General features: G+C 35.9%; 116 protein-coding genes. 47 read left to right on the top strand and 69 right to left on the bottom strand.

All coding sequences use genetic code 11. The annotated features are described in order from the left end of the window. Window positions 1-71 precede the first annotated feature (71 nt). Entirely contained in the window at window positions 72-953 is an 882-nt protein-coding gene (locus GWK10_RS07685; RefSeq protein WP_164031195.1) for a hypothetical protein, read from the bottom strand. A 278-nt stretch (window positions 954-1231) separates the two neighbouring features. On the opposite strand from GWK10_RS07685, the gene GWK10_RS18630 reads away from it, so the two are divergent. Together GWK10_RS18630 and GWK10_RS07675 are read left to right on the top strand one after the other, a co-directional pair. After that, window positions 1232-1693 (top strand): ComF family protein, encoded by a 462-nt coding sequence (locus GWK10_RS18630; RefSeq protein ID WP_164031192.1) that lies wholly within the window; start codon window positions 1232-1234, stop codon window positions 1691-1693. 54 nt (window positions 1694-1747) lie between these two features. Beyond that, window positions 1748-3406, top strand: a complete 1659-nt coding sequence (locus tag GWK10_RS07675) for an Ig-like domain-containing protein (RefSeq protein WP_164031187.1) — start codon at window positions 1748-1750, stop codon at window positions 3404-3406. On the opposite strand, the gene GWK10_RS07670 is transcribed toward GWK10_RS07675, so the two are convergent. Beyond that, window positions 3342-4124 (bottom strand): amidohydrolase, encoded by a 783-nt coding sequence (locus GWK10_RS07670; protein WP_164031183.1) that lies wholly within the window; start codon window positions 4122-4124, stop codon window positions 3342-3344. The two genes, GWK10_RS07675 and GWK10_RS07670, sit on opposite strands and share 65 nt — an antisense overlap. 95 nt (window positions 4125-4219) lie before the next feature. Between GWK10_RS07670 and GWK10_RS07665 the strand changes: the two genes are divergently transcribed. Continuing rightward, the gene (locus tag GWK10_RS07665) at window positions 4220-4735 is read left to right on the top strand and encodes a GNAT family N-acetyltransferase (RefSeq protein WP_164031180.1); all 516 of its coding nucleotides are present in this window, start codon (window positions 4220-4222) and stop codon (window positions 4733-4735) included. On the opposite strand, the gene GWK10_RS07660 is transcribed toward GWK10_RS07665, so the two are convergent. Both GWK10_RS07660 and katG read right to left on the bottom strand, forming a co-directional pair. Next, window positions 4732-5196 (bottom strand): ankyrin repeat domain-containing protein, encoded by a 465-nt coding sequence (locus GWK10_RS07660; protein WP_164031178.1) that lies wholly within the window; start codon window positions 5194-5196, stop codon window positions 4732-4734. The two genes, GWK10_RS07665 and GWK10_RS07660, sit on opposite strands and share 4 nt — an antisense overlap. A gap of 107 nt (window positions 5197-5303) precedes the next feature. Then, window positions 5304-7526 (bottom strand): catalase/peroxidase HPI, encoded by a 2223-nt coding sequence (gene katG / locus GWK10_RS07655; RefSeq protein WP_164031175.1) that lies wholly within the window; start codon window positions 7524-7526, stop codon window positions 5304-5306. Window positions 7527-7744: 218 nt separating this feature from the next. Between katG and GWK10_RS07650 the strand changes: the two genes are divergently transcribed. Together GWK10_RS07650 and GWK10_RS07645 are read left to right on the top strand one after the other, a co-directional pair. Next, window positions 7745-8131: a thiol-disulfide oxidoreductase DCC family protein gene (locus tag GWK10_RS07650; protein WP_164031172.1), complete on the top strand. Its 387-nt coding sequence runs from the start codon at window positions 7745-7747 to the stop codon at window positions 8129-8131. 80 nt (window positions 8132-8211) lie between these two features. Then, complete coding sequence (locus GWK10_RS07645) at window positions 8212-8940, top strand: tetratricopeptide repeat protein (RefSeq protein ID WP_164031169.1); 729 nt, start codon at window positions 8212-8214, stop codon at window positions 8938-8940. Window positions 8941-8956: 16 nt separating this feature from the next. On the opposite strand, the gene GWK10_RS07640 is transcribed toward GWK10_RS07645, so the two are convergent. The 17 genes from GWK10_RS07640 to GWK10_RS07560 form a co-directional block, all read right to left on the bottom strand. Continuing rightward, a complete protein-coding gene (locus tag GWK10_RS07640; RefSeq protein WP_164031166.1) occupies window positions 8957-9529 on the bottom strand; it encodes a sugar O-acetyltransferase in 573 nt (190 codons plus the stop codon). A gap of 9 nt (window positions 9530-9538) precedes the next feature. Then, on the bottom strand, window positions 9539-10681 hold the full coding sequence (locus tag GWK10_RS07635) for a methionine aminotransferase (RefSeq protein ID WP_164031163.1): 1143 nt from the start codon (window positions 10679-10681) through the stop codon (window positions 9539-9541). A gap of 17 nt (window positions 10682-10698) precedes the next feature. Beyond that, window positions 10699-12468, bottom strand: coding sequence for a MutS-related protein (locus tag GWK10_RS07630; RefSeq protein WP_164031160.1), 1770 nt, complete (start codon window positions 12466-12468; stop codon window positions 10699-10701). A gap of 91 nt (window positions 12469-12559) precedes the next feature. Beyond that, on the bottom strand, window positions 12560-13306 hold the full coding sequence (locus GWK10_RS07625; RefSeq protein ID WP_164031158.1) for a succinate dehydrogenase/fumarate reductase iron-sulfur subunit: 747 nt from the start codon (window positions 13304-13306) through the stop codon (window positions 12560-12562). Window positions 13307-13315: 9 nt separating this feature from the next. Then, window positions 13316-15316, bottom strand: coding sequence for a fumarate reductase/succinate dehydrogenase flavoprotein subunit (locus GWK10_RS07620; RefSeq protein ID WP_164031155.1), 2001 nt, complete (start codon window positions 15314-15316; stop codon window positions 13316-13318). A 15-nt stretch (window positions 15317-15331) separates the two neighbouring features. Then, window positions 15332-16003, bottom strand: coding sequence for a succinate dehydrogenase cytochrome b subunit (locus tag GWK10_RS07615; RefSeq protein WP_164031152.1), 672 nt, complete (start codon window positions 16001-16003; stop codon window positions 15332-15334). A 233-nt stretch (window positions 16004-16236) separates the two neighbouring features. Then, entirely contained in the window at window positions 16237-16845 is a 609-nt protein-coding gene (locus GWK10_RS07610) for a hypothetical protein (RefSeq protein WP_164031149.1), read from the bottom strand. 18 nt (window positions 16846-16863) lie between these two features. Then, window positions 16864-17565 carry a hypothetical protein gene (locus GWK10_RS07605; RefSeq protein ID WP_164031147.1) on the bottom strand — a complete coding sequence of 234 codons (702 nt, stop codon included), beginning with the start codon at window positions 17563-17565 and terminating at the stop codon, window positions 16864-16866. Between the two features lie 32 nt (window positions 17566-17597). Then, window positions 17598-18905: a Kelch repeat-containing protein gene (locus GWK10_RS07600; RefSeq protein ID WP_164031143.1), complete on the bottom strand. Its 1308-nt coding sequence runs from the start codon at window positions 18903-18905 to the stop codon at window positions 17598-17600. An 11-nt stretch (window positions 18906-18916) separates the two neighbouring features. Then, entirely contained in the window at window positions 18917-20230 is a 1314-nt protein-coding gene (locus tag GWK10_RS07595) for a Kelch repeat-containing protein (RefSeq protein WP_164031904.1), read from the bottom strand. A gap of 9 nt (window positions 20231-20239) precedes the next feature. Further along, the gene (locus GWK10_RS07590) at window positions 20240-21298 is read right to left on the bottom strand and encodes a Kelch repeat-containing protein (RefSeq protein WP_164031139.1); all 1059 of its coding nucleotides are present in this window, start codon (window positions 21296-21298) and stop codon (window positions 20240-20242) included. A gap of 87 nt (window positions 21299-21385) precedes the next feature. Beyond that, window positions 21386-21985: a collagen-like protein gene (locus GWK10_RS18290; RefSeq protein ID WP_204263103.1), complete on the bottom strand. Its 600-nt coding sequence runs from the start codon at window positions 21983-21985 to the stop codon at window positions 21386-21388. Between the two features lie 100 nt (window positions 21986-22085). Further along, window positions 22086-22712 carry a collagen-like protein gene (locus GWK10_RS07580; protein WP_164031136.1) on the bottom strand — a complete coding sequence of 209 codons (627 nt, stop codon included), beginning with the start codon at window positions 22710-22712 and terminating at the stop codon, window positions 22086-22088. Window positions 22713-22766: 54 nt separating this feature from the next. Further along, the gene (locus GWK10_RS07575; RefSeq protein WP_164031132.1) at window positions 22767-23669 is read right to left on the bottom strand and encodes a helix-turn-helix domain-containing protein; all 903 of its coding nucleotides are present in this window, start codon (window positions 23667-23669) and stop codon (window positions 22767-22769) included. Window positions 23670-23757: 88 nt separating this feature from the next. Next, window positions 23758-27627 (bottom strand): hybrid sensor histidine kinase/response regulator transcription factor, encoded by a 3870-nt coding sequence (locus GWK10_RS07570; protein ID WP_164031129.1) that lies wholly within the window; start codon window positions 27625-27627, stop codon window positions 23758-23760. 133 nt (window positions 27628-27760) lie between these two features. Then, on the bottom strand, window positions 27761-31702 hold the full coding sequence (locus GWK10_RS07565; RefSeq protein WP_164031126.1) for a two-component regulator propeller domain-containing protein: 3942 nt from the start codon (window positions 31700-31702) through the stop codon (window positions 27761-27763). A 72-nt stretch (window positions 31703-31774) separates the two neighbouring features. Further along, window positions 31775-34609 carry a VPS10 domain-containing protein gene (locus tag GWK10_RS07560; RefSeq protein ID WP_164031123.1) on the bottom strand — a complete coding sequence of 945 codons (2835 nt, stop codon included), beginning with the start codon at window positions 34607-34609 and terminating at the stop codon, window positions 31775-31777. Window positions 34610-34780: 171 nt separating this feature from the next. Here GWK10_RS07560 and GWK10_RS07555 point away from each other — a divergent pair, with 171 nt between their 5' ends. The 3 genes from GWK10_RS07555 (at window position 34781) to GWK10_RS07545 (ending at window position 36994) form a co-directional block, all read left to right on the top strand. Next, on the top strand, window positions 34781-36073 hold the full coding sequence (locus GWK10_RS07555) for an aminopeptidase P family protein (RefSeq protein ID WP_164031121.1): 1293 nt from the start codon (window positions 34781-34783) through the stop codon (window positions 36071-36073). 50 nt (window positions 36074-36123) lie between these two features. After that, window positions 36124-36552: a hypothetical protein gene (locus GWK10_RS07550; protein ID WP_164031118.1), complete on the top strand. Its 429-nt coding sequence runs from the start codon at window positions 36124-36126 to the stop codon at window positions 36550-36552. 115 nt (window positions 36553-36667) lie between these two features. Beyond that, window positions 36668-36994: a YegP family protein gene (locus tag GWK10_RS07545; protein WP_164031114.1), complete on the top strand. Its 327-nt coding sequence runs from the start codon at window positions 36668-36670 to the stop codon at window positions 36992-36994. Window positions 36995-37053: 59 nt separating this feature from the next. On the opposite strand, the gene GWK10_RS07540 is transcribed toward GWK10_RS07545, so the two are convergent. Next, window positions 37054-38022: an endonuclease/exonuclease/phosphatase family protein gene (locus tag GWK10_RS07540; protein WP_164031111.1), complete on the bottom strand. Its 969-nt coding sequence runs from the start codon at window positions 38020-38022 to the stop codon at window positions 37054-37056. 154 nt (window positions 38023-38176) lie between these two features. On the opposite strand from GWK10_RS07540, the gene hflX reads away from it, so the two are divergent. The 4 genes from hflX to GWK10_RS07520 all read left to right on the top strand — a co-directional run bounded on the left by hflX (window position 38177) and on the right by GWK10_RS07520 (window position 41843). Further along, window positions 38177-39388, top strand: coding sequence for a GTPase HflX (gene hflX / locus GWK10_RS07535; protein ID WP_164031108.1), 1212 nt, complete (start codon window positions 38177-38179; stop codon window positions 39386-39388). Window positions 39389-39484: 96 nt separating this feature from the next. After that, window positions 39485-40135: a TetR/AcrR family transcriptional regulator gene (locus GWK10_RS07530; protein ID WP_164031105.1), complete on the top strand. Its 651-nt coding sequence runs from the start codon at window positions 39485-39487 to the stop codon at window positions 40133-40135. A gap of 52 nt (window positions 40136-40187) precedes the next feature. Beyond that, window positions 40188-40970, top strand: a complete 783-nt coding sequence (locus GWK10_RS07525; protein WP_204263102.1) for a class II aldolase/adducin family protein — start codon at window positions 40188-40190, stop codon at window positions 40968-40970. Window positions 40971-40982: 12 nt separating this feature from the next. Continuing rightward, entirely contained in the window at window positions 40983-41843 is an 861-nt protein-coding gene (locus tag GWK10_RS07520; protein WP_164031102.1) for a bile acid:sodium symporter family protein, read from the top strand. Window positions 41844-41947: 104 nt separating this feature from the next. Here the strand turns inward: GWK10_RS07520 and GWK10_RS07515 are convergent, their stop codons facing one another. The 9 genes from GWK10_RS07515 to GWK10_RS07475 all read right to left on the bottom strand — a co-directional run bounded on the left by GWK10_RS07515 (window position 41948) and on the right by GWK10_RS07475 (window position 49605). Continuing rightward, on the bottom strand, window positions 41948-42868 hold the full coding sequence (locus GWK10_RS07515) for a DUF3078 domain-containing protein (RefSeq protein WP_164031099.1): 921 nt from the start codon (window positions 42866-42868) through the stop codon (window positions 41948-41950). A 111-nt stretch (window positions 42869-42979) separates the two neighbouring features. Next, window positions 42980-43489 carry a DUF2480 family protein gene (locus tag GWK10_RS07510; protein WP_164031095.1) on the bottom strand — a complete coding sequence of 170 codons (510 nt, stop codon included), beginning with the start codon at window positions 43487-43489 and terminating at the stop codon, window positions 42980-42982. An 85-nt stretch (window positions 43490-43574) separates the two neighbouring features. Then, window positions 43575-43898, bottom strand: coding sequence for an SUF system Fe-S cluster assembly protein (locus GWK10_RS07505; protein ID WP_164031091.1), 324 nt, complete (start codon window positions 43896-43898; stop codon window positions 43575-43577). Between the two features lies 1 nt (window position 43899). Continuing rightward, on the bottom strand, window positions 43900-44322 hold the full coding sequence (locus GWK10_RS07500; protein WP_164031088.1) for a SufE family protein: 423 nt from the start codon (window positions 44320-44322) through the stop codon (window positions 43900-43902). Window positions 44323-44362: 40 nt separating this feature from the next. Next, a complete protein-coding gene (locus GWK10_RS07495; protein ID WP_164031084.1) occupies window positions 44363-44797 on the bottom strand; it encodes a hypothetical protein in 435 nt (144 codons plus the stop codon). Window positions 44798-44800: 3 nt separating this feature from the next. Continuing rightward, window positions 44801-45781, bottom strand: coding sequence for a zinc metalloprotease (locus GWK10_RS07490; protein ID WP_164031081.1), 981 nt, complete (start codon window positions 45779-45781; stop codon window positions 44801-44803). A 127-nt stretch (window positions 45782-45908) separates the two neighbouring features. Beyond that, a complete protein-coding gene (locus tag GWK10_RS07485) occupies window positions 45909-46868 on the bottom strand; it encodes a zinc metalloprotease (protein ID WP_164031078.1) in 960 nt (319 codons plus the stop codon). A 333-nt stretch (window positions 46869-47201) separates the two neighbouring features. Then, on the bottom strand, window positions 47202-48275 hold the full coding sequence (locus GWK10_RS07480) for a zinc metalloprotease (RefSeq protein WP_164031075.1): 1074 nt from the start codon (window positions 48273-48275) through the stop codon (window positions 47202-47204). A gap of 115 nt (window positions 48276-48390) precedes the next feature. Further along, window positions 48391-49605 (bottom strand): aminotransferase class V-fold PLP-dependent enzyme, encoded by a 1215-nt coding sequence (locus tag GWK10_RS07475; protein WP_164031072.1) that lies wholly within the window; start codon window positions 49603-49605, stop codon window positions 48391-48393. A gap of 18 nt (window positions 49606-49623) precedes the next feature. Here GWK10_RS07475 and GWK10_RS18435 point away from each other — a divergent pair, with 18 nt between their 5' ends. Together GWK10_RS18435 and GWK10_RS18430 are read left to right on the top strand one after the other, a co-directional pair. Beyond that, window positions 49624-49872 (top strand): TfoX/Sxy family protein, encoded by a 249-nt coding sequence (locus GWK10_RS18435; RefSeq protein WP_239540728.1) that lies wholly within the window; start codon window positions 49624-49626, stop codon window positions 49870-49872. Further along, a complete protein-coding gene (locus tag GWK10_RS18430) occupies window positions 49847-49990 on the top strand; it encodes a hypothetical protein (RefSeq protein WP_239540727.1) in 144 nt (47 codons plus the stop codon). The genes GWK10_RS18435 and GWK10_RS18430 overlap by 26 nt, the downstream gene beginning before the upstream one ends. 69 nt (window positions 49991-50059) lie before the next feature. Here the strand turns inward: GWK10_RS18430 and GWK10_RS07465 are convergent, their stop codons facing one another. The 9 genes from GWK10_RS07465 to GWK10_RS07425 form a co-directional block, all read right to left on the bottom strand. Then, the gene (locus tag GWK10_RS07465) at window positions 50060-50974 is read right to left on the bottom strand and encodes a Ppx/GppA phosphatase family protein (protein ID WP_164031069.1); all 915 of its coding nucleotides are present in this window, start codon (window positions 50972-50974) and stop codon (window positions 50060-50062) included. 144 nt (window positions 50975-51118) lie between these two features. Further along, on the bottom strand, window positions 51119-51811 hold the full coding sequence (locus GWK10_RS07460) for a hypothetical protein (protein WP_164031067.1): 693 nt from the start codon (window positions 51809-51811) through the stop codon (window positions 51119-51121). Window positions 51812-51924: 113 nt separating this feature from the next. Next, window positions 51925-53238: a Fe-S cluster assembly protein SufD gene (sufD, locus tag GWK10_RS07455; protein WP_164031064.1), complete on the bottom strand. Its 1314-nt coding sequence runs from the start codon at window positions 53236-53238 to the stop codon at window positions 51925-51927. A gap of 74 nt (window positions 53239-53312) precedes the next feature. Then, on the bottom strand, window positions 53313-54065 hold the full coding sequence (gene sufC, locus GWK10_RS07450) for a Fe-S cluster assembly ATPase SufC (protein ID WP_164031059.1): 753 nt from the start codon (window positions 54063-54065) through the stop codon (window positions 53313-53315). Window positions 54066-54084: 19 nt separating this feature from the next. Continuing rightward, window positions 54085-54960, bottom strand: coding sequence for an N-acyl homoserine lactonase family protein (locus GWK10_RS07445; protein WP_164031056.1), 876 nt, complete (start codon window positions 54958-54960; stop codon window positions 54085-54087). Window positions 54961-55019: 59 nt separating this feature from the next. Continuing rightward, a complete protein-coding gene (gene sufB, locus GWK10_RS07440) occupies window positions 55020-56468 on the bottom strand; it encodes a Fe-S cluster assembly protein SufB (RefSeq protein ID WP_164031053.1) in 1449 nt (482 codons plus the stop codon). A 42-nt stretch (window positions 56469-56510) separates the two neighbouring features. Next, the gene (locus GWK10_RS07435) at window positions 56511-56840 is read right to left on the bottom strand and encodes a HesB/IscA family protein (RefSeq protein ID WP_164031050.1); all 330 of its coding nucleotides are present in this window, start codon (window positions 56838-56840) and stop codon (window positions 56511-56513) included. Between the two features lie 170 nt (window positions 56841-57010). Continuing rightward, window positions 57011-58363: a hypothetical protein gene (locus GWK10_RS07430; protein WP_164031044.1), complete on the bottom strand. Its 1353-nt coding sequence runs from the start codon at window positions 58361-58363 to the stop codon at window positions 57011-57013. 1 nt (window position 58364) lies between these two features. Next, window positions 58365-59612, bottom strand: a complete 1248-nt coding sequence (locus GWK10_RS07425) for a choice-of-anchor B family protein (protein ID WP_164031041.1) — start codon at window positions 59610-59612, stop codon at window positions 58365-58367. Between the two features lie 165 nt (window positions 59613-59777). On the opposite strand from GWK10_RS07425, the gene thiL reads away from it, so the two are divergent. From thiL to GWK10_RS07410, 3 genes are all read left to right on the top strand, one after another. Further along, window positions 59778-60827: a thiamine-phosphate kinase gene (gene thiL / locus GWK10_RS07420; protein ID WP_164031038.1), complete on the top strand. Its 1050-nt coding sequence runs from the start codon at window positions 59778-59780 to the stop codon at window positions 60825-60827. Window positions 60828-61235: 408 nt separating this feature from the next. Then, complete coding sequence (locus GWK10_RS07415; protein WP_164031036.1) at window positions 61236-62216, top strand: Gfo/Idh/MocA family protein; 981 nt, start codon at window positions 61236-61238, stop codon at window positions 62214-62216. Between the two features lie 19 nt (window positions 62217-62235). Then, window positions 62236-63234 (top strand): TlpA disulfide reductase family protein, encoded by a 999-nt coding sequence (locus tag GWK10_RS07410; protein WP_164031033.1) that lies wholly within the window; start codon window positions 62236-62238, stop codon window positions 63232-63234. On the opposite strand, the gene GWK10_RS07405 is transcribed toward GWK10_RS07410, so the two are convergent. Then, a complete protein-coding gene (locus GWK10_RS07405) occupies window positions 63226-64005 on the bottom strand; it encodes an alpha/beta fold hydrolase (protein WP_164031030.1) in 780 nt (259 codons plus the stop codon). The genes GWK10_RS07410 and GWK10_RS07405 overlap by 9 nt on opposite strands. A gap of 94 nt (window positions 64006-64099) precedes the next feature. On the opposite strand from GWK10_RS07405, the gene brnQ reads away from it, so the two are divergent. Next, a complete protein-coding gene (gene brnQ / locus GWK10_RS07400) occupies window positions 64100-65380 on the top strand; it encodes a branched-chain amino acid transport system II carrier protein (protein ID WP_164031027.1) in 1281 nt (426 codons plus the stop codon). Window positions 65381-65453: 73 nt separating this feature from the next. Continuing rightward, entirely contained in the window at window positions 65454-65672 is a 219-nt protein-coding gene (locus GWK10_RS07395) for a hypothetical protein (protein ID WP_164031024.1), read from the top strand. Window positions 65673-65713: 41 nt separating this feature from the next. On the opposite strand, the gene GWK10_RS07390 is transcribed toward GWK10_RS07395, so the two are convergent. From GWK10_RS07390 to GWK10_RS07380, 3 genes are all read right to left on the bottom strand, one after another. After that, entirely contained in the window at window positions 65714-66139 is a 426-nt protein-coding gene (locus GWK10_RS07390) for a hypothetical protein (RefSeq protein WP_164031021.1), read from the bottom strand. 74 nt (window positions 66140-66213) lie between these two features. After that, window positions 66214-66576, bottom strand: a complete 363-nt coding sequence (locus GWK10_RS07385) for a DUF7079 family protein (protein WP_449448580.1) — start codon at window positions 66574-66576, stop codon at window positions 66214-66216. 17 nt (window positions 66577-66593) lie between these two features. Further along, window positions 66594-67094, bottom strand: a complete 501-nt coding sequence (locus GWK10_RS07380; protein WP_164031015.1) for a heavy-metal-associated domain-containing protein — start codon at window positions 67092-67094, stop codon at window positions 66594-66596. A gap of 140 nt (window positions 67095-67234) precedes the next feature. Here GWK10_RS07380 and GWK10_RS07375 point away from each other — a divergent pair, with 140 nt between their 5' ends. Continuing rightward, window positions 67235-68221 (top strand): DMT family transporter, encoded by a 987-nt coding sequence (locus GWK10_RS07375; RefSeq protein ID WP_239540725.1) that lies wholly within the window; start codon window positions 67235-67237, stop codon window positions 68219-68221. Between the two features lie 30 nt (window positions 68222-68251). Here GWK10_RS07375 and GWK10_RS07370 read toward each other — a convergent pair whose 3' ends face one another. Both GWK10_RS07370 and GWK10_RS07365 read right to left on the bottom strand, forming a co-directional pair. Next, entirely contained in the window at window positions 68252-70327 is a 2076-nt protein-coding gene (locus GWK10_RS07370) for a M16 family metallopeptidase (RefSeq protein WP_164031012.1), read from the bottom strand. 21 nt (window positions 70328-70348) lie between these two features. Further along, the gene (locus GWK10_RS07365) at window positions 70349-71668 is read right to left on the bottom strand and encodes a M16 family metallopeptidase (RefSeq protein ID WP_164031009.1); all 1320 of its coding nucleotides are present in this window, start codon (window positions 71666-71668) and stop codon (window positions 70349-70351) included. A gap of 202 nt (window positions 71669-71870) precedes the next feature. On the opposite strand from GWK10_RS07365, the gene GWK10_RS07360 reads away from it, so the two are divergent. The 4 genes from GWK10_RS07360 to GWK10_RS07345 all read left to right on the top strand — a co-directional run bounded on the left by GWK10_RS07360 (window position 71871) and on the right by GWK10_RS07345 (window position 74008). Further along, window positions 71871-72326: a DUF4199 domain-containing protein gene (locus tag GWK10_RS07360; protein ID WP_164031006.1), complete on the top strand. Its 456-nt coding sequence runs from the start codon at window positions 71871-71873 to the stop codon at window positions 72324-72326. A gap of 131 nt (window positions 72327-72457) precedes the next feature. After that, complete coding sequence (rplU, locus tag GWK10_RS07355; RefSeq protein WP_164031003.1) at window positions 72458-73180, top strand: 50S ribosomal protein L21; 723 nt, start codon at window positions 72458-72460, stop codon at window positions 73178-73180. Window positions 73181-73219: 39 nt separating this feature from the next. Next, entirely contained in the window at window positions 73220-73480 is a 261-nt protein-coding gene (rpmA, locus tag GWK10_RS07350) for a 50S ribosomal protein L27 (RefSeq protein ID WP_164030999.1), read from the top strand. Window positions 73481-73669: 189 nt separating this feature from the next. Next, window positions 73670-74008, top strand: a complete 339-nt coding sequence (locus tag GWK10_RS07345; protein ID WP_164030996.1) for a hypothetical protein — start codon at window positions 73670-73672, stop codon at window positions 74006-74008. 13 nt (window positions 74009-74021) lie between these two features. Here the strand turns inward: GWK10_RS07345 and GWK10_RS07340 are convergent, their stop codons facing one another. The 10 genes from GWK10_RS07340 to GWK10_RS07295 all read right to left on the bottom strand — a co-directional run bounded on the left by GWK10_RS07340 (window position 74022) and on the right by GWK10_RS07295 (window position 80820). Next, entirely contained in the window at window positions 74022-74381 is a 360-nt protein-coding gene (locus tag GWK10_RS07340) for a hypothetical protein (RefSeq protein WP_164030991.1), read from the bottom strand. A gap of 11 nt (window positions 74382-74392) precedes the next feature. Continuing rightward, window positions 74393-74614, bottom strand: coding sequence for a hypothetical protein (locus GWK10_RS07335; RefSeq protein WP_164030988.1), 222 nt, complete (start codon window positions 74612-74614; stop codon window positions 74393-74395). Window positions 74615-74621: 7 nt separating this feature from the next. After that, complete coding sequence (locus GWK10_RS07330) at window positions 74622-75677, bottom strand: type I restriction endonuclease (RefSeq protein WP_164030985.1); 1056 nt, start codon at window positions 75675-75677, stop codon at window positions 74622-74624. A 13-nt stretch (window positions 75678-75690) separates the two neighbouring features. Next, window positions 75691-76059, bottom strand: coding sequence for a hypothetical protein (locus GWK10_RS07325; RefSeq protein WP_164030982.1), 369 nt, complete (start codon window positions 76057-76059; stop codon window positions 75691-75693). 138 nt (window positions 76060-76197) lie between these two features. Continuing rightward, window positions 76198-77028: a hypothetical protein gene (locus tag GWK10_RS07320; RefSeq protein ID WP_164030977.1), complete on the bottom strand. Its 831-nt coding sequence runs from the start codon at window positions 77026-77028 to the stop codon at window positions 76198-76200. A gap of 25 nt (window positions 77029-77053) precedes the next feature. Continuing rightward, window positions 77054-77590, bottom strand: a complete 537-nt coding sequence (locus GWK10_RS07315; RefSeq protein WP_164030974.1) for a hypothetical protein — start codon at window positions 77588-77590, stop codon at window positions 77054-77056. A gap of 56 nt (window positions 77591-77646) precedes the next feature. Continuing rightward, window positions 77647-77853 carry a hypothetical protein gene (locus tag GWK10_RS07310; RefSeq protein ID WP_164030971.1) on the bottom strand — a complete coding sequence of 69 codons (207 nt, stop codon included), beginning with the start codon at window positions 77851-77853 and terminating at the stop codon, window positions 77647-77649. A gap of 163 nt (window positions 77854-78016) precedes the next feature. Further along, on the bottom strand, window positions 78017-78682 hold the full coding sequence (locus GWK10_RS07305) for a response regulator (protein ID WP_164030968.1): 666 nt from the start codon (window positions 78680-78682) through the stop codon (window positions 78017-78019). Between the two features lie 12 nt (window positions 78683-78694). Further along, entirely contained in the window at window positions 78695-80599 is a 1905-nt protein-coding gene (locus GWK10_RS07300) for a tetratricopeptide repeat-containing sensor histidine kinase (protein WP_164030964.1), read from the bottom strand. Window positions 80600-80658: 59 nt separating this feature from the next. Beyond that, window positions 80659-80820 carry a hypothetical protein gene (locus tag GWK10_RS07295; RefSeq protein ID WP_164030960.1) on the bottom strand — a complete coding sequence of 54 codons (162 nt, stop codon included), beginning with the start codon at window positions 80818-80820 and terminating at the stop codon, window positions 80659-80661. Between the two features lie 369 nt (window positions 80821-81189). Between GWK10_RS07295 and GWK10_RS07290 the strand changes: the two genes are divergently transcribed. Both GWK10_RS07290 and GWK10_RS07285 read left to right on the top strand, forming a co-directional pair. Then, the gene (locus GWK10_RS07290) at window positions 81190-81933 is read left to right on the top strand and encodes a hypothetical protein (protein ID WP_164030957.1); all 744 of its coding nucleotides are present in this window, start codon (window positions 81190-81192) and stop codon (window positions 81931-81933) included. Window positions 81934-82054: 121 nt separating this feature from the next. Continuing rightward, the gene (locus GWK10_RS07285) at window positions 82055-82651 is read left to right on the top strand and encodes a DUF3137 domain-containing protein (protein WP_164030954.1); all 597 of its coding nucleotides are present in this window, start codon (window positions 82055-82057) and stop codon (window positions 82649-82651) included. A 54-nt stretch (window positions 82652-82705) separates the two neighbouring features. On the opposite strand, the gene GWK10_RS07280 is transcribed toward GWK10_RS07285, so the two are convergent. From GWK10_RS07280 to GWK10_RS07270, 3 genes are read right to left on the bottom strand one after another with little or no spacing between them, the layout of a single operon-like run. Next, a complete protein-coding gene (locus GWK10_RS07280) occupies window positions 82706-83056 on the bottom strand; it encodes a hypothetical protein (RefSeq protein ID WP_164030951.1) in 351 nt (116 codons plus the stop codon). A 20-nt stretch (window positions 83057-83076) separates the two neighbouring features. Beyond that, the gene (locus GWK10_RS18625) at window positions 83077-83622 is read right to left on the bottom strand and encodes a DUF1569 domain-containing protein (RefSeq protein WP_164030948.1); all 546 of its coding nucleotides are present in this window, start codon (window positions 83620-83622) and stop codon (window positions 83077-83079) included. Window positions 83623-83637: 15 nt separating this feature from the next. Then, complete coding sequence (locus GWK10_RS07270; protein WP_164030945.1) at window positions 83638-86022, bottom strand: TonB-dependent receptor; 2385 nt, start codon at window positions 86020-86022, stop codon at window positions 83638-83640. Window positions 86023-86273: 251 nt separating this feature from the next. Here GWK10_RS07270 and GWK10_RS07265 point away from each other — a divergent pair, with 251 nt between their 5' ends. The 3 genes from GWK10_RS07265 to GWK10_RS07255 all read left to right on the top strand — a co-directional run bounded on the left by GWK10_RS07265 (window position 86274) and on the right by GWK10_RS07255 (window position 88874). Continuing rightward, the gene (locus tag GWK10_RS07265; RefSeq protein ID WP_164030940.1) at window positions 86274-87356 is read left to right on the top strand and encodes a sensor histidine kinase; all 1083 of its coding nucleotides are present in this window, start codon (window positions 86274-86276) and stop codon (window positions 87354-87356) included. A gap of 2 nt (window positions 87357-87358) precedes the next feature. After that, window positions 87359-88108 (top strand): LytR/AlgR family response regulator transcription factor, encoded by a 750-nt coding sequence (locus tag GWK10_RS07260; protein WP_164030937.1) that lies wholly within the window; start codon window positions 87359-87361, stop codon window positions 88106-88108. A gap of 73 nt (window positions 88109-88181) precedes the next feature. Next, the gene (locus GWK10_RS07255; protein ID WP_164030934.1) at window positions 88182-88874 is read left to right on the top strand and encodes a DsbA family oxidoreductase; all 693 of its coding nucleotides are present in this window, start codon (window positions 88182-88184) and stop codon (window positions 88872-88874) included. Window positions 88875-88917: 43 nt separating this feature from the next. Here the strand turns inward: GWK10_RS07255 and GWK10_RS07250 are convergent, their stop codons facing one another. After that, the gene (locus GWK10_RS07250; protein ID WP_164030931.1) at window positions 88918-89730 is read right to left on the bottom strand and encodes a Cof-type HAD-IIB family hydrolase; all 813 of its coding nucleotides are present in this window, start codon (window positions 89728-89730) and stop codon (window positions 88918-88920) included. Between the two features lie 143 nt (window positions 89731-89873). Beyond that, on the bottom strand, window positions 89874-91184 hold the full coding sequence (gene ahcY / locus GWK10_RS07245; protein ID WP_164030928.1) for an adenosylhomocysteinase: 1311 nt from the start codon (window positions 91182-91184) through the stop codon (window positions 89874-89876). Window positions 91185-91250: 66 nt separating this feature from the next. On the opposite strand from ahcY, the gene GWK10_RS07240 reads away from it, so the two are divergent. From GWK10_RS07240 to GWK10_RS07210, 7 genes are all read left to right on the top strand, one after another. Then, window positions 91251-91880: a 4'-phosphopantetheinyl transferase family protein gene (locus GWK10_RS07240; RefSeq protein ID WP_164030925.1), complete on the top strand. Its 630-nt coding sequence runs from the start codon at window positions 91251-91253 to the stop codon at window positions 91878-91880. Window positions 91881-92039: 159 nt separating this feature from the next. Beyond that, a complete protein-coding gene (locus GWK10_RS07235) occupies window positions 92040-92300 on the top strand; it encodes a thiamine-binding protein (protein WP_164030922.1) in 261 nt (86 codons plus the stop codon). Then, window positions 92284-92913, top strand: a complete 630-nt coding sequence (gene pnuC / locus GWK10_RS07230) for a nicotinamide riboside transporter PnuC (protein WP_164030919.1) — start codon at window positions 92284-92286, stop codon at window positions 92911-92913. The genes GWK10_RS07235 and pnuC overlap by 17 nt, the downstream gene beginning before the upstream one ends. Further along, window positions 92877-93470, top strand: a complete 594-nt coding sequence (locus GWK10_RS07225; protein WP_164030916.1) for an AAA family ATPase — start codon at window positions 92877-92879, stop codon at window positions 93468-93470. Before pnuC ends, GWK10_RS07225 begins: the two co-directional genes overlap by 37 nt. Then, window positions 93445-95001 (top strand): DUF4301 family protein, encoded by a 1557-nt coding sequence (locus GWK10_RS07220; protein WP_164030913.1) that lies wholly within the window; start codon window positions 93445-93447, stop codon window positions 94999-95001. Before GWK10_RS07225 ends, GWK10_RS07220 begins: the two co-directional genes overlap by 26 nt. A gap of 281 nt (window positions 95002-95282) precedes the next feature. Next, window positions 95283-95597: a hypothetical protein gene (locus GWK10_RS07215; protein WP_164030910.1), complete on the top strand. Its 315-nt coding sequence runs from the start codon at window positions 95283-95285 to the stop codon at window positions 95595-95597. Window positions 95598-95775: 178 nt separating this feature from the next. Continuing rightward, window positions 95776-97101 (top strand): sigma-54-dependent transcriptional regulator, encoded by a 1326-nt coding sequence (locus tag GWK10_RS07210; RefSeq protein ID WP_164030907.1) that lies wholly within the window; start codon window positions 95776-95778, stop codon window positions 97099-97101. Here the strand turns inward: GWK10_RS07210 and GWK10_RS07205 are convergent. After that, the gene (locus tag GWK10_RS07205) at window positions 97079-99505 is read right to left on the bottom strand and encodes a hybrid sensor histidine kinase/response regulator (protein ID WP_164030904.1); all 2427 of its coding nucleotides are present in this window, start codon (window positions 99503-99505) and stop codon (window positions 97079-97081) included. The two genes, GWK10_RS07210 and GWK10_RS07205, sit on opposite strands and share 23 nt — an antisense overlap. Window positions 99506-99836: 331 nt before the next feature. On the opposite strand from GWK10_RS07205, the gene GWK10_RS07200 reads away from it, so the two are divergent. After that, window positions 99837-102296, top strand: a complete 2460-nt coding sequence (locus GWK10_RS07200) for a TonB-dependent receptor (protein ID WP_164030901.1) — start codon at window positions 99837-99839, stop codon at window positions 102294-102296. A gap of 117 nt (window positions 102297-102413) precedes the next feature. Here GWK10_RS07200 and GWK10_RS07195 read toward each other — a convergent pair whose 3' ends face one another. Continuing rightward, entirely contained in the window at window positions 102414-102842 is a 429-nt protein-coding gene (locus tag GWK10_RS07195) for a Rieske (2Fe-2S) protein (RefSeq protein WP_164030898.1), read from the bottom strand. 196 nt (window positions 102843-103038) lie between these two features. Here GWK10_RS07195 and greA point away from each other — a divergent pair, with 196 nt between their 5' ends. Beyond that, entirely contained in the window at window positions 103039-103515 is a 477-nt protein-coding gene (gene greA / locus GWK10_RS07190) for a transcription elongation factor GreA (protein ID WP_164030895.1), read from the top strand. A gap of 104 nt (window positions 103516-103619) precedes the next feature. Beyond that, window positions 103620-104009, top strand: a complete 390-nt coding sequence (locus GWK10_RS07185; RefSeq protein WP_164030892.1) for an HIT family protein — start codon at window positions 103620-103622, stop codon at window positions 104007-104009. Here the strand turns inward: GWK10_RS07185 and GWK10_RS07180 are convergent. After that, window positions 104006-105166 carry a sensor histidine kinase gene (locus GWK10_RS07180; protein WP_164030889.1) on the bottom strand — a complete coding sequence of 387 codons (1161 nt, stop codon included), beginning with the start codon at window positions 105164-105166 and terminating at the stop codon, window positions 104006-104008. The two genes, GWK10_RS07185 and GWK10_RS07180, sit on opposite strands and share 4 nt — an antisense overlap. A gap of 116 nt (window positions 105167-105282) precedes the next feature. Here GWK10_RS07180 and GWK10_RS07175 point away from each other — a divergent pair, with 116 nt between their 5' ends. Together GWK10_RS07175 and GWK10_RS07170 are read left to right on the top strand one after the other, a co-directional pair. Continuing rightward, a complete protein-coding gene (locus tag GWK10_RS07175; RefSeq protein WP_164030886.1) occupies window positions 105283-106158 on the top strand; it encodes a flavin reductase family protein in 876 nt (291 codons plus the stop codon). A gap of 8 nt (window positions 106159-106166) precedes the next feature. Then, window positions 106167-106550: a DUF3127 domain-containing protein gene (locus tag GWK10_RS07170; RefSeq protein WP_164030882.1), complete on the top strand. Its 384-nt coding sequence runs from the start codon at window positions 106167-106169 to the stop codon at window positions 106548-106550. A gap of 35 nt (window positions 106551-106585) precedes the next feature. On the opposite strand, the gene GWK10_RS07165 is transcribed toward GWK10_RS07170, so the two are convergent. Further along, window positions 106586-106999, bottom strand: a complete 414-nt coding sequence (locus GWK10_RS07165) for a hypothetical protein (RefSeq protein WP_239540724.1) — start codon at window positions 106997-106999, stop codon at window positions 106586-106588. Between the two features lie 94 nt (window positions 107000-107093). Between GWK10_RS07165 and GWK10_RS07160 the strand changes: the two genes are divergently transcribed. From GWK10_RS07160 to ppk2 (GWK10_RS07145), 4 genes are all read left to right on the top strand, one after another. Next, window positions 107094-108467 (top strand): short-chain fatty acid transporter, encoded by a 1374-nt coding sequence (locus tag GWK10_RS07160; protein WP_164030877.1) that lies wholly within the window; start codon window positions 107094-107096, stop codon window positions 108465-108467. Window positions 108468-108726: 259 nt separating this feature from the next. Further along, window positions 108727-109359 (top strand): leucyl/phenylalanyl-tRNA--protein transferase, encoded by a 633-nt coding sequence (gene aat / locus GWK10_RS07155; protein ID WP_164030874.1) that lies wholly within the window; start codon window positions 108727-108729, stop codon window positions 109357-109359. Window positions 109360-109370: 11 nt separating this feature from the next. Then, window positions 109371-110219 (top strand): polyphosphate kinase 2, encoded by an 849-nt coding sequence (ppk2, locus tag GWK10_RS07150; protein ID WP_164030871.1) that lies wholly within the window; start codon window positions 109371-109373, stop codon window positions 110217-110219. Between the two features lies 1 nt (window position 110220). Beyond that, window positions 110221-111045: a polyphosphate kinase 2 gene (ppk2, locus tag GWK10_RS07145; protein ID WP_164030868.1), complete on the top strand. Its 825-nt coding sequence runs from the start codon at window positions 110221-110223 to the stop codon at window positions 111043-111045. Here ppk2 (GWK10_RS07145) and GWK10_RS07140 read toward each other — a convergent pair. After that, window positions 111042-111611, bottom strand: a complete 570-nt coding sequence (locus GWK10_RS07140; protein WP_164030865.1) for a DNA-3-methyladenine glycosylase I — start codon at window positions 111609-111611, stop codon at window positions 111042-111044. The genes ppk2 (GWK10_RS07145) and GWK10_RS07140 overlap by 4 nt on opposite strands. A gap of 80 nt (window positions 111612-111691) precedes the next feature. Between GWK10_RS07140 and GWK10_RS07135 the strand changes: the two genes are divergently transcribed. Continuing rightward, the gene (locus tag GWK10_RS07135; protein WP_164030862.1) at window positions 111692-112297 is read left to right on the top strand and encodes a thioredoxin family protein; all 606 of its coding nucleotides are present in this window, start codon (window positions 111692-111694) and stop codon (window positions 112295-112297) included. Between the two features lie 54 nt (window positions 112298-112351). Next, window positions 112352-112753 carry an ACT domain-containing protein gene (locus GWK10_RS07130; RefSeq protein ID WP_164030859.1) on the top strand — a complete coding sequence of 134 codons (402 nt, stop codon included), beginning with the start codon at window positions 112352-112354 and terminating at the stop codon, window positions 112751-112753. 4 nt (window positions 112754-112757) lie between these two features. Here the strand turns inward: GWK10_RS07130 and GWK10_RS07125 are convergent, their stop codons facing one another. From GWK10_RS07125 to truB, 3 genes are all read right to left on the bottom strand, one after another. After that, window positions 112758-113489: a hypothetical protein gene (locus tag GWK10_RS07125; RefSeq protein WP_164030856.1), complete on the bottom strand. Its 732-nt coding sequence runs from the start codon at window positions 113487-113489 to the stop codon at window positions 112758-112760. Between the two features lie 126 nt (window positions 113490-113615). After that, window positions 113616-114542 (bottom strand): bifunctional helix-turn-helix transcriptional regulator/GNAT family N-acetyltransferase, encoded by a 927-nt coding sequence (locus GWK10_RS07120; protein ID WP_164030852.1) that lies wholly within the window; start codon window positions 114540-114542, stop codon window positions 113616-113618. Between the two features lie 102 nt (window positions 114543-114644). Then, window positions 114645-115337 carry a tRNA pseudouridine(55) synthase TruB gene (gene truB / locus GWK10_RS07115; RefSeq protein WP_164030849.1) on the bottom strand — a complete coding sequence of 231 codons (693 nt, stop codon included), beginning with the start codon at window positions 115335-115337 and terminating at the stop codon, window positions 114645-114647. Window positions 115338-115343 lie beyond the last annotated feature (6 nt).

Raw genomic sequence — 115343 nt, 5'->3', positions numbered from 1 at the left:
GAGTTACGGTATAAGAAAGAAATAATAAGCAAAATGCCTTGAGAATATGGGCGCAGAAATTTACATGATGTTTACTGCAAAGCCAACATAGTTGCGCCAACCAATTCTTCATTAAAGAAAACCTTTATTTGGTACGTGCCATTGTCCATTGTGGCATTGCTTAAGTTAAAGCTATCGCACACTTTAAGCGTTTTGTTGGTGAAGTTTACTACACGTTTTTTGCTGAAAACCAATGTTTTTCCTTTCACCACTGTTTCAAAAGTCGGGTTAATAACTTGACCGTTAGGTGCTACAATTTGAAAGAATAATTCTTTATCTCCTTTTTCTAAAAGATTGTTTGGTAATATGGTAAAACATGTTTCCATGACATCAGTCTTTTCCGATAGTGTAGTTTGCGAAAGTTGACCTGGTGTTTTTAACCAAAATGCTTTAGACGCCACGTCATCTATTTGCATTGTCGATCCTTTCGCAATACGGCTCGTTAAGGCTTGATTGTCACGTTGTAAAGCGGCATTTTTTGTCTGCTCACTAGCAATACGTTGATCACGTTGTTTTAATTGGTTTGCTAGTTGTATGTTAATACGTTGTAAAGAATCTCTTTGAAGTGCAATAACTCGATTTTCCCTTCGCAAATCTCGTATTTGCTTACGGTATTCCCGAATTTCGCTATAGTTTGACCCTAGATTATTAATTGAGTCCAACAGCGAAACCATTTGCGCCTTTGTATCGGCTATTTCCTTAGCCATTGCACTATTTTCCACTTCAAGATTTTCATTTTGCTTAATCATATCATTAAGCTCTTTTTTGAAAGTCTCTTTTTCATTTTCAGCAAAAGATAGCTTTTTCTTACTTTCAACATGATTAAAGTAAGATAGAACTGTTAATCCAACAACGGCCATTGCCATTAATAGAATTAAAAATAATTGCCATTTATTATCTTTCTTCTGGTTCATTGATAAAGTCCTATTTTTATAAGAACATTAGGCAAAATATACTGGGGGTTTTGGTAAATATATTAAATAATATCATTAGTGTCTTTATTCCATCTGTATGCGCTGGTTGTAAGCAAAAACTTTCAGTAAACGATCAAATTTTATGTGTGACATGCCGGCATGAGCTGCCGATTACTAATTTTCATTTAGAAAAAGAGAACTCGGTTAAGCGGTTGTTTAGCGGGCGTGCTTCCATAACAAACGCCAACTCTTTCGTATTATTTCATAAAAAGGGTATTGTGCAACAAATTATCCATCAATTAAAGTATAAAGGCCAACAACAAGTGGGCACTTTTTTTGGCAATTGGTATGGTACTATTTTAAGGGAAGATGGTGTTTTTAAGGATGTTGACGTCATTATTCCTGTACCTCTTCATAAAAAGCGCCTAAAACAACGAGGTTATAATCAAGTCACCACATTTTCTAGAGCTTTAGGCGAAAAATTAGACATAGTATTTGATGAGACTAGTTTCAAAAGAACAAAAAATACGAGCAGACAAGTTTTTAGAAGTAGAGGTGACCGTTGGCAGCGATTGCAAAATGCTTTTGCTGTAATCGATGAGAAAAACTTGAAAGGGAAACATATTTTATTGGTTGATGATGTTATAACCACAGGTGCAACGCTGGAAGCTTGCGCTAATATTTTGCTAAAAATACCTGGCACTACAATTAGTATTGTTACTTTGGCTGTAACCGAATAATTTTTAAAAACCACACTTAAAAAAGTTGTTATTTTGCAGGGTAGTCACAAATCTATGAAACATCGATTTTCTTTTATTTCCGCTGTAATAGTTGCTTTTATTACTATTCTGAGTTGTGCAAAAATAGGTAATGTTGAAGGCGGACCTAAAGATGAAGAGCCACCTCTTGTTGAACGAGAAGACCCACCAAATGGCACTGTTAATTTTAAGGGGGATCGCATTCGGATTTATTTTGATGAGCTTATTAAGTTGAAAGATGTTCAAAAGCAACTCATTGTTTCACCGCCTTTAAAAAATCCTGCTGAGTTATCACCACAGGGAAGTCCACGTAAGTATGTCGAGATTAAAATAAACGATACCTTAAAAGCAAACACCACCTACGTATTTAATTTTGGTCAAAGTATTGTCGACAACAATGAAGAGAATCCTTATGAGTTTTACAAGTACGTATTTTCTACAGGCGATTATATCGATTCTTTAACCCTTGGCGGGATGGTACAGGATGCTTTGAAAAAAGATCCCGACCAGTTTGTCTCCGTTATGTTGTATGAAATAGATTCTACTTACAATGACTCGATAGTCTATAACAAGGTGCCAAATTATATTACGAATACTTTAGATAGTACGATCACCTTCGAATTATCGAATCTTAAGGCTGGCAAATATCGCTTGTTAGCTTTAAAAGATGACGCTTCAAATAATTTATATGAACCTAGAGATGATAAGATCGGTTTTATAAGCGAAGAAATTACAATCCCCACTGATTCTTTGTATTTAGTAACCCTATTTAAAGAGAAATTGCCTTTTAGAGCAACAACTCCTTCATTAATATCTGGTAACCGAATTATTTTTGGATATCAAGGGCCGAAAGAAAAAATGAATATTAAACTACTTACTAAAGTAGCAGATACATTTGATTATCGCATTACTTCCGATCCGGTAAGAGATAGTTTGTTTTATTGGTTTAAAGGTGCACCTAAAGATTCCATTCAGTTTGAGTTACCGTCGGCTGATACAACTATTGTACAAACCTTGTTTTTTAAAGAGTTAGGAAAAGATACGCTGGTACTTCAACCTAATCAAGGTAGAACACTATCACTTAAAAAGCCGTTTTTTATTAGCGCAAATACACCCTTAGTATCTTTAGATACCACAAAAATCACCTTTTTTGATCGAGATTCTGTCGCTATTCCGTATCAAGCCAAAATTGATTCGATAAACAACCAGATTGATATCGATTTTGAAAAAGAATTTGAAAAAGGTTATCAGCTAACATTGTTTCCCGGAACAGTAACCGATTTTTTTGGAGAAGAGAACGATACGATTCTTTTTAGTCTCGGAACAAAAAAATTGGCAGATTATGGTACCTTGAAAGTCACATTACAGGAGGTTGAGAGCTATCCTATTATTGTTCAAGTTACTAATGAGAAAGAAGAAGTTGTTGATGAGCTTCTGGTGCCAGAAGAAGCACCTTCTTATTACTTTGAGCAATTAGATCCGGCTACTTACTACATCAGAATTATTTATGACACTAACGGAAATGGTGAGTGGGATACGGGGAATTATTTAAAGGGAATTCAGCCAGAACGAATCATTTACAACCCTACTGCATTAGAAATCAGAGCGAACTGGGATATTACGCAAGACCTTACAATGACACCGAAAACCTATCCTGATCCTGCAGAAATTGAAGTCGAGAACGATAGTCTTTAATATGAGTTTTTGATAAGGTTACTGTTTCAATAAATTCTTTGTTAGCTGGTATTGTGCTAATCTTATTTCCGAGAACATCATAACAAGCGGAATGACCAGAATATTCTAATGCATTCGCATCGAGACCAACTCGATTTACGCCAATACAATAACTCATATTTTCAATTGCTCGGGCTTTTAGTAAAGTATCCCATGCATTTATTCTTGGCTTTGGCCAGTTGGCAACGTATAATAAAAGATCATAGTTTTCTGCATTGCGTGCCCAAACAGGAAAGCGTAAATCGTAGCAAATAAGTGGGCATATTTTCCAACCTAAATAGTCAAAAACTAACTTCTCTTTACCAGCTTCATAAACCTCGTGTTCACCAGCTAATGTAAATGTATGACGCTTGTCGTAGTGCTGTATTTTTCCTTCGGGCGTAACAAAAATCAGTCGATTTCTAAACAAGTTATTTTCCTCGATAATAATGCTACCAGTAATCGCTATATCTAATTCATTAGCAAGTTTAGTCATCCAATCGATGGTAATTCCATTCATGTTTTCAGCCAAACTATCAGGATTCATGCTAAAACCAGTTGTAAACATTTCAGGTAAGATTACGATATCTGTTTTTTCATTAATCGTTCTTATTTTTTGTTCCAAATTAATCCTGTTTTGAATAGGGTTTCCCCAAACTAAACTAGTTTGAATAAGGCTTACTTTTAATTCAGTATTCATATCTATAAAAATACCTAAAAATTATATCTGATCATTTTGCTGTCAGTCCGTGCATTGGATTTGGAATTTGAGATTTGTTTTTTTAACCTTTGACTATGCAACTTCAATTTAAAAAATGCGATTTAGGCGATCTTCATAAGCTAAGAGAATTGTCAGAAGAAACCTTTATCGATGCATTTGAGAAACACAACAATCCAGAAGATTTTAAAGCCTATGTAGATACAGCATTCTCACTAAATGCTATCAAAAGTCAATTAATAAACCCTTCAACAGCTTTTTATTTTGTTATAAAAGATGAAGAAATAATCGGCTATTTTAAAGTAAATGAACAAGATGCGCAGTCTGACCTTCATCTTGAAAACACATTAGAATTAGAACGGGTATATGTAGTGAAACAAGCGCAAGGAAATGGATATGGGACTATTATATTAAATGAGATTATCGACAAAGCAAAATCTCAGAAAATGAAAGCGATCTGGCTCGGTGTTTGGGAACATAATACTGATGCCATTCGATTCTACGAACGCTATGGCTTCAAAAAATTTGGTAGTCATCCTTACTGGCTAGGTAATGATAAGCAGACTGATTTTGTAATGCGCTATGATCTTTAAGCTTCTAGCAATGAACAAATCTCAGATAAGCCTTGCATCTGGGCGTGTTGTGCTGCCGTATTTCCTTTGCCATCTTTAATGCTTTTATCTGCGCCATTTTCGAGCAATAGTTTTACCACTTCTGGTTGCGCAAATGTAGTCGCATAAATTAATGCAGTGGCACCGTTGAAATTAATTTTATTAGTATCTGCTCCATTAGCTATAAGCAATGAAGCGATTTGAACATTCCCTTTAAAACAAACCCCCATTAATGCGGTATTTCCTGAAGCATCTTGTTGGTTGACGTCGGAACCAGCCTCGATCAATGCTTTTGTAATATCAAATAAATCGACATAGGTAGCTAAAATTAAAGGGGTAGAACCTCTCTGATCGGTAGTTTTTAAAAGTTCAGGATCTGACTGCAACACAGACCGAACTTGATCGATATTTTGGTTGCGGATTGCTTCAAAAAGTGCATTCATAACATTCAAATATAAAAGAAACCTGCAAGGTGATTATAACCTTGCAGGTTTAAAGATCACTTTTTTCTTTTTCAAGAGTGGTAATCTTAGTTAATAAACGAATCCGTTTAGCTTTTTAAATCAAAACGGTCTAGGTTCATTACTTTATTCCAAGCTTTTACAAAGTCGTTCACAAATTTTTCCTGTGAATCAGCACTTGCATAAACTTCGGCGATGGCACGTAATTCTGCATTCGAACCAAATACCAAATCAGCTCGTGAAGCTGTGCCAATTACAGCGCTCGTAATACGGTTGTGACCAGTATATGCGTTATCATTACCTGATACCGCGCTCCACTTGTTGCGCATGTCTAATAAATTCACAAAGAAATCATTTGACAAGGTATCTTCTTTATTTGTAAACACTCCAGTATTTGAAGCATCCCAGTTGGTTCCCAACACACGCATCCCGCCAAGTAAAACGGTCATTTCTGGAGCATTGAGTCCTAACAAATTAGATTGATCCAATAACAACTCTTCAGCAGGAGCCTTGGCACTAGCGTTTCGGTAATTTCTAAATCCGTCAGCACGTGGCTCAAGGGCTTCAAACGAGTATGCATCGGTCATTTCTTCGGTAGCATCCATACGACCTGGTGTAAATGGTACCGTAATTTTTTGACCAGCATTCTGCGCTGCCTCTTCAATTGCTGCGGCACCACCTAATACAATCATATCTGCAATAGAAATTTGCTTATCGCCCGATTGTGCATTGTTAAACTCAGTTTGAATTGCAGTTAAGGTTGTCAATACCTTTTGAAGTTGCTCGGGTCGATTTACTTCCCATGAACTTTGAGGAGCAAATCGGATTCGGGCACCATTCGCACCTCCGCGTTTATCAGAGTTTCTAAACGTTGAAGCGCTTGCCCATGCCGCGCTCACTAATGATGAAACCGATAAGCCAGATGCTAAAATGCGTTTCTTTAATTCAGCAATATCCGACGAATCAACAAGAGTATGATTGCATGCTGGAATAGGGTCTTGCCAGATTAAATCTTCAGCAGGAACTTCTTCACCTAAATATAAATTTTTAGGTCCCATATCACGGTGAGTAAGCTTAAACCAAGCTTTTGCAAACGCTTTCTCAAACGCCTCTGGGTTTTCGTAAAAATGTCTTGATATTTTTTCGTAAGCTGGATCCATGCGTAATGCTAAATCTGTTGTTAGCATAAAAGGTGCATGCGTTACATTGGCATCATGTGCATCAGGAACAGTACCTTCACCTGCGCCGTTCTTCGGTTTCCATTGGTGTGCTCCAGCTGGACTTTTCGTTAACTCCCATTCATATTCAAATAAATGCTTAAAGTAGTCATGACCCCATTTTGCTGGAGTAGTGGTCCAAGCACCTTCTAAACCACTGGTAATAGTGTGTTCGCCTTTTCCACTTTCAAAGGTGTTAATCCATCCCATTGTTTGCGCTTCGAGCGCGCCACCTGCGGGTTCTACACCAACATATTTATCAGGATCAGCAGCTCCATGCGTTTTACCAAAAGTGTGACCACCAGCAATTAGAGCAACTGTTTCTTCATCATTCATTGCCATGCGACCAAAAGTCACTCGTATGTCTTTTGCCGATGCAACTGGGTCCGGATTTCCATTAGGTCCTTCAGGATTTACATAAATTAATCCCATATGAACTGCACCTAGTGGGTTTTCTAATTCGCCTTCGCTATTATAACGGTCGTCATTACCTAACCATTCCGCTTCCGATCCCCAATAGACATCTTCTTCTGCCTGATACACATCTTCTCGACCTCCAGCAAATCCATAGGTTTTAAAGCCCATTGACTCTAAGGCTACGTTTCCAACTAATACCATTAAATCGGCCCATGATAAGCTACGACCATATTTTTGTTTTATAGGCCAAAGTAGTAATCTGCCTTTATCAAGGTTAGCGTTGTCTGGCCAGCTATTAAGTGGCTCAAAACGTTGCTGACCAGATCCTGCGCCACCACGGCCATCTTGAATACGATAAGTACCCGCAGCATGCCATGCAAGTCGAATCATAAATGGGCCATAGTGTCCATAATCAGCAGGCCACCATGATTGCGAAGTAGTTAGTACCTCTTCAATATCTTTCTTGACTTCTTTTAAATTTAATGATTTGAATGCCTCGGCATAATTAAAGTCATCATCCATCGGATTTGGACTGTTGCCATGCTGACGTAAAATATTTGTTTTTAGCTGGTTTGGCCACCAATCGCGATTGGTTTGCCCACTTCCTGCCGCTTTGTTTAGCTCACCATTTAAAAAAGGACACTGGCTAGCGTCTCCGTTCATGTTTGTTGAATTCATTTTTTTGGTTTTATGCGTTAATGAAAATTGAATGTCATGCCTAATAAGAACCTCTAAATTACAAACATTTTACCTATGAAAATTCTTTTTTTAATAGATTAAAACTATGGTATATATTTAAATCCGATCCGTTTATTTATTCAACTTATTTTATCCTTTTTGAAATGTTTGTCGATTTGTCCCGACTGTTGATTTGTAGCTTTTTAACAAGAACAAAAATGGAACTATCAAATACTAAAAGTATCATCATATTCGATGGCGAGTGCAATTTGTGTAATGGCGTAGTAGGCTGGTTATTGCGTTTCGCTCCAGATGACATTTTCGAGTTTGTTGCCTATCAATCTCCTAAGGGACAATCGCTTTTGAAGGAGCATGGATATCGAACAGATAGACTAGAAACAGTGATTCTGTTTGATGAAGAAGGAATTCATACACACTCTGATGGTTTCTTAAATATCATTTCAAAAATGCCAAAATGGAAATTGGTTGCTGCATTATTAGCATTTATTCCTAGGATGATACGAGATGGCATTTATAAAATGGCATCTAGAAATCGGGTGAATTGGTTTGGGCAATCTAGCAGTTGTACTATTAATTTTAAGTAAAATTGTATCGAAAAAAGTAGGCATTTCTGTTTAATAAAAATGTTATATTGTCATCGTTAAACTAACGACATCATTTTTCGATGCCTTATTATTACGTCATTATTGCCTTACAAGGCTTTTGTATTTACCACTGTTATAAAAACCGAAACGAACAGTTTTGGTTCTATGTTATTTTCTTTGTTCCTGCTGTTGGATCGATTATTTATTTGATCACTCAAGTATTTAAAAAAAGTGATATCGAGTCGGTTCAAGACGGGTTAGCTTATGTTATTAATCCATCTAAACGGGTTACCGATCTTCAGAAAAAAGTAGACTTTGCTAATACACTTCAAAATCGAGTTAACCTTGCTGATGCACATTTTGATCAAGGAAATTACCCTCAGGCTAGCTTGGAGTATGAAAAAGCAATGAACGATTACCATGCAAAAGATAATAGTGTGTTGGAGAAATTGGTGATAGTATCACATTTTTTAAATGAAGAAGAAAAGGTGCTTTCGATTGGGAAAAAGATAGTTGCTGACAGAGGGTTTTCTTCTGATAAAGCCGCCTTTTATTTTGGTAGAGCCTTATCTGAAAAAGGTGATAAAGATCAAGCGAAAAAGTACTTACTAAGCGTTGACAAACGATACAGCAATTACCAAGAACGCTTAGACTTGGCTAGTTTTTATCTTGAAAAGAAGCAAGAATTGGATGCAAAGGAGATTTTATCAGAAATTGTATCGGAGTCAGAACATATGAATCGTCAGAGTTATCGAGAAAATCGTGGGGCGATTGATCAGGCTAGAAAGCTATTGAGGTCTCTTGATTAGTCTAGCTTCTCAACTTTTAAAGTGCTCGTTTTACTTCGCAAGGGTTCCCGAATGCCAAAATATCATTTGGAATATTTTTGGTCACCACACTACCAGCACCAATTGTTACATTATTACCTATTGTAATCCCAGGCATAATAACAGTGTTGCCACCTATCCAAACATTATTGCCTATGGTTACCGGTTTTGAGGAAGTTAAATAATGAGACCCGTTTTTATCTTCGATAATCCTATCAGATGCTTTTAGTGGATGACCAGCTGTATAAATTTGAACAAAGGGTCCGATCAATCCGTTTTTTCCAATGTTGATTTGATTATTATCTAAAAACATGCAATTGGTATTTACAAAGGTGTTTTCTCCAATGGAAATAAGCACTCCATAATCACAGAAAAAAGGAGCTTCGATCCAAACGCCCTCACCTTTAAATTCAAACAGTTCATTTAAAAGTTGATTGCGCTCATCCAGTAAGTTCGAATCGAGATTGTTATATGACTTTAAAAGCTTTCGAGCATGATGGTACATTTTTAGTAACTCAGGATCTCTTGAGTCATAAAAATCACCATTCAGCATTTTTTGTTTTTCTGTCATTTTGTGTTTCTAAATTCTTGCTAAAATCTCGGCAGCCTCAACCAGAGTTTCGTCCTTCTTGGCAAAGCAAAATCGAAGCACTTTATGGTCTTCATTATTCACATTAAAAACGGAAACGGGAATAGCAGCTACTCCAAATTCTTTAACCAATCGCTCAGCAAAAACAGTATCAGCTTCATCTGTTATATCCGTATAATCCATCAATTGAAAGAAGGTGCCTTTTGAAGGTGTAAATCTAAATTTGGTCTTTGCCATTGCTTCTAAAAATACATCACGCTTATTCTGGTAGAACTGGTTAAGTGATAAGTAATTTTCTGGCGTTTTTAAATAGGTTGTCAGTGCTTTTTGCTTTGGATGATCTACGCAGAACACATTAAATTGGTGGATCTTTCTAAACTCATCCATAAGCTCTTTTGGAGCTGCGCAATATCCCATTTTCCATCCTGTGGTATGAAAAGTCTTTCCGAAGGAGGCGCAAACAAATGTTCGTTCGGCTAAGTCAGGATATTTAGAAGCACTATGGTGCTCTTCACCATCAAATACAATATGCTCATACACCTCATCACTTAGTAAAATGATATTAGTGTCCTTTAAAAGTGAAGCCAATTTTTTCATATCATCATCACTCAAAATCGATCCGCTGGGATTATGCGGAGTGTTAATGATGAGCATTTTGGTTTTAGGATTGATCTTTTGTTTCAAGACCTCCCAATTAATTTTAAAATTACTTCCTTCTAACTGCACAAAAACGGGGATACCTCCATTAGATTCAATTGCTGGTTCGTAGCAATCGTAGGCTGGTTTTAAAATAATTACTTCATCATTTTTGTGTATAAACGTGCTAATGATGGTATAGATAGCCTGTGTTGCTCCAGAGGTTACTGTAATCTCATGTTCCGGATTGTATTTGTGACTATAAAGCGAATTTATTTTGTTAGAAATGGCTTCTCGAAGGGAGTATGTTCCGGCCATAGGTGCGTACTGATTGTAGCCAGAATTCATTGCCTCAGAAACCAGATTTACAAGAACTGGATCTGGCTCAAAATTAGGGAAACCTTGCGATAAATTAATGGCGCTGTGCTCATGCGACAACCGACTCATTATAGTAAAAATTGTGGTCGGCAGATCAGGTAGTTTTGATGTGAATTGCATCTAAGCAATTTACGGATTTATACGATATCCATCTTTTTTAATAAGAAGGAAGCATTCATATTTTGACAGACCCCTTTTTTCAATTTATAATCGAAGAAAAGCTCGTCATTAATAATCTCTGCATCGAAATAGTAGTTCTTAATTTCTGGCAATTCTTTTTCGATTTCGCATAGGCTAAGATCGTGAGTTGCTATGATGCCGGTGGCATGTAAATTCACGAGGCGTTCTACAAATTTTCTGGAACCTTGAGCTTTATCCGTACTGTTCGTTCCTTTTAAGATCTCATCTAAAACAATAAAGTAACGGTCTTTTTGAATACTGTCTTTAATGAATTTAAGCCTAGATAATTCTGAGAAGAAATAAGAAGCTTCATCAGTCAACGAATCTGAAGTTCGCATACTGGTGATTAATTTTATCGGGTTGTATCTTGCATTTTTAGCACAAACGGGTAAGCCACAATTTGCCATGACGATAAAGTAAGAAACGGTACGTAAAAAAGTACTTTTCCCCGCCATATTGGCTCCGGTAATAATGAAAAATGAAGTGGTGTCCATTTCAAAATCGCTATCTACACGTTTAACGGGCGATAACATCGGGTGACCGAGTTGTTCCGCATTAATAGTACTGGAGTCATCACCTAAAATAGGGTAACTAAAATGCGGATGATTAAATGCAAGCCCGCTCAAGCTGTTATAGGCATCAAAAAATGCAACTGTTTCAAACCAAGCTTCGACCTGAGTATTGTATTTGCTAATCCATTTTTCGATGCGATAGGATTGCATGATATCCCAAAGAAAAAATCCGTTGGCAAAAATGGCAGAAAACACATTATTTCTATTATCAAGAGCGTCGAGGGCTTTTGAAAAATCTTTAAAGATATCCGAAGCTAATTTCTTTTCAGTTCTTATTTTTTCCTGTTGCTCTTTCAGTAAAGCAGCTTCAAAAGTTTCTTTTTCAATTAGAGTTAGCAGCAAGCTGTACTGCTGAAAAGTTTCTTTTACCTCGCTTGTGTGAAGCGAAAGCATATTGATTTTTTTTAAGTAAATCCCTGTAATTCCAAGTCCGATAAACATCCAAATCAATAATTGAAAGAAGCTCATTAGTCCTACAAACATTAAAACAATGGCAACGATGGAAAGCGTAGAGAAAGAGAAAGGAATCCAAGCCATAACATCGGATAAAAACGGCCTATAGTTTGCAAACCAATCTAATATGACTTTGGGCTTGATTTGGACTTTAATAGTGGATGCTAGTGCTGTAAAATGCTGTCGCCATTTTGGCTTGGTTGTCAACTCTTTTATTGTTTTTTGCTTTTCTTCAATTTTAAAAATATCGTTTGAAGTAAGAAGATTTACTAATTCGTTTTTCCCTTGAAAAGTACCCGTTCTATTAACGTATTGAAAGAATGAACCTTTGCCAAATAAGTCAATATCATTGCTAAATTCATGTTTCGGGTTTATAAATTCTTTACCAGTGTCACGGTTATAAAAATCTCCCGAAGAAATTGTTAATTCATCTTTGTTAAGTTGGATTAATGCTTGCTCAACGGCTGCTTTTTTCTTGATATCAGTAAATCGAGAAACGAGGTAAAGAAATAGTATAATACCCGCTATTCCGATAGCAGTTGCAATTCTACTTTGATCAAAAAAGAAATAAACACCAGTAATGGTGGCGAGAAACACAACAAGTCGAATGGTGCTTAGCGAAAAAAGCCGCTTTTTCGTTTTGCGAAGACTTTCTTCAAACTGTTGTTGTTGTTGATTGTAAAAATCGGTTGGGCTTTGCATTGATGAAAAAATTGGTGGGTGCAAGAAACAAAAAATCCCAAACCTGTGGTATGGGATTTTAGATTATGTTAGTTCGTATGTAGTCGAACTTTTAGCCTTTTAAGCTTGCCTTTAAATATTCACGGTTCATGCGCGCGATGTTCTCTAAAGAAATTCCTTTAGGACACTCGACTTCACATGCTCCCGTGTTGGTGCAATTACCAAAACCTTCTTCGTCCATTTGTTTTACCATATTTAAAACACGATCAGTAGCTTCAACTTGTCCTTGTGGTAATAAGGCAAATTGAGAAACTTTAGCGGATACAAAAAGCATCGCACTTGAGTTTTTGCAACTCGCTACACAAGCGCCACATCCAATACAGGTTGCAGCATCAAAAGCGGCATCAGCATTTGCTTTTTCAATAGGAATTGCATTTGCATCTTGGGTATTACCTGAAGTATTTACTGAAATAAAACCTCCTGCATGTTGTATGCGATCGAAAGCAGTTCGGTCGACTATTAGGTCTTTAATAACGGGGAATGCTGTAGCTCTCCAAGGCTCTATATAAATAGTATCTCCGTCATTAAAACTTCTCATGTGAAGCTGACAAACGGTGACCATTGAGTCTGGTCCGTGAGCCTGACCGTTCACAAACATAGAGCACATACCGCAGATACCTTCTCGACAATCGTGGTCAAAGGCAACGGGTTCTTCTCCTTTCTCAATAAGATCTTGATTTAAAACATCTAGCATTTCTAAGAAAGACATATCTGGCGATACTTCGCTAACTGCATAGTCGACTATCTTTCCTTTATCATTAGCACCTTTTTGACGCCAAATTTTTAGTGTTAAATTCATAGCTCTTTTTTATTTGTAACTTCTTTCTTTAACTTCAATATTTTCATATGCCAATTCTTCTTTATGAAGAACGGCATCTTTTGGTTCTCCCTTGTATTCCCAAGCGGAAACAAACTGAAATTCCTTTTTACGCATTGCTTCGCCTTCCTGTGTTTGATATTCTTCTCTAAAATGTCCTCCGGCAGATTCTTCTCTAAACAAGGCATCTTTAGCAAACAATTCACCTAGTTCTAAGAAATCTGCAACACGTCCCGCTTTTGCCAGTTCTTCATTATATTCAGTCGCAGTACCAGGAATCTTAACATCATTCCAGAACTCAGCCCTTAGCTCAGCAATTTCCGATATAGCTTCTTTTAAATCTTTTTCATTCCTTGCCATTCCGCATTTGTTCCACATGATTTTTCCTAATCGTTTGTGGAAATGGTCAACAGATTTAGAACCATTATTATTGATTAGTTTATCAATAGTTTCAGTAACGTTCTTCTCAGCGTCGTCAAATTCTTTTGATTCTGTAGAGATTGGTCCTGTTCTAATATCGTCGGCTAAATAATCACCGATTGTATATGGTAAAACAAAATACCCATCAGCCAATCCTTGCATTAGGGCAGATGCACCTAGGCGGTTAGCTCCGTGATCAGAGAAATTAGCCTCGCCAATTGCATATAGACCTGGTACTGTAGTCATCAGATTATAGTCAACCCAAATGCCACCCATCGTATAATGCACCGCAGGATAAATCATCATTGGTGTTTCGTATGGATTTTGAGCTACAATCTTCTCATACATCTGGAACAGATTTCCGTATTTATTTCGTACAATTTCCTGACCTAGTTTTTTAACTAAGGCTTCATCATTTTCATCTAGACCTTTTACGTGTGCTTGCTCTTTACCATAACGCATAAAAGCAGAAGCAAAATCTAGATAGACAGCTTCTCCTGTTTTGTTAACTCCGTATCCAGCATCACAACGTTCTTTAGCGGCACGCGATGCGACATCACGAGGCACCAAGTTTCCAAAAGCAGGATAACGACGTTCTAGGTAGTAATCTCTATCTTCTTCAGCTATTTGTGTTGGCTTTAAGCTTCCATCACGAATAGCTTCAACATCTTTTTTATGCTTTGGTACCCAAATGCGTCCGTCATTACGTAACGATTCAGACATCAATGTCAATTTCGACTGATGATCTCCAGAAACTGGAATACATGTTGGGTGAATTTGCGTATAACATGGGTTCGCGAAAAATGCACCCCGTTTGTGCGCTTTCCAAGCTGCAGTCACGTTAGAACCCATGGCATATGTAGAAAGATAAAAGGCATTTCCATAACCTCCCGTTCCTAATACAACGGCATGAGCGGAATGTCTTTCAATTTCACCTGTAACCAAGTTACGTGCAATAATTCCTCTTGCTTTTCCGTCAACGATTACAACGTCTAACATTTCGTGACGCGCATACATTTTTATTTTACCACGGCCTATTTGGCGATTCATGGCAGAATATGCACCTAGTAACAATTGTTGTCCGGTTTGTCCTTTGGCGTAGAAGGTGCGCGACACCAATACTCCACCAAATGATCTGTTATCTAATAATCCACCATAATCGCGAGCGAAAGGAACCCCTTGCGCTACACATTGATCAATAATATTGATAGATACTTCTGCTAAACGATAAACATTCGCTTCACGAGAACGGTAATCTCCTCCTTTTACAGTATCGTAGAATAGACGATAGGTTGAATCCCCATCTCCTTGATAATTTTTCGCAGCATTAATTCCCCCTTGCGCAGCAATCGAGTGCGCGCGTCGTGGTGAATCTTGAAAGCAAAAAGCTTTTACATTATAACCGAGTTCTGCAAGGGTTGCTGCAGCAGAACCTCCTGCCAATCCCGTTCCTACAACAATAACATCGATAAGACGTTTGTTAGCTGGGTTTACAAGATTGATCTTGTTTTTATGATTTGTCCACTTATCTGCTAATGGACCTGCTGGTATTTTAGAATCTAATATTGCCATGTCAGTAAGTGATTTTTAGTGAGTAAAATGGTGGAATAAAGCGATGAAAATAAATCCAACCGGAATTCCGATTGCATATACTTTACCAAAACCTTTTAGCCCGTTAGTATATTTATTATTAGCCCCAACTGATTGAAAAGCGGAGTTGAAACCATGCAGTAAATGCAAGGCAAGAAATACAAATCCTAAACAGTAAAGACCAACTCTCCAGATAGGAACAAATTTCTCTCTTAATTCTTCATAGTATCTAAATTCACCATTGTGAAGTCCAGACATATCACCAACAATATATTTCGTGTTTATTTCAGGAATCCAAAAATCAATAAAATGGATGACAATGAATATCAGAATAAATCCACCACTCCAAATCATGTTTCTTGACATCCAGGTAGAGTTAGCACTACCTTTATTTTTGGCGTAACTAACAGCACGTGATTTATTGTTTTTAATTTCTAATACAAACCCCATAATAAAGTGAAACACAACACCGAAAATTAAAATTGGTTGTAATAAGAATTGCACAGCCCAAAATGTTCCCATAAAATGAGAAACTTCATTAAAGGAATCTGGACTAAAAACTGATAAAATATTAATTGCAAAATGTTGAAGCAAGAACACCATTAGGAAGAAAGCCGAAAGTGCCATCGCGAATTTTCTTCCAATTGAAGAACTAAAGATTGAAGCCATTCTTTGGTTTTAAGTTTAATTTGAATAACAAATTTAGACTACAAACCCCGTTTTAACAAACTTTGTTAAGGCTTTTGCTTAGTATTTAGAATGGTTTTAAGATGAATTGCTTTTCTGTTGAAGATATTAAACGAAAACGTTTTCAAATATATGTATAGGTTAAACAAAAACCCCAACAAACATGTTGGGGTTTTTAAGCTCTAATTCAGGGATAATGTTAGATTAATCATTCTTTAATCTAGAAGCTCAAAATCTATTTCGATATCAAAAACGAGTTCGCCAATTGCGGTATCTCTAAAAATGCCTCGTATCCATTCATCTCCGTCATAGTTGGTTTCTAATTTGATAATTTCACCGAGATTTTTATTCATTTTGCCAGCAATGCCACTTGCCCGATTCCTTGCTTTATCAATCGCTTTTTTAATAATTTCAGCTTCTTCATCAGGGTCTAATTTTGCAACATAATCATAGCTTAATCTTGAACTTCCCAAGGCATTGGTATTTGCAAATTTTAATGCATCTTCTTTAGAATTAGTTTTAAAATGATACAACATTCCTTCTTTACCTAAACTTAAAGTGATGTACCCTATTTCATCTTTTTTTACTTGGCTTAAATCAATCTCACTTTGTGTAAGTTTTTCTTTAAAACCATCAATTAGTTGTGTTGCGGTAATGCTACTTTTTCCATAATTGGCGTAGTAGGTTGAAACCACAACAGATGCCTGATATGCTGGGTTTTTGTCTAAAAACCGGACTCGTTCGTTTAAACTAATGGTGTTTTTTTCCTGTGCCATGGTGATTGTAGTTATAAGTACTGTTAGTATGATTATAAGTTGTTTCATAGACATTGTTTTTTATTCTTAATCCAGTTCAAATCTGAAAATTCCTTTAAGATCTGTTATTTCGCCTTCAGAAGATATGCTGGTACCATATTTACCGTCTATTTTTGTTTGTGAACTTACTGATATGAAACCGGCCATTTTGAAAGGTTCAACTCCAGTTTCTTCATCTTTTGTTGCAATTAAATTCGAACCATTTGCTTCCCATGTTCCCTCGAAGTCTAAATCAGAATTGTCGAAGTTTTCCATTAAAAAGGTTCCGCCTTCCTTTAGGGTTAACACATACTCGTTTGGTATTGCAGCGTAATCTGGTTCATCTGAAGTATCTTCAACGAAACCACCTACAAAGAAACCTTTGACAAACTTGTTGCTGAAAGTGATTTCTACGGTAGCAGTTGTGTTGCTGTTTCTGGCCTCTATAATTAGTAACCATTCACCCAAAGGAACATTACTTTCCCATGAAATTACCCCGGTATTTTCATCAATAACGATATGACCCCGACTCAGAATTTCACTTGGTGAAGAGATGGAAAAGGTGCCTACATCTCCATTCCAATCTAGAATTACTGGAGCATATGATCCGTCATTTCTAAACGTTGTTTCTAAAGTTGAAGCAGCATATTCAAAGTGTATGCCACTGGTTGAATTTTCAATGTCATCATTGCTGCAACTATAGCTACCAACAATGGTTAGAATTGCTATTACTAATTGAAAAAGTTTCATTTTTTTATATTTTAAATTTGCTTTTGATTAACCTAATCGAATGCCCAGATATCCTTTAAATACTCACCATCGTAACCTGCAATTAGCCATATTTTATTTTGAAAGACCGTTGTCGTATGGTCAAAGCGTTCTGAGAAAGAAAAATCGGATATCACTTTAGTCCAGTTTATTCCATTTTGACTATGCCAAATATCATTTTGTGCTCCGGGATTGGCACCACCAACTATCCACATCTTATTGTCAAAAACGAAAGAACTAAGCCTAATTCGTGATGAAAAGGCCGCTCCTAAAGTAGCCTCTGTCCAATCTGCTCCATTTTCACTGTACCAAACATCACTTTTTCGTTGTCCGTTTGATCCTGCTATTAGCCACATTTTATTATCGAATACTACCGAAGTGTGCATCGATCTTTTTTCAAAAGCTGCCCCCTCGGTTGCTTGAGTCCATGTTATTCCATCTTCGCTATACCATACATCACCTAAAGTTTGCCCGTCGTAACCACCAATGACCCAAATCTTGTCATTATAAATAACTGAGGTATGTCTGCCTCTTTCTGAAAATATATTTGCTGTAGTTATCTGATTCCAGTTGATACCGTCTTCGCTATTCCAAACATCATTCAAATAATTATCTCCATCAAAACCACCCAAAATCCATAGTTTGTCATTAAAAACTACCAATGAGTGATCCCATCTTCCTGCAAAATCAGCAACCGGATTGACTACACTCCAATTAGTGCCATTATCACTATTCCATACATCACTTAACAAGTTGAAATCTTTATCGGCACCACCGATGACCCATAACTTATCATTAAATACTGTTGTAACGGCACGACGTCTTTCTGCAAAACCTGGATTTTCTTCAGTCGCCGTTTCTGGTACTCTAAGGTCTCTTGTGGTAAAACTGAAAACTTCAGTTTCGACACTAGCACCTTTATTGTCCTTTGCGATGACTTTCCAATAATAGGTTTCAAGCATTGACAATCGTTCAGTCACTTCAAAATCGTTTTCGGTCAAGTCATTTTGATATAAAGTGGTTGGAGGGTTTTGTACATCTAAAATTAAATCATAAACAATAGTATCTCCATCTGGATCGGTAGCAGTTTCCCAATTGAAACTAGGCACTACATCAACATTATCCATCTCATTTTCAACACTAATTAATCCAAAGTTATCTGGAGGTTGATTTGCTGGATCCGGATCTGGATCTGGATCAGGTTCAGGATTTACTATTGGGCCTGGTTCCGCAATAGGTTCGGGTGCAGTGCCGTCATCTTTACTACACGCTACAATAGCGATAAGCATTATTACTAATAATTGAATTTTATAGTTTTTCATTGCTTTTATTTTTAATCAAACATCCATATATCATTGAAAAACCCATCTTCAAAACTGGCTCCACCAATCAAATACAGTTCCTTGCCATTACTGCAAAAAGAGCTACGAAAACGAGGTTGATAATTTGCATTAGTGGTTTGTCTCCTCCAGTTAAAACCATCTCTAGTAAACCATAAATCATTTAAAATTCCGTCTTCATTGAAACCACCAGTGATCCATAATTTGTTATCGAATGTCGTAACGTTAAAACTTGCTCTTCGTGAGAAGTTGTTAATACCTATGTCTTCCGTCCAGTTTTGGCCATCAGTAGTGTACCAAATAGCAGAAGAATATGTGAAAGAATCCACAGATTGTCCACCCAAAACGAACATCTTATTGTTAAACACAACCACCTTAAATCCTGCTTTGAGACCATATGGAGCTGAATCGGTTTCTAGTTCCCAATTAACTCCATCTTCTGAGCTCCATATGTCATCGGGTGTTTCACCTACTGTTGAACTAGTTTCGTTTCCGCCAAATACATAAAGCTTATTTTTAAAGGCCGCCACTTTAGGAACGGACACATTGCCGTAAGCAGGGTTGTCGGTTTCTTTTTCCCAATTAATAGCGTCAGCAGATGACCATATATCGGCAATATGACCGCCTTCAATTATACCACCCAAAAGCCATAACCTTTCTTTGAAAATGACTACATTATGTTGGGTTCTTGGCTCGAATGGAGCCGTATCAGTTTCTAAAACCCATTCTTCACCATTAGTACTTGACCAAATATCATTTGTATGGCTTTCACCTTGAGCAAAGCCTCCAATGAGCCAAAATTTGTCTTGAAAGAAAATGGTACTATGACCATATCGAGAATTAAAAGGAGCTGAATCAACAATAGGATTTTCTCTCATATTTATTTCTCGTGTTCGAAATTCGAATGTGTCACTTTCGGTGACGCCACCCTTATTATCTCGCGCAACTACTTTCCATGTAATACGAGCGCTTAAATCAAGTCTGGCAACGTTATAGCTAGTGTCAGAAATTCCCTGAGCAATAATTTTCGTGGGTTCGGGAGGGGGATCGTTTTCCCCTCCTATGGCTGTAAATGTGTTAGGGGAATGATCTTCTAAATATATATCATACACCAATTCATCTCCATCGATATCGGTTGCCGCTTGCCAAGTTAACATTGGTGAAGTGCCCACATCAGTTGCTTTGTTAGTGATGCCTACTAAATCGAAAGCCTCCGGTGGTGTATTTAAGGTTTCAGTACTATTGTCATCTTTGCTACATGACGCAAATAACATGAAACTACTAATATAGATAACTGCTTTTTTCATGATTACAGATTATTGAAAAGCCCATACATCACTATGGAAACCTTCGGTGTAAACACCATTTTTTATAGGATAGGAGATAACCGGAAAACCTGAGATGGTCCAAATACGATTATCATATACTATTGAAGTATGATTTGCTCTGGTTTTGAACTCGTTTGTAATACTTACTTTTTTCCAATTAATACCATCAGTACTGCGCCAGGCATCATTAAGAAAATTTGCAAACCCAGCATGACCAGCCATTACATACATGCCTTTGTTATAGGAAACTGCTGTATGACCAAGTCTTGATTTAAAACCTGCATCAGGAGTGGCTAGATTCCAATTAATACCGTCAGACGAATACCATACGTCATTTGAAAAACCTGAGCTAACACCGCTATAAGAGATTCCACCTATTACCCAAAGTTTGTTATCATGTACTAGAGTAGTATGGCCTTTACGTTTACCAAAAGGTGGATTTGAGTTAGCGAGCACCCAATTAGCTCCATCACCACTAACCCATATATCCTTTTTTATATCGGAAGATTCTTTTCCCTCGCCTCCGATTAGCCACATTCTGCCTTTAAAAGCCGTAAGTGTATGCGCTGATCGAGCAGAAAATGGCGCATTCTTAGTTGCGAATTCCCAGTGTTTACCATCTTTTGAGTGCCAAACCTCGTTATTTGGACTTAACTGACCCGCTGCTCCATTTTTACCGCCAATTACCCACATTTTTTTATCGTGAACTGTGGATGCATGAGCCATGCGTCCATTAAAATTGGCGTCTGGATTGACTAATTTCCATTCTTTACCATTTTCAGATCGCCAAACATCGTTTTCATAGCCTTCAACATCGGCAGCTAGCCCACCTATTATCCAGATACTTTTATCAAAGTTTAATGATGTATGATAGGCCCGCTTCGGAAAAGGAGTTTCTTTATTTATTAACTCTCCTTTTAAAGATAGCGGGGTTGCCCCAAGGCCAAGTTTACTTGCATTAAGCTTTTCTGGTTCTGTAATTTCCTGTTTTTGACAGGCGCTAATTATCACAATCAGACTTAATAGTACTAGTTGTTTTGTTTTCATGATATTTTGTGTTTAGTGAAGTAAAAGCCCTCTAGATTAAAGTTCCATCCAAAACCTAATTGAAGAGGGCTTTAGGGTCACATTAATCTAATCTTTGATGCCAAAAAATTTGGCAATTTCATCATAAGACATTTTAGAATAATCGGGTGGGGTTTGTTTACCGGATTGGGAATTATCTGCAGGAATAATTACGTACCGATAATCATCAAAAAGATCAAAATCATTAGTGCCGTCATTCGGGGTTATGCCTAGTGCGCGGAGTGACCCATCGCCAAATGTAAAAGAGTAAGTGTCTTCCGTAGCGGCTCGATAATAAGGCAAGGGTATCACTTCGTCTCCCATTATTGCCAAGACATTACCCCTGCCATAAACCATAATAGTGCTACGATCTAAATCGATATTAAGTGAAGTGATTTCTGTGTCGGTTGCTAAAGTAAATACTTTTTGTAGTAAGCCACCTCCTGGAGAAAATCCATTTTGAATCCAATCGGAGACAATAACATTTGCATTTCCGGACTCACCTTGTTCTCCTTGCGTTCCTTCTTGTCCCTGTGGTCCTTGTTCACCTTGCGGACCAGCTGGTCCCGCGGGACCTTGTGCGCCATCCTCAGGAGAACATCCTATAGCGACTAGTCCAATTAGTAAATAGATAAATGTTATTTTTTGGAAAATATTAATTGTTTTCATCTTTTCTGTTTTAAAGATCTTTAGTATCATTTTTTATGAGAAAGCCCTCCTGCAATTCCATCCAACCTAATTGTTAAGGAGGGCTATCATTCAAACCAATCTAGTCTTTGATGTTAAAAAGTTTAGCAACTTCTTCATAAGACATTTTGGAATAGTCGGGTGGGGTTTGTTTACCAGTTGTTTGTTGTCCGCCAGGAATGATGACATACCTAAAATCATCAAAGAAAGTATATAAATTGGTTCCTCCGTCTAGCGCTGAAACTTCGATACGTAACGAACTTCCTCCAGAAAAACTACTTACTCGAAAACTATAGAATTCCTGCTGTGAAGTTAGGATGTAAGGCAATTGATACACGTTAGAAACGATAGCATTTATGTTCTGTCTACCAAATACAAGTAGTACATCTTCATTAAGATTGTATTCAGCGGGATTGAACGAGGTTAACAATTGTTCATTGGTTGTAGCTGCCCCTGCAGTTTCAAAATCTCTAGCAATCCAATCAGAGTAAATAACATTAGCCGTCCCGGTTTCACCTTGCTCACCTTGAGCGCCATCAGCCCCGTCTTGTCCATCGGTACCGTTTTGCCCAGATGGGCCTTGTTCACCTTGCGGGCCAGCGGGTCCTGCTGGTCCTTGTTCGCCATCTTCTGGAGAGCAGCCAACGGCAAATAATGCGGTTATGAAATAGAGTGTTGTTAGTCTTTTTAAAATGTTTATTGTTTTCATCACTTTTAGATTTAAATTTTTCCAAACCTAAAAACGACATCTACTGTATTAGTCCTAAATATTTAAATTCGAAAGAAACTGGACTGTAAAGGGGTCTTTATCCCTGTAATCGCTAGGAGACATACCCGTATGTTTTTTGAATGCATTATAAAAAGTGGACTTCGAGTTAAAACCAGCTTCTAAGCCAACAGATAGTATTGTGTAATGATGAAACCCAGGGGAGTGTAAGTTCGATTTTACATCGGCAATGCGATATGCATTAATATAATCAATAAAACTGCCCTCAATAACCGAATTGATTAAACTGGAAAGGTAACAGGCCGAAATGCCAAGCAAATCGGCTGTCGAAGATAAACTCAGGTTGGGGTTTTGATAAATTTTGTCCACTTGCATTAGGTGTTCTAGCTTTTGAAAATATTCATTAGCGCTGTTGAGTGGTTTTCTCGATTTGTTTTTTAAACTCATAATCTTTTGAGAACACAAGGCGGCTATAATAGTAAGTAGGTGAAGATGTCGTTCATTAAAAAAAGCCTTTTCCGGATGCTCAGAATCAATTACACCAAAAAGCTCATCATTGATAATTATAGGAACAGATAATTCCGAAAGTCGTCTAGCATCATCAACAATATATCTGTCATCGGCTGAAGTGTCTCTTACTAGTGTTGCAGTTTTAGAAATGGCAACACTTCCTACAATACCTTCACCAAGTTTAAGCGTGATTTTGTTATGAATAAAATCATCTGCTGGGTTTTTGTGTCCATATGCAGCACGCTGATGGAGTAAGTTTGTTTCTGGATCGAGTTCATAGATTACACAATCGATAAAGCCCAACTCATGAATAACGTTTTTAGTAATATCCCAAAGCACTTCATCAATCGATTCTTTATCATGTAGCGAAGAAGAGAAAAAGCTAATTGCTCGAATTTCTTTAACTTCATTTGATACTACCTTTTTCATATTCAATTCTTTTTATATGAAAGTAGTATTCACTTCAACCTAATCACTTCACGTATGTAACTTAATACTATGATTATGTAACAAGAGCTTATTTTAGCTCTGTTTCCAGATATTCAGATGGAGTTTTGCCAAAGGTTTCTTTAAAGCACCTCATAAAATAAGTGGGAGTGTTAAAACCAATAGCGTAGGCAATTTCATTAATTGTCTGATCACTGTTTTTCAACATTTCTGTTGCTAATTGAAGTCGTTGCGACCGTATAAATGCCGATGTAGACATTCCTGTCAAAGCCACTAGTTTTCTATGCAGTTGCATACGACTAACATTGGCATATTCACAAAATTTTTCAGCTGTAAATGCCGAATCGGTAATATGAGAATCTAATATATTTTTAATGTTATTTAAAAAGGCTTCATCGATTGAGGTTAGTGCAAGATCTTTCGGTTTTAAGATCATTCCTTTCTGATATCGCGCCCTTAACTGTTTTCTAATATTAACTTGATTCGCTATGCGCTGTTCTAAAATTGCTAATTTAAAAGGCTTTGTTATATAATCGTCAGCGCCAGACGAAAGCCCTTTTAACTCATGTTCTTGATTAAAACTGGCAGTAAGAAGAATTACAGGAATATGACTAGTACGTTCATCAGCTTTTAAGGTATCGCATAATTCCATTCCGTTCATCAATGGCATTTGAATATCGGATAAAATGACATCGGGAACATATTCTAATGCCATTTCTAAACCGGTTTTTCCGTTGGCTGCCTCTAGAACTTGATAGGTTTTTACAAAGTTATTCTGAATAAAGGTTCGTAACTCATTATTGTCTTCAATTACTAGTAAAATTGGTAATTCTGAAGTGTTTGTTTCGTCAAATTCATTGCTGGCATTCGTTTTAATTGAGTAATTAATTGACGTTGTGTCTGTTGTTGTTTGAGAATTAGTTTTTATTGGAAGGACAACTTTAAACGCTATTTTTTGATCATCTTCTACAAAGACATTGATTGTTCCCTTGCATAATTCCACAAGTTCTTTGGTTAGTGCAAGGCCTATTCCGGTACCCTCATTATGATCATTAAATTGATAAAAGCGGGTAAACACTTTTTCTAGCTGAAGTGAATTTAGCTCATCTGCGTCATTTTTGACAACTATTAAAAGTTGATTAGATTCGATCTTGGCGCTAAAAAAACAATCGCCATTGTTTGATGTATATTTTAATGCGTTTGAAAGCAAGTTGACGACAATTTTTTCAATAACGTCTTCATCGTAAAAAACTTGTTTGACAATTTGAATATCTTTGACAAAACCAATTTGCCTTTTTGTAGCTTGATATTCAAAAGATTCGACCAACGAGTGGAGAAAAAGACCAAGGTCGCCGCTTTTTAAATGAAGTTTTTGTTTGCCATCATCGAGCTTTGCTAATCCTAAAAGTTGATCAACTAAAACGGTAAGTCGCTCAACATTGCGTGATGCTATAGAGATGTTCGTACGATCTTTATTTGAAATATCATTGTTCCTTAGTTGATCTTCTAAAGGTCCAGAAATTAATGTGAGCGGAGTTTTAAATTCATGGGCGATATCGGTATATAATCTAGACTTCTGCTCGTTTAATTTTTTAAAATGTGCTGCTTCTTGTTTCTCGATGTTCAAGTTGAGTTTCATTTGCCATCGCCATTTCTGGTATCGATAAATACCATATAACATTCCTAAAAAAAGCAAAATATAACCAAACTTAGCAGTATTGCTTAAAAACCAAGGAGGACTAATAAAAATAGGAAGGGTCGTGACCGCAGTTGTGTTTTCATCACCATCATAAACTGATTTTAAGGTGAGAGTTTGCTTGCCATAAGGCATATTAGTGAAATACGCTGTTTGAAAGTCAGCTAGTTTCCAATTTTTTTGATCTACTGTGTAGTAATACCGTATTTTTTGGGGATTGTCAAAATTTAAGGTTGAAAATCGAATTGCAAAATCATTTTGATTTGCGGCTAAAGTTAGCTTGTTAACATATGGTGCTTTTGCAGGGGCTATTAGCGTTTTATCATTTGTGGTATTAACCATAATTTCAGTTATTACCGGACTTTTGGAAATACTGCTTTTTAGATTTTTTGACAGGTCTATTATCTGAACTCCTTCATCAGTACCCAAGTACATGCTATTGTTTTTAGCGTCATAATAACCCGAACCATATAGAAAGGCATTGGATATTAATCCGTCACTTTTAGTGTAGTGTGTTATTGTTTTTCCACTTTGTTCGAACACATAAATACCATCATTTATTGTGGTTATCCACAATTGATTTTGACCATCTTTTCTGATTGTCATTATTTTTTTATTTAATAATTCATCTTGGTAGTACATTCTATCAAACGCGGAATTATTTTCATTGTAATTAGCAACACCAGCTTCGGTACCAAACCACATATTACCATTCTCATCTTCTTCTAAGCTTAACAAAAGATTTGAATTAATACTATTTCTATTACCAGCTTCATTACGATAGTTTATAATGTGTTTTGAGATTTCATCTATTAGAATTGTTGAAGCGTTATCAATACGAAAAATGCCATATCCGGAAGTTATTATCCACATACGATCATTATGATCTAGGTGCATTTGTGTGATTTTAGATTCACCTAGATTGGATTCCGTTTCAATAGATATGTGTCCTAGTGGTTGATTATCCGGATCAAAAAGAAAAAGTCCAGACCATGAACCTATCCACTTTCGTTTGTTTTTATCAATTTCCAGCCCTAGTACTCTTAGCTTTTGACCTGTTTTTTCGCCAATTTGGATACTATCAATTTCTTGATTATTTATTTTATAATAATATGAATAGTCAGAGCTAGCAAGTAATTCATCATTTGTGCTATACAAACCAAGAATTCTCCTGTTTTTTATTAGTTGTTCAGGTGTTTTTAGAATTCGGTACAAACCTTGGCTGCCTCCAACATATAAAGTTTCTTTATGTTTTGTAATTCGTCGTCCGTGAAGTTTGATATGGTTTTGGGCAAAGGCGCGATATTTTTTTTCCTGTTTAAATAATCCCTTATTAGTGCCAAGCCAAAGGGTATTTGATTCGTCGATAAATATGGTTTCGAGCTCGTATTGATTCAAATCAATATTAACTTCTAATTGTTTTATGGTTGATGTTTTAATATCAAGTTGATATAAACCATTTTTTACGACTATTAGGATGCTTCCGTCTTGGGCTATTTCAATGGTTTTTAAATCATTAGGAATATCGAATTCTTTGGTAGGCTTATCATTATTAAACAAAATTAAACGATTTTTCATACCTACTATCAAGCCTACATTAGGAACATAAACCAATTTTATAACGCGTTCATCAAAGGCATAAATTTGATTTAAAGTTTCATCATCAAGGTTGTATTTAATGAGAACATCAGATTTGTCAACCAACCAAATAGTGCTTCCATCTTTTGCAATATCACTTTGAAAATGACCTATATTGAGGTTTTTATAGGTGTTTTTAGTAATGTTGAACTGGACATAGCCATCTTCGGTCGCACTCAAAATATGGTTTTCCGAAATTGCTGCAATACCAGAGACTAGCTTGCTTGAAAATTTGTTAATACTGTCTTTTGCAAAATTGGTAAAGGTATCGGTGCGCGCCGAGAACTTGCATACACCACCACCATAAGTTCCCAGCCAAAAATCTCCATTACTATCAATTGCGATATCTTTAATCCAATTAGCGGCAATACTTGCATCGTCATCTGGTGAATTTCTATATACTTGATAACGATAACCATCATATCGATGAAGTCCGTCTTGGGTTCCAATCCATATAAAACCTAAGCTATCTTGGGTGATAGCTGAAACCCATGAATTGATTAAGCCATCATTTACTGGTTCAAGATTTATTTTATCTTGTTGTTGACTTTTCAAAATCTGGATGTTCAATCCGCAAATAATGACTGCAATACCTAGATAGCGCATATCACTAATATAAGAATTAGTTTGTGTAAACTACTGATCGTGACTTGCTCAAATAATTAGTAATTAGGATGTTTTCTTTTAAAAAGAAGAAAACCTTGCTTGGTACTATTTAATGAGAATCGTAAAAATGGAATTATTTTTTCTGAGAATCAACGTAATTGCTGGGTGTTTGATGAAAGGTCTCTTTGAAACACTTCATGAAGTAAGAGGGTGTTCCGAACCCGACAGCATAGGCAACTTCGCTTATGTTTTGAGAGGAGTTTTCTAATAAAGGTAAGGCCATTTTTAAGCGTTGCGATCTAATAAAAGCTGAGGTTGACAATCCAGTAAATGCCATTAATTTTCTGTGCAATTGCATCCGACTCATATTGGCATATTCGCTAAATTTTTCAGCTGTAAATTCAGGGTCTGTAAGATGTTCGTCTAGCACTTTTTGAATATCATTCAAGAATTTTTCATCTGCAGATGTGACTTCTAAATTCTTAGGTTTTAAGATCAACTCCTGACTATATCTATCTCTTAAGGTTTTTCTAATATTAATAAGATTTGTAATGCGTTGTTCTAAAACGGCGAATTTAAATGGTTTGGTTACATAATCGTCAGCTCCTGAAATAAGGCCTTCTAACTCTACTTCTTCATTGAAGCCTGCTGTTAATAAAATTACGGGAATATGACTCGTTCTAGGATCTGTTTTTATAGTGTTGCATAACTCAATCCCGTTCATTAGTGGCATTTGAATGTCAGAAAGAATGACATCGGGAACGTACTCCAGCGCCAATTCTAACCCTATTTTTCCATTAGGAGCATCTAATACGTGATACGTATCCTTAAATGTTTTTACTACAAATTTTCGAACCTCATGATGGTCTTCGGCAATTAATAAAATTGGTAGCTCATTATTTTCTTTTTGCTTAAAAGTGGTTTGCTTTACTAGTGCTTGATCAACAACATCATCTTGTTTTTCATCTATCACAATCTTAGGTGTGAGGCTTTCTACAACAGCTGGTATTTCAACTTGAAAGCATATTTTTTTGTCATCATCAAGATATACATCAATCGTTCCCTTATATAGTTTCACCAATTCCTTTACGAGCGAAAGTCCTATTCCAGCCCCATCAGCATCTTTGTCAAATTGATAAAATCTGTTAAATAATTTATCAAGTTGTAATTCATCTGCATTGACAGTGTCATTTTTAACTAAGAGTGTTAGCCTATCATTTTTATGATCAGCCAGAAAGGTGCAAACTCCGTTTTCTGGAGTGTATTTAATGGCGTTAGAAAGAAGATTTGTAAGGATTTTTTCAATAATATCATCATCATAACTAATCAGGCCCCTAACATTGATCACTTTGGAAAAGTCAATCTTTTTCTGTTTGGCTTTATATTCAAACAATTCCGAAATACTGTGTAAAAATAAGCCAAGGTCTTCTGTTTTTAGTTTAATTTTTTGCTTCCCATCATCCAATCTTGCAAGTGCTAATAATTGATCTACCAAATCAGAAAGGCGGTTTACGTTTCTGGTAGCCATCGTCATGTTTGAGTGGTCTTTTTGAGACAAATCAGGTTCTCTTAACTTATCTTCTAGAGGAGCGGCAATTAATGTAAGTGGTGTCTTAAACTCATGTGCGATATCGGTGTATAATTTTGATTTTAGGGTATTCAGATTCTTGAATTTTTGTGCTTCATCTTCTTTCAATTTAAGATTTAGCTGCATCATCCAACGCCATTTCATATAACGGTAAACCGCAAATGCGAATGTTAGTGCTAACAGTAAATAAGCAATTTTCGCATACAAACTTAAATACCAAGGCGTCTTTATTTTGAATGAATAGGAGGCAGGAACGTCATTCCAAACTCCATCATAATTGCTCGATTTTACTTGAAAAGTATAATGGCCAGGTGGCAGTTGCGAATATCGCACGAAGTTATTGTACCCAGCTTGTATCCAATCCTCGTCATAGTCTAATAACTGGTATTGATATTTGTTTTTATCAGGAAGCGAAAATTGCATGCTTGAAAAAGTAAAGCCAATGGTATTTTTATTATAATCTAGTTCTGGTGCATTACTTAAAGGAAATTCCTGGTCAAGAACCTCCATTCCTGTAATTACTGTTTTTGGTAAGGTGTTATTCTCCTTAATATTTTCAGGAAGAAACCAATAAAATCCATCTAGACCCCCGAAGTACATCGTGCCATTTTCATGCTTAAAATACGCTCCAGTATTAAATTCAGTGGCTAATCCGTCGTAATTCGCGTAATTTTTGATAACTGGCTGATCATTATTTGCTGATGGTGTGAACTTGGTGATTCCTTTATTAGAACTTAGCCATAAATTCGAGCTTTCATCAGGCAAAATGGAATATATAACATTGTTTGGAAGACCATTTTCTATGGTGTATTTCTCACTTGATTTATCTATAACATTAAACTTTACTAGTCCATTACCATTGGTTCCAATCCAAAGGGCATTATCATTATAGTGCAATGATTTAATTGCTTTGAAGTCATTACTAATGATGTGCTCAATATTCCCCGTTTTGGTGTTGAAATAAATTAGACTATGTTGATCGGTACCTAACCACAAATTTCCTTTGTCGTCTTCTTCAATTACACGAATACTTGGGGTTGTTTTGGTGCTATTTTCATTTATAGTAATATCAAATTTGCTCTCTTTTTGAGATTTTTTATCGAATAAGATGAGTCCACTATTTTGAGTAGCTAGCCAAAATTGATCGTTTGAGTCTTGAAAAATATCCCATATTGTATTTGCCGAAAGGGAATTTGAATAATTAGTAAAACGTCCGTTTTCATCTAAAGTAGAAAGTCCTTTTCCTTGAGTTCCTATCCAAAGGTCATTGTCTTCATCTAAGTGAAGGCTCATTACTCTATCTGAGTTAATTTCTGAATTTATCGTCGAATAGGTCTTCCAACCATCCAATTGCAGATTGTATGATGTGAGTCCTTTTCCTGAGGTGCCAATCCAAATTTCATTATTAGAAACAGCTAATGAACGTACTACATCGATACTTATATTTTCTGGCGTTTGATAATTGGTAAATGAGTTGAACTTTTCAAGGTTTTCGTCGAAGTAACTAAGACCTGCACCATCTGTTCCGAACCAAATGGTGCCGAGGTAATCTTCATAAATACAAAGAACATCCTTATAGTGAAGGGCTCTTGGGTTGGTTTTTTGTGGTTCAAAATGATGCACTTTCCTATTATCATCATCTAACATATAAAGCCCGTCGCCATAGGTTGCTATCCATAAACGCTGTTTCGAATCAGAATGAAGATCTTGTATATTAATATTTTCTGGAAGCGCAGCCCAGCTTTTATAGACTAAAGGTCTTTTTAGTATACTATCGTTTTTCGCTTTATAGAATAACCCATTTCCAAAAGTAGCAACCCATAGCGCGCCATAGTCACCAAAAGTAAATGCACTAAAGTCGGTAATATCCGAATTGGTATTTTGAGATTGTGATGCGTAAACACTTAAATCCTGAGTGTTAATATCCACTTTTGCCAGCGTATTGTCGTAAAGAATATAAATAGCGCTGTTACTGGCTCTTTTAATTTGATGAATGATTTTTTTATTGGGATTATTTATTTTGATGTCGTTAATGGTTCCTGAACTACTGTTTAGAAAATATAAGATTCCAGTTGTAGTTCCAATCCAATAATTATCGTTGTCATCCTGATAAATGGTATACGCATTCTCGATATCGGGAATTGGCTCAAAAACAAGATTATTAGGATCACTTTTATATAACTTTCTATCTTCTGGAATAACCCAAATGTTATTTTTTCTGTCAATAAAAACCTTGCCTAGACTGCTAAATCCTGGTCGGGTAATGTCGGTAAATTGAAATGGAAATTGCTTAAATTTTTGTCCGTCGTATTTATTTAGACCGTCTTGGGTAGCAATCCATAAGGCTCCAATACTATCCTGTGCAACTGAGACGACACTATTTTGCGATAACCCTTCTTTAACGGATAATTGCCTAAACGTAATCTGATCTTGCCCTTGAAGTATTAGGCAAGAAAGGGACACTAAAAAGCATAAAAAAAAGGACATTCTTTGAAGACCAAAAAATATCCTATTATTACGCATCACTTGAAATTTTACTTCAAGATATAAGATTTTACGCTATTTTACATTGAAACTTTTCTTTTTCCCATCTATCTCGATGGCATATTTCCCTTTAAGCAAATAATAAGCACCATTTGTAGCTTCCTTTAAAACAAAATCCTTGTTCTTTTTTGTATATGCTTTTCGACCTTTTTCAGAGAAACTTAAGTCATACGATCCGTAATTAAAGCCTTTGTCGGCTTTAAAGGGAATTTCATTAATTACAATGCCTTTTTCTGAGAGTACTTTTACCGTGACATCTTTTGCTGAATTAGTGTAAAATGAAAAGCTCATTTCTGGCACGTAAGGATCCAGCCACTTGCTCCAAGAACCACCCCATCGGAAAGAATGTTTTACATCTTCTAGATCAAAAACTGTCATAGGGCTATTCATAATCGAGCTACTCATTTTTTGCAGTGGTGCAATATCAGTTCTATAAATACTACGTCCATGTGTGCCAACCACTAAATGCTTCGCTTCTTTTTGAACAACTAGATCATGAAATGCAACGTTGGGTAATCCTTTAGAGAATGCTTCCCAATTACTGCCCATATCGAATGAAACATAAAGTCCGTTATCCGTCCCGACATAAAGAATGTTTTCACTGACAGGATCCTCTTTAATAACATTTACAGGTGAATGTGGTAACTTAACTCCAATGTCTTTCCATGTCTTTCCATAGTCATTACTCATATACACATACGGTTTGAAATCATCATTTCGATAACCGTTTAAGCTGGCATATACACGTTCTTTTTTATGGTTAGATGCTTCAACCCGACTTACCCATAAATCTTTAGGAAGAGAGGTTGAGATGTTTTCCCAACTTCCACCAGCATTTTTGGTAATATGAATATGGCCATCATCACTACCTGTATAAATAAGACCGAATTTAAATGGCGATTCAGAAATTGTTGCAAGCGTACCATAAGCCACGTTTCCTTTTTTACCACCACCTGTTAAGTCATCAGAAATGGCTTCCCAGTCATCACCTTGATTCATTGATCGCATTAGTTTGTTACCACCTAAATACAGAATATCCTGATTATGTGGAGACAATAAAATAGGTGTTTGCCAATTAAACCGGTAAGGATTTTCCCCTAAAGTATGTTTCGGTTGAATATAAGTCCGTTTGTTCTTTTCAACATCGACTCTAAAGTAATTTCCGAATTGAAATCCGGTATATACAACATTACTATTTCGATTATCGATCTGCACTTGCATGCCGTCACCACCCATGATACTTTTCCAAGGATATTGCCCCGATTGATGCCATGCTCTGTTTTCTGAAGCGTCATGAGCGCCCATCCAAACACCATTATCTTGTAAGCCACCATAGACATTATAGGGCTCCTCATTGTCGACATTAATTGCATAAAATTGACCTACGGAAGGGGAGTTATTTTTGATCCAGGTTTCACCATCATCGTAAGTAATGTTAACACCACCATCATTTCCATTGATTAAATGCCCTGGCATGTTCGGATTAATCCATAAAGCATGATGGTCGGCATGTACATTTTCTTTTCCTATCGATTTAAAGGTTTTACCCCCATCTTTTGAAGTTAGAATGGGTACACCGTAAATGTAAATCCCATTTTCGTCACTAGGATCGACATAGATATGACCAAAATAATAGCCATAACTAAAGTAGATGCCATCTAAATAATCGTCATGCGTTTTTTTCCAGCTTTTACCGCCATCGGTGCTTTTATATACTTCCGTTCCAATTACCGGCGTGTCAAATAATAGGCTGTTAGCGTCTTCTAAATATTTAGCAAGGTCGATTGGTTTTACATTTCCACTTCGTACCATTTGCTTAACATTCTGAGCACGGTATTTTTCTTGAAAGTTGTTTTGCTTTAAAAACGTATTTAGTTTTTTGTCTTCTAGTGCTAAGAAAGCATCCGTCGTCATGGTTTTAAAATCGTCTTTTGTAAGACCACGTTTTTTGCTTTCTTCTTTCTTTTTCTCTCTACGGAATTGACTATCATGGATTGCATAAATCACATTATCATTAAAAGCAGCAAGTCCGATGCGACCGACGCCATTTCCAGTTGGGAAGCCGCTACCATCAACTGACATTTTTGTCCAACTATCCCCGCCATCGGTACTTTTATAAATACCGGAGTTGTTACCGCTACCATCAAAATTCCAAGCTTTTCTGTCTTTTGTCCAAGATGAAGCAAACATAATGTCAGGATTGGATGGCGATACAGAAACATCGATAATTCCGCTGGCATCATCAACAAACAAAGTTTGTTTCCACGTTTTACCACCATCGGTTGTTTTGTAAATACCGCGTTCTTTGTTCGGTGTGTATAAATGTCCAGTAACGCCCACAACTACTTCTTCCGGATTATTTTTATGGATAATAATTCGACCTATATGGTGCGAATCGTTTAACCCCATATTTTGCCAAGTCTTTCCGTTATCGGTTGACTTTAAAATGCCAATTCCGGCATACGAAGATCGAGAAGAGTTATTCTCACCCGTACCAACCCATATAGTTCTGCTATTCCAATCAATGGCAATATCGCCTACATTTTGAGTGTCAGAGGAATCTAAAATAGGTGTGAAGGAAGTACCGTTGTTTTTAGTATGCCATAGACCACCCGAAGCGTAGCCCACATAAAATTCAGTTGGATTTTTTGGGTTGACTGCAAGATCAACAACACGACCGCTCATTACCGTAGGACCAATATTATCAAAAGATACATTTTTAACGATAGAGCTCGTTTGCATTTGACGTTTGGTTTCTAACGATTGTATGACCTCAGCAGCCGATGAGGTGGTTTGGGAATAACTGAAAGAAAGGCCAGCTAGCGCCAGAACTAGAATTAGTTGTTTCATTTTTGGTGTGAATTAGTATCGTGAAGGTATCAATTATGATGTTTAAGGCAAAATCGACGATTTAACTTTAACAGCATATACCGTTGATGTCGTATTTTTGAAGAACAGCATTATTAATTTTCTCAACTAGAAAATTATTCAATAATCACTCTTAAATAATTCATCACGAAAATGAAATACCATCCTATAAACTCTGATCTATTTGTTAAGAATCGTAAGAACCTTATGGCCAAAATGAAGCCAAATAGCCTGGCGGTTTTTAATAGTAATGATATTTATCCAATAAGCGCAGATAGCACTATGCCATTCGAGCAGCATCGGGATATTTTTTATTTAAGTGGTGTAGATCAGGAGGAAAGTGTTTTAGTGTTATTTCCAGATTCACCTAAAGACAAGTTTAAAGAAGTGCTTTTTTTAAGAGAAACCAACGAACATATTGCGATATGGGAAGGAGAAAAACTAACTAAGGAGAAGGCGCTTGAGACCACTGGTGTACAATCGGTTTTTTGGCTGCAGGATTTTGAGAAGGTGTTTTTTGAAATGATGAGTTACGCAGATGCGATCTACTATAATACTAATGAACATTACCGAGCATCTGTGGAAACGGAAACCCGTGAGGATCGATTCATCAAGTGGAGTAAACAGAAATATCCGGCTCATACTGTTTTAAAGAGTAATCCCATTTTACAACGCTTGCGATCGGTTAAGGATCAAATAGAAATCGGTCTGATTCAACAAGCTTGTGATATTACGGAAAAGGGATTTAGACGCTTACTTGGTTTTGTAAAACCAGATGTTTGGGAATATGAAATAGAAGCAGAATTATTGCATGAATTTATAAGAAATCGATCTAAAAAGTTTGCATATACGCCAATTATAGCTTCAGGCAATAATGCGAATGTACTGCACTATATAGAGAACAATCAACAGTGTAAAGCAGGTGAATTGATCTTGATGGATGTCGCTGCAGAATATGCCAATTACAGTAGTGATATGTCTAGAACTATCCCCGTTTCTGGTCGATATACTGACAGACAAAAAGCTGTTTATAATGCTGTATTGCGAGTAAAAAATGAAGCGACAAAAATGTTGGTTCCTGGAGTATTGTGGGAGCAATATCATGTTGAAGTTGGTAAACTAATGACTAGCGAATTATTGGGTTTAGGCTTATTAGATAAAGCCGATGTTAAAAATGAAAATAAAGATTGGCCCGCTTACAAAAAGTACTTTATGCATGGCACGTCACACCATATGGGTTTAGATACTCATGATTATGGTTTGCTACATGAACCAATGCAGGCTAATATGGTTTTTACGGTGGAGCCTGGTATTTATATTCCCGATGAAGGTTTCGGTATTCGCCTTGAAGATAATGTGGTCGTTCAAGAAAGCGGAGCGCCATTTAACTTGATGCGTAATATTCCGATCGAGACTGATGAAATAGAAGAGTTAATGAATTCCTAGAGGAACGCAACCATATTAGTAATTTTCTATCATAGAGAAAAGGTCTTGACATGAAAAACTACCTTGTTTTGCTTTTCGGATTACTTATTTTATGTTCCTGTAATGATAATGATACATTACTTAACGAGGAATTGCCACAAACCTGGCAATTGGTTCGTATGACTGGATCAATAGCCAATTCAGAGACTACAGGCAGTGATATGGCTTGGCAAGAAACCATTGTTTTTAAAATTAATAGGAAATTTGTAAAGACGAGGGTTAGAGACGGGGCTACTACTTCTGCATCGGGGACTTTTACTCCAGCAGATCCTGAAAGTGGGAACATTGTAGTACTAACCTACAACGAAAGCAATACTCTAAGAGCAAGCTGCAGTGGAGACCTTACAGAGCACTTAGGCGCCACTGAAGATGGTACTACACTATATGGTACCTGGAATGCTTGTGATGGTCCTGGGCTTGAATATAAACGAATTAATTAGGGAAAAATCTACTAAATTAATAGGATTAATCCCCTGTACATTTGGGCAAATACACTTCATAATTTCTGGATTGCCTGCATCATCTTTGTAATCTATTAATCATAAACAAACAGAGATGAAATTTGAAATGTACAAAGACAAAGGCGGGGAGTTTCGCTTTAGACTGAAAGCATCAAACGGAGAAAACATTCTTAAGAGTGAAGGCTATGTTGTTCGGGCAAGCTGTAAAAACGGAATCGATTCTGTGAAAATGAATTCTGATAAAGATCGTCGATATGTGCGTCTTGTTGCTAAAAATGGCGAACCTTATTTCAACTTAAAAGCGAGTAATGGTCGTGTTATAGGTACGAGTGAAACTTATTCAAGTAAACAGGCTTGTGAAAATGGGATACGATCGGTGATGACAAACGCGCCAGCAGCGACAATAGAGGATTTAACTTAGTGCCTAGTCGAGCCGCAAGTGTTCAGGAAGACCTATTTCAATAATATGATTTTTGACAATTATTTCTTCAACTGAATATAAACAGGAAAGTGATCACTATAACCGCCTAGGTATTTTTTACCAGCATAAGTTCTATACGGAATGCCTTTGTGGCGACCTTCATAGACTTTTAAAAACTTATCATCGAAAACGTCGGCATGCGCAAAAGTATGGCCGTCGTTTTCTTTTTTGAAAAAGTTGTGTGTAAAGATTATCTGATCAAAAATATTCCAATTGCCCTTATAACTCAGACTACCTTTAGTAAAAGAAAGAAGCGTCTCCATTGGATTGTAAAGCTGAGGACTCATTAAATGATCTTTGATACTAGGACTGTGAGGATCGTCATTAAAATCACCCATAATAATGATTTTGGCATCCTTATATATCTGATAAATCTCACTCACAATTTGTTGCACTAATTGTGCAGCAGCAATGCGTTTAGGTTGAGTTACATCAGAACCATCTCTACGGGACGGCCAATGATTAACCAGTACATGAATTAGTTCGCCGTTTAATTTTCCCGAAACCAACAATACATCGCGCGTATAGTCGCGTTCACCATATTCGTCCTCGAGCATAAGTGGATACATTTTGGTCGTTTCAACCTCAAAATGTTTTTTTTGGTAGAGCAAGCCAACATCCATACCCCGCTCATCAGGTGAATCGAAATGAACAATGTCGAAGCCGTGTTTTTGTAAGTTTTTTGTTTTGATCAAGTCTTGTAAAACACGTTTGTTTTCTACTTCGGCAACACCTACAAGTGTCGGTGCTTTTTTTGATTTATGATAGCCGACGTTCGAAATGGCCGTACCTAGTTTAAAGAGCTTCTTTTCATAACGTTCTTGAGTCCACCTTTTTTTTCCATCAGGCAGGAAATCGTCATCCATGGTTTTTAAGTCATCTTTAGTGTCAAACAGATTTTCTAAATTGTAAAAAGCTACAGTATAAATATCGTTAAGCGGAAGTGTATTTAGGGATTTAATATCCATTTCAAAAGTTTTTCAAAATCTAAAATACAAAACTATCAACACGAAAAGGGCAATTGCTTGTACTATGATAACTTTTGGATTAAAGACCTTAAACTCCGTTCTATGACTGGCTACTGACTACCGATTTTGTACCTTTGCCACCTATTAAAAGTATATGCTCGAAAAAAAGGAAATAGGATACGAAAAAACGGTGCTCATAGGCGTGATCACTCGTGATCAAAATGAAGAAAAGTCTAAAGAGTATTTAGATGAATTAGAGTTTTTGACCTATACGGCTGGTGGTGAAGTAGTAAAACGCTTTACCCAGAAAATGGATATGCCAAACCCTAAAACATTCATCGGAACTGGAAAGATGGAAGAGGTAGAGCAATTTGTGCATGATAATGATATCGGCACGGTTGTTTTTGATGATGAACTTACTCCTGCTCAACAAAAAAATAACGAGCGTATTCTTCGATGCAAAATTATAGATCGAACCAATTTAATACTCGATATTTTTGCACAACGAGCACAAACTAGCTACGCGAGAACGCAGGTTGAACTGGCTCAATATCAATATTTGTTACCTCGACTGGCTGGTATGTGGACCCACCTTGAAAGACAAAAAGGGGGTATTGGTATGCGGGGTCCTGGTGAAACCGAAATCGAGACCGATAGACGTATCGTTCGCGATAAAATATCCTTACTTAGGAAAAAGCTGAAGACCATCGATAAACAAATGGCAGTGCAGCGAAGTAACCGTGGGCAGTTAGTTCGTGTTGCCTTGGTAGGTTATACCAATGTAGGTAAAAGTACATTGATGAATGTCATAAGTAAGAGTGATGTATTTGCTGAAAATAAACTGTTTGCGACCCTAGATACCACGGTTCGTAAAGTGGTGATAAAAAACCTTCCTTTTTTGTTAAGTGATACAGTTGGGTTTATTAGAAAACTACCTACACAATTAGTAGAGTCTTTTAAAAGTACACTGGATGAGGTTCGGGAGGCCGACTTATTGTTACACGTAGTTGATATTTCGCATCCTAATTTTGAAGACCATATAGCTTCGGTAAATGAGATTTTAGATGAGATAAAAGGAGCCGATAAACCGACCATGATGATTTTCAATAAAATCGATGCCTACAAACATGAAACGATTGATGAAGACGATCTAATTACTGAAAAAACCAAAATTCACTACACGCTAGATGATTGGAAAAAAACCTGGATGGGTAAAGTAGGAGAGAATGCTATATTTATTTCTGCAATTAATAAAGAGAATCTCGAAGAATTTCGGGAGCAAGTTTATAGTGCGGTACGTGAAATTCATGTTACCCGTTTTCCTTATAACAAGTTTTTGTATCAAGAGTATGATCAGTATGAATAGCTAGATATACTCAGAAATGGATTGGTATAGCATTTATTTAAAAATTAGTATGTTTGTACTAATTGTAAGTAAAATATAGTTTTTTTATACTATTTTTTGAAGAATACTAAAGAACATATACTTGAAACCGCTACAGAACTTTTTAATGAAAAAGGGTTTTTTAATGTGAGTATTAAAGAGATTGCGGACGAAATGAAAATAAGCCCTGGCAATCTTACCTACCATTTTAAAAGGAAAGAACAATTACTTGATGCCATTCAAGAAGAGATTTTAAACGCTTCAAAAAATATTATTGTTCCAGAAGGGAAGTATGTCACGCTAGAACATTTTGAATTGATGTTTCAAAAATTTTGTGCCGTCCAAGATCGATATCGTTTTTACTTCACTAATATTTTATATCTGACTGTTGCTCATCCAACGGTATTAGAAAAGTACAAGGTGAGAACGTCAAAACGCTTAGAAGATGCTCGAAAACTGGTGGACTATTATATCAGCACAAATAGGCTAAAACCAGAAAGTGATGAGCTAGACTATACCTACTTAATCCATAATCTGTGGATAGTAAATATGTTTTGGAAAAACAGTTCATCATTGATCGATCTTGAAAAAACCAATTATCTCGCAAAACAATCCCCTATGCAATCGCTTTGGTTTATGCTAAAACCTTACCTAACAGAAAAAGGACTCATAGAGTACCAGGAAATAAGAGATTTAAAAAAATCTGGTGGGATTTTACCCACTAGCTAAAATATTTTCCTTTTTAGAAAGGACATGAAAAAGAATTAAAACAAATTATATTATGGCAGTACCAAATCCACCTTTAGAAATGTTACCTGGCAATATTCCAATGCCTCCAACTTTCAACACAATTGAAGAAGAACGCAAGTATCTAAAACATAAACTGACGGGAGCTTTTCGCATTTTTGGAAAGTTCGGATTTTCTGAAGGAGTCGCAGGTCATATTACTGTGCGTGACCCTGAGTTAAAGGACCATTTTTGGGTAAATCCGTTTGGGGTTTCATTTAACCAAATTGTGTCTGATCATTTGTTATTGGTTAATCACAAGGGCGAAGTTGTAGAAGGAAACCTTCCTGTAAATCGAGCTGCCTTTGCAATTCATTCGCAAATTCATGAGGCAAGACCTGATGTGATTGCAGCTGCCCATTCCCATTCCGTCTACGGCAAAGCATTTTCTGCTTTAGGGCAAGAGTTGGCTCCAATAACGCAAGATGCTTGTGCTTTTTATAAAGACCATGCCTTGTTCAATGATTATACAGGTGTCGTAAATGAATTAGATGAAGGAAAACGCATTGCCGAAGCCTTATCAGATTATAAAGCAGCAATTTTACAAAATCATGGCTTGATTACTGTGGGTCACTCAATCGATGAAGCTGTTTGGTGGTTTGTTACTATGGAACGCAGTTGTCAAGCACAATTATTGGCAATGCAAACGGGTCAGAAACTAATTGAAATAGATCATGAAATAGCAATGAAAACACGTCAAGAATTAGGTTTTCCTTTAGCCGGATATTTTCAATTTCAACCTATGTGGCAGGACATTTGCGCATCACAAAAATTCTAGTAACTTCCCAATATGGATGAACTAAGTTCGTTAATCGTTGGGATTTCCCTAATGATCATTATGTTTGGAATGGGATTGTCACTAACCATTTCAGACTTTAAACGCGTAGTAGAAGAACCGAAAGCGATCTTAATAGGATTGCTAAACCAGCTAGTGTTACTTCCGATTATTGGGTTTACACTAGTTACTTTAATAGAGGTTCCTGGCGAAATTGCAATAGGAATTATGATTTTAGCAGCCTGTCCTGGCGGCGCTACATCTAACATTATCGCTTTTTTAGCAAAAGGAGATACTGCTCTTTCGGTGAGTTTAACTGCTGTAGCGAGTATCGTCACCATTTTTACCATACCCTTAATTATTGGGTTTTCGATAGCTCATTTTCAATCTTTAGAGGCGCAAATGGAACTAGACTCCATGAAAATGATTATTCAACTATTATCTATTGTGGTCATACCAGTAATGATAGGAATGTTGCTAAGAGCTAAGGCGACAAGGTTTGCTATAAAAATGGAAAAAACCGTACACATTATTTCTACCGTTTTATTTATACTAATTACGGTAGGTTTAATTTTTAAGGAGCGTGCCAATATCATTCCGTATTTCAAGCAAGCCGGTATTCCTACCACTTTGTTAAATGTCATTAGTTTATCATTAGGTTATTTAATCGCACGTTCGTTTCGATTAAGAAAAGCGCAGTCAATCAGTATTGCCGTAGAATCCGGAGTTCAAAATTCAGGATTGGCAATTACCATTGCGATTGTAACATTACAAAATACTACTTACGGAATTGCAGCTGCTATTTACACTTTAATTATGTACGCATCTGCATTTTTTATTATCATGTACGGCAGAGCGCAGAAAAGGATGGCATAACCCTTATTTACATTTCTAAAATAAAAAAGACCCTTGAAAAACAGCAAGGGCCTTCTGATGAATTTTGACTAATTCAAGTAATTATGTTGGGGATAACTGTTGTTTTAAAACGAATAATTTAATCCTAATAACCAGTAGGTTTGCAGGTCATTATCAACGGTATCAAACGTAGTTGTAGGTTCGCTAGCTAAAGCAAAGTTTAAAGCTTCCTGCTTATTGCTACGTAAACCAAAATCAAATCCTAAGCCAATTTTTTTCCAAAGCGTATATCCGAACGAGTTGATCCACGTCCAGTTAGAAAGATCTCCATTCTCGTAACTTTGAAACGCAGATAAATTACTTTTTAAACTTACAGGACCTAATTTACGGGTATAATCGGCTACAATTTTTGCACCTGTCGAAGATTCGAATACCGCGTCATTTTCAGCAAAAACAAAATTGTAGTTAAGTGGGTGAATTACAACTACTAAATCCGCAATAGGCGTCCATGTCATACCAATACCAGCGTCTAAATATCCTGGATCATTAAAATTATTTAGTATAGTAGTACGATATTCAACAAGACCTGAAACGGCCCATTTTTCACTTAACTTTCTTCCGTATAAGGAAGTGATATTAAATACGTCTGTTGCTTCTCTAAAGCCTTCCTCAGCTTCGACTACATCTTTATCATCAAACTTAACCCAAGCAAGATTAACGTTAGCTGAGTTCCTCCAGAAGAACTTTTCTTCTTTTAAGTTGGCAAAAGCATTTACAGTAAAACCAATATTTCCTGATGAAACGTTTGGTGACCCTTGTGCGTACCAATTACTAAATTCTGATATATTGAAACCTATAGTTCCAAAAGCACCAGTTTTCCATCCTGGCATAGCGTCTATTTTTGCCTGGATGGCATCAACCTCACCTTGTAATTTGGCAATTGAGTCTTTTTTTGGCGCTTGTTGCGCTTTTAGTTCTTCTACAGTTTGGGCAAATGTTATGCTACCTACCAGTAGCATTACTCCGCATAAGAGGTGTTTTTTCATAATGATTTTTTAAGGTTTATGTTTTGTTATTTATTTATGTACGATTACATATCTAAAATTAGACCACTTGACTTTCAAGTTTTTAGAAGTATGAAGAAGAAATAAACAATTTTATGAACGCTTCTTGTAAAGCGGTACTGAAGAGCAAGCTTCGCCATACATTATTGACTTTGCAATACCCTCAAGTTTTGAAGAAAGAAATAAGTAAGCATTTGCTGGTACTGGTTTATTAGAACAGCCTTTAATGATAATAGGCTTGTCTTGATATTCTGCTACAGGAAGGTCGCTGATGATTTCCTGGTAAATAGCAGTTTCAAGCGTTTCAAGATCTCCGGTGACTGCTTTTTTGGCAAAAGGACTTAGTTGAATAGTCAATAGCATATAGGCCCAACCCGGAATAATGGCATCAGAAGAGCAGGTAAGCGCAACATAGAAATCTTGATATTGACCCCAATCATGATTTTTTACATGCGCTCTAAACTCTTTTTCGCGCAATACGAAACCTTCATAAAGCCAATCTTTAATATCAAACAATACTCGTTTTCCTTCCGGATAAAAATCCTCAAGGTCGATGGTTATTAATTTGCTATTCGCAACTCTATTTATGATTTCTTTTTCCATTCAAAAAAATGATTTAAAAGGAGTAAGCACCCCTCAAGGGGAGACTACTAAAATAAATACAAACGAAAAACACCTAGGTAGAAGCTTAAAGCATTCCCAACTCTAGCTTCGCTTCTTCGCTCATTAGGTCTTGGCTCCACGGCGGATCAAAAGTGATTTCTACCTCGGCGTCTTTAATGTCTTTGAGGGACTTTACTTTATCTTCAACTTCGGCTGGTAATGTTTCGGCAACCGGGCAGTTGGGTGTTGTTAAGGTCATTAAAATCTTAACTTCATCATCTTCATTTACCAAAACATCGTAAATAAGGCCTAGCTCGTATATATCAACAGGAATTTCAGGATCGTAAATAGTCTTTAAAACTCTTACGATCTTTTCTCCTAATTCTTCAGTATTTTTTTCTTCACTCATATCAATTCAATTGCGTTTGATACGCAATTGCATACATTTTTAATTGTTTGATCATCGATACCAATCCGTTTGCCCGGGTAGGAGAAAGATGTTCTTTTAGTCCGATCTCGTCTATGAAATCAGTATTAGCTTCTATAATATCTTTTGGGTGCTGATTAGAAAAAGCACGTATTAAAATGGCGATGATTCCCTTGGTAATAATCGCATCGCTATCTGCGGTGAATTTTAATTTGTCATCTTCCATTTCAGCATGCACCCACACTTTGCTTTGACAACCTTTAATGATGTTTTCATCTATTTTATATTGGTCGTCAATAATAGGCAAAGACTTACCAAGATCAATCATATATTCATAGCGCTGCATCCAGTCGTCGAACATAGAAAACTCATCAACAATCTCGTCTTGTATTTCTTTTATGGTCATTACCTTGTACTTTGAGGCAAAAGTACGATAAGAATTACTGCTATTCAACAGTTTCTGCCAATGACAAGATTAGTTCAACCAATGGTTTTAATTCTGATGGGGGGTTACCATGATCGAATAAAGATTCGCCGTATATACTGTCTTTATAAATTACTTTTAGGCTTGCATGGGCTGCTCTATCGGAAAAACGGTTTTCGGTAGAAGGCTTGTAAGTAGCTAATTTGTTAAGATCAATATTTTCTAAATGCTCTTGTATTTTTTTCCACTGTTTAGTGGTGCATTTCTTGCTATCAACATCATTTCGGTTGAAATCGCTAGATTGTTTGATCGTTTCTTTATCAACCAGTATTAAATGAAAAAAACCTCTTGATTCTGAAGTATATTCTAACTGTATATTACTTTTATCTATAGGTCGCTCTTGCGCACATGCACCAAAAAAGGCTAAGCTTACTATAATACTTAATATTTGTTTCATTTTTCAATTCATTTTTTGAACGAAGGAGGCACGAGGGCCATCTGCTTCAAAAACGGCTCTCATTCTTGTTTTTTGTCCTTCAGTAAACATAAACATACAGGCATCATCAACATAATCCATATAATTCATTGTCATGTCATTAGTCTCACAATTAATTGTAGGATATGCAGGACAGCCATTATTGGGGCGATCTGAAATTGGAGTGTCGCTTACAAAATCGTCGGAATTACAGTCACCATCTCCCCAAATATGCCTTAAATTAAGCCAATGTCCTATTTCATGAGTTAAGGTTCTACCTTTATCAAATGGGGCTTGAACAAAACCGGTAGTGCCAAAGAATTGTGGAGAAACTACGACTCCATCGGTAAGGGGATTATCTCCTGGAAATTGTGCATAGCCCAAAATTCCACTTCCAATATTGCATACCCAAATATTCAAGTGACCTGTAGGATCGGCAACATCAATACCTCCGCTTGAAGAAAATTTCATTTCATCGTTAGTTCCCCATGAATTTCGTGTACTTAACTTTCTTTGAGTTTGTCGCAAATCAAATTGAACCTTGATGTTTGATGCTATCTCTTTAAATTCTTCAGGTATTTGATCTATATCCATATTCTTCTTGCTGAAATCCTTGTTTAGAACATCAATTTGTGATTTTATTTGGGCGTCACTTATGTTTTGATCCTCATTACTATATATAACATTTACAACTACTGGAATGGTAATAGTGTCTTCGGCAAGATTGGTTTGCGTCTTTGATAAGGTTATATATCGTTGAGTTGCTTCCTCAATGTTTTGCATTCTCTTTCTGAACAACGAGTCTTTAGCTAAATGTTCTTCCAAGACTTTCATTGTGGCGCATTTTCTTGAAATAGAATTTGTGTCATTTTTGACATGTCTTACTGTGCCATTTTTCTTTTTGACATTATCACAAGATACAAGTATTATAAATAACATCGGTAGTACTACTAAAAGAGGTCTCATAATATCGAGGGATTTTAATAGATACGTTTTTAAAGTTACTTTTAGCTTGAAGAAGATGTTAAAATTAAATGAACAAAAAAGGCATTAACTAGTTAATGCCTTTTTTAAAGTTGTATGATTTTGGCAATTATTGCGCCATAGCCTCTCTGTAACCACCTGCAGCAAATACTGACTTCATTCTAGCCGTCTGTCCGTTGGTAAACATATTTAAACATGGGTCATCAGAATAATCCATGAAATTCATAGTCATGTCGTTAGTTCCACATGAGTTTTGAGGATAAACTGGACAGCCTCTGCTATTACCAGAAGCATCAGGAGTGTCATCAACAAAGTCAGTTGCACCACAACCACCGTCGCCCCAAATATGGCGTAAGTTCAGCCAGTGACCTACTTCGTGAGTAGCAGTACGACCGGTAGAATATTGTGTTTCACCTGTAAATCTATGATCCATTACGATACCATCTGTCGCTCTGTTACCACCAGGGAATTGTGCATATCCTAAAATATTACCGCCTCTGTATGGCATGTTATTTACCACCCAAACGTTTAAAAATTGCTCTGGATTTACTGCTGGCGAAACAAACTTCATTGAATCATCAGGTCTCCAGCTCCTCTTTCTGTCATATACTCGTATTACTTGCTCGGTAACAAAAGAAATACCTACGTTAGATTCAACAGCAGCAAACTCAGCAGGAATTGTATTTCTTCCCGGGTTTTGGAGATTAAAATCTTCATTTAGGGCTACTGTTTGTGATTCAATTTGTGCAGCACTGATATTTTCACTTGCTGTGCGGTAAATAATATGATAAACAACAGGTATTTCAATCTGACCATTGACTAGTCGTTGAGTCATTCCGCTAGATATGGCGTATTTAGTATGTGCTTCAACTTCAGACATTCTTTCGGCTAAAGTAGGATCAGCGGCAAGTTTTTCTTCTAATACACCCATAGATCCACATTGGTCTAATGCAAGTGCGAAGGCTACTTCTCCGTCAAGGGTTTCATCGTTAACAATTTGGTCTCCTTCTTTTTCACAAGAGGTAAACATGAGGGATAAGGCTGCGAAGCCGAGAATCATTTTTTTCATAATTCTTAATTAATAGTTAAATTTTCAACGCGTCGAAGATATTAAAATTGTGCAAATCACAATCAAATTGTTAATAAATGTGTAAAAAAAACTTATAAAATCATATAAAATTGTTGATAATGCCAGAAAAAACCCTATTTTATGATTATCTGTTAAAAATATAGAATTGTTAATTATATATTAAAAAAAGATATTATTGGTAATATCCATACTTAATAGAGGTGAATTTTTGATGAATTGGTATTAAATGCGCTTCAAGTAGAACACATAGGATATAAGAAATAAAAAGGCACCAGTTATGGTGCCTTTGAAATTTATTTTAACTTGAACTAATTAGTTAACCAGATCAGCTCTTGCTCCACCTGCGGCAAATAATGCGCGCATTCTAGCTTTCTGACCTTCAGAGAACATGTACATACATGCATCATCAACGTAATCCATGTAGTTCATTGTCATATCGTTTGATCTACAATTAACAGTTGGGTACGATGGGCAACTATAGTTAGGAGCATCAGATGTTGGAGTATCGGCAACGAAATCATCACGGTTACATCTTCCGTCACCCCAAATATGTCGTAGGTTTAGGTAGTGTCCCACTTCATGTGTAGTTGTGCGACCACCATCAAATGGAGCGGATACAAATCCTGTTGTGCCAAAATATTGTGGAGAAACGACAATTCCGTCTGTGGATGCATTGCCACCTGGAAACTGTGCGTAACCAAGAATTCCACCGCCAATATTACAAACCCAAATATTCATGAAATTTGCAGGGTCAACCGCATCAGATCCTCCATTTGCTGATGACTTCATGTCATCTCTTGTACCCCAAGAAGTTCTTGTTGAAGATACTCGGATAGTTTGGGCTAGACTGAAATTAATATCAGAATTAGCAACACGGTCAGCAAACTCCTGAGGAACCTGGTTTACATCATTATTGGTTGCATTAAAATCACGATTTAAAACATCTATTTGAGATCTAATTTGTGTATCTGAGATATTTTCATTGCTATTGCTATAGATTACATGCACAACAACAGGAATTGTAAGAGAACCTAGGCCATCATCAACCGGGCTTCCACCTCCGTCATCACCTCCACCTGGACCTCCACCATTTCCTGGATTAGAAGGTTTTTTAGCTGCAATAAACTGACGAACTTGTTTTTCAATGTCATACATTTTTTTGAAAAGACCAGGGTTGGCATCGAGGTTTCGATTTAATACACTCATCGATTGGCAATCTCTACCATTTCCTTTGTCGCCTTTAGAGGTTGATGCAGCATCAGTATATAAATAAAAGTCACTCATATCTACTGCAATTTCTTGGGGGTCTGGTAGATCGCTTTGATCGTCTTTACATGCTACAAACAGTAAAGCCAAAGCGGCCATACCAAGAATTACTTTTTTCATAAAATCTTAAATTTTAGTTAATTTTAATCGGCCGAATATATAAAAATATAACGAAACGCTAACTAATTGTTAAAAAAAGTAAGTAATTGTGAATTTTAAATAAACAACGGAATGGTTAGACCAGCATACCAACTGCTCGTTCAACGCCAGCTACTAACAAATCGATTTCTTCTTTTGTATTGTAAAATGAGAATGAAGCACGAACCGTTCCTGGAATTTTATAATAATCCATAATTGGTTGTGCACAGTGGTGGCCTGTTCGAACTGCGATTCCTAATTTATCTAGAATGGTGCCGATATCATAGGGGTGAATACCTTCAATATTGAATGAAATTACAGAGGTCTTATTTTTTGAAGTACCGTAAATTTTCAGTCCTTCGATATTTAATAATTGTTCAGTGGCATATTCCAATAGCTCATGTTCGTAAGCTGCGATTTCATCAAAACCGATCGAATTCATATAGTCTATTGCGGCACCAAATGCGATACCACCACAAATATTGGGCGTCCCTGCTTCAAATTTATGAGGTAGATCGGCATAAGTAGTTTTTTCGAAAGTAACTTCTTCGATCATTTCACCACCACCTTGATAGGGTGGAAGCTTATTCAACCATTCTTCTTTACCATATAACATTCCTTGGCCGGTAGGGCCGCATATTTTATGAGCTGAGGCTACATAGAAGTCAGCATCTAATGCTTGAACATCAGGTTTTATATGAGGACATGCTTGTGCACCGTCAATTAAAACAGCCGCACCTACAGTATGTGCTTTTCTAATAATCTCTTCTATTGGATTGATTGTACCCAGTGCATTCGAAATGTGATTTGTAAAAACCAATTTTGTTTTTGATGAAAGAAGATCGTCATATGCATTCATCATCAATTCACCATCTTGATTCATTGGGATGACCTTTAAAACAGCTCCAGTTTTTTCACAAAGCATTTGCCATGGTACAATATTTGAATGGTGCTCTAAAGCTGATACGATAATTTCATCTCCTTTCTGCAAAATAGATGCAAATCCGTTTGCGACTAGGTTGATGCTATGCGTAGTACCTGATGTAAAAATAATCTCATGTGCCTTTGCAGCGTTAAAGTGCTTCTGAATTTTAATGCGCGCTTGTTCATAAGCATCTGTCGCTTCTTGACTTAGTGCATGTACACCACGGTGAATATTGGCATTATAGTTTGAATAATAATCTACAATAACATCTATTACTTGTTGCGGCGTTTGTGAGGTAGCTGCATTATCAAAATACACGAGAGGTTTACCATTAACTTCTCGCCTAAGAATAGGAAAATCATTCCTTATTTTTTGTACATCAATCATGGTGCAAAGATACGTGTTATGGCATTCATTTTTTATATTGTTTCAATAGTATTAACTTATCCTACATATAAAATTATCATGGCGTATAATGAGTTTTTAGCAGACAGAATCAGAAGATTCTTTCAAGATCAAAAATCAAATTTTTATGAGAAGAAAATGATGGGCGGTTTGTGTTTTATGGTTGATGATAAGATGTGCTGTGGCATTCATTTTGATAAAAAAAAGACAAACGGATCTTTTAATGGCGCGCATTGGAGAAGATGCTAGTCCTGAAGCCATGAAAAGAGAAGGCTGTCATCCAATGGATTTTACTGGTAGACCTATGAAAGGCTATGTATTTATTTCTCCTGAAGGTTTTGATCTTGATGAAGATCTAGAATATTAGTTAAACCTGTGCTTAGCATTTAATCCATTGGCGAAGGCTAGTAAGAAAAGGAAGCCCAAGGCTTAAAAGTTAAAAGACTACTTCAATATCTTTTGCTGCTTGTTCGTTATAAAGAGTTTTAATAATTCCGTCTGAAAGTCCGATTTTAGGCACGTATATATCTTTGGCTTTGCTCCATTTCATAGATGAAAGATAAATTTTGGCCGCAGGGACAATAACGTCAGCACGATCCGGATTCATTTTTAAATTAAAAATACGTTGCTCGTAATTGTATGATTTTAGCTTTTTGTAATACTCTGATAGATAGAAATAGGTAAGTGGTTTCCCTGATTTTTCTCTACTGTTTTTGTAAATACTATTGATGTTTCCCCCGGAGCCAATAAGACTTATTTTTTCATAATTCTTAGTGTTCTTTTTTATCCATTTTTTCACATTATCCCATGTAGATTCACCCACTTGCTCATTTAATATTCGTACTGTTCCTAGTTTAAATGACTTAGAAACAATCGTCTGTTTATTAGAAAATACTGTGAACTCTGTACTTCCTCCTCCCACATCGACATACAGGAATGCGTTATTCGTATTTAATAAATCCATGAGGTCGGTTGAGGCAATAATTGCGGCCTCATCTGTTCCAGAAATAATCTGAATGTTAATACCTGTTTCTTTTAGGATACTTTTTCTTATTGATTTACCATTTTTTGCTTCGCGCATTGCTGAGGTGGCACAAGCTCGAAATCGCTTTACATAATGAGTTTTCATTAAAAGACTGAAAGCATTCATGGCATCTCTCATTCTTTTGTAATTAGACTCAGAAATTTCACCTTTTAAAAATACATCAACACCTAAGCGAATTGGAACTCGGACTAAAGAAGTCTTTTTTATTTGTGGTGGAACACCAGCTTTTTTGATTACCGTAGCGATTAGTAATCTTATCGCATTAGTTCCAATATCGATCGCTCCGTATTTTTCAATTTTCAGCAAAATTCTATTATTCTAATTACTGCAAAAGTATTTAATTAAGGCGAGTTCGATATATTTTTTAACCTATGATTCTGAAAATCAGCCACTAGTAATTATTCAGAATCTCGAGTGCCCGCTTGAGCGGAAGAAGGAAGTATTGTTGTATTATTTAGAAACTTCGGCATTTGCTGATTCCGTATATAGCTCACGAAGTTCAGTCATATTTTTGTTAAGGTCTTCGCCTAGATTTTCTAAGGCGCTTTCAATCAAAAACAGGTGGTTATTTTTACTAATGTTAATTAGAAAGATGTTGTGATAAAAACTGCCGGCGGTTTTATGGTATTCGTTTAATACCGCAGGGTTTTTATTATTTCGAGCAAGTTCATATGGTACTTTGATAAAGTCTTCCATACGTTTATTGAAAATTTCCTGCTCGGTATAATACTCCTCTATATATTTTATAGTGTTGAAATCTAATTGATTTACAAATCCTGCAGTTTTAAAAGCATTCCAAGTAGCATTTTTTGGTGTATAGACTCTGAAACTGGTATAATTAAAGCCGAGACCAAACTCTTTATTAAACCCCCGTTTACTTATGCTGTAAGGTGGATATCCTTGGTCGCTAGAAATACGATTGTAAAATGGCCGCCAGTAAAGTAATTCGCCTTGCACCATGGCGTAATAGTTATATTCTAATTCTTCTATAAGCTCTTTTTTGGCAGCTTCAAAAGCATTATTTTCCTTGAACTGATCGCGAAAGTCAAGAAACGCCCAAACAATAATCATCAAGCAAGTTATCCAGACTACAATTTCTAAGACTTTTTTATGGTTGGGATGGCTTGCTGTTTTTCTTTTCACTCTAATAGTCTGGTTATGCATTTCAAATATAACAACTTACATAGAATATGAGGGCATAAAAAAACCTGTCAAATAAATTGCATTGACAGGTTGAGTTGTGTTTTGAAGTGTTCTTACAAATCGAAGCCAATATTAACGCCTAATTTCTTGGCGATTAATGTGGTAATTCTTGATTTTAATTGAGGAATCTTAACACTAGCCAATACATTATTTGAAAAGGCGTACATCAATAAGGCTCTCGCTTCTTTTTCAGGAATACCTCGGGTTTTCATATAGAATAAGGCACTATCATCAAGCTGTCCGATCGTACAACCATGCGAACACTTTACATCATCTGCAAATATCTCCAGTTGAGGTTTGGTATTTATCGATGCTTTATCATCAATAAGAATGTTGTTGTTTGCTTGAAAAGCATTTGTTTTTTGTGCTTCTTTTTCAACCACAACTTTCCCATTAAAAACACCCGTGGAACGATCAGCGAAAATACCTTTATAATCTTGATGGCTTTCACAATTTGGTTCTATATGATGCACTAAGGTATTATGATCAACGTGTTGTTTACCCTTAATTATAGTAACTCCTTTTAAAGTAGAATCAATGTGTTCTCCTTTTTGATAGAAGTTCAGGTTATTACGGGTCAAATTTCCACCAAAGGAAAAGGTGTGAACAGAACAATTGCTTTCGCGTTGTTGCTCTATATATGTATTGTCTATTAACGATGCATTGCTATTGTCATTTTGAATCTTGTAATAATCAACAATAGCACGTTTATCGGCAAATATTTCAGTAACTGAATTCGTTAATACTGGATTATCAGTTAGACTCTGATGTCTTTCGATTATTTGAACCTGTGAATTCTCTTCTACCACAATCAAATTTCTTGGTTGAAGCATCAATGAAGATTCATTTCCTGTTGAAAAGAATACGACCTCAATTGGTTTATTTGCAAGCTTGTTTTTTGGAATATAGATATAGGCGCCTTCTTTAGAAAATGCTGTATTTAAAGATGATAGCCCATCTTTTTCGGCAATCTTGTCAAAATAGTTATCGATTATTGGTCGATACATATCTTTTGTCAATGCCGAAGACATTAAGCAAACATCGATACCATCATGAGTAGTTTCTGAAAGGTGCGATGAGTAAATGCCATCAACAAACACAATCTTATAGGTGTCAATATCATGTAAAAAATAGCGTTTAACATCAGCATATGCGACAGCAGAATCCTTTTTCGGGAATACACTGTAATCGTGCTTCAATAGGCTATTTAAGGAAGTATATTTCCAGGCTTCCTGCTTTTTATTAGGAAAACCTTCTTCTTCAAAACGCTTCATCGCCTCAGTACGAACATTGTGTACAGGTGCATCTACATCAATTTGATTTTCAAATGCTATAAACGATGATACTAATTTATCTTTTAAACTCATTTTTTTCAGTCTTCAGTTAGCAGTCTTCAGTCTTCAGTCACTGCGGACTGATTACTGCGAACTGCATACTAAAATTATACTCCAACTTCTTCTTTAATCCAGTCGTAACCTTTTTCTTCTAGCTCTAGTGCTAGTTCTTTTGTGCCAGATTTTACAATTTTACCATTGTATAATACATGCACAAAATCAGGCACAATATATTCCAACAAACGCTGGTAGTGTGTAATAACCACAACAGCATTATCCTTACTTCTTAATTTGTTTACTCCGTTTGCAACAATGCGCAGGGCATCGATATCTAAACCAGAATCGGTCTCATCTAGGATGGCTAATTTTGGCTCTAACATTGCCATTTGGAAGATCTCATTACGCTTTTTCTCACCACCAGAAAAACCTTCATTTAATGAACGAGATAAAAACTTGCGATCAATCTCTAACAATTCCGATTTTTCACGAATCATCTTCAACATATCTTTAGCAGGCATTTCTTCCTGACCGCGCGCTTTACGTGTTTCGTTGATTGCAGTTTTCAAGAAGTTGGTAACCGTCACCCCGGGTATTTCAACTGGATACTGAAATGACATAAAGATGCCTTTATGTGCACGTTCATCAGCTTCTAATTCGCCAATATCTTCACCTTGAAGAAATATTTCTCCTTCGGTAACTTCATATTCTTCCTTACCAGCAATAACTGAAGAAAGTGTACTTTTTCCTGAGCCGTTAGGCCCCATAATTGCGTGTACTTCTCCTGGTTTTACCTCAAGGTCAATCCCTCTTAATATTTCTTTGTCTTCTACACTAGCGTGTAAGTTTTTTATAGATAACATAGTGTCTATTTAATCTGTATTACTCTAAATATGCCGGAGCTGCCGGTATTTTCTTAAAATCGTTTGGTGAATGTTGAATGAATACTTGTGCGCCTTTTTCTTTTGCAAAAGCTTCAAAAGCATACATGCTTTTCTTTGTCATTTCAACATCATAATTGAAACTAGGAACTCTTTTAAATTCTCTGTTTTCTTCAAAATGATATAGGTCACCAGTTAATAAAACTGGACCTGTTTTTGGTAAATCAATGTACAAAGCTGAATGCCCTGGCGTATGCCCTGGGTATGATTTAATGATGACCGATCCATCAGCAAACACATCATGGTCGCCATCTATTTTCATTACATTGGTCAATTCTTTTACTGCATTGTAATTATCAGCTTGTTGTACTTTAATTGAATCGCTTGTAATAAAGCTATGTTCGGCTTCTTGAACGATCCAGGTTGAATTTTTAAATGCGTTGGCATGTCCCGTATGATCAAAATGAGTATGTGATAACGAGAAATATTTTACAGAATCAATCTTCATTCCGATTGACGCCAACTGATTTTTAACGGAGTCTTTTCTAGAAACGGTAAAGGCACCGCTCGGATCGGTAAATGGTTCTTCTAAAGTGGTAAGAGCTTCTGGCAAACCGCCATCCCAAACTAACACGCCATCCGGATGCTCAATCACATAAAAGGCATCAGCAAATGTTTTCGACTGTCCTGTATAAGTGGTATCCTGTGAAAATAATTCAAGCATATTTGCCTGTACAGTACCGCCACTAAATGCATAAAGCTTCACCGCTGGTTTTACTGCTTTTTCTTGAGTCGTATCAGCTGTATCAGATTCTTTTTTATTTTGCTTACAAGCAACTATGGCTATAAGGCTAAAGGCTATTAAGAGTTTTTTCATTTGACCGTTCAGTTTGATTACATCTCGATTGCGCTCGGTATGACATTTCTCAGTCGCAATTATCCTACAGATCCTTCTAAACTTATTTCTAATAATTTTTGAGCCTCTACAGCAAACTCCATAGGAAGTTTATTCAACACTTCTTTACTAAAGCCATTTACAATTAATGCAATTGCCTTTTCAGTATCGATACCTCGTTGGTTACAATAGAAAATTTGGTCTTCACCAATTTTACTAGTTGTCGCCTCATGCTCGATTTGAGCAGTTTTATTTTTTGCCTCTATATACGGGAAAGTATGAGCTCCACATTTGTTACCCATTAATAAACTATCACACTGAGAGAAGTTCCGAGCATTCTCTGCGCGACTGTTTATTTGCACTAAACCACGATAACTATTTTGCGATTGACCAGCAGAAATACCTTTAGAAATGATCGTACTCTTGGTGTTTTTTCCAAGGTGAATCATTTTCGTACCTGTATCTGCTTGTTGAAAATTATTGGTAACAGCGATGGAGTAGAATTCTCCGACTGAGTTATCTCCTTTCAGAATACAAGAAGGGTATTTCCAAGTTACAGCACTTCCTGTTTCAACTTGTGTCCAGCTAATTTTTGCATTCTTCTCGCAAAGTCCTCGCTTAGTAACAAAGTTGAAAACGCCGCCTTTACCTTCAGCATTTCCTGGATACCAGTTTTGAACGGTACTATATTTTATTTCAGCATCATCTAAAGCAATTAGCTCTACAACAGCGGCATGTAACTGATTTTCATCACGACTTGGTGCAGTACAACCTTCTAGGTAAGACACATAACTACCTTCGTCAGCAATCACCAATGTTCTTTCAAACTGGCCAGTACCCGCTTGATTAATTCTAAAATAAGTCGATAATTCCATCGGGCATCGAACACCCTTAGGAATATAACAGAACGATCCGTCACTAAACACAGCAGAATTCAATGCTGCATAAAAATTATCTTTTTGCGGAACCACAGTTCCTAAATGTTTTTTCACTAATTCCGGATGCTCTTTAATAGCTTCAGAAATACTCATGAAAATAATACCTTTCTCAGCTAATGTCTTTTTGAAAGTCGTAGCAACTGAAACTGAATCGACAACAATATCCATGGCGATATTGTTCATTTTCTTTTGCTCATCTACAGAAATACCTAGTTTCTTGTACATGGCTAGCAGTTCAGGATCTACATCATCTAATGTCTTATTAGGATCTACTGCGACTGGTGCAGAATAGTAAGCGATTGACTGAAAATCGGGCTTTTCATAATGTACATTGGCCCAATCTGGCTCTTCCATTTCTTTCCAAACCTTAAAAGCTTCTAGTCGCCATTCTGTCATCCATTCGGGCTCCTCTTTTTTCTTAGAGATGGCTCGAACTATATCTTCGTTTAACCCAATAGGAAATGTTTCAGATTCTATATCAGTATAAAACCCGTATTCGTATTCTTTTGTTGCTAAATCTTTTTCTAAATCCTCTTCAGTATACTTGCTCATTTGGGCAAAGTTAAAAAGTTATCAAGTTAGTAGGTGAACGGCTTACAGCGAGAAACTTTCGCCACAACCACAAGTTCGTTGTGCATTTGGGTTGTTGAAAACAAATCCGGTGCCGTTTAGTCCACCAGAATATTCTAGTGTTGTGCCTACCAAATACAAAAAGCTCTTTTTGTCAATAATAATGCGTACATTATTATCTTCAAAAACCTTATCGCCTTCGTGTTGTTCTTTATCAAATTTCAGGTCGTAAGACAAACCAGAGCAACCACCACTTTTTACGCCTACGCGTACATAATCTGTGGAGCTGTCAAAACCATCGTCAGTCATCAATTCGACAACTTTTTTACGAGCGTTTTCAGAAACTTTAATCATATTAATCTAGATTACTTCTAAATAAGTGCAAATATACACTATAAGTAGGTTTTAATCGAAAAACCTAACATATATATAACAAATGAAATTATAGGGGTTCTTTATGGAAGATAATCAATTGTTCATCCATAGTTTACGTAGCAATTAGAAGGGGTGTAGTCGAAGGAATACTACTTAATTTTTACAATCATAACGTCTTTTTTACCTTGATTACCGGTTATATCTTGGTCGTTACTGTCAGTGTCTCCAACTGCAACAATCTTTCCATCGGAAGTCTCAGTAATGCCATATGCAAAATCCAGCGTGCTACCGCCAGTATTTACTTCGTTAAGTAAAGTACCATTTTGATTTATTTTGATGATCCAAAAGTCGTTTTCGCCATGGTTGGATGCAACATCATTATCGACACTCTTGCTGTTGCCAGCAATTATAAAACCCTTATCAGCACTAGGACTAATGGACCAAGCAGCATCAAAATCGGAACCGCCAAAGGTTTTTTGCCACACTAAATCGCCTGAATCATTCACTTTGATAACCCAAAAATCGGATTCTCCTTTGCTATTGGTAATATCACCATCGGTGCTAATAGTTTGTCCTGCTATTACGTAGGCATTATCATGTGAATTTGCAGCTCCGTATGCAATGTCAAGTCCAGAGCCTCCAAAGGTTTTCTGCCAAACCATTTCACCATTATTATCAATTTTTACCACCCAAAAATCATAGCTTCCATTGGTTTGGGTAATATCGAAATCATTACTTTCTGTAAAACCTACAAGCACAAAACCGCTATCATTAGCTTGTAGTACTTTGTGTATTCTATCGTTATTGGTGCCGCCAAAATACCGGCGCCATTCTAAATTTCCATTGCTGTCTAACTTTTGCCCCCAAAATTCACCAACACCGTGACTGGTACTTATTCCTTTTTTTCCTGTACTTCCTTCTCCATTACTTTCGGTAACGTCAAGAAAGCCACCTAAAAAATAGCCGCCATCATTTGTTTGAAGAATAGAGTACAAGTGGTCGTGTCCAGAAAAACCAAAGCTTTTTTCCCATTGAACGGAGCCAGTTGCATCCAATTTTAAAATCCAATTATCGTGTTGCCCTTCGTTATTACTTGCATCACCATCGCTACTTTTGCTGTATCCGGCAATGGCATAACCACCATCTAACGTTTGAATAATATCGCGACCCCGATCATCATCACTACCTCCGTATGTTTGCTGCCATTGTACTGTTCCTTCATTATCTAACTTTAGCAACCAGAAATCATTTACTGGGGTGTTTTTTCCAATAACATCCCCATCAGTGCTTTTTGTGTAACCGAGAACGGCTAACCCTCCATCAGCAGTTTCAATGACTGCCCGTGCAGTTTCATCATCACTACCGCCAAACGTTTTTAGCCAATCAACTTCTCCTAAAATAGGTTCAATAATAAGGGTATCTGTATCTGATTGACTATCCTCACAACTAATCAGGAAAACAATGATGGCAAGACTTAACCCGATCTTTCTTAACAATACCATATTACATTCCTGTTTTTCTAATAATAAAAAGGCCACCTTCAATATCACTCAGCACGATATTTCCGCTTGGAAAAAACGGATATACACTCCAATTCCCAGAAAAATTAGCGCTGTTGTTTGATGGAAATGTATCGAAAAATCCAATTTCATTCAAACTATTGCCAACATCAGAAACATCTAGCATTCGAACGCCGGCTGTGTAATTCGCTAAGTAGAATGTATCACCTTTTACATAACCATTATGATCGATCGCTGGTGTTGGACCTGTATAATCGTATGCTCTTACAGGAGCATCTAAATCATTAAAATCAAATACAATTGTTCTAGTAGCAAATCCGAAGTTTTGTTCATCTGTCTCATCTCCTAAAATAAAATAACGCTCATCTTCAGTAAACCATCCTTGATGCGTATACCCAACATTTGGGTATGAAATTTTAGAAATGCTTACTGGATTTGCTTTATCAGTAATATCGACAATCACCACTTCATTTTCATTACTACCAATAAGTATTTCTCTACCCGAGTAATCAGTATCTGGCCCATTGTAAGTGACAACTTGAGCGTCATGACTATAAGCATCCATCGCATAGCCACCTTCGCCAACGGGATTTTTAGGATCGTTAATATTTAAAAATATCGGTCCGCCATTAAATAGTCTACTTGATCCGTCCTGGTTAGCTGCACCTACCGGATATGCATAACCAGTTTCTTCATTAATAACAATGTTATGCGCACTACCAAATTCATTAAAAGTGGTGTCGGCATTAAAGGATTCTGCTGTAGTAACACCTCTCAATCTGGTAAGGTCGAAAACTTGCATACCATGACCATTTGCTTCACTAACTATAAAAGCATGATCTTGATATACTTTAATATCACGCCATGAACTTGATGAGGTTGCAGTAGGAAGTTTTCCTAAATAAATGGGATTTTCCGCATCAGAAATATCTACAAATGAGGTGCCATTAGTCAATCCCATTATTGCATATTCCTTACCCGTAGTAGTATCGGTCCAGCCCCATACGTCGTTTCCACCTTGTGCACTCATCGTGCTCAAGGTGACTCTACTCATCAAATCATAATCATTGCATGGGAAATCGCCAGCCATGCCATTTTCGCATACTAGTCTGCCGATTAAGTCCATATCACTGTTGGGCAGGCCTTCAGTTGGATTTACTATAGGGCCATCATCATCGTTACAAGAAAACAGCAGGATAATACTGAAAATTAGTAGAAGTATCTTTTTCATATATAATGAGGATTGTACAATTAAGAACGCAATTTTGACAAAAATATGATTTTTAACCAGCTAAATTCAAAATGGGACTTCTACTTCAAATTGACACAAAAGAAAACCACGTTATTTTATTACTGTAATTTTAAATTATAAATGAGATAGGACTATTTTTGCAAAATGATTGAAGATAAAAACCAAAAGCGTACATCGCTTTCAGAACTAGGCGAGTTCGGGCTCATAAAGCATCTTACAAAAGAGTTTGATTTTATACATGAATCGACCGTTAAAGGAAATGGTGACGATGCTGCGGTAATCGATTTTAAGGATAAGCAAGCTGTTGTTTCTACCGACTTACTTGTTGAAGGTGTGCATTTTGATTTAGCCTACATGCCTTTAAAGCATTTGGGATACAAGGCGGTAATGGTTAATCTGTCCGATATTTATGCGATGAATGCTGTCGCTAGTCAAATTACCGTTAGTATTGCTGTCTCCAATCGTTTTCCTTTAGAGGCACTCGAGGAATTATACGATGGTATAAAACAAGCGTGTAAAATATATAATGTTGAACTGATTGGTGGTGATACAACATCATCAAATAAAGGATTACTTATTTCAGTTACTGCCATAGGTCAAGTTCAAGAGGGAGATGAAGTATATAGATCTGGGGCAAAACCAAACGACCTATTAGTTGTAACTGGCGACCTAGGTGGAGCCTATTTAGGGCTACAGGTATTGGAGCGTGAAAAAGAAGTTTTTAAAGTAAATCCGCAGTCGCAACCTGATCTTGATATGTACAGCTATATCATAGAACGTCAGTTAAAACCTGAAGCTCGAAAAGATATTATACAATTATTAGTGGATCTTGAGGTAAAGCCAACATCAATGATTGATATTAGTGACGGACTAGCTTCTGAAGCGCTTCACATTGCTGATCAATCTGCAGTAGGGGTTAATATATTTGAAGAAAAAATTCCGCTAGACCCACAAGTTATATCTACTTGCGAAGAGTTTAAAATAGATAGTACAATGGTTGCCTTAAGCGGAGGTGAAGATTATGAACTACTATTCACCATTGCTCAAGAAGATTATCCAAAAATTAAAGCGAATCCAAACCTAACGGTAATAGGACATATAGCAGATAAGCAAGAAGGGAATCACCTAATTACAAGAAATAATACTAAAATACCGTTAAAAGCACAGGGCTGGAATGCACTATTAGACAGCTAACTTTCTTTTTCTTGAAAGCTTTTTTTGATACAATTCGGAAAGTGATTGGTTAATCTCTTTTCGTTTGTTCGTTAGCGAAGCTAAATTACCTCGCACATCTGTAGTGGCTTGCGTCTTACAATGCGAACATTCATATTCTTTAATGTGACGAGTAACTTGACGTGTAACTTTAAAATTGTGTCCGAAAACGGAACACATTACGCCGGAAATTGAGAAGTGATGGGGGTTTGCTCTTTTTTCCATAATTTGGGGAATCTTGGTAACTTTTAGTTTAGGGTTGTACCAAAGTAAAAAAAATATTTTTGTTAACAAATTTGTGTCAAATTTTTTTAGATAAAAGAAGTTAAAATCAGGTTTAATGTAATTTTTTAACACTTTAGCTATAAAAATCATATTTCATCTTACATAATGAGTGAACTTATTAACAATATACATTGGGGTATAATCGGATTAGGGCATATTGCAAGAAGTTTTGCTGAAGACCTTCAATTGGTTGAAGATGCATCACTTTATGCCGTAGGTTCGAGGTCAGAAGAAAAGGCGAAGACTTTTGGGGAGGAGTTCAAGGCGCAAAAATGTTATGGTTCATATGATGCCTTATTAGCAGATCCTAAAGTTGACATTGTGTATATCGCAACCCCTCATGATTCTCATGCAGCAATAAGTATAAAGGCCCTTCGGGCTGGCAAGCATGTTTTATGCGAAAAACCAGTTTCGATTAGTGCTGATGAATTTCAGGAAATAGAAAAGACTGCAGATGAAAGCAATCGCTTTTTTATGGAAGGACTGTGGAGTGAATTCAATCCGTGTTTAAATGAAATAAAACAAAAAATTAGCAACAGAGAAATTGGCGAGGTAAAATACCTGAACGCTCAATTTGCATTTAAGGTTGATAGGCCGTTAACAAGCAGGCTTCTTGATAAAAAATTAGCCGGTGGCGCCCTATTGGATATAGGAATCTATCCTATTTATTTAGCCTATTCAGTTCTGGGAATTCCCGAGGAAATTACGGCGACGGCAAAGTTTCATCCAATAACAGGTGTTGACATGCAAACAGCCATGATTTTTGATTACCCAAATGCACAAGCGCTTTTATATTGTAATTTCAATTCGAATAGCGGGACCGCGGCTAGAATAAGTGGCACTGAAGGGGAAATTATTATTCATGATCAGTGGTATCAATCTGAATCATATTCGATTTTTAAGGATGGTGAAACAGAAAAATTTGAAGTACCGAAATTGGGAAGAGGCTATACACATGAGATTATAGAATGCCATGAATGTATTAGAGGTAACAGAAAACAAAGTGAACATTGGTCACACCAAAATAGTGCCGATTTAATGAGGTTGCTGGATGCTGTAAGAGAAAAAATCGGACTTGAATATTAATTATTTAAAGTAACACATTATGAAAAAATTCATATTGATAAGCTTGTTGGCGATAGTTTCATGCGCAAAAGAAGAAGAAACTTTTTTACTAAGCGGAAAGACCAATGGAATTATTGACGGTACAACTTTATACCTCAATGATGTTGATTCCAATACTGTATTAGATTCTTGTATTGTAACTCAAGACGCATTTGAGTTTAAGTTCGATCTTAAAAAAGATGTTGTCCGTACAGTTCTTCACACTAAAGACTATTCCAACTACCGGTTTTTATGGCTAGAAAATAAACCGATGTCTTTCGATGCTTCGGCTACAGGTTTTAGGGAAGCTATTGTTGAGGGTTCCGATACCGAAACTTTGAGTATGACTCTAAGTGCGAAAATGGATTCTATTCCTGAGAAAGATCATATGAAAGCGGAACAAGAGTTTGTTCGTGATCATCCGGAAAGTATTATCAGTGCCAATATGCTAGCGATTTACACTACAACATGGGGAAGAGAAAAGAGTAATCAGTTATTTGAGAATTTTACTGAAGAAAATAGAACTTCTAGGTATGGAAAGAAAATTCAACGCTATTTAGACTTAAATAAAGAGCCTAAAATTGGTGATTCATATATTGATTTTGAAATGAACGATCAGTTCGGACAACAAAAACAGCTGTCTCGGGTAAGAGCTAAGCTTACTTTGTTAGAGTTCTGGGCATCTTGGTGTGCACCATGCAGGGAAGAGAACCCCAATTTAGTGGCAACTTACAAGGAGTACAATCCAAAAGGATTTGAAGTATTTGCGGTTTCATTAGACACTGAAAAGGAAAATTGGTTAAAAGCTATTGAGCAAGACAATTTACCTTGGAGTCATGTAAGCGAATTAAATGGTGCCGAGAACAAAGCGGGTTTAATTTATGGCGTAAATGGAATTCCGGATAACTTTCTTATTGATGAGAATGGTGTTATCGTGGGTAGGAATTTGAGAGGAGAAAATCTTGATAACAAGATAGCCCAACTCTTAGGGTCAGACTAAAAAGGTCTTTAATACTTCGATCAGGCTGTTTTTATCCTCAATATGAGACATATGTCCGTTTGGTAATACCTTTATAGGAATAGCATTTATCTTACAAAACGCTTCAATAGGATCTGCAGGCATAACGGGGTCTTTTTTACCTAGAATTACCATTTTAGAGATTGACAGCTTAGCGAAAAAATCAGAATAATCGTTTCGGTTAATCATTCCTTCTTGGCCCTTTATATATCCATCAATCGGTGTTTGTAAAGCTTGGTTTAAAACTGAATCAATCTCATTTTTGAAAGTGGTAGTACTGCTTGGTGCAAATAGATTTACAAAAGACATCCGAACTAAACTTTGAAATTGGGTTTTTGCCATTTCATTGGCACGTCTTCGCAGTATTTTTTTATCCTCGTCATCTGCATAATAATTAGAATTCATCAAACAAATAGCGCTTACCAAATCAGGATAATTTTTTGCTAGTTCTAATGCAACATAACCGCCCATACTATGCCCTATTATCGAAACCTTTTCGATTTTTAAATGGTTACAAACTACCTTAACAGCGTGAGCCATTTCTTCCATACGGTGATTGGATGAAAGGCATTCAGTTTTGCCATGGCCTAACAAATCAATACTAATTATTTGATGAGATTGAGAAAACTCATCATGAGCAAATTGCCACATTTCCTTATTTTCTAAAAAGCCGTGAAGCAGGACTACGGCTTGTCCTTTTCCAGAAAGGGCGTAATGAATATCGATGTTTTTATAAGGAATTGTGTTGGTCATGAGTAGTTAAAATTGAAACAAAAATCGGCTAATTTAAACTGAATTTGATAAAATTTAAGTCAAAACTGTATCTTGTCGCTGACAACCAAATTCCATGAGTAAACAACAAGTACACATTTGGGTGACCGCCTTCGCCCTATTCTCCCTTTTTTTTGGAGCAGGAAACTTAATTTTACCACCATTTTTAGGATTTAATGCCGGAAGCGGCTGGGCCTGGGTGACCATTGGTTTTGCTTTGTCCGCCGTTATCATTCCTATAATAGCTATTATAGGTCATGCAAGGTTGCAGGGCACAATGATGGATTTTGCTAACAAGATCTCGCCCTTATTTGCACTAATTTATTGCATATTAGTTTATCTAATTTCAATTGCTTTACCGGCGCCTCGTACAGCATCAGTCGCCTATGAAATTGCCATTCAGCCTTATTTTGATTTTGGTAGTCTTTGGTTTAGTACTATCTATTTTGTGCTTGTCTTGGTATTTGTATTGAATCGATCTAAAATATTAGATGTTGTCGGTAAATATTTAACACCGGCAATAATTCTCATTTTATTGGCCATCATTGGGATTGGGGTTTTTGCTGACTACCCCGATATGCGACCTTCTATATTTGATAATACCTTTACTAGCGGAATAATCGAGGGGTATCAAACTTTTGATGCTATTGGCGGTGTTGTTGTTGGTGGCGTAATAGTTATTTCATTAGGATTTAAAACGGAAAGCTTTTCTGCCAAAAAGGAAATAATTGCTAAAGCTGGTATTATTGCGGGACTTGGTCTGCTACTTATTTATGGAGGACTTATTTTATTAGGAGCATTAAATAGCGATGCGGTTGATGCCGAAAACCGAACTGCTTTAGTGACGCTTTTAAGTAAAAATACGTTGGGTAATATTGGAACAGTATTTTTAGGGGTTTTGGTCTCTCTTGCTTGTTTCACAACGGCAGTAGGAATTGTAACAGGAACGGCAGATTTTATAAAAGGATTATTTGGTCAATCTGATTTTGCCTATAAGGTAACTGCTGTTATAGGTTCCATATTAGGCGTAGCAGTTGGGCAGTTTGATGTGCATTATATCATAGATATTGCAGTGCCTGCACTAATGTTTATTTATCCAATTACCATCGTATTAATCTTGCTTAATGTTCTCAATAAAAAATGGGCAACACCGATGGTTTTTAGAGCTGTTGTTATCACAACCATTGTATTTAGTTTGCCTGATTTTCTTTCAACAATTGGCTTTGGAAGCGAGATGGCATCAATAAAAACCAAAATTCCGTTAGGCGATGTAAGCATGGGTTGGTTATTACCTTCATTAGCAGTATTTTTAGTTATCAATTTGATCAATAATAGTATAAGAAATAAAAATATCTAAACATTTGTTAAATGTACTTAGCAAAATCGCGTTGGATTGTAATTTAGGAGCATAAATGTTAACAGAAGAAGACATGGATTTAATTGCAAGAGCAGAAGAATTCGAAACGAGAAAAACATCATTTCAAACCACTAGCGAGCGCATAGTTGCTTCTAGAGAGGTAAAAGAATTGATCTTGAGTTTAAATGAACTATATAAAAAGAATCGCGACGCGCAAATCATGGATTTGATGAAGCGCTTAACCGTAGTAAAGCGGAAGATTGAAAAACGGTTGAAAGGACGGCCGATGTAATTTTAAAAGGAGCGATTTAAATCGCTCCTTTTTTATTTTAACTAATTACCTAATAGGGTTTTTGCATTTGCGATACTGTTGACCACTTTATCGCGCATAATCTTTACTTTTTCTTCCTCCTCATTTAACCAAACTTTCTTTTCTTCCGATAATGGTTTTCCTTTCATTGATTCATCATAATCAAAACGCTTGCTAAAGTCCCCCATCCAGGTCATCATATAGTCATGTGCGTCTTTTAGGTCGGCAACCGCATTTTTATATTCCGTTTTACTGCTGATACTGTCCGGTTGTGATTCCAATTGTTTTATAAGTCTTCCTATGGTACCCATTTCTGGCATTACTTCGTCATGTACTTCCATAACGCGCTGCATTTGGGTAAGTTCAGGTGTTTTTTTAGTGTCTTCTTTCTTTTTGCAGCTTACAAAAACAAGAAGAAAAGTAGCTAATAATAAAAATGAGTTTTTCATGATGAGTTTTTAGTTACCACAAAAATAAGAAGGACTTTTTGCTTTTGATTGAAAAAGGCTATCAGAAATTCAGTTTATTTAGGGTTTACTATTTGGTCAAAAGACTTCCAGTTTTCTTTAAAATGACCGCCAGCGATTAGCAGTTTTATATAGTTTTTAAATTTGAAAAAAGGCTGGTCTTTTTTACCCTGGTTTTTGCTGCAACAAGCTACAAGCCATTCTTCATCAAAGCCATCCCAAACACCAGCTACAGACAATAAATTTTTATATAATACAGGGAATACTTCAGTTCGATCGATTTCCTTTGCCTCTTCAAAAGAGCATTGTATTTCTTTACAAACATCAGCAATATGAAGATACTGATAATTTTGAAGTTCAGTATCGAGATAGAAGTTTGACAAGGCGATCCAAAGTTGTTTTCTGCCCGATTCTTTCATCAAACCTCCAGAGGTAATTAAAGTTTATCGCTGCAACATTCCTTAGTGCATGTTTCTGCGCAAACATTTGGCGCTTCAGCCTTTTCTTTTTTGTCTTTACAACAATCCTTTGTGCAATCTTTGGCGCACTTTGTGTGTTCCTTGTTTTCGACTGCTTTTGTAAAACTGTCAACCTTTTTTGCAAGAACCACCTTATAAGAGTCAGCGGTATTATGAACAGTATTTTCTAAATCGCTTAATTCAATTTTAGAAGGATTGAACTCGACCATTGCTAGTCTCTTGTCAAAATCTACTTCTACTGATTGAACACCTTCAACCTTAGCAAGGCTTTTTTGAATTGTTCCGGCACATCCTACAGCACAGGTCATACCATTTATAACAAGTTCAGCTTTTTCAGTAGTAGCAAAACTAGCTTTGGCAGTTGTGCTTTTATCTACAATAGGATTTGTATTACTTGTTTGTTTTTTGCATGTAAACACCAAAAGTGCTACAAGCATAAGGGGAAATACTTTTTTCATGATTTTTTAGCCATCTATTTGCGAATATGACAAAATTATATCAAATGGGCCTATTAATTCAAGCGAAAATTGCCACTTTTGCGTTAAAATTTGGCTGATGCCTGTTAAAAAAGCCAATCAATTACCTGTAAACTAAGCCTATGACTCTTTTATCGATTAGTGATTGGATGGACGCGAGAGTCATTAAGTCAATTATTGCTGTTTTACTTGCTGCTTTTTTATTTATAAAGTACCGCAAACAGATTTACGCGAATAAATGGGCTTTAATTATTATCCTTTCGTTGATTTGGGGAAGTTCCTTCATTCTCATTAAAAAAGGACTTGTTGGTCTTAGCGCAATGCAATTAGGGGCTTTGCGTATCATCATGTCCGGAATTGTGGTTATTGGTTTGGGGTATAAACAATTAAAAGAAATGCCTAAGGCTTCCTGGAAATATCTCATTTTGGCCGGGTTTTTAGGTACATTTTTCCCATCTTTTTTCTTCGCTTATGCGGAAACAGAAATTGATAGTGCTGTGGCATCTATGCTTAATTCACTAGTGCCTTTAATTACTATCATAACGGGCGTTTTATTGTTTAGAATTAAAACTGGATGGATGCAGGTATTGGGTGTACTAATTGGGTTAAGCGGTACAGCAATCCTAATTCTCAAAGGAGCGAGTATCAATCCTGACCAAAACTACTATTATTCTTTATTTGTAATTAGTTCCACTGTGATGTATGCACTTAACGTGAATATCGTAAAGCGTTATTTGCAAAATCTAAATGCATTGGGATTAACAGCTGGGACTTTTTTGTTTATTGTTCCTTTTGCATTGGGAGTTTTGATATATACGGGCTTTTTTAAAACTGAAGTGATGACTTCGAATAAGGTTCTAGTCTCCATTGGTTATGTACTCTTGTTATCGGTTTTTGGTACAGCCTTGGCAAAAGTGTTATTTAATAGATTGATACAAATATCGAATCCTGTCTTTTCTACATCCGTTACTTACTTAATGCCTGTCGTAGCTATTTTTTGGGGACTGTTAGATGGAGAGCGAATTACGCTTGTTCAAATATTGGCAGCCGGATTAATTTTAGGTGGCGTGTATTTAGTGAACAAGAAAGCACAAAAAAAGGAGCCCTAAAGCTCCTTTTTTGATATCATTAAAGTAATATTAGTTAAAGTCAGCGTCGCTTACTCCTTCATTTACTTTAATTTCTTTTACAATAGTTTCAATAGTTTGTCCCATTTGAGACTGCTTGTATAGGAATGGGAATTTTATTCCACCTACTTCTTTATAATCACCAAGGCTTAAACCACTTTCCATAGTTTGACCACCCATACTTACTTTGGTAAGGTCTTTTACTTTTAAGCCAGTTTCAACATCATATAAAGCCGATTTGGAATCGTTTAGCTTAATCTTATAAGCGTCTTTGCCATCAACCTTCTCAATTCCTTCGAATTTGATATTGGCATTATCAACAAATTTCATTTCATAAAATGGATATGATTCAGTTACAAAGCCATTAAGCATGTTTGCATCCATATCTCTCTTTTGACCTTGGATCATCATGTACCCTTTATCCTTGTTGACAACTTGTTTTGAAACAGAATTCCCCCCCATTTTAATATCTTGAGAAAATTGTTTTTTGCTAGTCTTACGCAACTCATAACCCAAAGTCATACCAGAAGCTTTCGCTTCACCAACAATTAAAACAGAAGTTACTTTTGAAAGTTTGTCAGCTCCGCCAATAGCATCAATATATTTTTGAAGTACCGATTTAGCCGTAACACCTTCAGGTGCTGCTTTATTGAAATCTGGTTTTGGAACCGACTTTCCGTTCTTGTCATAAAATTTGATAGGAAGTGGTTTGCCATCATATCGCATATTCGAAAGTGACTCAGCGATTTCGCTTCCTTTTCCAGTTACAATAACACGTGCATTTTTAGCTGCAAAGTGCTTTTGCGCTGCTTGCTGAACATCATCAATAGTAACCGCTTCAATTTTTTGAAGATAGGTCTCATAATAATCATCTGGCAAGTTTTGAATTTCGATATTTAGCGCATAGTTCGCAATAGTTTGTGGGCGCTCAAGTGCACGTACAAATCGACCAACATATTTTGCTTTTGTGTTTTTAAGATCTTCAGCAGAAACCTTTTCGTTTCTAATTTTATTGATCTCATTTAAAAACTCAACTACTGCACTATCGGTCACCGCATTCCTTACAGTGGCGCCTGCTCTAAATAATGATTTACCATATTTGTTGCTACCTACACTAGAATATGCACCGTACGTAAAGGCCTTATCTTCTCTTAAGTTTAGAAATAAACGACCTTCTCCACCGCCACCTAAAATTTGATTAGCGATTAATGTCGGAAAGTAATCTGCATCATTCATTTTAAGATCAGTGGTGTTGACAACTGAAATTTCAGATTGAACAGCATTTGACATGTCAACAAAATTGATCTGTGTGTACTGTACGTTATTAGGATCGGAATATGTCACTGAAGGAGCAGCTGCTTTTCTCCAGTCCTGAAATTCCTTTTTCACTAATTTTTTCACATCCTTTGCATCCACATCACCCACAACAACCAGATAAGCATTCTCTGCTGCGAAGAAATCACGGTGATATTTCTTTACGTCTTCAAGCGTTACATTGCCGTATGTTTCTTTAGTCTCAAATTCACCATAAGGGTGATTTGTACCGTATGCAAGAGCGCTTCGAACACGACCTGCCGCTGCACCAACATTTTTCTCATCAGCTTTTAGTCCTTCGATAGCCTGATCTCGTTTTGCGTCTAATTCTTCCTGAGTTAATAATGGATTTTTTACGCCATCGGCCATTAATTCTAGTACTCTTGGGAAGTATTTTGATAATGAAGAAGCAAATGCACTACTAGATCCAAAGCCAATACGAGCCCCTAGAAAATCAACTTCGTCATTATATTCATCTTTTGGAATAGTGGTTGTACCATTACCCATCATTGAAGATATTAAACCAGATAATCCGGCTTTGTCTCCTTCTAGATGTGGCGGATTGTCAATTCGCAAACTAGCCGAAACTCGAGGCAGTTTATGATTTTCTACAACTAATACTTTTAAGCCGTTACTTAACTTAAAAGTGTATGGTTTTCCTAAGTTTATGGTAGGAGCAGGGCCTGGTTCAGGTTGTTTGCTTCTGTCTATTTGTGCTTGCGCGACTATTGTAAATAAAAATAGAAATGCAAGACTTAAGATTTTACTTTTCATGTGTTCTGTTTTCAATGCTTTTTAGTTTTCTTTAGCGCTTTCAGGTAAGTACTCTAACTCAACACGTGCGTTTGGCTTCAAGTATTTTTTAGCAACACTCATAATCTCTTGTGGAGTGATTGAACGGTAAATATCAATTTCAGTATTAATTAGATTGACATCATCATACAACATATAATATGTAGCCAATGAACTAGCAATTCCTTCTACACTTGAGTTTGAACTTACAAATCTGTTTTCAAACTTATTTTGAAGTTTTTGATAATCACGATCAGAAATTAATTCAGTTTGAAGCTTTACAATTTCGTCATCAATCTCTTTTTGAAGATCTGCCATGGTGTTTTCACCTTGAGGCAGTGCAAACAAAATGTACATGCTATAATCTTGAAGGCCTAAGTTGATTGCTTGAACAGCTAATGCCATTTTTTTCTCGTCAACTAAGCGTTTGTATAATTTAGAACTTTTACCATCACTTAAATAAGAAGAGATCATGTCTAACACACGAGCGTCTCTTGAAGCGAAACCTGGAGTTCGGTATCCGTTTACCAAAGCGGGTATTTGAATGTTCGAGTCATATGCTTTTGCTTTAATAGCCTCTGTAATATCAGTTTCTACTGGATAATTACGTTCAACATCTTTTCCTCTAGGAACAGCTTCAAAATAATCTTTAATCATTTTTTTGGTAGAGGCTGTTTCAAAATCACCTGCGACAACCAGAACAGCATTATTAGGAACATAGTATTTTTCCTTAAATGCCAAAAACTCTTCTAAAGTTGCAGCATCTAAATGATCCATATATCCAACATTAGGATCTTTGTACGGATGCTTTACAAATAAGTTTTTTTGAATAGCTTCTAGGATTCCGGCATAGGGACGATTGTCATAACTCTGGCGTCTTTCTTCTTTTACAACTTCGTTTTGTGTATTTACACCTACAGTATCAATTACTGGGTGCAGCATACGCTCAGATTCCATCCAAAGTCCTAGTTGAAGATTGTTTGATGGAAATACTTCGTAATAATAGGTTCTATCTAAAGAGGTTGTAGCGTTGTTAGTTCCTCCATTAGAACTTACAATTTTAAACCATGAACCGCGTTCGATATTTTTGGTGCCTTCAAATAATAAATGCTCGAAAAAGTGAGCAAAACCAGTTCTTTCTCGATCGCCATCTTTCCCTCCAACTTCATACATCACCGATGTGGTTACTACCGGCGCCGTGTTATCTTGATGAAGAATAACATGAAGACCATTGTCAAGGTCGTATTCTTCAAATTGTACTTCTTGTGCACTTGCTGTAAATCCGGCAAGTAAAACAGAAGCAGCTAGCAAATGTTTTTTCATTAGTGTTTTTTTTGTTTAAAATGAATTTTTAACTGGTAATAGGACGTACCCTAAATGGGATTGTTACATCTTTTTTGCAAAAATAACCATAGTTAAAGTAATGATGATTGAATGATGAATAGAATTTGAAGAAAGTTAGGTTTCCTTATTTGAGATAAAATCAGTACCTTTTTGGTGGTATAAATCATAAAATCAGATAATTATGTTAAAAGAGGCAGGATCTTCTATACGTTATGCACTATTTATCTTCGCAGGCTTGGTTGCTTATTTTTTGATATTAAGATTATTTGGTTTGCACGAAAATCCATGGTTGCGCTTATTTAATGGGATAATTGTATCATTTGGTATTTATAGTTCTATCAAGTTTCATAAGGCAGACACTGATGAAAATTTTAGTTATGGTAGCGGATTTAGAACAGGACTGTTAACGGGTTTCATTGCTACTGTACTTTTTGTGGTTTTTATGGCTATTTATATGTATCACCTAGACCCAGCATTTGTTGATACTTTATTAGACTATTGGAGGTCCTCATATGCACAAGGCCCCGGTATATTAATTGCGATTCTTATCATAGAGGGCTTCGCTTCTTCAGTGGTCTTAACGCTTGCTTTTATGCAACTGTTTAAAAGAAGCAGAAATATTCCTCAAGCCACTTAAAAACAGCTCGAAAAACCCTTTGCCAATTAATTAAATAGAAGTATATTTGCAACCGCTTTTGAGGAAAGGTATGTCCTTTTGTTAAAGGTTTAGTTGTAAAAAAATAACAATTTTTAATTAACACGTACGCTATGTATGCAATTGTAGAGATAGCAGGGCAGCAATTTAAAGTTGCGAAAGACCAAAAGGTTTTTGTACATCGTTTAGCTTCTGAAGAAGGAGCTAAAGTTTCTTTTAACAATGTAATGTTATTAGACGATGCTGGCAAAGTAACCATTGGCGCCCCAGCTATAGACGGTGCCGCTGTTGAGGCAAAAGTCTTAAAGCACCTGAAAGGTGACAAAGTAATCGTTTTCAAAAAGAAAAGACGTAAAGGTTACAAAGTAAAAAATGGTCACCGTCAGTCATTGACTGAGATCATTATTGAAGAAATTAAAGCAAGTGGTGCTAAAAAAGCTGCACCTGCTAAAGCAAAAGCTGAAAAGCCAGTAGCTAAAAAGGCTGCTGCTCCTAAGAAGGAAGAAGCTAAGCCAGCTGCAAAAGCGAAAGCTGTTGCTCCTAAAAAAGAAGCTGCGCCAAAGAAAGCCGCTCCTAAGAAAGCTGCTAAGGCTGATGATCTTAAAAAAATCGAAGGTATTGGGCCTAAGATTGCTGAGACATTAGTTGCTGCAGGAATTGCAACCTTTGCAGATCTTGCTAAAGCAAAACCAGCTAAAATTTCTGAGATCATCGAAGGTGTTCGTGGAAATCACGTTACTGACACATGGCCAAAACAAGCTAAATTAGCTGCTGATGGTAAGTGGGATGAATTAAAAGAATTACAAGACAAATTAGACGGTGGAGTAGAAAAGTAATTTTCTCCATCAAGTACTAACAATATAAAACTTTAGACAATGGCTCATAAAAAAGGAGTAGGTAGTTCTAAAAACGGTAGAGAATCAGAATCGAAACGCTTGGGTGTTAAGATATTTGGTGGTCAAGCTGCCGTTGCAGGAAACATCATCGTAAGACAAAGAGGTACTGCGCACAATCCTGGTGAAAATGTGTATGCCGGTAAAGATCATTCTTTACATGCCAAAGTAGATGGTATTGTAAAGTTTACGAAGAAAAAAGACAACAAGTCGTATGTTTCTATTGAGCCTTTTGAGGCTTAAGAAATAGTTTTTCTTTACAAGAATTTAGAAACCCTTTTTCCGTTAGTTCGGGGAAAGGGTTTTTTTATGAAGTTCCTTCAACTGCCCCCGTTTTAAAATAGCTGGCATCAATGACTAATGCAAATAGACCTTTGTCTAGGGGTGATTAAGTATATAATTGTAAATTGTTTTTAATTAAAATATAAGTTTATGAAAAAAGTATTGACAGTTTTCTTATTTACAGTGATCTTGATTGGCACTTCGGCAAAAATGGTGGCACAGGAGATTACAAAGTATGACTATTTGGAAATTATTGTAATTCAAAAAGCTAATAATAGTGGTAAGATTAAGCGTATTAAAGTCGAAGAGCAAAAATCATTAGTAGGCAAGGTAATTACGATTAAAGAACTTGAAAAATTAAAGGGGACTTCTGATTTACTAAACTACATGAACGCAGCTAACTGGGAGTTTGTAGATAGACAGTCGGTAGTATCTGAAGAGAATGACCCTGTTTGGATGAGCTATATTTTTAGGAAGAAGAAGGGATAATAGCCCTAAGTATTTATTTTTGTTTGACCTTAATCTTACTACCTGGGCATTTGCAATGCCGCAACCCTTGTTCAATTGCTTTTTCTTGTGTAAGCTTTGTCACTTTTGATTTGCATATTTTAAATGCTCCATGTTTTAATGTAGGATGGTATACTTTGCTTTTCCCGCAGCGATAAACGCTATCCTTAATACTTTCTAATGGAATTGTGAAATAAGAATTGTCAACATTATTAGGAATTACAGCACGAATATTGGCGTTATGTGGTGGTTCATTATCATTAAAAAGATTGAGCTCTTTTGATTCTCTACCCAAGAAAAAGGAAAGTGCAACTACAAGTAGAAACAGAGGATCTTTAAGCCTCTTTATTTTCATCTAAAGAAAGATTAGAATTGAGCAATCCCTATTAAGAACAGAAATACGGTGAACAAAAATATTATTAATGGAATGGTAACGAACCAAAAAACTAGTTTAGAAGTGTTGCTGCGGATTAATTCATTTTTATGAATGTTAACCTTAAGGTCGTACAATATTTCACGTAATATTTGCCCATCCGTATCGCCATTATGTTGCTCCTCGAATACTTTTCTGTTAGGGAATTTTTTCATTTTTGTTTTACTCTTTTTCGTAATAATTTACTGTAGTTAATAACTGTTCTTCAAATTGATAGATGTCATCAATTGACTGGAGATATTGCTTAGCTTCCTTTTTATTCTCGTCAAAAAGGCCTAAGTATTTTTTGCCTCCATTTAAATGAAGTCGGCAAAGTGGTTTTCTGTTATTATTATCCAACAATATTCCAAAGTATGATTGGGTGTCACGATGGACTATTCTACCAACATCTATCCTGCGTCTTAAAATGGCAACGACAATTCTAAAGCCGTCTAACTCTTCTTCGGTTGTGATGATTTTGCTTTCTTCTTCAATGTCGCTATTTGTTTCCAGTTGTTGCTTTTCAGCTTCTTTATTAATGGCGGCATTCAATCTATCATTTACATTATCGCTAATAGTTTGACTGAATGCTTTCTGTACTAAATCTTGGAATTCATCAATAACACGCTCGGTTAATCTGCCTGAATATATCTGACTAGCAAATAATCTTACCAAAGGCTCCGTTGGTGCTTTTAACTCCTCATGAATTAGTTTTTTTATCTCTTTAGTATATTTTAATGAACTTGCATTATCAACAATTTTTTCTTCGTCAAAATTTGATTTATGAAACTTGGCAATTTCATTAACGGTATTCTCTTTTAATCGTGTAATATCAAATTCTAAAAATGGCTTTTCATCCATTTTATTAGCAACATCTAAATCGGTGAAAAACCTGTATTCAATACCATTGGTTAAAAGAGCAAAGCGAGAATGTGTCGTATGGAAATACCGAAATAATTGAGAATTGTGAGAATTTAAATTTTCTTCCCAATGTTTGCATTCTATGATAAGGATGGGTTTCCCATTTTGAAAGATAGCATAATCAACTTTTTCACCTTTTTTGAGACCAATATCAGCAGTGAATTCTGGCATTACCTCAGTAGGGTTATAAGTGTCGTAACCTAATACATTAATAAAAGGCAATACAAAGGCATGTTTTGTTGATTCTTCCGTATTTATCTTGTCTTTTAACTGATTTATTTTTTCAGCTAGAGATTTGAGTGAGTTTATTAATTCCATAAATATTTTTATTCTAATAACAATTGCATAAATAGTCCATTATGTATTTATGAAAACGTTTTCCGTATGAGTCTGATTCCCTGTAGCTTCCGTATTGAAAATTTGACCAATTTTGAGATGGAATCCCACAGAAAATGTATGTCTTAGTTGAAAAACTATATTCGTTTTTCTTGATTTCGGCAACAACATAGATCTTGTAGTCATAACTGTATGCTGTAACCTTATGCAACCAAGACGAATCAAGAGTATAACTGCTAAGTGTAGATTTTCTATATCCATTATCTTCTATGAACTCTTGCAGGTCTTCACAACTCACTTCTTGTGAAATGGTAATAGAACAAAAGGAGAATCCAAAGACTAGGAATAACGCGAACTTTTTCATTTTAGATTTCTTGATTTTTAAAAGCCTCTGACAAGTCTGGATTTTTTGAAACTTGTGTTTCAATCCATAAGTAATAGTTTGATATGATGTCGTTGACATAATTATTTAGTGTTATGAGGATAACATTTTATATTGGTTTTAGTATATGATTATCTTACTATCTCTTTCCGAGTTTATGGAATAATAGGTATATTCATTGTCGTACTTATACCACTTGTAATTTGCCCTTTTGAATCGAAAATCATCCAGTGTTTCAAATATTGTTGATTGCATGTCTTTAATATTTTTATTATTAGCAAAAAGACCCCCAGTAAATTGAATGGTAGATTTTCTCTTCCCAAAACTTACCACCTCAATATTGGTTTCCCATAATTTCTTTTTCAAAATTTTCACATACTCCACTCTTATTTTTGGAAACTCTCGGATTTGTAATTTTTTTAGATTGATTGAAATGTCCTGCCTTAGTTTTTTAATAACTTGATTATTTTCCATTTTGGCTTCTTTTGCCATTTTCCCCCATGTTGAGAACAGGGCTACTTCGATTATAAGACTAGAAACATGACCTCTGTATTCGTCACCATTAAATGATTTGATTGATGCTAATTCTTTCTTCAGCTTTTCAATTTCTTTTTTTTCATTAGCCTTGATTTGAACAATTTTTATACTATCTAGAGCTTTAGCTTGAATTACTTTTAAGCTATCAATTCTCTTAAGTTCATCTACCCATGCAATACTATCGTTTACAAAATTTTCACGTTTTTGTACTTCTATAATGCTATCTGCCTTGGAAATTAAAAGTATGGAGATCTTGTACGTTTCTTCTTTTTCTTTTATTTTTTTAAATTTCTTGATCGCATTTTCATAATCTCCGTTATCGTAAAGAATTTTACCTTCCTCATAGTAATTTGTGTTATTACATGAGAAAAATGAAAAAAGCGATACTAAAAAAAAGCAAATCTTAATATTCATTTTGCCATCTGTTAATTAATAAATCCTACTTCAATTGATTTTTTGCTAATTCTAATAGCCTAATGAGTTTGATATAATCATTCTGTTTTAACAAAATCATAGAGTTTCTATCATTTTTGTCGATTTTCAAATAAAGAATCCATTTACCTTTGCTCCAATAGCAGCCAGCTTCGAAACCGCTTCTACTTTTAAATGAAATTTCAGTGTAATTTTCCACAGTCGAGGTAAGAACATTTCCGTTTATTATTTTTAATGATTTTATTAAACCATCTATTTCATCGGTATCTAAATTTGCAATCTTTGTACTGGAATAATTACTAGCGGCATAATTTTGGACTCTTAAAGAACTTATAGAATCTCCAGAAATCATATCGGTAATCTTAAGAATTTGTACTTCCATTTTGTTGATTGTTCCAAGTTCAATAAATTCCTTTTCGATTAAGGCTCCAGCTCTAGAAGAGAATTTTTCTGTATTGCTTGCATGCTCTTCAATATTTTTATTTTGAGAAAGTGTTAGATGAGTAGTGGCTAACAAAAAAATGGATACTATTATTCCTTTCATGATTGTATTGTTAATAAAGAGATCATATAAGACCTCTAGCATTTGATGTGTTTTGTTTAGCTGGTATGGCAATCTCTAGAACAATAGTAGCATCCATTTACTTGGGAGTAGTATTTTTTAGCTTCGCGGACAGCAGGTTTACAATTATCAAAAAGACCTAAATAGATTCGATTTTCTTCTTGAGGAAGCCAGGAACAACCTGATTTATGTACTTCATGGTCTCCATTAGATTGGGCGTTTCTGTTTACGTAGTATCTTGGCATAACTTTTTTTAGATTATTAATTTTCGCACTCCAAACCTAAACCCATTAAAAGACAATCCCTTACGGATTTCCGTAAGGGATGTTTTAATCATTAAAAAAATGATTGGGTATTACACTGTTAACCACAAAAAGTAGTATCCCCTAACAATACAGTGTAAGCTGTTTAAATAAGTTGTAAGTCTTTTACTATGGTAACTAAGTGCACTGTAGTTTGTGCATTAAAATCGTCGCGTAGGTCTTTTAGTCGTTTTTCAATGGCACTGCGACTGTTAGGTGTGATGCCCTGTTTTTTAAAGTGTAGCTCTATTTGATCTTGAGTGAGCCCGTTGGCTAAATGAGTGAGAAGTTGTATTTCGTATTCGGGCAATACGACTAGATTATTTCTTTTTAGAGTAGTCGCTAGTTGAGGAGATATATATGATTTATTTTGTGCTACTTTTTTAATAGCTTCTTCTAATTCAGCAAGTCCTTTTCGATTTTTTAAAACATAACCTTCAACCTCGCAATCATTAATTAATGTACTCGCAATTTGTGGATGGTCCTCAATGGTAAATACTATTATTTTTAAGTTGGGTTGTTCCTTTTTTAAAAGGGCTATTAATTCTTGTCCTGAGGAAAGCGTCACATTTCTATGATCTTTTTTAAAAGAAAGGTCACAGATCAATAATTCGAAAGGGTTTTTGTCATAAATAGCACGCTTTATTCTTAATAAGGCGTCATCACAATATTGTGCGTGAGAAATATGTTGAACCTGAAGTCTTTCAAGAATAGAATGGACACCTTGATTAATACTTTCAATATCCTCGGCGACCAGAATTTTTTTAAACATAGGTAACGGGGTTTAATAAGGAATTTGAATGTGGGCATTAAAGCCATTTTCATTTTCAGTATCAAAAGTAAGTGTTCCATTGACGGATAAAATACGGTTTTCCACATTTTGTAAACCATTTCCCAAAATCAATTTACCATTACTAATGCCGACTCCTTGATCGGCATATAACACTGTTAACTTTTTAGAAGATTTTGTAAAACTCAATGTGACCCACTTAGCATTGCTGTGTTTTCTCATGTTGGTCATAAACTCCTGTAATACTCGGTATAGTATCACCTTTTTCTCATTCGAAAGTTGCTTCCATTGTATGGTGTCAATTCCTTTTAAGATAATTTTCACTCCACTTTGACCATAACTGCCGATCATGCTGGTCAAGTTTTTTCCATAGTGTTCTCCAATATGAATGTTAGTATTTTCTTTAGAAATATCTCTAGTACGATGATAAATATCTTCTAATTCATCAATCACTTTGGGATTGGTTTGTTCATTTTCAAGTTGTGTCATGACGTTGAACATATCGTTAGCAATCTCGTCATGAACCTTTTTAGAAATTCGGGTTTCTGTAATGTAGGCAGCAAGTAGTTTTTCTTTTCTGTGTTTTGATTTTAAATAGAGGAATAAAAAGGCAGCCCCAAAAATTAGAGAAAGTAATAATGCTAAATAAAATAGTATTGTCTTTTCCTTTTTTAGATTTTCCGTTATCAGTAGTTGATTTTCATTTTCTTTTTTATCAACTTCATATTTAACTTTAGCGAACTGATTTTTGGCAACCTCTTTTACTTTATTCAAACTATCACTTAATCTAACATACTCCACCCCATAATTTTTGGATACTGTAGGGTTGGATAATGCAATTAACTTTTGTAATGCTAAAAGAACATCTTCAGTACTATTTTGCTGTTTGGCAGTTCTTAAATAGCGTTCGGAAAAATCAATAGCTTTTGCGGTGTCTTTAGTTCTATAATAATCAGACAAGTGCGAATAACTTGCTTGTAAATCATATGTTAAGTTGTTATTTTCTCGAATTTCTAAAGCTTTTTTATATTCGTCTGTAGGATTATAAGTCGGGTTGAATCGCCATTGGGTAAAGGCAAGATTATCTATTAAGCGGGCTTTAATCTTAGCATTATTAATTGGTGTTTCAACAGATGTTAGGATTTGAATAGATGCTTGATAGTCCTTTTTTGCGCTGTAAGTATTTGCCATATTTATCAGAACCCTTGCCGAATCAATTCTGTTGCTTGAGGTAGACAGTGCCTGTTTATATGATTTAATAGCATCGTCGAACAATGTTCTCTTTTTTTGACTTATTGCTATGGCGTTGTACGCCTTATAACCGTATTTTTTATTCACTACTAAATCGAGATAGTTTAGTGCATTAACTGCACTTGATTCGGAGCCCAAATAATCACCAAGTTTTTCCTGTAAAATCGCCATATCAACAAACCTTTTACCAGCTCTTTGGTTATCGCTTAGTTTTTGATAGTTTTTGGTGGATTCTTGAAAATTAAGATAAGCTTCTAAATTGTTATTTAGAACTCTATATGTGGAGCCTTTGCGATAAAATGCTTCTGCTAGATATTTAATGTTCTTGGTTTCATTCGCAATAGAAATCATAGTATCACATGTTAATACTGAGTTTCTATGCATTTTCAATTTGTTCTGATGAAATATTTTTTTGGATAGCAGATATAATGTGAAAGAGTCTTTTTGAAGTTTTCTTTTTTCTAGTTCATGATTGATGAATGTCAATTTTTCCTCAGAACTTTTTCTTTTATCCTCTAATATCTCTGGAACAGAATTAAAGTCAGTTACATTGACTTTTCTTTCGCTAGAATCACAACTAATACAATAGGAAATAAAAAGGAATAGAAAATATTTAATATTGGAAAGCGATAATCTTCTTATAATCATATTCCTAAAATAAGAAAAAGCCACATTACTGCGGCTTTTTTATTTAATGAAGAAATCGACTAAGGGTTTTCTTCTTCTTCCTCTTCACCATGTCCTTCTTCTCCTCCGGTTGCTGTTTGATTTTCATACAAATCAGTTGTTTCAGCAACACTATCAGGATTGCAAGAAAATAATAACATATTAAATACGATGGCAATTACTGCCAGGAACACTTTTTTCATGATTATTTGTTTTAAAAATTTGAAAAAAGGGTTGCTGTCCGGGTCCATGACTCAGATATTCCTAGGGTTTTCAGCAACCCGCTAAATGGCAGCGTACGTCTGCGTTTTTGGGAAGAATGGAAAGTGTAATACGGTAGCTAATAGCTTCTTCCCATTTGGCTAATAACTAGCCGTATTACGGATTTCCACATGAACAGATCTATTGCTTTTGTTATGTTAGTAAAGCGTTACTTGAACTGTTCGAAAGCGAATTAACGGCAGATTTAGAAGTAGATGTTAGACATCTTATCGACATGTTTTGGAAAAGTATTCGACAAGAATTATTTTTCTATATATCACAATGAAAAACAACACTTTAACTAACCTAAAATGAGCTGGGTAAAAACCGAAAGAGGAAAAAGAATTATTTTATTAATTGAAGAAATATTTAAAAAAGCAGAGAAAGATTCTAAAAAAAATACTGGAAATGGATTATCTGAGTATTTGTCTGATACAATAGAGAAACAATTTGGAGATAGAATAACCAAGGAGACTTTTAATCGTTACTTTAATCAACATATAGCTAACAGTACATCTAGAAGGACGAAACCATACGACAAAACTTTGGATATTTTGAGTAGGTATTTGAAATACAAAGATTTTAAGGATTTTGTGGAGAGAAATGAAAGTGAGTTTGAAAAGGTGAAGAGAGAATTTGAAGAGGTAAAAAAAAGATGCAAAAGAAAGTTAACAATAAGTTGGTTTTTTAGTTTTTTACTTTCTGTCTTTTTGATCTTTTTCATTTCAAAGTATTATAAGAAAAACTGTATGATTTGGGTGGATGATCACTATGAAAAGATTCGATGTTCTGGACTAGACAATGAAGTGAAATTTAATCCAGTAATGTTAGAAAATTTTAAGCAAGTCCCATTATGTGATACTACTACCATTATTAGAAATGATAGGCTGGTTTTGTGGTATGATAAATCAGATAACAAGGTGACTACATTTACATATCCGGGAAAGCATCCTACAAATGGAAAAACGTTAAAGGAAATGACGCAGTATATTAAGGAAACATATGTAAAACCATGTGATTCAATTAAAAATGTAATAAGAAAAGGTAAAAGTTAATTCTAAGCTTAGAGTCAAAGTAGATTTCATATAGAACTACAATTACTTTTAATCAGATGTTTTAGGAATAGAATAATGTAACATTTATACGGTAATAAATACTAATTAGAAAATATAAATAATGGCACTCCACTCCCTTTTCGGTCCGTCTAAAGACGAAATCTGGCAACAAATTGCCAAAGACATCGATGGTGAATTTATTGATCGCGGTTTTTGGAAAACAAATGTGTTGCGTTACTCGCATAAAGAGTGGGAGTTGTTGTTAGATACCATTCATAGGGATAAAATGACCTTTACGCGTTTGCGAGTTCCTTTTTTGAACAAGGACAATTTGTATTTCAAGATTTACCGTGAAGGGTTTTTTAGCGATATAGGAAAATTCTTCGGCATGCAGGATATTGAAATTGGCGATCCTCGTTTTGATGATAACTATATCATTCAATCGAACAATAATAACAAGGTAAGAAAGCTGCTTAAAGAGCCTAAGCTAAAAATGCTTTTTGAAATGGTTCCTAAAATTCATGTATCCATCAGAAAAGATGAAGGTTGGTTTGGCCGAAAATACCCACAAGGGGTTCATGTATTGTATTTTGAACAAACGGGTATTTTAAAGGACAAAGAAACCTTAAAACTACTATTTCGATTATTCACTGAGATTCTTGATCAATTAGTTCATATTGATTCGGCTTATGAGAATGATCCAAAGATGAAACTTTAATAAAAGGGTTTTCTTGGTAATACAGACAATAAAGTAAACCTATTACGACTGAAATTAAATGTGGCCCTCTTTCCAAATAATAAATAGCGTTACTGTATGAAAAAACGCAATAAACAGGTTACTAATCACTACCGAATTAGTAACCGTTCCTACCGTAAATGGTGTTGTTAATTTGTATATCACTTGTGCAAACAATAACGCAGCTACGAACTTTGGGTCTGCCTTAAAAAATAGCAGAATGGAGCTCAATAAAATTGCGATATAAACTGAAAGTAGGATCCCTCTGGCGGCAGTAGCACTTCCATAACTCACATCGACCCAACTGGCTTTAGAGAGTAGCCCATAACAAACAGGTGCTAAAACAAAGATGTTTAGGAGTAACGATATTTTAATCATGTAAGACATACTTCTTAAATTTTAATTTTCTAGTCATTCAATATATCCCGTATAATCTTTAAATGATGTTGGGTATGTACCTTTAAAAATCTTCTGGTTTGATCTCTATTTAAATTATTAAATACAGGATGTTCAAAAAAAACCTTTTCATCTAATGAATCTATTTTTTCTAGATTTTGTTTTACTTCCTTTATTTGATTGTAAATATCTTCGGTTTTAATAATCTCTGGAGGCCTAACATTTTGTGGGGATTCTGCCCGACCCCTAGGAATAAAACCAAATGTATTAGACATTAATCGTGGCACACTGAAGCTACTTTCATATAAATTAGGATCTGATGTTTCTAGATTTTCAGCAATCCTGTTAATAGTCTTTAAAGTATGATCTAGATGCCAAGCAACCGCTACTTGAGACACATTGGTGTTCTTTACATCTCGATGCTGAATATATTTTTCTAATGTGATGATTTCATCATTTAGAAAATCAGGATCTTGCTCTTTATTATTTACAATTGCAGCGGTTACAAATAACATAACTAGTACTAATGTGATTGATATTATTATTCTTTTTATCACGATAATTTTGTTTGATTAGAATTGAAATTTATACCCAAAATCTGGGAAGAAGCCTATTTGATCAACCTGATTGATTTCGTTTGTTAAGCGGTTATAACGTCTGGCAAATATATTTTCGTTTGCTGTTACGTTTTGTAAGTCTAAATAAAATTGATGCGATCGCTTTTTGGATTTGCTGTTTAGTTTTATTCCGAATTTTACATCCCATCTAAAATAACCATTGTATTGTTCACTAAAAGCAATATCATCCTGAGTTACTTCAAAGCCAGCGACTTGGGATGCTTCAAGGTCGATAGGCGTAAAATAGCGTCCACCTGAAGCCGTAATTCTAGTATCAAAAAACAGAGTGTTTTGTTTTGCTTTGCCTATTTTGAATTCTCTTCCGGTCAAGAGGTTTAGAACATAGCCATTGTTGAATGGAGAGTTGCGTTCGATACCATCGCTTCCTTCATACTTACTTTCAAATAATGACGTAGTGAGTAGTCCATAGTATCCATTGTCAAAAAATTTCTCAATAGTCAGTTCGATACCTTGGTTAAAACCTCTGCCATTATTAACTAGGGATACTTTATCGTTGCTGAAACCGAAATCGGCACCCTCTGTTAAGGTCGAGTAGAATGACGGGAACGATTCTACTCCAGCTTTTGAGATATCTTGGTAATACACCTCAAGTTTAGCTCTCCAGCTATTTGAAAGTTTGGCATCATAACCAAGTACATAATGATCGCTTCGTACAAAGTCAAGATTGCGATTGGTTTGAATCAATGAACCACTTATATTTTCATTTAAAAATAATAAGGGTAGGGGTATTGATTGATGGTGAAGTCCATAACCAATGTTTATTTTATGATTATTAGCTACTGTATAATTAATTGCGGTACGTGGCTCAAAAACGAATTGCTCATTTAAAGAACTGTACTGACCATGCAAACCGGTATTAAGCGTTAATTTTTCAGTAAGTCTAAATTGTCCCTGAATATAAGGTTGTATGATACTTAGATTATCATCAATATTGGTGAAGTTAAAAAGATCAGGATCGCCATCACCATCACTATCTGGTTGCTCTTCGCGAGTACTTTCGTTATAATCAATTCCAAAGGTTTCTGCCAAAACGCCTATGCGTAAAGTGCTTTTACTACTGAGCTTTGAATTGAATAAAGTTGAAAAACTAAAGCGATTTTCCGTATTATCCGCTTCATTAAATAAGATAGTACGCTCTTGCGGAGTGTCTTTATCTATAAATCTGTCGGCAGTAAACTCACTTGAAGAAAATGAACCGGAAAGTACCGTCCTTAAATATGAGCTATTGCCAATAAGGATTCTATGTTTTAGTCCAACCACGCCAAAACCAGAGTCGACAAATGCATTTTCATCTTCGGCTGAGAAAAGATCGTCTTCATCAATGTCATCACCCAAAAACTCTATATCAGAATTTCCGATAATTCCGAATAAACTAAAGTTTCCTAGCTTTCCTTTGCCAAAATCAAGATTGAATGAAACATCATTATAATTTGGCGTAGCAGCAGTACCACCAGCTCCTACGCCTAAGAGACCTACCAAAGAGTATCTTCCGGCTATTAAAAAGGACCCTTTGTTCTTCCCAAGTGGCCCTTCAGCCATTACTTCGACGCCAGTAAATACTCCAACCTGTGCTGTATATTCATAATCATCAATATTACCTTTTCTAAACCCTAGGTCAAATACTCCACCAAGTGCATTGCCGTACTCCGAAGGAAAAGCAGAAGTAATAAAATCTGAGTTTTTCAGCATATTTGTGTTTAGAGCAGATACTGGACCGCCAGTAGTTCCTGCAGTTGAATAATGGTTAGGACTGGGGATAGGCACCCCTTCTAATCGCCATAATAATCCGGTTGGGCTATTTCCTCTTACTACAATATCATTTCGACTATCATCAGGAGCTGATACTCCGGCAAAATTTGCCGCAAGCCGCCCAACATCACTGCGCCCTCCTGAGAAGCGATTTACCTCTTCAACACTAAATTGTCTGGCCGATACCGCAGCTAATTTATTCAAAGCCCTGTCTTTATTGGTTTCTGTAGTTAAAACCACTTCATCTAGTTGATTGAATGATTCAACCAAATTGATATTAACTACTGCATCCTTTCCCGAAGTAACTACGATATTGGGAATGGTGGTAGTTTCAAAACCTATATAACTTACGCGTATGGTTTGTCTACCTACTGGAACGTTTTCTAATCTAAAATAGCCATCGCTATCGGTTACCACGCCTTTGGAAGATTGGGTGTTGAACAATTCAATTGTTGCTCCTTCTAATGGAATTTCTGATTGTTTATCGGTTACTAATCCTTTAATAATGCCCGTTTGCGCATGGATACAGAAAGAAAACAGTATCAATGATATTACAAGTAGTTTTTTCATGATTGATCAATTTTTACCCAAATATGAAAAACAGCATTGCGTTGTAGAAATATAAAATTCTTAAGTGGTGATTTAGTTTATTAAGCTGTCTAATAATCGTATTAAGTCGTTCTAGCTTGAAGTTTCGGACAGCAAATACAATTAAAGTGTATAAATCAACAATTCAACACTAAATAAGTCAGTTTATGTAAAATGGGATATTACTTTGAATACTGGTTGGCTATCTTTATGGTTAGCAATTGGTGCAAGAAATGCGTTTTAAACAAAAATTAAAGAAATATAGTTTGCGATTATTAGTCGTCGCGATTATCTTTTCGTTAATAAAACTTACCATTGACGAGAGCAGTGTAACCGATGATGAAGAACATATTGCAACTGCTTCATTTTACTTTGCAACTGCGGTTTTTCTTTTTTTCTATACTTGGGAGACGAATGATTGGATGGTAAAAAGATACACCCGTCTACACCCAAATAGTGCACTAGATCTTTCTAGCAGTTTACGGATTTTATTTATCAATATAGCCTTGTTTTTGCCGGTTTCTGCTACAATATATTATTCGGGCATTTTTGTTTTTGATGATCTTTGTCGGTTAAATCCAGACGACCCTTGGTTGCGATTCCGGATAGATTTTTTGCGATCTATAGTATTGTGTTTAGGTCTAATGGCATTTAATCTTTTTTATTATTCATTAAAACAAAGTAAAGAAGTTGAAAATAAGTTACATGAGGTTGCGAAAGAGGCTACGCTGTCTAAGTACAAGTCATTAAAGGATCAAATTAGTCCGCATTTTTTATTTAACAGTTTAAATACCTTAACGTCACTCATGTATGAAGATAGGGATTTGGCATCAGACTTTGTTTCTAGATTGGCATCGTGCTATCGGTATATTTTAGATAATAGAGAGCAAGATTTGGTAAGTTTAGAAAAGGAGTTAAACTTTTTAGATTCGTTTATTTTCATGATGGATGTGAGGCACAAAGATGCGGTGGTCATATCAACCAATATTATGGTAAATCCTAAAGATTTTGTGCTCCCAACTTTATCATTACAAATGCTTGTGGAAAATGCGTTAAAGCATAATTATTTTTCTAAAGAAAAGCCACTGCAAATTCGAATAGAAGCTAAGGATTTTGAGATATCAATAAAGAATAATTTACACAAAAGACCAGCGGAAGAACCAAGCACTCAGCTAGGCTTAAAAAATATTCAAAAGCGCTATTCGTTTTATACTGATAAAAAAGTAGGCTGCGTGGTTGCTGAAGGTTTTTTTAGGGTTACTATTCCACTGTTATCCAAAAATGTTAAACCATTATCGCTATTAGCCGTTAGTTAGTTATGACTGCAGTAATTGTTGAAGATGAAAATATTGCATCTAGAAGATTGGCCAATCTTATTGGCGAATTGGCACCAGATATTAAAATTTTGGCGCAATTAACTTCGGTTGAAAGCGGATTAAAGTGGTTTAAGAAAGAAAAGCAACCGGATATTGTTTTTTTAGACATTCAATTAAATGATGGTTATGGTTTTGATATTCTAGATGCTTTGGATGAACATCCTCCAGTAATTTTCACAACCGCATTTAATGAATACGCCATACGCGGATTTAAGTATAATGGATTGGATTATTTATTAAAGCCTATTGATAAAAAAGATCTTGAAAATGCGCTTAGTAAGTTTCATAAACTAAAACCCGTTCAAAATTCGACTGATAAAATCGATCAATTGCGGTCAATGTTTACCAAGGAGTATAAGCGTCGTTTTATGATCAAAATTGGTAACCAATTTATTACCTTCAAGGTAGCAGACATAGCGTATTTTAAAAGTAATGATGGACTTATTTATTTGTTTACAAATACAGGAAAAAGCTACCCGGTAGAATATTCATTAGATCAATTAGAAGAGATTTTAAATCCCATTCAGTTTTTTAGAGTAAACCGCAAATACGTGGTTTCTGTTAACTCAGTAGTGGAGATTCACAGCTATTTTAACAGCAGGTTACTACTAAAACTGCAACCAAAAGATGAAGAACAGATAATCGTGTCTAGAGAGCGTGCTTCCAACTTCAAAAAGTGGTTGGATATGTAGTATATTCAATTTTCAAAAAGTAGGTTTTATAAAATCTTTCCGACCAACATCACATAACTTAAACTAAAATTGCATGGTGCAAAAACAAATAATAAAACTTGATGTGGTCTCTGATGTTGCTTGTCCTTGGTGTTATGTAGGTAAACGCCGATTAGAAAAAGCGCTGACCGAATGGAAAGGAGCGACTGTGGAGGTGACTTGGCATCCATTTCAATTAGATCCTAGTATGCCTGAATCCGGTTTAAACAGGGACACCTATTTACTTAATAAGTTTGGTGATTTGGAACGAACCAAAAGCATGACTGATCGTCTTGTAGAAGCCGGAAAGGAGGAAGGGATCACCTTTAATTTTGGTGATAAATGGTTAGCAGTAAATACGCTACCACTACATCAATTATTACATGTTGCCGGAGAAGAAGGGTTTAGAGATACGCTTAAGGAGCGTTTCTTAAAGGCTTACTTTGACGAAAACCTTCACTTAAATGACATCGATGTTTTAGTTGAGGTGATGTCAGAATACGGATGGGATGCTGAAAAAACAAAACGCATCATTGCCGATGACAGCATTGGATACACCGTAAAACAAGAAATAGCTCATTATCAACAACGAGGTGTAACAGGAGTCCCATTTTTTATACTTAATGACAAATACGGATTTAGTGGTGCGCAACCACCGCATGTATTTTTAGATGCCTTTGCCAAAGTATCACCAATTGAAGTGATTGCTGAAGGTGATCATTGTGATTCGAATACGAAAGAATGTTGATATAGTTGCAGTATCATTTATGAGTTAACAAAGCTCTGTTCTTTTAAAGAAGCATCTTTTCCATAGTTCTAGCTACTGCATCCTCTTTATTTGTGTAGGGGCTTACATAATCTGCCATAGATTTTAAGTTATCCGTTGCGTTTGCTACGGCAACTCCATAACGAGCATTACGCAATAATTCATCGTCATTATGATTATCTCCAAAGGCTATTACTGTATCAATTCCGTGGTCAAAGTCTGTATCGAGCAATTTTTTTAGTGCTTTTGCCTTATCAATATACTTCGGTGTAATTTCGAGATAGGTGTCTTTAGATCGATATAAGTGAACTTCATTTCCGTGTATAGGAGAAAGAAATTGTACGATGCTATCCAGTTCATCTGGAGTTCCCATACACATAAGTTTATGGATTCCCAGCTCTTTAGAAACAAGAAAGTCTAAGGTTTGAGCTACCGACTGAATTTTCGGAGAATCTCTTGTAGTAAAGATTTCATGTTTGGTATGCTGATCTTCTCTGGCAGTAAACCAGTGTTCGAAGCTGTAAATACTTAAGTTGTAATTGTGATTTGAATGATGTTTTTTGAGTGTTTCTAATATTTTCGTAGATAACTTATTACTTTCTATAAGCTTTCCATTTTCACCCAAAATCAATCCGCCATTAAACGCAATAAGCGCGCTTCCGGAAATGCCAAGTCCTTCCTGTAAATATCGCATTGCTTGAGGTGGTCTTGATGACGCAAGTATGGTAGGTAATTGGATTTTCGAAAAAGCAGTAATGGTACGATTACTTAGCCACCGTTCTTCATTTAATAAAGTACCGTCTATATCCGTACACAGAATTTTAATCGTGTTTTTCATACGCCAAAAGTAACAAACCTACCTGTGTAAAGTTTCCAGCTAATAATAAATCAAAACCCTCACCATAATTGGCGAGGGTCTTAGTCTAATATATAAAAGCTAAGCGGTCTTGAGTCTTATCTCTAGTTGCGCTAACTGCCTATTTAGTATCTGTAATACTCAGGCTTAAACGGTCCTTCAACCTTTACACCGATATAGTCTGCTTGATCTTTACGAAGCTCTGTTAATTCAACACCAATTTTTGCAAGGTGCAGTTTCGCTACTTTCTCATCAAGATGCTTTGGTAACATATAAACTTCGTTTTTGTAGTTTTTTATATTATTCCAAAGTTCAATTTGCGCTAGTGTTTGATTAGTAAATGAGTTACTCATTACAAAACTTGGGTGTCCAGTCGCACAACCAAGGTTTACCAAACGACCTTCTGCTAATAAAATAATGTCTTTGCCATTAATATTGTATTTGTCAACCTGAGGTTTGATCTCTACTTTTTGACTTTTACTATTTAACCAAGCAACATCGATCTCATTATCAAAATGACCAATATTACATACGATAGTCTTGTCTTTCATTGCTTCGAAGTGCTCACCACGAACGATATCTTTATTTCCTGTAGTTGTAATCACAATGTCCGAATTACCAACAACCGTTTCTAATCTTTTTACTTCAAAACCATCCATTGCCGCTTGTAGTGCACAGATAGGATCTACTTCAGTAACAGTAACGATTGAACCTGCACCTTTAAATGAAGCGGCTGTACCTTTACCAACATCTCCGTAACCACAAACGGTAACACGTTTTCCAGCTAGCATTACATCCGTCGCACGACGAATCGCATCTACTGCACTTTCTTTGCAACCGTATTTGTTGTCAAATTTTGATTTGGTAACACTGTCGTTTATGTTGATGGCTGGCATTGGTAACGTCCCATTTGCCATACGCTCATATAATCTGTGAACTCCAGTAGTCGTTTCTTCAGAAAGTCCGTTAATTCCATCAACTAATTCAGGATAACGATCTAGCACCATATTGGTCAAATCACCACCATCATCAAGGATCATGTTCAATGGTTTTCTGTCTTCACCAAAGAAAAGTGTCTGCTCAATACACCAATCAAATTCCTCTTCATTCATCCCTTTCCATGCATATACAGGAATACCAACAGCAGCAATAGCGGCGGCAGCTTGATCCTGAGTAGAGAAAATGTTACATGAACTCCAAGTTACTTCAGCACCTAATGCAACCAAAGTTTCAATTAATACTGCAGTTTGAATAGTCATGTGCAAACAACCTGCAATTCGAGCTCCTTTTAATGGCTGCTCATTTTTGTATTCTTCACGAAGAGACATTAATCCAGGCATTTCAGCCTCAGCCAATTCAATTTCTTTTCTTCCCCAGTCAGCAAGTGTAATATCTTTTACTTTATATGCCGTGTACGGAACTGTATTTGTACTCATGCTATTTATGTTTACTTTCGTTTGTAACTTTTGCGGTGCAAAGGTACATAATAACTATTTGACTTCATGCCTCTTTATAAAAGAATAACACCAAATCAGCATAGTTTTGTTTATATCTGGAAGATTGACGAAAGCCTAGATGAATTATTGAATAAAATTCAATTAAAACCAGAGTCGCAAGAACGGGTTGATGGCATGAAATCGATACAGCACCAGCGTGGGTTTTTAAGTGTAAGAATGTTGTTAGCGGCGGCGGGTTATTCTGACTTCGATCTATTTTATGATGAAGAAGGGAAGCCTCACTTAAAAGATGGAAAGCACATTTCAATCACTCATTCATTCAGTTATTCTGGAATTATTGTAAGTGATGAAAATGTTGGCATTGATATTGAAATGCAACGAGAGAAAATCGAAATCATCGCCCATAAATTTCTAAAATATGAGTTTGAGTATACATCAGAGGCGGATTATGTAAGAATGCTCACCGTAATCTGGGGAGCAAAAGAAGCCATTTATAAAATGTTCCCACCACGAGGGTTAAGTTTTAAAGATCATATTAAAGTAATTCCGTTTAAGATAGGCGATCAAGCCGGAAGGGCTTGGGCGCATTTTGAAGAAGTAGCCCAAAAATATCAGCTTGAATGGTTAGAGTTCGATGGTTATACGTGCGTGTACTCTTCTGAGGAAGGATTGTAAAATGAAGATAAAAGACTCCCTTCCCTTGAGGGAAGGGCTGTGGATGGGTGTCCGCCTGTAACAGAAAACTAGCTTAATAATTCATCAATTTCTTATTGGGATTTGGAATTTGTTTTTTGGAATTTTACACTTTAAGAAATAATAGCACTAGCAAATAATATGCAAATATCAATAGAACTCACATTGACTCCCTTACAAGATAATTTTGAGCAGCCTATAATCGATTTTATAAAACGTTTACGAGCGTCTAAATTCACCATTTTAGAAAACCCATTAAGCACCCAAGTATATGGTGTTTATGATGAGGTGATGCCTTTTATTCAGGAAGAAATAAAGACAGCTTTTGAAAATGTAGAGCATATCTTGGTCAACATGAAAATAGTAAAATCAGATCGTAGCGATTATGAGCCAAATTTTTGACTTTCTATTCGGCCAATATGCCGATTATGAAACACTCGATATCGTACTGGAGATCATTGCAGCTATTTTTACATTATTGTCTGTCTGGTTTTCTAAGAAAAACAGCATTTGGGTATATCCTACAGGAATGATTTGTACCGCTATTTTTGTTTATCTATTATTAAAATGGGGGTTGCTGGGAGATATGATGATCAATGCATATTACTTTGGAATGAGCATTTATGGATGGTATGTTTGGACCCGAAAAGTAGATGAAGATCATTTTACACCAATTTCTATGACTACAAGGAAAGAGCATATTATATCAGTTGTAATAGGGCTTAGCGCTTTAGTATTCGTAGCATTTATATATGAGTCTTTTGACAAATGGACAAACTGGACAGCCTATGTTGATACAATTACAACAGCTATTTTCTTTGTAGGAATGTGGTTAATGGCAAAACGAAAAATTGAAAACTGGATTTATTGGATCATCGGTAATATCATTACTGTTCCTTTATATTTTTACAAAGGACTTACATTTTCGAGTATCTTGTACGCTGTGTTAACTATTATTGCGATTTTTGGGTATAAAGAATGGAAGAAAAACTTAAACAGCGGCCTAGCAATATAATAAAGGTAGTATTGTTCGGTCCCGAATCAACTGGCAAGACGACCTTGGCACAGCAACTTGCAAAGCATTACAAAGAGCCATGGGTTGCTGAATATGCCAGAGAATATTTGCAAGAAAAATGGAATAGAACCAAACAGGTTTGCCAGCCAGAAGATTTATTGCCTATTGCTGTAGGGCAGATAGCAGAAGAAAATAAATGGACCGAGCATGCCAATAATATTCTTTTTTGTGATACTGATTTATTGGAAACTAAAGTATATTCTGAGGCCTATTATGTCGGTAGTTGTGATCCCTTACTCGAAAAGTATGCTTTAGCTAATACATACGATTTATATTTACTAACCTATGTTGACACACCGTGGGTAGCTGATGATCTTAGAGATAAACCAGATGAACGTGAAAGGATGTTTGAATATTTCAAAGAGTCATTAGAGATTAATAGTAAACCTTATATTTTATTAAAAGGAAACAAAACTGAACGTTTTAATACTGCAGTAAAAGAAATTGATCTTTTACTAAATGAAAAAATAAATGCTGAAACTTACAGATCAGGATAAACAACAATTAGCTGAAAAAGGCATCACCGAAAAAGAATTAAATCGACAAATAGCTATTTTCAAGTCAGAAATAATGCCGTTAAATATTATAGCGCCCGCTACAATAGAAAACGGGATTTCTGTGCTAGGCGAAGAATCAGAGAATCTGGTCAATGTGTATGAGGATTCCTTAAATAGCATAACAGTTGTTAAGTTTGTGCCGGCTTCTGGCGCTGCCACAAGAATGTTCAAATTCCTATTTGAGTTTATTGACAATTACAATCCAAAAGAACAATCAATCAACGCTTACATAAATAGGAAAAAGGACACGGCATTACGGACCTACTTTGCAGGTTTAGAAAAATTCCCTTTTTATCACAAGGTCCTACATTATATAGAAAAAATAAATCCTGATTTTCAGCAATTGCCTGCGGATAAATTTAGACTACTTTTTATCGAGACCTTGATTAAGGTAAATGGATTAAATTATGGAGCTTTTCCTAAAGGGCTTATTCCGTTTCATCGATATAAAAACCACCAAGCGACGCCGTTTCAAGAGCATTTGTTTGAGGCGGCTAATTATGCTTCTGTAAAAGAAAAAGCGAATTTACATTTTACAGTTTCTAAAGGCCATCTTGAAAAATTTAAGTTGAAACAAATGGAAATTCAAGATAAAATTGTAGAAAAAACAGGCGTTACATTTAATTGCGAGTATTCGTTTCAGCAATCATATACTGATACGGTAGCGGTCGATATGAAAAATAACCCCCTTCGTGATGAAGATGGGAATTTGATTTTCCGTCCTGGTGGGCATGGAGCTTTGATTGAGAATTTAAATACGATTGATGCTGATGTAATCTTCATCAAAAATATTGATAATGTTGTGGTGCAGCGCTATGAGGAAGCAGTAGCGTTTAATAAAAAAGTATTAGCAGGTAAATTACTGAAGTTACAGCAACAGATATTTCAATATGCAAAATTGTTGGAAGCTAATCCCGATGTTGTAGATTTAGAAGAAGTACTTCAATTTATATATAGTGAATTAAATGTACAGGTGAGTACTGAATTCGAAAAATATGCTCGTAAGTATCAAGTTGAATATCTACTTGATAAGTTAAACCGACCAATTCGAGTTTGTGGGATGGTCAAAAATGAAGGAGAACCGGGCGGGGGGCCATTTTGGGTGAAGCACGAAAGTGGAATTGTAAGCTTACAGATTGTAGAATCTGCCCAAGTAAATAAGAAGGACAAAGAACAAACTAAGCTATTCAAAAAGTCTACTCATTTTAATCCAGTTGATCTTGTTTGTGGAGTTCGCGATCATCATGGTAATAAATATGATCTAATCAAGTATGTTGATAAAAAAACATACTTCATCGCATCGAAATCGAAAAACGGAAAAAAACTAAAAGCATTAGAGCTCCCGGGTCTATGGAATGGCGCAATGGCGAACTGGAATACTGTTTTTGTCCAAGTTCCCTTAGTAACATTTAATCCGGTTAAAACCGTTAACGATCTTTTGAAACCGCCACATCAGGTGAAAGAAGAGTAAAACTCGTTCCCTCTCCTTGAGGAGAAGGGTTATGGGTGAGGTATAAAACCATCAAAATTTTTACCTCAAGCGCGAATTCCGTAGACAATTTCCACACCAAAATTGTAGAATCTACACAAATTATCACAACCTAATTTAGGTCTTATTTTCATTTTACAAAATTAACTATTTGATTTTCAAATAGTTAATATAAATTAATTGTCTCATCTCTTTTTTTGGCACAACTATTCCTTTAGTAGTAAGCAAGTAAAACACTTTGTAACATTTAAAAGAATCATATCATGAAAAAATTATTGTTAGTACCTGCTTTAGTCTTAGGATTTGTATTTAGCATTAACGCCCAGCAAGCTGATGAAACAGAAACTGCCGTAGTCGCTTCTGCAACTCAAGATTTTGTAGAAATCGCTGTTGACAATTTACCACAGGCGGTAAAAGATGCTGCTGCAAAAGACTATGCAGAGCACACAATCTCAAAAGCATATGCTACAGCAGATGCGCTTACATTTAAGTTGGAATTGGCTGATAAGGCTGGTGAAACAAGTACCGTTTATTGCGATGCCGAAGGAAACTGGATCAAGCAAGAAGAAGAAAAATAAAAAATAACGCATTCTTTTTAGTAAAGGATAAGTTGATTATTTTCATTTAGGGTTAGTTTAGCTTTTAACGGAGCTGCTTAGAAAGAGGTCATTATAATAATGGCCTCTTTTTGATTTGGTCAAATTTTAGAAATCCGTTAACACCTCATTCTGCGTACATAGTATAACCTTACTGAAAATGCCAAAACTACTTATCATTGACGACGATGTTGCTTTTTGCAGCATGCTTGCTACTTTCCTTATTAAAAAAGGTTTTAGAGTTGAAACATGTCATAACGCCAAGTCAGCAATAAAAAAAATAGAAGAAATTAGCTTCGATCTTGTAATAACAGATTTAAGACTACCAGATAATGACGGGATTTGGTTATTGAATTTTATAAAAGGAAATAATGCTATAGTGCCGGTAATATTAATGACGAATTATGCAGATATAGCCACGGCTGTTAACGCAATGAAAAATGGTGCATTTGACTATATCGAGAAACCTATTCAACCCAATGAATTGCTGAATAAAGTACAGTCGGCCCTTACTATTCAGCCGAAGGTTTTTGAAGCTAAACCAATTAAAATTCATAAGTCCTCTTCTACATTTTTGAAAGGGGTTAGTCCTAAATCGAAAAACCTAAATGAATTCATTGACCTTGTAGGACCTACAGATATGTCGGTATTAATTATCGGTGAAAGTGGAACAGGAAAGGAAAATGTAGCGCGATCTATTCACGAAAAAAGCAATAGAAAAGATCATTCTTTTGTAGCGGTGGATTGTGGAGTAATACCTAAAGAGCTAGCGGCTAGCGAATTTTTTGGACATTTAAAGGGATCCTTTACAGGGGCTATTAATGATAAGATTGGCCATTTTGAGGCGGCCAATAAAGGAACTTTATTTCTTGATGAAATAGGTAATTTAAGTTATGAAACGCAAGTGCAATTACTAAGGGCACTGCAAGAGCTAAGAGTAAAACCTGTAGGTAGTAATGACGAAATAGCAGTTGATGTTCGAGTTATAGCAGCTACCAATGAAAATTTAAATGAAGCAACCAGCAATGGAACATTTAGGGAAGATCTTTTTCATAGGCTAAATGAATTTTCGATTAACGTACCATCGCTAAAAGAACGTGAAGATGATCTAATGTTATTTGCTAATCACTTTCTTGATCAATCAAACATTGATTTAGATAGAGATATTAAAGGTTTTGATACCGAAACTACCCAACTATTTGCTAATTATAATTGGCCGGGAAATCTTAGAGAATTAAAAAATACAGTAAAAAGAGCAGTATTATTATCAAGAACTGAAATGATAGTGCCTGAAGTGCTTCCTAATGAAATAAGAATGCAGAATCAAAAGGAAGATACATTTAGTTTATACAATGCTGATAATGAAATGACATTGATTAAAAAGGCATTGGAGAAGACAGATGGAAATAAAACTAAAGCTGCTCAATTGATGAAAATTGATAGGAAAACGCTTTATAATAAACTCAAGCTTTATGGGATTGATTGATCTCTGATTCTATTTTTTGAAATAGGTTTTTTACTAGAAATTGAAGTTCTTCAATTAAGACATTTACTTCTTTTATATCTATATTTTTTATTTCGAATTCTAACGTTTTCAGAATTCCAACGATTTTTGAAGCATTAATTTGTTTAAACATTGGGCTCATTCTATGTGCTATATTGCCTATTCCTGATCGATCATTGTTTTTTGAATTAAGAAGATGAAGTTGTTCTCTAGTATTTTCCATGAAAACGGTTAGAATTTTTTGCATTGCACTATAATCTTCCTGAACAAACTCGGCTATTTCAGAAAGATCATAATCTGTTTCTTGAATTAGGCTGTTGATTTCTTCTTGTGAAGTCACCACTTCTTTGCCTTCGATGATATTTGCCATAGCCAACAATAAATGCTGCGCTTTATAAGGTTTGCGAATCTTTGAGGTGAAACCAGCTTTTAAATAGTGGTTTATCGGAAGGTCAGTTTTTCCTGATAGTGCTAGTATGGGGATTTCGACTTTATTTTTTTTAAGCTGATTCACCAGCCAAAATCCATCATAAATAGGCATTTGAATATCAGTAATAATAAGGTCAATCTTTTGTTCATTCAAAAAAGAAACTGCACGCTTTGCATTGTTCCGCATATGAACATTAATGCCATTTCTTTCTAATAATGCTTTTAATAAGTTAAGTTGATTAGGATCATCATCGACTACTAAGACTGTTTTATCCTTCAATGTAGTGCTTTTAACAGCATCTAATTCTACGATCTTTTGTTCCTTAATTGAAATAGATTCTAGCTGTAACGGAATTTCCAAAGTAAATGTGCTTCCTAGATTTATTTTACTGTCAACACTAAGTATCCCTTGTAATAAGTGCGACAGTTTTTTTGCTATTGTTAGGCCTAATCCAGAACCCCCATAGTGTTTTTCTGTCTCATTTTCTGCCTGAGTAAATTCATTGAAAATAAGCTGTTGTTTGTTTTGGGCTATACCAATACCTGTATCGGTGACTTCAATTTTAAGATATGGCCTATTCTTATTTTTTGTAAAACTTGCTTTAAGAACGATGCTTCCTTTTTCGGTAAACTTGATTGCGTTGGAGATTAAGTTGGTTAATACTTGCTTTATCCTAAGGGGATCGCTAATTGCTTCTATCCCATTTACATTACTTATTTCAAGATGATAGGTGATATTAGGTTTTGTTGCGCTATTGGTTTGTTCTTCAAATGTTTGTTTTAGTAAATGTGCGATGTCGAATTTTTTTGGTTCAATAGTCACTTTACCCACCTCTAATTTAGAAAGATCGAGCAGGTCGTTGACCAATTGTAGTGTAAAGTTCGATGAGCTTTTTAACTGATTTAAATATTGAGTCTGGCGCTGTGTCGGATTTGTATGTTCTAGCAGTTCTGTAAATCCATAAATGGTGGTTAAGGGTGATCGGAGGTCGTGTGTGACAGCGGCCATGAGTTGTTCCTTGCTTTTTAAAATGGATTCTGCATATTGTTTTGAAGCTTCCAGCTGTTGTTGGTAACGTTGCCTTTTTTTGCTATCCTGCGCAATAACAAATATGAAAATTAAAGTAATGAATAGCGTTCCGAAACCGACATATTTTAGCGTGTTGGCGGTACGTTCCATTCTATTTTCAAGTTGTTTTGTTCTTTTAATAGATTCTAGAATAACTTCTTTTTCGATATCAGATAAAAGCCCTCGAACCTTCGCCGTGATTGTTTGGTCGTTCTCTAATAACACAGCCTCTTTTTTTAAAAGCAACTGCTTAAACTTATTGCTTTGTGCATTAAGTTTTTCAAGCGTATTTTTTACATTGAGTGCTAGAGAATCGGTGTCTTGCTTCTTTTTATTATCATTTCGTAAAAACTCTAAGTAATCTACAATCACTTTTTTTACATAAGGATCATAATCTGCCAAGCGAGGATCGTTCTCATAATCTTCAAAAATGATATCAGTTTTTGATAGCTCGTCAATAGCTATTTCGTAGTAATTTTTGGATAATTCCTTTCGTTTTAAAGATGAAAGCTCTTGGATTGTGGTAGTCTTTTTATCCAATAATAATTTAATACTATCAAGTCTGCCCGCTTGTTCTTTGTTCGTATATTCATTTAATAAGGTGTCGATAGTTTGTTTGATATCTGCAATTTGAGTTTTATAAGTATTAAACTGCTTTTTAGATCCAGTTTGCGCCGCCGTTCGACCTAAGCTTTCAGCTTCATATAAATTAGTAAGCGTATTGCTTATAGTTAGCAATTGTTGATCCTCTTTCTGAGGTTTGTTGATTACCTGTGTAAAGTACGGAAGTTGGTTATACAAAAATACAACAGCAAAACCAGCTATTGCGATGACCAACACATAGCTGAATATTACTTTTGAGGTGATAGACTTCTTATTTTTTTGCATCTATATACATACGATAAAAGCTTGGTAAATAGCTCGAAATTAAAATGATTTTTGACCTTTTGTTTTCATTTTAGGTCGTAATTTTGCCCCCAAATCTCGAAGGGGTGCTCTTTTTTTAGTTTAGAGTGTTGAGTTCAGAGTGCAGAGTTGAAAAGCTCATAGCTCATAGCTCATAGCTCATAACTCAAAAAACGGCTGAGATCATACCCATTGAACCTAGAACAGGTAATGCTGTTTAGGAACGCGGTTGGCACATTGTAAAATGTTGCCAGAATATCATTTATTAACAAACTGAATAATGACCCCTTTTATTCGTATAAATTTCATACGAATGAAACGTTTATTATCACTTGTTGCAGTATTCTTAATTCAATTTCTTACTGCACAAGAACAACAATTTGAACTATCGGGTACTGTAACCGATGAAAACAACCAACCTTTTCCTGGAGTTTCTATTATAATTAAAGGAACAAAACAAGGAACTACAACAGATTTTGAAGGTAATTATGCATTAACCTTGGTGAAAGGAAATTATGTGCTTCAATTTAACTATTTAGCACCTGAGCCTTATGAAAAGGAAGTGTATGTTTCCAAAAATACAGTTCTAAATGTACAATTAGGAAATAGAGAATTTGCTTTAGATGAAGTGTTGGTATCGGCCACGCGGGTTACTTCAAAAACACCAATTGCATTTACTAATATTTCCAAAGAACAACTACAATCAATTAATTTAGGTCAAGATTTACCTATAATTATCGATCAGCTTCCGTCTGTAGTTACAACCTCTGATGCTGGTACTGGCATTGGTTATACCGGAATACGTGTTCGAGGCACAGATGCCACACGAGTAAATGTTACCATAAATGGTATTCCCTATAATGATGCAGAATCTCAAGGGACGTTTTGGGTAAATATGCCTGATTTTGTTTCTTCTGTAGATGATATTCAGTTACAACGAGGAGTAGGGACATCAACAAATGGTGCCGCAGCTTTTGGTGCAACACTCAACTTGAAAACCAACAAACCATCTTCAGAAAGTTATGCGACTATCATAAATTCATTTGGCTCTTTTGGTACAAATCGTCATAATGTGCAAATAGGAACCGGACTTAAAAACGGATTGTATGCTGAGGCACGCTTGTCTAAAATTCAATCAGATGGTTATATCGACCGTGCGACTTCCGACCTAAAATCTTTTTATGTTGAAGGAGGATATTTAAATGAACGCACAGCAATTAAGGCAATCGTTTTTGGTGGTCAAGAACGAACCTATCAATCTTGGTTTGGTACACCAGAATCTCGAGTAAATGGAAGTGCGGCAGATATACAAGCGTATATAGATCGTAATTTTTTAAGTGATGAAGAGGCTGAAAATTTATTAAATTCTGGTAGAACTTATAATTTTTACACTTACGAAAACCAGGTGGATAATTACAATCAAGACCATTATCAGCTTCATGCTACACATCAATTTAATAGCAAGCTATCAGGAAATTTATCACTTAACTACACAAATGGGCGAGGCTTTTTTGAGCAGTTTAGAGAAGATGATGATTTAGGTGATTATTTCCCAGATAGCACAAACCCTGACGAAAGTGGTGATGTTGTAAGAAGAAGATGGCTTGATAATGATTTTTATGCCTTGGTTTATTCTTTAAACTATAACACGGAAGGATTAACTGCCAATTTTGGAGGAAGTTTTACGCGATACGATGGTGATCATTTTGGAGAAGTAATTTCTGATACATTTCCATCACCACTTCCAACTGGTAGTCAATATTATTTCAGTAATGGTGATAAAAGAGATATAAATATATATGCCAAAGCAGAATATAATATTAATGATGCGCTTTTAGCTTTTGGTGATTTACAATACCGCACTGTTAACTACGAAACTTTCGGAACTAGTTCGGATTTGCTGCCTATTGCTGTTGATCAAAATTTTGGATTTTTTAATCCAAAAATGGGATTGTCGTATGCTTTTGATAAGAGCCAAACTGTTTATGGTTCGTTTTCTGTTGGTAATAGAGAGCCTAATCGTGACGATTTAATTAATAATCCCAATGCTAAAAGAGAGCAATTGTTTGATTGGGAATTTGGATATCGCTTACAAAAAAGTAAAATAGCCTTTAACGCTAATTTTTATTTTATGGATTATAAAGATCAGTTAGTACTAACTGGTGCAATTGATGATACTGGAGGTCCGATTAGACAAAATGTTGATAGGAGTTATAGAGCTGGTATTGAATTACAGGCAACTTACAAAGCTTCTGAAAAATGGACGTTTTCTGCTAACACGACTTTGAGTCAAAATAAAATCAAAGAGTTCGATTATCTCATTTTCGATACACAGTTTGACCCTGCTACATTCGATACTGTTTCTTTCTTGCCCGTTACTACTAACTTAGAAGATACCGATATTGCTTTTTCACCAAATATAATTGCAGGTAGTGTTATTAGCTATCAACCTATAGAACAGGTTAAGCTTAGCGTGCTTAGTAAATATGTAGGTGATCAGTTTTTGGATAACACGTCAAGCGAAAGCAAGAAAATAGACAGTTATTTTGTAAACAACTTTAACGCTTCTTGGACACTAAAACCAGGTTGGGTTAAAGAGTTGAGGTTTGATTTATTAGTGAATAATTTCTTAAACGAATTGTACGAATCTAATGGCTACACCTTTAGTTATTTTTTCAGGCCAGAAGGATCTAACGACCCGGCAATCACTGAGAATTTTCTTTACCCACAGGCTGGGACGAACTTTTTAGTAGGGATGACGCTTAAATTTTAATCTCATAATTCTCCAATCTGTTCCCTCTCCCTCTAGGAGAGGGCTAGGGAGAGGGGTTTTCTAGCTCAAAACATTGTTTAGAAATACCTTCTAAATCTAGCCTCAATTGTTGTGGGCTTAATTCGAAACTGTAATAATCCCGCCACTTTCGGTAGCGCGATAATTAAGCATAGGGTATACTTGTTGATCTCCTCCTGGAGGATTCAGCAAATCACCAGTTCCTAGCGTGTATCGGTAGTCTTCGCAACTGCATTGCGCCTCGACACCATTTATTGCCATAGTACTACAGTTGTTAGGTACATGGTTCGGACAACTTGCTTCCCATGCGATATAACCAATTCCCGAATTAAACACGATAATACCACCTATCCCAGCGTTAGAAAAGTACTGACTGTTTCCAGTAAATGATAAATTACTATTAGTAGCGAGATTAATATCAAATGAAAAAGCAGTATCTAATAAAAAAGGATTCCTACTACGCCTATTGTCGTCATCTTTGCATGACAATAGTGCTAAAAAAAGGAAAAGGGTTAAAAAACGTTTCATGCAATTCTTTTTGGCAAGGTAAATAAACAAAACGCATTGTACGGCAGGTTTATTTTTGATTAACATTATTTTTAATGTAGAATTTTCACCCCTGTTTAAGCTGAAATTATTTTGTATATTTGATTAGGATCCCGCTATGATGGGATTTTTTGTGTTTATAAGTGAGCATGAGTCACAGTAAAATGAAAATGAAATTATGAGCAACGTATCTTATTATACTGAAGAAGGACTAAAAAAGCTTAGAAAAGAGCTTAGTCACTTGAAGGATGTAGAACGTCCTCGTGCTTCTCAAGCAATTGCTGAGGCAAGAGATAAAGGAGACCTTTCGGAAAATGCAGAATATGATGCTGCAAAAGAGGCACAAGGCCTTCTTGAAATGAAGATATCTAAATTAGAGGAAACGCTTTCCGGAGCGCGTTTAATTGACGAATCCCAATTAGATACTTCCAAGGCGTTAGTATTGTCAACGGTTAAGATTAAGAATCAAACCAACGGTATGGAAATGAATTATACCTTGGTGGCTGATGGTGAAGCCGATTTGAAATCGGGGAAGATATCGGTAAATTCACCTATAGGAAAAGGACTTCTAGGAAAGTCGGTAGGTGAAGTAGCTGAAATATCAGTGCCAAATGGCACATTAAAATTTGACATCTTAGAGATTACTCGAGAATAACAATTCTATTTATCAACCAGGAAGACCGGTTAGCACATTAATGTTGTTATCCGGTTTTTTTATTTCATTTTCCTTACTTTTAAATTCCCTAATTTGACAATACAATGGCTTCAATTTTCACTAAAATTATTAATGGAGAAATCCCTTGTCATAAGGTCGCAGAAACTGACGACTTTCTTGCATTTTTAGACATAAATCCCAATGCTTGGGGACATACCTTATGCATACCTAAAAAGGAAGTTGATAGACTATTCGATCTTGATGAAGATACTTATAATGGATTAATGAGTTTTTCTAGAAAAGTGGCCCTTGCAATTGAAAAGGTAGTGTCTTGCAACCGTGTGGGAGTTGCAGTAGTTGGTTTAGAAGTACCTCATGCACATGTGCACTTAATTCCGATAGATTCTATGACAGATATGGACTTTAAAAATAATAAAGCCCGGTCTCAAAAAGAATTTGCAGCTTTGGCATCCGAAATCGCCTCACAATTCTAATCAATAATATTTAGGACGATCTCCATAGTCGTACCCTTACCTATTTCAGAATGCGATACCCTTAGTTTGCCTTGGTGGTAATCCTCAACAATTCGTTTTGCTAACGACAAACCTAGTCCCCAACCTCGTTTTTTTGAGGTAAATCCTGGCTCGAATATTTGATAAAACTGACTTCTTGGAATACCTTTCCCTGTATCGATAATTTGAATTTTAACTTCCTTATCTCGCTGTTTTACAACAAGACGTAAAAGCCCTTTTCCTTTCATCGCATCGATGGCATTTTTAACCAAGTTTTCAATGGTCCAGCTAAAAAGCTGTGAATTAAGATTTACATAAATAAAATCTTCAGGAACTAATAACTCAAAAGTGATGAGTTTTGAGCTTCTCATTTTTAAATAGTTGAACGTATTAGTAGTTTCAGTAATAATATTAGTACGTTCTAATTTTGGGATGGATCCGATTTGTGAAAATCGCTCTGTAATAGTCTGTAAGCGCTCGACATCTTTATTAATTTCTACTAGAGTGCTCTCTTCTACATTTTGTGACCGAAGTATTTCAATCCAACCTAATAATGATGACAGTGGTGTCCCAATCTGGTGAGCAGTTTCTTTGGCCATACCAGCCCAAAGCTTATTTTGTTCTGATATTTTAGAGGTGCGATAAAAGAAATAGGTAACCGTTGCAAATAGCACAATAATCAGTACCAACGCAATTGGGAAATAGGTTAATTTTTTAAGCAAAGACGAATCACCATAATACAATCGCTGGTTTAAAAAATTGTCATAATCAATGATAATAGGATCGTTATCTTTTTTAATCCGATCGAGAATTTTATAAATGTAATTGGGATCTCTAGCAATTTTTATGCTGTCGATATTGTCGTAGTTAACAATACTGTCATTTTTGTCAACAATGATCATAGGCGAATTCAACTTGCCATGTACGGTGTGCCAATAGGCTAGCTCACTTATATTATCTTCGGTGCTGTTTTGTTGAATTTCATATTGTGCAACTACCCAACCTTCCATTTTAACCCGTTCTTCATTCTTCATGATACGGAACAAAGAATTGGTATTCCAAACAATAAGTACAACAACAATGAACGAGCAGATAATTATAATGCGTCGGGTTATTGTTTTCTGGTCTTCAAATAACATTTAGGTGCATTGGCTTTACAATGAATAAATATAAGTTAATTTGATGATACCTTTATCCACATTCCTTTTTTTGACCGCAGTAGTTTAATTACATTTGCTACAAATTAAACCGTAGGATGTTATCACTTGATCCAAACGAACTTGCAACACCAAAACTACACGGATATTTACTAGGCGCGATCGGACCAAGACCCATTGCATTTGCCAGTACGATAGATGAAAAGGGACGCCCAAATTTATCTCCTTTTAGTTTTTTTAATGTGTTTAGTGCCAATCCACCGGTATTAATTTTTTCACCTGCAAGACGTGTTAGAAATAACACTACAAAGCACACCTTAGAAAATGCCGAGGCAACAAAAGAGGTAGTTATTAATGTTGTAAATTATGATATCGTTCAGCAAATGTCTTTATCGAGTACGGAATATGCTGAGGGTATTGACGAGTTTAAAAAGTCCGGACTAACACCATTAAGATCGCATCAGGTTAAGCCTTTTCGGGTAAAAGAATCTCCAGTACAGTTTGAATGTAAAGTGACTGATATTATAAAATTGGGAAATGAAGGCGGTGCCGGTAACCTTATCATGTGTGAAGTTGTTAAGCTACATATTGATGAGGCCGTATTAGATGAAAACGGAAGTATCGATCAACATAAAATAGATCTTGTTGCTCGAATGGGGGGTAGTTGGTATAGCCGTGCAAATAAGGGAATGTTTGAGGTTCCAAAGCCATTATCTACTTTGGGTATTGGGGTAGATAATATACCATATACTATTAAAAATAGTTCGGTTTTAACGGGAAACGACTTAGGGAAGTTAGGTAATATTGAAGCCATCCCTACTGAAGACGAAGTAACTGAATTTGTAAATAATTCAACAGGAATAAAGGCAATTTTGAGCGCGGATGATGAAGAAAAAGTTCATTTAAAAGCTCAAGAATATTTAAATAAAAATGAAGTACTTTCGGCTTGGAAAGTATTGTTGGCAATTAATTAAAAATAACGATGGAAATTACAGGAAGCATTAAGATGATCGATGAAACTAAAACCTACGGAAGCAATGGTTTTAGAAAGCGCGAATTGGTAATTACAACCGATGAGCAATACCCACAGCATATTTTAATTGAATTTATTCAGGATAAGTGCGATTTATTAAATAGCTATCAAGTAGGGCAACAAGCGAAAGTAAGTATCAATATTAGAGGTCGCGAGTGGGTAAATCCGCAAGGGGAAACAAAATATTTTAACTCTATTCAGGGATGGCGTATTGAGAATGTTGGAGCTGCAGCGACTGACGGTGCTGCTGGTATACCACCCGTGCCACCAATGGAAGCATTTGAACCAGCTACCGATTTAAATGAAGAAGAGCATGATGATCTTCCATTTTAGAAAGTACGCTCATATATAATATAAATCCCTGCTTTTTAGTAGGGATTTTTTGTTGGTACCAAACCAGATTGATCATCAAATAATCGTTTTACCTCCGGTTTATTTAATTCTACTAAAGTTAGTACTCCCAATACAATACCTAATGCTCCAGTAAGGCAATTCAGTATCGAAACAACGAAAATGTAGGTGTAATTAGTTCTTTTGCCTAAGTATTTAGCGGCATATAAGGTTAAAATTCCTAGTGTAACTGTCAATATGAAGCCGATACCTCCGATAATGATAAATATTAATCCTGGATTAAATGGAATATCATCTTGAGTAGGATCTAGCATAAAGGCGGTTCCAAAAACACCTCCCATAAACATATAAAACACAAAAAACAGCGAAAAACATAGCGTTAATATGCCTTTTACTGTAAGAAGCGTGCGATAGATGTCTAGATTATTCATTTTACTCATAATAGGTTATACCTATACGTATAAAAAATGCGAAAAGTGTTACAATTGGTTTTCCTTTTATAAATTGAAGCTGTAAATCTATAAGATGAATATTACCAACACTGTTGCTAAGGCGTTTAAGCGTTTTATGCCTTCACCATTTACAATTGCTATTCTATTAACTCTGCTAACCATGTTATTGGCATTCTTTTTTACTCCAGAAGTAGAAGGGAATAAAGCACTATTCATATTATCCGAATGGGAAAAGGGAATTTGGAATACCGACTTGCTAGTTTTTGGATATCAAATGATGTTAATCTTGGTGCTAGGACACATTTTGGTCCTTAGCAAGCCAATGAATAAAGTTATTTTGGCTATTACTAGTCTAGTAAAAGATGCTAAAAGTGCTGTTGTTTTAGTTAGTGTAACGACCATGTTAGTCGCATTTTTTAATTGGGGCCTTGGCCTTATTTTTGGCGCAATATTGGCAAGGAAAGTGGGTGAGTACGCACAACAACATAATATTCCTATAAACTACCCTTTAGTTGGTGCAGCGGGTTATACCGGACTCATGGTATGGCACGGAGGCATTTCAGGCTCTGCCCCGCTAAAAGTTGCTGAAGAAGGACATTTAAAAGGATTCATCAATTCGATTAAAGATGTCGAATTGGCTTCTATGATTCCCGATCTAATAAGTACAGATCAAACCATTTTTAGTTGGTGGAACCTGGGGATATTTTTTGTAGTACTTCTTAGCGTTCCACTTGTTTTGCGTTTTGTCTCATTAAAAATCAAAGCAACACCTTTAAACTTGTCTGCATATAGTTTTAATGATGACAAAGATGAGATACCGGAAGGGGCAGAAAAATTAGATAGCTCAAAATATCTGGCTTGGTTTTTCGGCATCCTAGTATTATTGGCGTTTGTGAATCAATATGCGAAAAGTCTAGAGTCTGCTACGATTACTCCAAACATGCTCAACTTTTTCATGTTCGGTTTAGCTATTGTGCTGCATGGAAGCTTCAAAAATTTCTTAAAAGCATTAAATGAAGCGATTCAAGGCACATCAGGAATTCTTATACAATTTCCATTGTATTTCGGAATCATGGGAATAATGAAAAGCACTGGCATGGTATCAGGAATATCTGATTTTTTCGTGAGCATCGCTACCGAAAACACCCTGCCTCTTGTAAGTTTTTTTAGTGCTGGCTTGGTCAACATTTTTGTGCCTAGCGGGGGTGGTCAATGGGCTATTCAAGGACCCATTGTTGTAGAATCGGCGCTAAGCTTAGGAGTGCCATTGCCTCTGGCTATTATGGCTCTGGCTTACGGAGATCAAATTACTAATATGATACAGCCTTTTTGGGCGCTACCACTCTTGGGGATTACTAAGTTAAAGGCGAAGGAGATTTTGCCCTACACCCTGATCTTAATGTTGGTGGGCTCGGTTATTTACATGCTAGGATTACTATTGTTTTAATTCTGATGCAAAAAAAAGCTCCCCGCAAAGCGGAGAGCTTATATAAAAATTTGTTGATCTTCAATAACTAACTCAAAAGCAATGATGAAAAGAAAGAGAATACGAAGATCGTTTCAAATGTGGTGAAAATTCACTTAAAATCAAAGATATGGAGCTATTGATTTCATAAATAGCGAAGTAGATGGATTAATTTATACTCTTTATATGTTAAAGAAAGATAATTTCATATCTTTCTTATAATTGCTATTTTAAAAACCTTATGTTTTTGCTTACTGATAAGTTAGAGTTTCCTCCTGTTACGACAGCTTCGGATGAGGGTGTGGTTGCGATAGGCGGAGATCTAAGTGCTGAAAGACTGTTGTTGGCTTATGAGAATGGAATTTTTCCTTGGTCAGAAAATGACGACTTACTTTTATGGTGGAGTCCAGATCCCCGTATGGTATTGTTTCCGGACAACTTTAAAATATCAAAGAGTCTAAGGAAGAAATTACGATCAAATACCTTTGAGATAACATTAAATGCAGCTTTTGATGAAGTGATTAACAAATGCGCTCAAGCAAAGCGCAAGGGACAAGAAGGAACGTGGATCACCAATGGAATGATAAATGCCTATCGACATTTGCACGAAATGGGTAAGGCAATTTCTGTTGAAGTTTGGCAAGACAGCAAACTAGTTGGTGGACTATACGGATTGGAAATAGATCGTATGTTCTGCGGTGAAAGTATGTTTCATGAAGTAAGTGATGCTTCCAAAATCGCATTTGCATGCTTGGTCGATAAGTGTAAAAGCGAGAAAAAAGAGGTGATAGACTGTCAAGTATATACAGAGCATTTAAATAGTTTAGGAGCCCAAGAAATATCACGCAGTCAATTTTTAGAATATTTATCGTAGTTTAGAAATATATGTTAACACTCGAAGATTTTAACTCCTGTACCAATAGCGATATGCTTATTGAAAAGCTAAAAGAAAAGGGCGAAGATAAATTAGTAAAAAAACTATTGCGGGATCGCGCTTATGAAGAGGAGCTAAAACGACTACAGGCAGAGTTGGTTTCATTGCAGCAGTGGATTGCTGCAAAAGGAAAACGGGTTTGTATCATTTTTGAAGGCCGAGATGCTGCCGGGAAAGGTGGCTCGATTCGTCGTTTTAAAGAGCATTTAAATCCAAGATCAATGCGGGTAGTCGCATTGAATAAGCCCACAGATACTGAAAGAGGACAATGGTACTTTCGCAGATATTTGAAAGAACTGCCAAATCCTGGTGAGATTGTTTTTTTTGATCGCAGTTGGTATAATCGCGCTGTGGTAGAGCCCGTGATGGGTTTTTGCACCCCAGAGCAATACCAAAAGTTTATGCTTCAAGTTCCTGAGTTCGAACATATGTTATATGAAGACGGATTGATACTAATCAAGTTTTGGTTTTCCATTTCTAAGGATGAACAAGAAAAACGGTTTAACAGTAGATTAGCCAACCCACTAAAGCGCTGGAAGTTCAGTCCAGTTGATAAAGAGGGCCAACAAAAATGGGATGACTATACTTACTATAAAGATCAAATGTTTAGCAATACCCATACTACATTTAGTCCTTGGATTATTATACAAACCAACAACAAAAAGGTGGCGCGATTAGAAAGTATGCGCTATGTGCTATCTCAGTTTGAATATGATGGAAAAGGAGATTCTGGTGCAAATTTATTCCCAGATCCGAATGTAGCACATCGTTATTTTAGAAAACTAAATCATATTGATTAGTATGAGCCTAGCAAGTGATATCGAAAAACTAAACTCAAAAACTGGGTTAAGACAATTAGTAAATAATGAGACGTTTAGCATTGGCAAAACACTGCGTTACGTAAATTATGAACTTCGCTTAGAAGCCTTGCAAGAGGAGTTGATTAAGCTGCAAAATTGGGTTACAACTAATAAAAAGAAGGTGGTGATCATATTTGAAGGACGCGATGCCGCTGGAAAAGGAGGGGCAATTCGACGAATTACTGAGCATATTAATCCACGTGAATTTAGGGTGGTTGCATTACCAAGACCAACGGAGGAGGAAATTGGACAATGGTACTTTCAGCGTTATGTAAATCAGCTTCCAAAAGCAGGTGAAATCGTCCTTTTTGATCGTAGTTGGTATAACCGTGCGGTCGTAGAACCGGTAAATGGGTTTTGTACTGAAGAGGAATATGAAATTTTCATGGGGCAGGTCAATGCTTTTGAAAAAATGATCGTAGAATCTGGCGTCATTTTCATTAAATTTTATTTCTCTATTTCGAAAGAAGAACAAGCAAAACGGTTTGAAGAAATAAAAAAGGATCCGCTTAAAAAATGGAAATTTAGCGATGTCGATGCCAAAGCTCAAGAGCTATGGGATGTGTACACCGATTACAAAAAACGTATGTTCAAGCGCACAAATACCAAGACTTGTCCGTGGATCATCATTAAAGCAAATAAAAAGGGCAAAGCTCGCCTAGAAGTAATTGAACGTATTCTTGATATCATTCCTTATGAGCCAAAAAATGAGGCTTTAATAAAACCCGTTGTACCTAAGGTGGAAGAAGTTGAAAATGTTGATTAAGGTTGTACTTCTTGATACCTAAAACAACCAATTTCATGATCATTTACCATACCCGTAGCTTGCATATGGGCGTAGATGACAGTACTACCTACAAACTTAAAACCACGCTTTTTTAGGTCCTTGCTAATTAAGTCGGATAATTCAGTGGTAGCGGGTGCATCTTTATAGTATTGAATATTGTTTTGAATTGGCTTTCCGTCAACAAAACCCCAGATGTATTTCGAGAAACTACCAAATTCCTCTTGAACTTTCATGAATGCTTGCGCATTGCTAATAGTCGCACGTATTTTAAGTTTGTTTCGTATGATACCGGCATCTTGCATAAGCGATTCGTATTTCTCTTCGCCGTATTTAGCAATTTTTTTATAGTCGAAAAAGTCAAATGCCTTTCTAAAATTATCTCGTTTTTTAAGAATGGTAATCCAACTTAATCCTGCCTGAAAGGTTTCTAGAATTAAAAATTCGAATAGCTGATCTTCATCATACAAGGGCACTCCCCATTCTAAGTCATGATATGCTTCATATATAGGGTCTCCAACACACCAACCGCAACGATGTTTTTCCATTTGTAAGGTTTTTATAAAAAACATACTAAGGTAACAAATGTCATGTTTTGCAGTGGCATTGTTTTTTACATTTGAAAAATATGGAAACAATTATACAAACACCTTTAGCTGAAGCATTAGAAAATGCAATAAGCTATCAAGAATATAGAACATTAGTGGCCGACCTAGTAGCCGAAGGAAAATCTACAGGGCCAGAACAGACAGATGCATTATTAAACTACAGCACACTTAACGATAGACGAATGAAGCGTTTGGATAAAACTATGAAGCTATCAGAAGAAACGGTCAGCGTGGTTGAAGATTTTAAAGGAGATGTTACCTGGTTAGTATTAACAGAGAGTTGGTGTGGAGATGCTGCGCAAACAATGCCAGCCATGCAAAAACTTGCTGGGCTAACTGATAAAATCGATTTTAAAGTAGTTTTAAGAGATGAGAATTTAGAATTGATGGATCAATATTTGACTAATGGTGGTCGCTCAATTCCTAAATTAATTGCCATTGATAATGCAACTGATGAGGTTGTCGGCACTTGGGGGCCAAGACCAACAAAGGCAACTAAATTGGTTAACGATTTTAAGGAAGCACATGGGAAGTTAACACCCGAATTCAAACAAGATTTACAAGTCTGGTACAATAAGGACAAAGGTCAAGATACCATTACTGATCTACTTGAGTTACTAAAGTAAATCGGAGTTTTTGTCGGTAAAAGTTGTTTATTTTTATACAAATAGACGATAAAGATGGCAGGCGAAACGAATATAGTGAAACTCATTAAGGGGATGACTCCTAAACTTAATGAAGGGGAGTATGTGTTTTCCACAATTAAGGACGTCAGCAGTATAGATCGAAAAGATGTTTTAGGGGAATTCAAAGAATTAGAAGGAACTACAATTATTATTGAGAGAAGGAAAGCAGACGCACTTAATCTCGAGTATGAATACATCGCTTCTTGGATAACCTTAATGATACATTCCGCTTTAGATGCGGTTGGTTTAACGGCTTTGTTTTCTGCCGAATTGGCTAAAAACAATATAAGCTGCAATATCGTTGCAGGGTATTATCATGACCACATATTTGTAGATAAGAAGGATGCTGAAAAAGCAATGAGAGCTTTAAATAATTTATCTAAACACTACGATTAAACTGTTATTTAGATTGGAAAACATAGGTGATAGTTCCTATTTGCTGCGCCTTATTACTACTATTAAATTTTGCTTTCTGGGCGTACTGCATGGCATTATCAACTAAGCAACCGTTACTAGTGGAAGATGCTCTCTCATTGTGAGAAGCACTAACAACATCGCCAAATCGATTTACAGTGATATTTATAACCACTTTGCCACCTGCAATACAAGTATAAGTCGGATTCGGAATTCGGTAAATTGGTTTTCGGTCAATTAAAGAAAATGAGACCGTACTGTTTCGACTTGTGGTAAAATTTTGAGCTAGATCTTTTTTACTATCGTCACCATTCGATGCTTTCTTTTCCTCTTCTTTTTCAGCTAGACTTTTTTCGTTTCCGGCAATTGCAGAATTAAGATCACCTTCAGATGCTTCGGCTTGCTCTGCAGCGCGCTTTGCAGCGGCTTCAGCTCTTAACTCATCAAGAGACTTTGTTTCCTCAAACTCTTTTATGAATTTTTCATTCTCATTGATTGCATCATGACTCTCAATTTTCTTGAAATCTTGCTGTTTTAATTCTTCTATCTGTTTTTCGAGCTCTTCTAGGGTTTCTTCATCTGCAAGTGGAAGTTCAATAAAAGTTTCAGCCATAGTAGGAGGCACCCCAGTAAGGCTAAGGTTGAATACCAACATTAATAGGTTCATTGCAATTAATACGGTAATTATTGAGGCTTTATGCTTTCTGTTAAGTTGCATTGTTTAAAAATAACATATTTTTCCTAGGTTTAGTATATACGTCCACCATCTATAAAACGACTTTGACTACTAAAACCCTACTAGAAATCGTTAAGAAACATATTAGATAGGGCTTAAAATTGCAAACTAGTCTATAATAAGTTCCATTTGAATATTACTGCGCTCATAAGGCGATGGACGGTTAATCATTTTAGTAAAGCCGAGCTGTTGGTATAGCTTTATCGCTGGGGTTAAAATGGTATTACTTTCTAGAAATATTCTTTTTGCGCCCTGTTGCTTGGCAATGTCAATCATTTTGTTGCCTATAATACGTCCAATTCCTTTACCATGAACTGAAGGATCAACTGCCATTTTTGCAAGTTCGAAATCATATTCAGGATCATCAACTTTTATCAATGCGCACGTGCCTGCAACTTTCCCATTATATAAAGCCATGATAATATGACCGCCCTTATTGATGATGTATTCCTGTGGATTTTCAAGTGATTGATGATCTGACTCTTCCATAACAAAATACGCTTCTATCCAACGCTGATTCAATCTCTTGAAATCAGTTGCGTATTTAGTGCTATATGGAATGATTTCAATATGTTCGGCTTCTCGCTTTTTTCTGACTTCTGCAACTCGATTTCTCATCGATTTTTGATCTAACAAATACTCAAATTCATCTAAAGCTCGCCAAAGTTTATTTGTAGCCTCGTTATTTAATGTTTCAATAACAGTAGCAACATCTTCAAAAGTTTGTTTTAATTCTTGACGCAGTACACGGCCTTTATCGGTGATATCGATAAGGTTTTTTCGAGCATCTTTAGGGTCTCTCGTTTCAAAAACTAACCCTTCTTTTAGTAATTCTTTTACAACAATACTAACAGACGGATGCGATTGACCTATTTGTTGAGCGATTTTAGTTATACCAAGAGGAGACTCTTCACAAAGGATAAAGAAGACCGGAAACCATTTTGGTTTCATGTTGTTATTGTAATCATTATATATTTGAGCAGATTGCTCAACAAGATGCTCGCTCAACAGTCGTAAGCGTGTACCAATTGCCATTTTGCCGGTTTTATTATAAAATTCTTTCAATGTAATGTTATTTACGTAGTTGACTACGTAAATATATAAATGAAATAAAAATTTTACAAATCAGGAAAGCGTTTATTGATAAATAGAAGTGAAATCGTTCGGTGAAATCCCATTTTCAACATTAAAATCACCAATTTTTGTTCGTCTTAAAGAAGATAAATATGCACCAGAGTCTAAAGCTTTTCCAAAATCATGTGCTAACGATCTAATATAGGTTCCTTTGCTACAAACGACTCTAAATGTTACTTCCGGAAGGTTAATAGCAGTTATCTCAAACTCGTGGATGGTTACTTTTCTCATCGGAATTTCAACAGATTCACCTTTTCGCGCATGTTCATACAAGCGCTTTCCATCTTTCTTAAGTGCTGAAAAAATTGGAGGCTTCTGATCAATTTCGCCAATAAATTGAGCTGTAGTTTTTTCTATTAAATCTGCATCGATATGATCTATGGGGAAAGTAGCATCAACTTCGGTTTCCATGTCATAACTAGGTCGGGTCTCGCCTAAATGAAAGGTGCCAGTATATTCTTTTACCTGATCTTGTAAATCGGATATTTTTTTGGTGAACTTACCGGTGCATATAATCAATAGTCCGCTGGCCAGAGGATCGAGTGTGCCTGCATGTCCAACCTTTATTTTTTTAAGCCCAAGATTTTTCTTAAGCATCCACTTAATCTTGTTTACTGCTTGAAACGATGTCCATTCCAAGGGCTTGTCAATTAAAAGGATTTGTCCTTCTTTAAAATCTTCAGCCTCCAGTTTCATAAGCAA

It is taken from the genome of Spongiivirga citrea (genome assembly GCF_010671565.1).
In the GTDB taxonomy this organism is placed as follows: Bacteria; Bacteroidota; Bacteroidia; order Flavobacteriales; family Flavobacteriaceae; genus Spongiivirga; species Spongiivirga citrea.
The sequence above is the reverse complement of the archived record's forward strand: the minus strand, read 5'-3'. Positions and strand labels throughout refer to the sequence as shown.

Excerpts from the sequence above, each read along its gene's own strand:
- GWK10_RS07685 (WP_164031195.1), bottom strand. The coding sequence starts at position 953 with ATGAACCAGAAGAAAGATAATAAATGGCAATTATTTTTAATTCTATTA.
- GWK10_RS07675 (WP_164031187.1), top strand. The coding sequence starts at position 1,748 with ATGAAACATCGATTTTCTTTTATTTCCGCTGTAATAGTTGCTTTTATT.
- GWK10_RS07670 (WP_164031183.1), bottom strand. The coding sequence starts at position 4,124 with ATGAATACTGAATTAAAAGTAAGCCTTATTCAAACTAGTTTAGTTTGG.
- GWK10_RS07665 (WP_164031180.1), top strand. The coding sequence starts at position 4,220 with ATGCAACTTCAATTTAAAAAATGCGATTTAGGCGATCTTCATAAGCTA.
- GWK10_RS07660 (WP_164031178.1), bottom strand. The coding sequence starts at position 5,196 with ATGAATGCACTTTTTGAAGCAATCCGCAACCAAAATATCGATCAAGTT.
- katG (WP_164031175.1), bottom strand. The coding sequence starts at position 7,526 with ATGAATTCAACAAACATGAACGGAGACGCTAGCCAGTGTCCTTTTTTA.
- GWK10_RS07650 (WP_164031172.1), top strand. The coding sequence starts at position 7,745 with ATGGAACTATCAAATACTAAAAGTATCATCATATTCGATGGCGAGTGC.
- GWK10_RS07645 (WP_164031169.1), top strand. The coding sequence starts at position 8,212 with ATGCCTTATTATTACGTCATTATTGCCTTACAAGGCTTTTGTATTTAC.
- GWK10_RS07640 (WP_164031166.1), bottom strand. The coding sequence starts at position 9,529 with ATGACAGAAAAACAAAAAATGCTGAATGGTGATTTTTATGACTCAAGA.
- GWK10_RS07635 (WP_164031163.1), bottom strand. The coding sequence starts at position 10,681 with ATGCAATTCACATCAAAACTACCTGATCTGCCGACCACAATTTTTACT.
- GWK10_RS07630 (WP_164031160.1), bottom strand. The coding sequence starts at position 12,468 with ATGCAAAGCCCAACCGATTTTTACAATCAACAACAACAACAGTTTGAA.
- GWK10_RS07625 (WP_164031158.1), bottom strand. The coding sequence starts at position 13,306 with ATGAATTTAACACTAAAAATTTGGCGTCAAAAAGGTGCTAATGATAAA.
- GWK10_RS07620 (WP_164031155.1), bottom strand. The coding sequence starts at position 15,316 with ATGGCAATATTAGATTCTAAAATACCAGCAGGTCCATTAGCAGATAAG.
- GWK10_RS07615 (WP_164031152.1), bottom strand. The coding sequence starts at position 16,003 with ATGGCTTCAATCTTTAGTTCTTCAATTGGAAGAAAATTCGCGATGGCA.
- GWK10_RS07610 (WP_164031149.1), bottom strand. The coding sequence starts at position 16,845 with ATGAAACAACTTATAATCATACTAACAGTACTTATAACTACAATCACC.
- GWK10_RS07605 (WP_164031147.1), bottom strand. The coding sequence starts at position 17,565 with ATGAAACTTTTTCAATTAGTAATAGCAATTCTAACCATTGTTGGTAGC.
- GWK10_RS07600 (WP_164031143.1), bottom strand. The coding sequence starts at position 18,905 with ATGAAAAACTATAAAATTCAATTATTAGTAATAATGCTTATCGCTATT.
- GWK10_RS07595 (WP_164031904.1), bottom strand. The coding sequence starts at position 20,230 with ATGAAAAAAGCAGTTATCTATATTAGTAGTTTCATGTTATTTGCGTCA.
- GWK10_RS07590 (WP_164031139.1), bottom strand. The coding sequence starts at position 21,298 with ATGAAAACAAAACAACTAGTACTATTAAGTCTGATTGTGATAATTAGC.
- GWK10_RS18290 (WP_204263103.1), bottom strand. The coding sequence starts at position 21,985 with ATGAAAACAATTAATATTTTCCAAAAAATAACATTTATCTATTTACTA.
- GWK10_RS07580 (WP_164031136.1), bottom strand. The coding sequence starts at position 22,712 with ATGAAAACAATAAACATTTTAAAAAGACTAACAACACTCTATTTCATA.
- GWK10_RS07575 (WP_164031132.1), bottom strand. The coding sequence starts at position 23,669 with ATGAAAAAGGTAGTATCAAATGAAGTTAAAGAAATTCGAGCAATTAGC.
- GWK10_RS07570 (WP_164031129.1), bottom strand. The coding sequence starts at position 27,627 with ATGCGCTATCTAGGTATTGCAGTCATTATTTGCGGATTGAACATCCAG.
- GWK10_RS07565 (WP_164031126.1), bottom strand. The coding sequence starts at position 31,702 with ATGTCCTTTTTTTTATGCTTTTTAGTGTCCCTTTCTTGCCTAATACTT.
- GWK10_RS07560 (WP_164031123.1), bottom strand. The coding sequence starts at position 34,609 with ATGAAACAACTAATTCTAGTTCTGGCGCTAGCTGGCCTTTCTTTCAGT.
- GWK10_RS07555 (WP_164031121.1), top strand. The coding sequence starts at position 34,781 with ATGAAATACCATCCTATAAACTCTGATCTATTTGTTAAGAATCGTAAG.
- GWK10_RS07550 (WP_164031118.1), top strand. The coding sequence starts at position 36,124 with ATGAAAAACTACCTTGTTTTGCTTTTCGGATTACTTATTTTATGTTCC.
- GWK10_RS07545 (WP_164031114.1), top strand. The coding sequence starts at position 36,668 with ATGAAATTTGAAATGTACAAAGACAAAGGCGGGGAGTTTCGCTTTAGA.
- GWK10_RS07540 (WP_164031111.1), bottom strand. The coding sequence starts at position 38,022 with ATGGATATTAAATCCCTAAATACACTTCCGCTTAACGATATTTATACT.
- hflX (WP_164031108.1), top strand. The coding sequence starts at position 38,177 with ATGCTCGAAAAAAAGGAAATAGGATACGAAAAAACGGTGCTCATAGGC.
- GWK10_RS07525 (WP_204263102.1), top strand. The coding sequence starts at position 40,188 with ATGGCAGTACCAAATCCACCTTTAGAAATGTTACCTGGCAATATTCCA.
- GWK10_RS07520 (WP_164031102.1), top strand. The coding sequence starts at position 40,983 with ATGGATGAACTAAGTTCGTTAATCGTTGGGATTTCCCTAATGATCATT.
- GWK10_RS07515 (WP_164031099.1), bottom strand. The coding sequence starts at position 42,868 with ATGAAAAAACACCTCTTATGCGGAGTAATGCTACTGGTAGGTAGCATA.
- GWK10_RS07510 (WP_164031095.1), bottom strand. The coding sequence starts at position 43,489 with ATGGAAAAAGAAATCATAAATAGAGTTGCGAATAGCAAATTAATAACC.
- GWK10_RS07505 (WP_164031091.1), bottom strand. The coding sequence starts at position 43,898 with ATGAGTGAAGAAAAAAATACTGAAGAATTAGGAGAAAAGATCGTAAGA.
- GWK10_RS07500 (WP_164031088.1), bottom strand. The coding sequence starts at position 44,322 with ATGACCATAAAAGAAATACAAGACGAGATTGTTGATGAGTTTTCTATG.
- GWK10_RS07495 (WP_164031084.1), bottom strand. The coding sequence starts at position 44,797 with ATGAAACAAATATTAAGTATTATAGTAAGCTTAGCCTTTTTTGGTGCA.
- GWK10_RS07490 (WP_164031081.1), bottom strand. The coding sequence starts at position 45,781 with ATGAGACCTCTTTTAGTAGTACTACCGATGTTATTTATAATACTTGTA.
- GWK10_RS07485 (WP_164031078.1), bottom strand. The coding sequence starts at position 46,868 with ATGAAAAAAATGATTCTCGGCTTCGCAGCCTTATCCCTCATGTTTACC.
- GWK10_RS07480 (WP_164031075.1), bottom strand. The coding sequence starts at position 48,275 with ATGAAAAAAGTAATTCTTGGTATGGCCGCTTTGGCTTTACTGTTTGTA.
- GWK10_RS07475 (WP_164031072.1), bottom strand. The coding sequence starts at position 49,605 with ATGATTGATGTACAAAAAATAAGGAATGATTTTCCTATTCTTAGGCGA.
- GWK10_RS18435 (WP_239540728.1), top strand. The coding sequence starts at position 49,624 with ATGGCATTCATTTTTTATATTGTTTCAATAGTATTAACTTATCCTACA.
- GWK10_RS18430 (WP_239540727.1), top strand. The coding sequence starts at position 49,847 with ATGGCGCGCATTGGAGAAGATGCTAGTCCTGAAGCCATGAAAAGAGAA.
- sufD (WP_164031064.1), bottom strand. The coding sequence starts at position 53,238 with ATGAGTTTAAAAGATAAATTAGTATCATCGTTTATAGCATTTGAAAAT.
- sufC (WP_164031059.1), bottom strand. The coding sequence starts at position 54,065 with ATGTTATCTATAAAAAACTTACACGCTAGTGTAGAAGACAAAGAAATA.
- GWK10_RS07445 (WP_164031056.1), bottom strand. The coding sequence starts at position 54,960 with ATGAAAAAACTCTTAATAGCCTTTAGCCTTATAGCCATAGTTGCTTGT.
- sufB (WP_164031053.1), bottom strand. The coding sequence starts at position 56,468 with ATGAGCAAGTATACTGAAGAGGATTTAGAAAAAGATTTAGCAACAAAA.
- GWK10_RS07435 (WP_164031050.1), bottom strand. The coding sequence starts at position 56,840 with ATGATTAAAGTTTCTGAAAACGCTCGTAAAAAAGTTGTCGAATTGATG.
- GWK10_RS07430 (WP_164031044.1), bottom strand. The coding sequence starts at position 58,363 with ATGGTATTGTTAAGAAAGATCGGGTTAAGTCTTGCCATCATTGTTTTC.
- GWK10_RS07425 (WP_164031041.1), bottom strand. The coding sequence starts at position 59,612 with ATGAAAAAGATACTTCTACTAATTTTCAGTATTATCCTGCTGTTTTCT.
- thiL (WP_164031038.1), top strand. The coding sequence starts at position 59,778 with ATGATTGAAGATAAAAACCAAAAGCGTACATCGCTTTCAGAACTAGGC.
- GWK10_RS07415 (WP_164031036.1), top strand. The coding sequence starts at position 61,236 with ATGAGTGAACTTATTAACAATATACATTGGGGTATAATCGGATTAGGG.
- GWK10_RS07410 (WP_164031033.1), top strand. The coding sequence starts at position 62,236 with ATGAAAAAATTCATATTGATAAGCTTGTTGGCGATAGTTTCATGCGCA.
- GWK10_RS07405 (WP_164031030.1), bottom strand. The coding sequence starts at position 64,005 with ATGACCAACACAATTCCTTATAAAAACATCGATATTCATTACGCCCTT.
- brnQ (WP_164031027.1), top strand. The coding sequence starts at position 64,100 with ATGAGTAAACAACAAGTACACATTTGGGTGACCGCCTTCGCCCTATTC.
- GWK10_RS07395 (WP_164031024.1), top strand. The coding sequence starts at position 65,454 with ATGGATTTAATTGCAAGAGCAGAAGAATTCGAAACGAGAAAAACATCA.
- GWK10_RS07390 (WP_164031021.1), bottom strand. The coding sequence starts at position 66,139 with ATGAAAAACTCATTTTTATTATTAGCTACTTTTCTTCTTGTTTTTGTA.
- GWK10_RS07385 (WP_449448580.1), bottom strand. The coding sequence starts at position 66,576 with ATGAAAGAATCGGGCAGAAAACAACTTTGGATCGCCTTGTCAAACTTC.
- GWK10_RS07380 (WP_164031015.1), bottom strand. The coding sequence starts at position 67,094 with ATGAAAAAAGTATTTCCCCTTATGCTTGTAGCACTTTTGGTGTTTACA.
- GWK10_RS07375 (WP_239540725.1), top strand. The coding sequence starts at position 67,235 with ATGACTCTTTTATCGATTAGTGATTGGATGGACGCGAGAGTCATTAAG.
- GWK10_RS07370 (WP_164031012.1), bottom strand. The coding sequence starts at position 70,327 with ATGAAAAGTAAAATCTTAAGTCTTGCATTTCTATTTTTATTTACAATA.
- GWK10_RS07365 (WP_164031009.1), bottom strand. The coding sequence starts at position 71,668 with ATGAAAAAACATTTGCTAGCTGCTTCTGTTTTACTTGCCGGATTTACA.
- GWK10_RS07360 (WP_164031006.1), top strand. The coding sequence starts at position 71,871 with ATGTTAAAAGAGGCAGGATCTTCTATACGTTATGCACTATTTATCTTC.
- rplU (WP_164031003.1), top strand. The coding sequence starts at position 72,458 with ATGTATGCAATTGTAGAGATAGCAGGGCAGCAATTTAAAGTTGCGAAA.
- rpmA (WP_164030999.1), top strand. The coding sequence starts at position 73,220 with ATGGCTCATAAAAAAGGAGTAGGTAGTTCTAAAAACGGTAGAGAATCA.
- GWK10_RS07345 (WP_164030996.1), top strand. The coding sequence starts at position 73,670 with ATGAAAAAAGTATTGACAGTTTTCTTATTTACAGTGATCTTGATTGGC.
- GWK10_RS07340 (WP_164030991.1), bottom strand. The coding sequence starts at position 74,381 with ATGAAAATAAAGAGGCTTAAAGATCCTCTGTTTCTACTTGTAGTTGCA.
- GWK10_RS07335 (WP_164030988.1), bottom strand. The coding sequence starts at position 74,614 with ATGAAAAAATTCCCTAACAGAAAAGTATTCGAGGAGCAACATAATGGC.
- GWK10_RS07330 (WP_164030985.1), bottom strand. The coding sequence starts at position 75,677 with ATGGAATTAATAAACTCACTCAAATCTCTAGCTGAAAAAATAAATCAG.
- GWK10_RS07325 (WP_164030982.1), bottom strand. The coding sequence starts at position 76,059 with ATGAAAAAGTTCGCGTTATTCCTAGTCTTTGGATTCTCCTTTTGTTCT.
- GWK10_RS07320 (WP_164030977.1), bottom strand. The coding sequence starts at position 77,028 with ATGAATATTAAGATTTGCTTTTTTTTAGTATCGCTTTTTTCATTTTTC.
- GWK10_RS07315 (WP_164030974.1), bottom strand. The coding sequence starts at position 77,590 with ATGAAAGGAATAATAGTATCCATTTTTTTGTTAGCCACTACTCATCTA.
- GWK10_RS07310 (WP_164030971.1), bottom strand. The coding sequence starts at position 77,853 with ATGCCAAGATACTACGTAAACAGAAACGCCCAATCTAATGGAGACCAT.
- GWK10_RS07305 (WP_164030968.1), bottom strand. The coding sequence starts at position 78,682 with ATGTTTAAAAAAATTCTGGTCGCCGAGGATATTGAAAGTATTAATCAA.
- GWK10_RS07300 (WP_164030964.1), bottom strand. The coding sequence starts at position 80,599 with ATGATTATAAGAAGATTATCGCTTTCCAATATTAAATATTTTCTATTC.
- GWK10_RS07295 (WP_164030960.1), bottom strand. The coding sequence starts at position 80,820 with ATGAAAAAAGTGTTCCTGGCAGTAATTGCCATCGTATTTAATATGTTA.
- GWK10_RS07290 (WP_164030957.1), top strand. The coding sequence starts at position 81,190 with ATGAGCTGGGTAAAAACCGAAAGAGGAAAAAGAATTATTTTATTAATT.
- GWK10_RS07285 (WP_164030954.1), top strand. The coding sequence starts at position 82,055 with ATGGCACTCCACTCCCTTTTCGGTCCGTCTAAAGACGAAATCTGGCAA.
- GWK10_RS07280 (WP_164030951.1), bottom strand. The coding sequence starts at position 83,056 with ATGTCTTACATGATTAAAATATCGTTACTCCTAAACATCTTTGTTTTA.
- GWK10_RS07270 (WP_164030945.1), bottom strand. The coding sequence starts at position 86,022 with ATGAAAAAACTACTTGTAATATCATTGATACTGTTTTCTTTCTGTATC.
- GWK10_RS07265 (WP_164030940.1), top strand. The coding sequence starts at position 86,274 with ATGCGTTTTAAACAAAAATTAAAGAAATATAGTTTGCGATTATTAGTC.
- GWK10_RS07260 (WP_164030937.1), top strand. The coding sequence starts at position 87,359 with ATGACTGCAGTAATTGTTGAAGATGAAAATATTGCATCTAGAAGATTG.
- GWK10_RS07255 (WP_164030934.1), top strand. The coding sequence starts at position 88,182 with ATGGTGCAAAAACAAATAATAAAACTTGATGTGGTCTCTGATGTTGCT.
- GWK10_RS07250 (WP_164030931.1), bottom strand. The coding sequence starts at position 89,730 with ATGAAAAACACGATTAAAATTCTGTGTACGGATATAGACGGTACTTTA.
- ahcY (WP_164030928.1), bottom strand. The coding sequence starts at position 91,184 with ATGAGTACAAATACAGTTCCGTACACGGCATATAAAGTAAAAGATATT.
- GWK10_RS07240 (WP_164030925.1), top strand. The coding sequence starts at position 91,251 with ATGCCTCTTTATAAAAGAATAACACCAAATCAGCATAGTTTTGTTTAT.
- GWK10_RS07235 (WP_164030922.1), top strand. The coding sequence starts at position 92,040 with ATGCAAATATCAATAGAACTCACATTGACTCCCTTACAAGATAATTTT.
- pnuC (WP_164030919.1), top strand. The coding sequence starts at position 92,284 with ATGAGCCAAATTTTTGACTTTCTATTCGGCCAATATGCCGATTATGAA.
- GWK10_RS07225 (WP_164030916.1), top strand. The coding sequence starts at position 92,877 with ATGGAAGAAAAACTTAAACAGCGGCCTAGCAATATAATAAAGGTAGTA.
- GWK10_RS07220 (WP_164030913.1), top strand. The coding sequence starts at position 93,445 with ATGCTGAAACTTACAGATCAGGATAAACAACAATTAGCTGAAAAAGGC.
- GWK10_RS07215 (WP_164030910.1), top strand. The coding sequence starts at position 95,283 with ATGAAAAAATTATTGTTAGTACCTGCTTTAGTCTTAGGATTTGTATTT.
- GWK10_RS07210 (WP_164030907.1), top strand. The coding sequence starts at position 95,776 with ATGCCAAAACTACTTATCATTGACGACGATGTTGCTTTTTGCAGCATG.
- GWK10_RS07205 (WP_164030904.1), bottom strand. The coding sequence starts at position 99,505 with ATGCAAAAAAATAAGAAGTCTATCACCTCAAAAGTAATATTCAGCTAT.
- GWK10_RS07200 (WP_164030901.1), top strand. The coding sequence starts at position 99,837 with ATGAAACGTTTATTATCACTTGTTGCAGTATTCTTAATTCAATTTCTT.
- GWK10_RS07195 (WP_164030898.1), bottom strand. The coding sequence starts at position 102,842 with ATGAAACGTTTTTTAACCCTTTTCCTTTTTTTAGCACTATTGTCATGC.
- greA (WP_164030895.1), top strand. The coding sequence starts at position 103,039 with ATGAGCAACGTATCTTATTATACTGAAGAAGGACTAAAAAAGCTTAGA.
- GWK10_RS07185 (WP_164030892.1), top strand. The coding sequence starts at position 103,620 with ATGGCTTCAATTTTCACTAAAATTATTAATGGAGAAATCCCTTGTCAT.
- GWK10_RS07180 (WP_164030889.1), bottom strand. The coding sequence starts at position 105,166 with ATGTTATTTGAAGACCAGAAAACAATAACCCGACGCATTATAATTATC.
- GWK10_RS07175 (WP_164030886.1), top strand. The coding sequence starts at position 105,283 with ATGTTATCACTTGATCCAAACGAACTTGCAACACCAAAACTACACGGA.
- GWK10_RS07170 (WP_164030882.1), top strand. The coding sequence starts at position 106,167 with ATGGAAATTACAGGAAGCATTAAGATGATCGATGAAACTAAAACCTAC.
- GWK10_RS07165 (WP_239540724.1), bottom strand. The coding sequence starts at position 106,999 with ATGAATAATCTAGACATCTATCGCACGCTTCTTACAGTAAAAGGCATA.
- GWK10_RS07160 (WP_164030877.1), top strand. The coding sequence starts at position 107,094 with ATGAATATTACCAACACTGTTGCTAAGGCGTTTAAGCGTTTTATGCCT.
- aat (WP_164030874.1), top strand. The coding sequence starts at position 108,727 with ATGTTTTTGCTTACTGATAAGTTAGAGTTTCCTCCTGTTACGACAGCT.
- ppk2 (WP_164030871.1), top strand. The coding sequence starts at position 109,371 with ATGTTAACACTCGAAGATTTTAACTCCTGTACCAATAGCGATATGCTT.
- ppk2 (WP_164030868.1), top strand. The coding sequence starts at position 110,221 with ATGAGCCTAGCAAGTGATATCGAAAAACTAAACTCAAAAACTGGGTTA.
- GWK10_RS07140 (WP_164030865.1), bottom strand. The coding sequence starts at position 111,611 with ATGGAAAAACATCGTTGCGGTTGGTGTGTTGGAGACCCTATATATGAA.
- GWK10_RS07135 (WP_164030862.1), top strand. The coding sequence starts at position 111,692 with ATGGAAACAATTATACAAACACCTTTAGCTGAAGCATTAGAAAATGCA.
- GWK10_RS07130 (WP_164030859.1), top strand. The coding sequence starts at position 112,352 with ATGGCAGGCGAAACGAATATAGTGAAACTCATTAAGGGGATGACTCCT.
- GWK10_RS07125 (WP_164030856.1), bottom strand. The coding sequence starts at position 113,489 with ATGCAACTTAACAGAAAGCATAAAGCCTCAATAATTACCGTATTAATT.
- GWK10_RS07120 (WP_164030852.1), bottom strand. The coding sequence starts at position 114,542 with ATGGCAATTGGTACACGCTTACGACTGTTGAGCGAGCATCTTGTTGAG.
- truB (WP_164030849.1), bottom strand. The coding sequence starts at position 115,337 with ATGAAACTGGAGGCTGAAGATTTTAAAGAAGGACAAATCCTTTTAATT.